The sequence below is a fragment of the Stenotrophomonas sp. YAU14D1_LEIMI4_1 genome (assembly GCF_003086815.1).
Taxonomy (GTDB): domain Bacteria; phylum Pseudomonadota; class Gammaproteobacteria; order Xanthomonadales; family Xanthomonadaceae; genus Stenotrophomonas.
In genome coordinates this window covers 2,330,178-2,420,992 of the sequence record NZ_CP025997.1, presented here as the reverse complement: position 1 = coordinate 2,420,992, position 90,815 = coordinate 2,330,178, and the positions used below count along the sequence as shown (strand labels likewise).

Below are 90,815 nucleotides of genomic sequence, written 5' to 3'. Positions count from 1 at the left end.
CGGGACTTCTACCGGTCGCTGCGGGCCCGCGGCAAGGAAGGGAAAGTGGCCATCGTGGCCGTGATGCGCAAGATGCTGGCCATTCTCAACGCCCGCGTGCGCGACGCAGAAAGCGGACCGATCCCCGCTTGAGGCAAGCCCAAGCGCACCGCAGCGGCTGCCGGCCGGCGGCCGGCTTTGCCGTGACTGTCTGCCAGACGGCCAAAAAACCATCCGACAACACAGTTGCTCCATGGACGGATTCACGGCGTCCCCCGTAACCGGACCCACCCCGCCATCCCACGGAATGCGGCATTTGATCTTGCTGTCGCGTTTGCCGTTGTCTCTGCGGGTGCCGGGCGGCAGCCCGGCCGTCCCATCACCGCCCGTGTGGGTCCGGCCGGTGGTGCACGTACTCGACCACGGTGCCATCGGGGTGCACCGCATTGAACGCCGCGCCGGTGGGTACCACCTGCAGCGGGAAGATGATCTGCGCGCCGGCTGCGACCAATCTGTCGTGATAGGGCCGCACGTCATCGACCAGCAAGGTGCCGGTGGTGGAGGTGAACGGCGCCAGTGCGGTGTCATTGCCTTCGATCAGCAGGAACGCACCGACCATGGCCAGGCGCAGGCCGGCATCGGGGAAGGGGAAGCCCGCGTCGGCCACCACGCCCTGCAGTTGTTCGTAGAAGGCCACCCGTGCTTCCAGTTCTCCGGGGGCGACGAACACGCGGATCAGCACGCGTGGGCTGCGCTGGCTGGAGGTATCACAGCGGTCGCGCCAGAGATGGTCGAAGTCGCGGTGCAGGGTCATGGGCAACGCTCGGGGCCGGGAATTCCATTATCGGCAGCACCACACGCTGCGCTGATGACCAGCGGTGATGGCTTGATAACCACCGTGCGCGCGGGCGCCTGTGACTTAGGTCCTGTTGACAGCGATCAACGCCCTCGCACAATCTTCACATGATGGGTCGCCGTGTGCGGCCCGGGCAGGCAGGTTGTCACGCCGGGAGGAGGGTCCCGCGCGCAGACCGGCCCGTCCTTTGGCCTGCAGGTGTTGCCCGGCAACGCTTGCGCGGCATGACGCTGCACCCTTCGGCGGCACTTTCCCTGGACCGATTGCCTTGGCAACGGAATTACGCCTGCTGATGAAAACGTTTACAAAGCCGCTTGCCCTGTCCCTTGCCCTGTCTGCCGCATTGGCCGCCCCGGCCTGGGCCGACCCGGCCGCCTTCACCGTGCTGACCCTGGACCAGGCGCCTGCGCCGGACGCGATGCCGGCCCTGGCGGCGCAGCTGAAGACCCTGCAGGTGGACGCGGTGAGCGTGCGCCAAGTGCAGCGCGGTATCGGCCAGGTCGATCCGTTGCAGCTGCTCGCTGATGGCCTGGGCTACGACTACCGCTTCATTGCCGCCGGCCAGGACGATGGCCAGACCCAGCGCGGCCAGGCCGTGCTGACCCGCCTGCCGATTGCCGCGGAAAGCGGCCCGGACCAGCCGGGCCTGAACTACCTGCGCCTGGATGACGGTCGCCACACAGTGGCCGTCTACACCGACGCCGGTGCCGGCGCCGCGCAGTTGCCGGCGCTGGTGTCGCGTTCGCGGCTGGGCGCACCGGCGGTGCTGCTGGGCGCGGTGGCCAGTGAATCGGCCAAGGCAGCGGGTTTCGATCCCTCGCGCGTGGCCCTGGAAGCCGATGCCAGCTATTTCAGCGATGGCTTCCAGGCTGCCAGCAGCGCACCGTTCAAGATCGATGGCAATGGCCTGCAGGCAACCCTGCTGACCCTGGCCTACGCGGCCGACAAGGGCGGTGAGCGCCCGTGGATGGATGCCAGCCTGAACGCCGATGCGCGCGCTGCGTTGCTGCTGAAGGCGATGACCGAGGACGAGAAGTTCCAGATGCTGCACAGCTACTTCGGGCTGGGCAAGGATGGCGGTCCGCTGCCGGAAGGCGCGGTGGGTTCTGCCGGTTTCGTGCCGGCGGTGCCGCGCCTGGGCATTCCGGCGCAGCAGTCGGCCGATGCTGGCGTGGGCGTGACCAACCCGGGTGGCATCCGTCCGGGCGATTTCGCCACGGCCATGCCCTCGGGCCCGTCCACCGCCTCCAGCTGGAACCGCGAAGTCGCCTTCGCCGGTGGCGCAACCATGGGCCGTGAAGCCTGGCAGCAGCGCTTCAACATCCTGCTTTCGGGCAGCGTGAACCTGCAGCGTGACCCGCGCAACGGCCGCAATTTCGAATACGCCGGTGAAGATCCGCTGCTGGCCGGTTCGATGGTGGGCGCGCTGATCCAGGGCGTGCAGAGCCAGCACGTCATCTCCTCGATGAAGCACTTCGCGCTGAACGACATGGAGACCCGCCGCAACTTCCACGATGTGCGCATCGGCGAACAGGCCATGCACGAATCGGATCTGCTGGCCTTCGAGATTGCGCTGGAAGCCGGCCGCCCAGGCGTGGCGATGTGCTCGTACAACAAGATCAACGGCACCTACGGCTGCGAGAACGGCTACCTGATGAACCAAGTGCTGAAGCAGGAGTGGAAGTTCCCCGGTTTCGTGATGTCCGACTGGGGCGGCGTGCACAGCGGTTCGAAGGCGGCGCTGGCCGGCCTGGACCAGCAGTCGGCCGGTGAAGTGTTCGACGCGGCGGTGTTCTTCGACGAGCCGCTGCGCCTGGCCGTGCACGGCGGCGTGGTGCCGCAGGCGCGCCTGAATGACATGGTCGCGCGCATCCTGCGCACGATGTTCCTGCACGGCAACTTCGACAACCCGCCGCAGCACCAGAAGGTGGATGCCGAGGCTGGCTTCGCCGTTGCCCAGCGCACGGTGGAAGAAGGCAGCGTGCTGCTGCGCAATGAAGGCAACCTGCTGCCGCTGGCCGACAGCGTGAAGCGCATCGTCATCATTGGTGGCCATGCCGACAAGGGCGTGATCGGTGGCGGTGGTTCGTCGATGGTGGGCGTGACCGCCAAGGGCACCAATGCGGTGCCGGGCGTGCTGCCCACCACCTGGCCGGGCCCGGTGATGTTCCACCCGTCCTCGCCGCTGGAATCGCTGCGTGCAGCGCGCCCGGACGCGACCATCGAATATGTGGACGGCAGCAACGCTGCTGCGGCGGCCAAGGCTGCCGCGCAGGCGGACGTGGCCATCGTGTTCGCCACCCAGTGGGCGGCCGAGTCGGTCGACCTGCCGGACATGAAGCTGCCTGACAACCAGGATGCGCTGATCTCGGCAGTGGCCAAGGCCAACCCGAAGACCGTGCTGGTGCTGGAAACCAATGGCCCGGTGCGCACGCCGTGGCTGGCGCAGGTGCCGGCCATGCTGCAGGCCTGGTACCCGGGCATTCGTGGTGGCGAAGGCATTGCCGCGCTGCTGACCGGCCAGGTGAACCCGTCGGGCCGCCTGCCGGTGACCTGGGTGGTGGACGAATCGCAGCTGCCGCGCCCGCACGTGGATGGTCTCGGTTTCAAGCCGGCCAAGCCGTTCGGCGATGTGTTCGATTTCGATATCGAAGGCGCCAACGTGGGCTACAAGTGGATGGCCGCCAAGGGCCTGACCCCGACCTTTGCCTTCGGTCACGGTCTGTCCTACACCTCGTTTGCCTATGAAAACCTGAAGGTGAGCGTGGAAGGTTCGCGCCTGGTCGCCAGCGTGGACATCCGCAACACCGGCAAGCGCGCCGGTGCCGACGTGGCCCAGCTGTACCTGAAGCTGCCGGCCGGCAGCACCACGCCGATCCGCCTGATCGGCTACGACAAGGTGAGCCTGCAGCCGGGCGAACAGCGCCGTATCCGCATCGAAGCCGAGCCGAAGACGCTGGCGCATTACGATGCGCAGGCCCGCCAGTGGAAGATCGACGGCGGCACCTACCAGGTGCAGCTGTCGCGCAATGCGGCCGAACCGCTGCAGAGCGTGGACGTGCAGCTGGTGGAGCAGGTGCTGCGTTGATTCCGCAGCTGATGGATGCTTGAAGACACGGCCCCGCAAGGGGCCGTGTCTGTTTGTGGGGGGGGCACCGGGCCATGCCCGGCGAGCGCGGCGGCCGTCGGCCGCACATGTGCCATCAGTCGTGCCCCGGACACCACAGAACGCAAAGCCGGCGCACACTTCGGCGGGGTGGGCAGGAGTACGCTGGAACCTTTCCTGCCGAGGGGTCATCCATGCATGTGCGTGCCGTTGCTGTAGCCATCGCCCTGTGCCTGTCCAGCAGCGTGCTGGCCGCCGATACCCCGCCGATGACCCCGGACATCAGTGGCAAGCCGTTCGTTGCACCGGATATCGGCCGCGACTACGACAAGCGCGTGGTGATGGTGCCGATGCGCGACGGCACCCGTCTGTACACCGTGATCGTAGTGCCCAAGGGCGCCCACAACGCGCCGATCCTGCTGACCCGCACGCCCTACGATGCTGCCGGCCGCGCCAACCGCAGCGATTCGCCGCGCATGCGTGACCTGCTGCCGCAGGGCGACGAGGTGTTCGTCGACGGCGGCTACATCCGCGTGTTCCAGGATATCCGTGGCAAGTACGGTTCCGAAGGCGATTACGTGATGACCCGGCCGCTGCGCGGGCCGTTGAACAACACCAAGGTCGACCACGCCACCGACGCCTGGGACACCATCGACTGGCTGGTCAAGCACGTGCCGGAAAGCAACGGCAAGGTCGGCATGCTGGGCTCGTCCTACGAAGGCTTCACCGTGGTGATGGCGCTGACCAACCCGCACCCCGCGCTGAAGGTGGCCGCGCCACAGAGCCCGATGGTGGATGGCTGGATGGGCGATGACTGGCTGAACTACGGCGCCTTCCGCCAGGTCAACTTCAACTACTTCGCCATGCAGACCGAGAAGCGCGGCAAGGGCATGCCGCTGCCCAGCCTGGGCTACGACGACTACAGCACCTTCCTGCGCATTGGCTCGGCCGGCGACTACGCGCGTTTCACCGGCGTGGACCAGCTGACCTGGTGGAAGAAGCTGGTGCAGCACCCGGCCTACGATGCGTTCTGGCAGGGCCAGGCGCTGGATGCGGTGATGGCCAACACCCCCTTGAAGGTGCCCACGATGTGGCTGCAGGGCCTGTGGGACCAGGAAGACATGTGGGGCGCCAACCATGCCTACCAGGTCATGGAAGGCCGCGATACCGGCAACACCCACAACTACCTGGTGATGGGCCCGTGGCGGCACAGCCAGGTGAACTACAGTGGCAGCGAACTGGGCGCCCTGAAGTTCGATGGCGATACCGCCCTGCAGTTCCGCCGCGATGTGCTCAAGCCATTCTTCGACCAATACCTGGTGGACGGCGCGCCGAAGGCGGACACACCGCCGGTGCTGATCTACAACGCCGGTGAAAACCACTGGGACCGCCTGCAGGGCTGGCCGCGCAGCTGCGAAAAGGACTGCGCGGCGGCCAGCAAGCCGTTGTACCTGCGCGCCGGCGGCAAGCTGGCCTTCCAGGCGCCGGCGGCAGGCGAGGGTGATTACGAAGAGTATGTGTCCGACCCGGCCAAGCCGGTGCCGTTCGTGCCGCGCCCGGTTCGTTTCGGCGACCGTGACATGTGGACCACCTGGCTGGTGAAGGACCAGCGCTTCGTGGATGGTCGGCCCGACGTGCTGACCTTCATCACCGAACCCTTGAGCGAACCGCTGCGCATCGGCGGTGCGCCGGTGGTGCATCTGCAGGCGTCCACCAGTGGCACCGACAGCGACTGGGTGGTGAAGCTGATCGATGTGTATCCGGACCAGGAAGCATCGACGCCGGAGATGGGCGGCTACGAGCTGCCGGTGTCGCTGGCGATCTTCCGCGGCCGCTACCGCGAAAGCTTCAGCGAAGCCAAGCCGCTGGCCGCCAACCAGGTGCTGCCGTACCGCTTCGATCTGCCCAATGCCAACCACACCTTCCAGAAGGGGCACCGGGTGATGGTCCAGGTGCAGTCCAGCTTGTTCCCGCTGTATGACCGCAACCCGCAGACCTACGTGCCGAACATCTACCTGGCCAAGCCGGGCGATTACCAGAAGGCCACGCAGCGCGTCTGGCACAGTGCCGCGCAGGCAAGCTACATCGATCTGCCGGTGTATTGAAGGGGACGGGGTGACGCCGGGCATGTGTCGACCAAGGTCGACACCTACCAGAGCAGGCGGTAGCGCCGGGCCATGCCCGGCGCATGTGCGGCTTATGCGCCCAACGCGGGGTAATCGGTGTAGCCGTGCTCGCCGCCGCCATACAGCGTGGCCGGGTCCAGCTCGGCCAGGGCCGCGCCGCTGCGCAGGCGTGCAACCAGATCGGGGTTGGCGATGAACGCACGACCGAAGGCGACCATGTCGGCGTAGCCGCTGGCGACGGCCTGCTCGGCACTGTCCACGTCATAGCCGTTGTTGGCGATCCACGGGCCGCGGAAGTGGGCACGCAGCGCGGCGTAGTCGAACGCGATGTTGTCCCGGTCACCGCCGGTTGCGCCTTCGATCACGTGGATGAAGGCCAGCCCTTCGATGCTGTCCAGACGTTCCACCGCGCGGTTGAACAGCGGCTGCGGGTCGCTGTCGTGGGCATCGTTGACCGGCGTGACCGGCGACAGGCGCACGCCGGTACGGGCCGCGCCGATGGCCTCGGCCACGGCACTGGTTACTTCAAACAGCAGGCGCGTGCGGTTTTCGATGCTGCCACCGTAGGCATCGCTGCGCTGGTTGCTGCCGTCGCGCAGGAACTGATCGATCAGGTAGCCGTTGGCTGCATGGACTTCCACGCCATCAAAGCCCGCCGCGATGGCGTTGCGCGCGGCGATGCGGTAGTCCTCGATCAGCGCCGGGATTTCATCGATGGCCAGTGCGCGTGGCGCGGACACATCCTCAAAGCCGTTGGCGGTGAAGGTCTTGCCGTTGGCGCGGATCGCGCTGGGTGCCACCGGCACTTCACCGTCCGGCAGCAGGCTGGTGTGGGAAATGCGGCCCACATGCCACAACTGCAGCACGATGCGGCCGCCTTCTGCGTGCACGGCATCGGTAATGTGCTTCCATGCCGCCACCTGCTCGGCGCTGTAGATGCCTGGAGTGTCCAGGTAGCCCTGGCCAAGCGGACTGATCTGGGTGGCCTCGGCAATGATCAGGCCGGCGCTGGCGCGCTGCTGGTAGTAGGTGACCGCCAGCGGCGACGGTACGCGATCGGGCAGGGCGCGGTTGCGCGTAAGCGGAGCCATGGCGATGCGGTTGGCAACGGCGATATCACCCAGGCGGGTGGGCGTGAACAACACGCGGGATTCGGCACTCATCGGGGGTCCATGCACTGAAGGGGAGGTGTGCATGAGCATAGAGCGCTGCGCGTTGCAGTGATGGGAAGGATCGTTGCGTGGCGGCGGTGCGCCGCGTGCCGTTTCCGTAACACGTGGCGGCGTAGATTCAAGGGCAGGCGGGCAGGCCCGCGTCGATTGCCAACACGTGGAGTACACAGATGATCGATTATCAGCTGGGCGGAAAGACCGCCATCGTTACCGGCGGTGTTTCCGGCATCGGCTTGGCCGTGGCCGAGCTGCTGGCTGCATCGGGCGCACGCATTTCAGTGTGGGACCTGAAGCAGGACGCCGTGGATGCGACCGTGCAGGCCTTGAAGGCCAAGGGTGCCGAAGCCATCGGCATTGCGCTGGACGTGACCGACGAGGCAGCGGTGGAAGCGGCCGTGCAGCGCACGGTGAGCGAACTGGGCGGGCTGGATGTGGCCGTGAACAATGCCGGTATCGGCGGCCCTGCGGCCAGCAGCGCCGATTACCCGGTTGATGGCTGGAAGCGCGTGGTGGATGTGAACCTGACCAGCGTGTTCCTGTGCCAGCGTGCGCAGATCCAGGCGATGCGCGCGGCGGGCAAGGGCGGCAGCATCATCAACATGGCTTCGATCCTGGGCCAGGTGGGCTTTGCCGGTTCCACCGCGTACGTGGCGGCCAAGCATGGTGTGGTGGGCCTGACCCAGACGGCCGCCTGGGAACATGCTGCCGACGGCATCCGCATCAACGCGGTCGGTCCGGGCTTCATTGCCACGCCGCTGCTGGACAAGATGGATGCCAACGCGCGTGCCACGCTGGAAGCCAAGCATGCCCTGAAGCGGCTGGGCACGCCGGACGAGGTCGCTGCGTTGGTGGCCTGGCTGGCCAGCAATGATGCCTCGTTCGCGACGGGTACCTATTACGCGATCGATGGCGGTTACCTGGCGCAGTAATGCGCTCAGGTGCGGTGCCGCCGGGCCACGCCCGGCGCTACCGGGTGAAACGGCCGTGCGGGCGCCTTCACTGTGGTGCCACGCGCGGCGCGCGACGCTCCGGGAAAATACCGGAGCCTGCCGATGGAACTCACCCAGGACGTATCCATCCTGCTGCGCGTTGCCGCCGCCATGCTGTTTGGCGGCGTGCTGGGCGTCGAGCGCGAGATGGGCAAACACGCCGCGGGCCTGCGCACACACATGCTGATTGCGGGTGCGGCGGCGCTGATCGTCGGCCTGGGCGATTCGGTGGCCGAACATTTCCAGCAGGAGCGCTACCGCGACCTGCTGCAGGTCGATCCGGTGCGCCTGATCGAGGCCGTGGTGGCCTGCGTGGGGTTCGTTGCCGCCGGCACCATCCTGCGCGGTAACCGCGAAGACCAGGTCAGTGGGCTGACTACCGCCAGTTCTCTTGTGATGGCCGCCGCCATCGGCATTGCCGTGGGCATTGGCAAGTACGTGATCGCGATGGGAGTGAGCGTGCTGTGCCTGCTGGTGCTGGCGGTGATACGGCGGGTGGAGAAGAAGCTGTGAGTGCCGGGCTGGGGTCGGAGCCCCTGCGGGGATCCGACCCCGCCGCGACCAGGGTCAGATCCCCGCAGGGGCTCTGACCGTTTCTCTTAATGGTCATACCAATAAACCAGAACTAACGCTATGGTCTAATAGGCGTCTTGCGGGAATGACGGTTCAATCCGCCACCAGTGGTGCATTTGTTGCGAATAATGGTACGACCAATATTCGCGCGCCACGGACCGCCCCACTGCGGTGGGTTTCCCGTCAACGCCGAGATTTTCCATGCAGCCCTGGCAACACCTGTACGACCCCGCCGGCAACCTGTGGTTGTCCAGCCTGATCGCGCTGCTGCCGATCGCCTTCTTCTTCGTCGCCTTGGCCGTGCTGCGCATGAAGGGCTGGCTGGCCGGCACGATCACCGTGGCCATCGCGCTCGGCGTGGCCCTGCTGTTCTACCGCATGCCACTGGCGCAGGCGCTGGGCGCGGCCGGCTATGGCTTTGTCTACGGCCTGTGGCCGATCGCCTGGATCATCATCGGCGCGGTGTTCCTGTACAAGGTCTCGGTCAAGACCGGGCAGTTCGACATCATCCGCGCCTCGATCCTTTCGGTTACCGAAGACCAGCGCCTGCAGATGTTGATGGTCGGCTTTGCCTTCGGTGCGTTCCTGGAAGGCGCCGCCGGGTTCGGCGCTCCCGTGGCGATCACCGCCGCGCTGCTGGTCGGCCTGGGCTTCAAGCCGCTGTATGCGGCCGGCCTGTGCCTGATCGTCAACACCGCACCGGTGGCGTTCGGTGCCATGGGCATTCCGATCATCGTCGCGGGGCAGGTGACCGGCCTGGACGCGTTTGAGATCGGCCAGATGGCCGGGCGCCAGCTGCCGTTCCTGACCATCATCGTGCTGTTCTGGATCATGGCGATCATGGATGGCTGGCGTGGCATCAAGGAAACCTGGCCGGCGGTGCTGGTGGCCGGTGGTTCCTTCGCCATCGCCCAGTACCTGACCTCCAACTTCATTGGCCCGGAACTGCCGGACATCACCGCATCGCTGGCCTCGCTGGTCTGCCTGACCCTGTTCCTGCGCCGCTGGAAGCCGGTGCGCATCTTCCGTTTCGATACCGAAACCAGTGCGCAGGCCGCTGCACAGGCGCTGGAGGCACCGCGCCATAGCGTCGGCCAGATTGCCAAGGCGTGGTCGCCGTTCCTGATCCTTACGGCGATGGTCACCCTGTGGAGCATCAAGCCGTTCAAGGCGTTGTTCGCCGCCGGCGGTGCGCTGCAAGGCTGGGTGTTGAAGATTCCGGTGCCGGGGCTGGACCAGATGGTGCAGAAGATGCCGCCGATCGTGCCCGCGCCGCTCAGCTACGAAGCGGTCTACAAGTTCGACTGGTTCTCGGCCACTGGTACCGCCATCATCCTGGCCGCAGTGATCGCCATCATCGCCCTGCGCATGCCGGCCAAGGCCGCGCTGCAGACCTTCGGCGAAACCGTGCGCGAGCTGCGCGTGCCGATCTATTCCATCGGCATGGTGCTGGCTTTTGCCTTCATCGCCAATTACTCAGGGCTGTCGGCCACCCTGGCGCTGGCGCTTGCCCACACCGGCGATGCCTTCCCGTTCTTCTCGCCGTTCCTGGGCTGGCTGGGCGTGTTCCTGACCGGTTCGGACACGTCTTCAAATGCGCTGTTCTCTGCCTTGCAGGCCACCACCGCCCAGCAGATCGGCGTGTCCGATGTGCTGCTGGTGGCGGCCAACACCACTGGCGGGGTGACCGGCAAGATGATTTCCCCGCAGTCCATCGCCATTGCCTGTGCGGCGGTGGGCCTGGCCGGCAAGGAATCGGACCTGTTCCGCTTCACCGTCAAGCACAGCCTGATCTTCACCACGATGGTCGGCCTGATCACCCTGGCCCAGGCCTACTGGCTGACCTGGATGATTCCCTGAGCCATGGCCGCTCTGCTCCTCCAGCCTCGTGCGGTTCGGGTGACAATGGCGCCATGAGCATGCAACGGGTTTCGGACAAGGTGGCCGCGCAGCTGCGCGCGCTGGTGCAGGAACAGCAGCTGCAGCCGGGCGACCGGCTGCCGGCCGAGCGCGCCCTGGCGGTGCAGCTGGGGGTATCGCGCACGGCGCTGCGCGAGGCCATCGCGCAGCTGGCCAGCCAGGGCCTGCTGACCGCACGGGTGGGCGGCGGTACCTACGTGGCCGCACCGGCCGCACGCGCCCGGCAGGCGCTGGATGAACCGCTGGCGCCGTACCTGCCGCTGTTCCAGGGTGACCCGGAGTACCGCTTCGACGTGCTGGAAATCCGCCACGCACTGGAAGGCGCCACGGCCTGGCACGCCGCATTGCGCGCGACCGATGAGGACCGCACGCGCATCGCCGCCGCGTTCCAGACCATGATGGACGCGCACGGCAAGGATGACCCCGCCGGCGAAGCGCAGGCCGATGCCGCGTTCCATCTGTCCATTGCCGAGGCGTCGCACAACCTGGTGCTGCTGCAGGTGATGCGTGGCCTGTTCGAACTGCTGCAGACCAACATCTCGCAGAGCCGCGAGAAGCTGTACACCTCGGCCCGGACCTTCTCGCCGCTGTCTGACCAGCATCGGGAAATGATGGATGCGGTGCTGGCCGGCGACCCCGAGCGTGCGCGCGCGGCTGCGCATGCCCACCTTGAATTCGTGCACACCACCCTGCGCACGCTCGATGACAACGAAGCCCGGCGTGCACGGGCCTCGCGCCTGCCGTCCCCGCACGGCTGACTACTTCCGGTTGACCCCATGATCATTTCCGCCTCCACCGATTACCGTGCCGCAGCGCAACGCCGGCTGCCGCCGTTCCTGTTCCATTACATCGATGGCGGCGCGTATGCCGAGCACACGCTGAAGCGCAACGTTTCCGATCTGTCCGACATCGCGCTGCGCCAGCGCATCCTGCGCAACATGTCCGACCTGAGTCTGGAAACCGAGCTGTTCGGCGAGAAACTGGCGATGCCGGTGGCGCTGGCGCCGGTGGGCCTGACCGGCATGTATGCACGCCGTGGCGAAGTGCAGGCGGCACGCGCGGCCGACAGTCGCGGTATTCCGTTCACCCTGTCCACGGTGTCGGTGTGCCCGATCGAGGAAGTGGCACCGGCCATCCAGCGCCCGATGTGGTTCCAGTTGTACGTGCTGCGCGACCGTGGCTTCATGTGCAATGCGCTGGAGCGGGCGCAGGCTGCCGGCGTGACCACCCTGGTGTTCACCGTGGATATGCCGGTGCCCGGTGCGCGCTATCGTGACGCGCACTCGGGCATGAGCGGCCCCAATGCGCCGCTGCGTCGCATCGGCCAGGCCATCAGCCATCCGCGCTGGGCGTGGGATGTGGGCCTGTTCGGCCGCCCGCACGACCTGGGCAATATCTCCGCTTACCGCGGCCATCCGACCGGACTGGCGGATTACATCGGTTGGTTGGGCAGCAACTTCGATCCGTCCATTTCCTGGAAGGACCTGGAATGGATCCGCGAGTTCTGGAAGGGGCCGATGGTGATCAAGGGCATCCTCGACCCGGACGATGCGCGGGATGCAGTGAAGTTCGGTGCCGATGGCATCGTGGTCTCCAACCACGGCGGCCGCCAGCTCGATGGTGTGCTGTCCACCGCGCGGGCGCTGCCGGCCATTGCCGATGCGGTGCAGGGCGATCTGAAGATCCTGGCTGATTCGGGCATTCGCAATGGCCTGGACGTGGTGCGCATGCTGGCGCTGGGCGCCGACACGGTGTTGCTGGGGCGCGCCTTCGTCTACGCACTGGCAGCCCAGGGCGAGGCCGGCGTGGCCAACCTTCTGGACCTGATCGCCAAGGAAATGCGGGTGGCGATGACGTTGACCGGTGCGCGCCGCATTGCCGATATCGGCCGCGATTCGCTGGTGAGCCTGCCGTGAGCGGCGATGAGGCCGTGCTGCAGCAGCTGCGCCAGGCGGTCGGCCGTCGCCATGTACTGACCGGCGACAAGGCCACCCGCCGTTTCCGCCGCGGCTACCGTTTCGGTGAAGGCCCGGTGCTGGCAGTGGTGCGCCCCGGCACGCTGCTGGAACTGTGGCACGTGCTGCAGGCCGCCGTGCAGGGCGGCGCGGCGATCATCGTGCAGGCGGCCAACACCGGCCTGACGGGTGGATCGACGCCGGATGGCAATGACTATGGGCGCCCGATCGTGCTGGTCAGCACGCTGCGGATGACCGGCATCCAGCTGTTGAACGAAGGCCGCCAGGTACTGTGCCTGCCCGGTGCCACCCTGGACCGCCTTGAGCAGACGTTGGCGCCGCTGGGGCGCGAACCGCATTCGGTGATCGGTTCGTCCTGTATTGGTGCCTCGGTGCTGGGCGGGATCTGCAACAACTCCGGCGGCGCCCTGGTGCGCCGTGGCCCGGCCTACACCGAGCTGGCGCTGTATGCACAGGTCGATGCGCAGGGCCGGCTGCAACTGGTCAACCACCTGGGCATTGCCCTGGGCGATACGCCCGAGCAGATCCTGCAGCGCCTGCAGGACGGGCAGTACAGTGCGGCCGACGTGGGCGATGGCGATGGGCGCGCCGCGTCCGACCAGCGCTACAGCGACGACGTGCGCCAGGTCGATGCCGATACGCCGGCACGCTTCAATGCCGATCCTGGCCGCCATTTCGAGGCCGCCGGCTCTGCCGGCAAGCTGGCGGTCTTCGCCGTGCGCCTGGACACGTTCGAGAAAGAAGCGGCCGAAGTGTTCTACATCGGCAGCAACCGCACCGCCACGCTCACCGCCATCCGCCGTCAGCTGCTGACCGGCTTCGAGCGGTTGCCGATCGCAGGGGAGTACATCCACCGCGATGCGTATGACATCGGCGAACGTTATGGAAAGGACACCTTCCTGCTGATCGACCGCCTGGGCACCGCCCGCGTGCCGGCCGCATTCGCATTGAAGAGCCGCGTTGATGGGTGGTTCGAGCGCGTCGGGCTGCGCGGCGTGACCGACCGGGTGATGCAGGCGTTGACTGCGCTGCTGCCCTCGCACCTGCCGCCGCGCATGGGCGAGTTCCGCCAGCGCTTTGAGCATCATCTGCTGTTGAAGGTCTCCGCGCAGGATGGGGCCGAGACCGAGCGATGGCTGCGCGAGTGTTTCGCCAATCATGAGGGTGGTTTCTTCCGCTGCACGGCCGAAGAAGGGCGCAAGGCTTTCCTGCACCGGTTTGCCGTGGCCGGTGCCGCGGTGCGCTACCGCGAAGTGCATCGCGCGCAGGTGCAGGACATCGTGGCGCTCGATATCGCGCTGCGCCGGGATGATGCCGAGTGGTTCGAAACCCTGCCGGCGGATATCGACGGGCGGCTGCTGCACAAGCTCTATTACGGCCACTTCCTGTGCCACGTGTTCCATCAGGACTACATTGCGCGCAAGGGCGAAGACCCGATGGCGATCGAACATGCGATGTGGGCACTGCTGGACCAGCGCGGGGCGGAGTATCCGGCCGAGCACAACGTGGGCCATCTGTACCCGGCCAAGCCGGCGCTTGCGGCGTTTTACCGGTCGCTGGATCCGAGCAACACGTTCAACCCCGGCATCGGCCATACCTCGAAAGCGAAGGGGTGGGGCGGGTGTGATTGCCCAGCTTCGGCAGCGTCGAGCTTGCTCGACTGAACGAAGGCAGTCGAACAAGCTCGACTCTACTATCATGCGGGTTCGGCATGGATGCGCGGATGCGCAGGAGCGATGATGCACACCCCGATGTCACACGCGGCATTGGCCGCGCTGTTGCTGGCCAGCCCGGTACTGGCGCTGGCGCAGGGATCGATTCTTCCGCAGCAGAGCGATGCCGCTGGCAACGTGATGGAGCCCTTGGGCCAGGTGCTGCGCGTGGATGAACGCGGCGGACCGTCCGGCTTGTACGACTGTACCGGTGATGGCGTCTGGTGCGTGCGCGTGCTGCCCGCATCCGGTGACAGCGAGCGGCCGAGCGTGCTGGAAGTGCTGGAGACGGTGGCCGGCGAGGGCCAGCCGCAGGCGTACCACGTGAGCATCGACGTTCCGCCGGAGGGCGAGCTTTCGCTGTGGCCGTGGATCGTGCGGCTGGCGCCGGGCGTGGGCGCCGACCAGACGGTAGCCGATCCGCAGCAGCGTGCGCGGCAGAATGTGCTGGTGGGCGGCATCAGCAAGGTCACCACGATGTATTCCGGGGGCGGTACCGAGGCGTCACGCCTGCAGTTGGCACGCGTGCGGCACCTGGATGACCGCATCCAGATCGACGATGCAGTGCTGGGATCGGCGTGGACAGGCGAGGCGGAGATCCGGGCGTGCTTCGGCGAGCAGGACGTGAAGCGGCGCGCCGGGGCCTGCCATGACACCTATGGATTCTCGGCACGCCTTTCGCTGGATGCCGCTGCCACGGGCATGCCGGTGCTGCGTTACCAGACCGTGGCCACGCGTTTTCCGGCCGGTGTTTCGCGAAACGAAGATTCATTGGCCAGGGCGCCACTGACCAGGAAGGACCTGCGGACCGAGCAGGACCCGGCGTGCACCTATGCGCGCATGTTCCACTTCAGAGCGGGTGCATACCAGCCGGACCAGGCATTGCCCGATTGTTCGGGTTACACGGACCGGTAGAGTCGATCTTGCTCGACTGAACGAGATCAGTCGAGCAAGCTCGACGCTACGAAATGCCGGAGCCGGAGCAGTCGAGCAAGCTCGACTCTACGAAGGCGCCACTGACCAGGAAGGACCTGCGGACCGAGCAGGTCCCGGCGTGCACCTATGCGCGCGTGTTCCACTTCAGGGATGGTGCATACCAGCCGGACCAGGCATTGCCCGATTGTACGGGTTACACGGACCGGTAGAGTCGAGCTTGCTCGACGGAACGAAGGCAGTCGAGGTAGAGTCGAGCTTGCTCGACTGAACGAGAGCAGTCGAGCAAGGTCGACTCTACCCAAAGCCGGGGCGCGGGCCGTTGGGTGCGCGCGGGGTCATTCGCAGCGGGCGGCGGTGATGATGTTGTCCTTGTCCACGTATACGCGCAGGCGGTCGGGGCGGATGTCCTTGGTGGTGATCGTGTTCGGCCCGATCGGGTTGACCAGGCCGGCGCCGCTCTCGCGTGACAGGCGGCGCATGTTGGCTTCGTCGGCCGGCTGTCCGACGGCCCAGCCCAGGGTGCTGGCGTTGCATTGGCCGCTGCCGCTTACCTGCGGGCCGGGCGTGCTGACACAGGCCGACAGCAGCAGGGCCGAGGCGGGCAGCAGCAGGGACAGGCGGATGGCGGTCATGCGGGCGCTCCTGCGCAGGGGATTGGCTGCACCATAGCACCGCCGCCGTGCGGCCGGGAGCGGTGCGATCATTGCCGCTGGCGGCGCCACGCTGCATAGTGGCCGGTGTATCGACAGGCGTGTGATCGCAGATGAAGGCAGGCAGACTCCACCCGGCGCAGATCCTGGCAGGCGTGCTGTGCCTGTGCACGGCGGCGCTCGCCCAGGCGCAGGTCGACCCGGCCCCCGCGGCCGATGGCGCTCCGTTCGGCGCCTGGCGCAACCTGCAGACCGAGACCGGCTACGAGCCGGCGCAGCGCAACCTCGCCTTTGCCATGCTGCCGCAGGCGGCCACCCGCGGCGACCGGTTCGCGATCCTGGACCGTGAGGGCCGGCGCACGGTGTGCTGCCTGCAGGTGGCCAGCCCATCGCTGGGGGTCAATGCACTGCGCGAGCAGTACCACCTGCCTGCCGTATGGGTGGCCGATCTGAGCAATCTGCACAGCGCCGCTCGGCCGTATGTGCCGCATGTATATGCCATGCAGCGGGTGGACGAGCTGATCGACTACCGCTTCGCCGACGTGCCCGGCGCGTACAGCGATCTGGGTGGCCTGCTGCTGCCCGAAGGTGCCGCGGTGGATGCTGCGGGCACGACCGTGCGCTGGGGCCAGGCGCAGTACCAGCTGAAATTCCAGCGTCTGCCGCAGGCCGATGAGGAGGGCGCGCTGGACCGTTACACGCTGCAGTTGCTGCCTGCCGGTACGCCGCTGCAGGTCGAAGTGCCGTTCGGCACCTACTGAGGCGTTGCCGGCAGCCGGTAGAATGGCGGCCCGCCTGTACGGAACCCGCCGTGTTCACCCGTTCGTTGCTGCTGTTGTCCCTTGCCTGCGTGGCCGGCTGTGCCAGCACGCCGCCGCCGCCCGCCCACTCCGACGCGCTGTGGCGGGTCATCCAGCGTGACTGCCTGAGCGAGCAGGGTCCGCAGGGAAGCTGCCTGCAGGTGGAAACCGCCGCCGACCGGCGCGACGTGCTGGTGAAGGATACTCACGGCGATTACCAGTACCTGCTGATGCCGCTGGACAAGGTGAGCGGCATTGAAAGCCCGGCGCTGTACCGGCGCGGTGTGCCCAACTATTTCGCTGCCGCATGGCGGGCCCGCGTACACAGCGAACGGGCACTGGGCCAGGCCCTGCCGCGTGAAGTGGCCAGCCTGGCGCTGAATTCGCCGCACGGACGTTCGCAGCACCAGCTGCATATCCATGTGGACTGCCTGCGCGCCGATGTACTGCAGGCGCTGGACGCGCATGCCGCTGCGCTGGAAACCCGCTGGGCGCCGCTGCCTGTGCCCTTGCGCGGCCACCAGTACCAGGCGCGCCTGCTGCCCGGTGCCGAACTGACCGCCAATCCGCTGAACCTGCTGGCCCATGAGCTGAACGGCGTGGGCGATGTTGGCCAGTGGAGCCTGCTGGTGGCGGGCCGGCAGAACGTGCAGGGTACGCCCGGTTTCGTGCTGCTGGCGACCCGACTGGATCCGGCCAGCGGCAACGACGCCAGCGCCGAGGAACTGCAGGACCATGCGTGTTCGGTACTGACCGGCGCCGGCCAGGCGCTGGAGCGGGTGCGCTAGCCCAACTCGCCCTGTCGGCGGCGCCATTCCGGCGCGGTCAGGGCGTGCAGGTGGCGATCCTGCCAGTGCTGGCCGTCGAAGTGCTGGCCGCGCAGCACGCCCTCGTGCGCAAAGCCCGCTTCGGTCCAGGCCGATGCGATGGCCGCTGGGGTCCGTGCCGGCAGCAGGACGTACAGGCGGTGCAGGCCCACCTGTTCGAACAGGAACGGGCACAGCGCGTGCAGCGTGTCGCGCAGGCGCTCGGCACCGCGCCACGGGCCCTGGCAGAGCGGGTGCAGTTCGGCGCTGCGCGCCTGGGTGGACTGCAGGCGCACGCCCAGTTGATCCACCAGGCGACGGCTGCTGGCGTCGAACACGCCCAGCAGCAGTTGATCGTTGTCGAACTGCAGGCGTGAGCGCTGCACGCCGATCAGTAGTTGTACGTCGGCGTCCGGGCGGCAACTGAAGCCGTGCTGCGCGCGGCGTGTCACGCACAGGCCGAGCCACTCGTTCAGGTCATTGCGGTGCAGCGGGCGCACGATCACGCCGCCGTGGGCCAGGTGCAGCAGGTGCCGGCGCAGGACCGGGTGCAGTGCGGGAATGGGGGAGGGCAGGGGTTCGGTACACATGCATTCGACGGTGACCTGCCGGCCCGGCAGAAACCATCGAATACATTGCAAAACGCCTGCAGGCGTCCAGTACGCTAGGGCAACGCAGCGACGCCGTAGGATTCGATGACATAGCTGAAGGGCTGCTGCTCGCGGTCGCGCAGGAGTGCACGTACTTCCAGGATCACGCCCTGGTTGCCATCGCCACGTGGCGGCCAGAACGTCTGGTCGGCCAGGGTCTGGCGCTGGAACCCGAGCGGCCCGACCACGCGGCCGAAGGGCTCGTCGGTGCTGTCCAGCACCTGGTTCATCGCCGCGCTCAGGCGGGCAGGCAGGTACCAGTTGTCGGCCTCGGACAGCACACGGCTGCCGCAGACCAGCTGCACGCGACGGTAGTGCACGGCGCTGCCATCGGTTGCACCCAGCGCGAGCAGCACATCGGCCGGGGCAGCCTTGTCCTGGCCACGCACGCGTACCGCACGCACCCGCGCCTGCTCGGCCAGGCCGTGCTCGGCACACCAGCTTTCCAAGGTGGCGGTGGCGCTCTGGCCACTGAGCACCCGCTGATGCAGGCGTTCCACCAGCACGGCGGCGGCGATGCGCTGCTGGCCGGGGGGCGCGGGCGGCGGGGTGGTGGCCGCGGCATCGCTGGCGGTCAGGCTGGCGATCGGAGCGGCGGCCAACAGGGACGCGGCCTGCCAGCGGCGAAGACGATCGTGGCGGTCGGACGGGCCCATGCGGCATCTACAGCGGGAACAGAGCGCTATGTTACCTGTTCAGGGGTGTGTGCAGCGTGGCGACGAGACGGACGCATCGCTCTGGTGAATGTGTGGCATTGCCATATTTCGTTGGCCGATGGCAGCGAGTGGGCGCACGATGGGCCCCTTGTCTGGCCTGTGGAGTAACCCATGACCCTTCAGTTCGTTCATGGTGGCGTGGACCGCCACGGAGCGCCGCTGCACTTCCACATCCGTGACGGCCAGCTGCAGGCGATCAACGCAGCGGGCGGCGCGGCGGAAGGGGCGGAAAACGTCAATCTGGCCGGTTTCACCGTGCTCCCGGGGCTGGTCGATGGCCATATCCATCTGGACAAGAGCTTCGTCGGTGACCGCTGGCACCCGCACCAGCCGGTGGCCAGCCTGCGCGAGCGCCTGGCCGTGGAAAAGGCCGCCGTCTCCACGGCCGCGCCCATGGTCGAGCGTGCCGAGGCGCTGATCCGCCAATGCAGTGCCTTCGGCACCGTGGCCATGCGCTGCCATGTGGACATTGATGCCAGTGCCGGCCTGCAGCATCTGCAGGCGGTACGCGAGGCCGCCGAGCGTTGCGCGGACATCATGCAGATCCAGCTGGTGGCGTTTCCCCAGGCCGGGGTAATGTCCTGCCCGGGCACCGCCGAGGTGCTGCGGCAGGCCCTGGACGCTGGCGTGCAGGTGCTGGGCGGCATCGATCCGACCACGCTGGACGGTGATGCGGACGGACAGCTTGCCCTGTTGTTCGGCCTGGCCGAGCGCCAGGCCGTGCGCCTGGACATCCATCTGCATGAGCCGGGCGAAACCGGACTGGCGCAGTTGCTGCGGATTGCCGCGCGCACCCAGGCCGCTGGCCTGCAGGGCCGGGTGGCGGTCAGCCATGCCTACGCGCTGGGCGAAGTACCGCTGGCGCGTGCATTGCAGGTGGGCGAGGCGCTGGCCCGTGCGGGTGTGGCGATCATGAGCAACGCCCCGGGCGACCACCCGTTCCCGCCGTTGCGTGCGCTGCATGATGCCGGGGTGCGGGTGTTTGCCGGCAACGACAACATCCGCGATTGCTGGTGGCCGTACGGCAATGGTGATCTGCTGCAGCGGGCGATGCTGCTGGGGTACCGCTCGGGGTTCTACACCGATGCCGATCTGGATCTGGCACTGGACATGGTGACCACCCATGCCGCGCAGGCGATCGGGTTGCCGCAATACGGCATTGGCGAAGGGCTGCCGGCGACGTTCGTGGCAGTGCGCGCGGACCACGGCCCGGCGGCGGTGGCCGGCGTACCGGTGGAACGGCGCGTGGTCGTGCAGGGGCGGTGGTTGTAGTCGGCAGGGCTGCGCCCTGCACCCCTGTAGAGTCGAGCCGTGCTCGACTGAAGCAACGCCAAAAGCGGGTATTGCGTGGGGTGGCGGGGCGGTGTCGGAGTGCGGGGACGCCGCAAGTACGTCCGTGTAGGCTTGGCAGCCGCATCCATGCGGCTGACACCCCGCACTCCGACACCGCCCCACCTCTGACAGGTTCACTCGGCTGTTGGCAGGTGTCGACGATGCATTTCGAACTCGATTCGAAATTTTCGATTTCGGTTGTGATTCATCCACGCATGGCGTGGATCTACTGTCAGATACCGAAACAATTGTTGGTAGATCCACGCCGTGCGTGGATGCATGTGTTGGATATCAATTTCAATCGGGGGTCAGAGCCCGTTGCGCAGCAACGGGATCCGACCCCGTGCCGTTCCGGCAGATCGCGGGAAACTGTCGAAGGCGGGGCGGTGTCGGATTGCGGGGTGTCCGCGGCATGGATGCCGCGGCCAAGCCCCCATGGATGGGTTAACGGCGTCCCCGCAATCCGACACCCCCCCGCCATCCCACGGATAGCCCGCTGTTGACGTTGCTCCTACAGGGGGGGGCAGGGCGCAGCCCTGCAAAAGAGAACTACTCCGCTTCGCGCTGCACTTGGCGCCAGAGTTCGGCGGCCAGTGCGCGTACGGCTTCGTCTGCGTCGGGGCGGTGCAGCAACCCCAATTCGTAGTTGTCGATCACCGGAAGGCTGCGTTCCCCATCGATGATGCGATGTTCGCGGCCCACCGCGCGGCGCGGCAGCAGGCTGATGCCGATGCCATCGGCCACCGCGCCCTGGATGCCGCTGAGCGAGGAACTGGTGAACGCAATGCGCCAGCGCAGCCCCAGCGCCTCCACCGCCTGGATCATCTCGTCGCGGTACAGCCCGCGCGGCGGGAAGGTGACCAGCGGCAGCGGATCGTGCTGCAGGCTGCCGCTGCGCACACTGTCGATCCAGTGCATCGGCTCGCGCCGGCAGTGCACCGCCTGGCGGGTGTTGCGGCGCTGCTTCACCAGCACCAGGTCCAGCTCGCCATGGTCGAATCCATGGGCCAGGTCGCGGCTCAGGCCGCTGCTGATCTCCAGCTTCACCTGCGGGTGGCGGCGGCTGAAGGCTGCCAGCATGCGGGTGGTCTGCGGGTTGACGAAATCCTCGGGCACGCCGATACGTACCGCAGTTTCCACCGTGGCACCGGCCAGTGCCTGGGCCAGCTCCTCGTTCAGATCGAGCATGCGCCGTGCGTAACCCAGCAGGGTGTGGCCGGCGTCGGTGGGGTGCACATCGCGGTGGCCGCGTTCCAGCAGGCGGTGTCCAGCCAGTTCCTCCAGCCGCCGTACCTTCTGGCTTACGGTGGACTGGGTGGAGTGCAGGCGGGTGGCGGCGGTGGTGAAACTGCCACAGTCCGCCACCATCACCAGGGCCCGCAGCAGGTCCAGTTCGAACAAGGTTCTATTCGATTTGGCACTGTCAGCCATTTGAACATTTCACTTCTGGATGATTGCTGCGACTTCTACCATGCAGGAAAGGGTGCGGCAAGCGGGCCGCAGCGCCGCACCGGCCCCGCCGCAGAGGAGAAACGCAGATGCGCACCTATCGTTGCCGCCGCTGTCCCACGCTGGGTCGTCTGTTGCTGCTGTGCCTGCTGGCGATGCTGGCGTCGGCCTGCTCGGCCAGCACCGGCGCGGCCGATGTGCGCCTGCGCGAAGCCGCCGCCCGCGGTGACGCCGCGGCCGTACGGGTGGCGCTGGAGGGCGGTGCCCAGCTGGAAGCGCGCGACGCGCAGGGCCGTACGGCTCTGTTGCTGGCCACCCACGGCAACCGGCTGGCGGCGGCGCGTGTGCTGATCGACGCCGGTGCCGACGTCAATGCCAAGGATGCGATGCAGGACAGCGCCTACCTGTACGCCGGCGCGCGCGGGCTGAATGAGATTCTCGCGTTGACCCTGGCCCACGGTGCCGATCTGCGCAGTACCAACCGCTATGGCGGTACCGCGTTGATTCCGGCCGCCGACCGCGGCCACGTGGCCACGGTGCGCATGCTGCTGCGCGCCGGGGTGGCCGTGGACCACGTCAATCGCCTGCACTGGACCGCGCTGCTGGAGGCCATCCTGCTCGGGGATGGCGGCCCACGCCACGTGCAGATCGTGCAGTTGCTGCTGGAGGCCGGCGCCGATCCGCATCTGGCCGACGGCGATGGGGTGACGCCGTTGGCGCATGCCCGCCAGCGCGGCTACACCGCCATCGAGACCCTGCTGCGCCAGCATGGCGCGACCCGCTGATATCCCTTCCACCCCGCACGCCCGCGTGCCTACCAGGATGCCGTCCATGTTCCGTTGCTGCCCCTTGTCCCTTGCGATCCTTGTTGCCGTCGCGCCGCTGTCGGCGTCTGCGGCCGAACGTGCCGACCTGCTGATCCGCAACGCCACCGTGGTCGATGTCGAGCACGCGCGCAGCCTGCCCGGGCAGAGCGTGGTGATCCGTGGCGACGACATCGTGGCGGTGGGCTCGGACGCACAGCTGCGCAGCCAATGGCGCGCCAGCCGGCAGATTGATGCCGCCGGCAAGTACCTCATCCCGGGCCTGTGGGACATGCACGTACACTTCGGTGGCGGCCCGGCGCTGGTGGAGGAAAACAAGGCGCTGCTGCCGCTGTACATCGCCCACGGCATCACCACCATTCGCGATTGTTCGGGCGACCTGCCCGAACAGGTACTGCAGTGGCGCGGGCAGATTGCCGACGGCACCCTGTTCGGGCCGCGCCTGCTCAGTTCAGGGGCAAAGATTGAAGGCATCAAGCCGGTGTGGAAGGGCACCATCGAAGTCGGTGACAAGGCGCAGGTGGATCAGGCGATCACCCGGCTGCAGCGCGACAAGGTCGATTTCGTGAAGATCACCGACAGCACGCTGAAGCCGGAGTTGTTCCTGTACTCGGCCAGCGCCGCGCGCAACGCCGGTCTGAAGGCATCCGGCCATATTCCGATGGCACTGACCGTGGAGCAGGCGGTGGATGCCGGATTGGCGTCGATCGAGCACCTGGATTACGCCTTCAAGGCCGGCAGCAAGGATGAGGCGCAGATCGCCGCCGACTTCGGCGCCGGTCGCATCGACCGCGCCGAAGCCAACCGCCGCCTGGATGCCAGCTTCGACCGCGATACGGCAATGCACGCCTACCGCGACTTTGCCAAGCGCGGCGTATTCGTGACTCCGACCCTCAATGGTGGGCGCATCCTGGACTTCCTGGACCAGGATGACCATGCCAATGATCCCTACCTGGCCTACATCGGCCCCGGTCTGCGCGCGACCTACACCTGGCGCGTGGAGCGTGCGGCCAAGGCCAGCCCGGCGCAGATCGAGGCGCGCCATGCGCAGTACCACCAGGTGGCCGCGGTGCTGCCGATGCTGCAGGAAGCGGGGGTGACGATCATTGCCGGCACCGACGCAGGCTTCCTCAATTCGTACAACTTCCCCGGCATCGCCCTGCACCAGGAGCTGCAGTTGTTCGTGAAGGAAGGGCTGAGCGCACCGCAGGCGCTGTCGGCGGCCACCCGCTCCGGCCCGGCATGGTTCGGGCAGATGGATCGATACGGTGGCGTGGCCGCGGGCAAGGCTGCCGATCTGGTGCTGTTGACCGCCAACCCGCTGCAGGACATCGCGGCAACGCAGAAGATCGACAGCGTGATCCTGCGCGGGGATGTGTATGACCGCGCCGCGCTGGACAAGATGCTGGCCGATACCCGCGCCAAGGTGGCCGCGTGGAATGCGCAGTCGAGCTCGCGCGACTGAGCGGAACGCCATGAACGTAGAGTCGAGCTTGCTCGACTGAGCGGAACGCCATGAACGTAGAGTCGAGCTTGCTCGACTGAGCGGAACGCCATGAACGTAGAGTCGAGCTTGCTCGACTGAGTGGAAACCCGTTGAGCAAGCTCGACGCTACGGTAAGGCAGAGGCCGTCGAGCAAGCTCGACGCTACGGTGAGGCAGAAGCCGTCGAGCAAGCTCGACGTTACGGGTTGCCGTCGTCCAGGCTGATGATGCCGCGGCGCAGGGCCTGGGTGACCGCGTGAGTGCGGTCGCCCACGCCCAGCTTGTCCATCAGGCTCTTCATGTGCGCCTTCACTGTCTGTTCGGAGATCTGCATGCGCTCGCCGATGCGCTTGTTGGACAGGCCGCTGGCCACGTGGCGCAGTACTTCGGTTTCCCGCGGCGACAAGCGGTCTTCCACCACGTGCGCGGCGATGCTGGCGGCCACTTCGGCCGGAATGGCCGCGCGGCGGCCGTCAGCGACGGTGCGGATGGTATCCACCAGCTCGTGGCGCAGCATGTCCTTCAGCAGATAGGCACTGGCGCCGGCCTGCAGTGCGCGCACCGCACGCACGTCGCCGCGGTAAGTGGTCAGCACGATGATGCGCGCGCGCGGATCGAGCGCGCGGATCCGCACGATGGCTTCCACGCCATCCAGGCGTGGCATCTGCAGGTCCATCAGCACCACGTCGGGCTGCAGCTGCTGGTAGCGGGCAACGGCTTCCTCGCCGTCTGCGGCTTCGCCCAGCAGGCGAAGGTCGGCGTGCGCGCCCAGCAGGGCGGCCAGGCCATCGCGCAGCAGGGGGTGGTCATCGACCACCAGTACGCCGATGGGGGCGGGGGAATCAGTCATGGGTGGGGCGGCTCCAGGGCCAGCGCCAACGTGGCGCGCTTCGTTGGTACAGACGGCGGCCGGGCACGGCCAGCGCGACTTCGGTGCCCAGGCCAGGGCGGGTCCACAGCTGCAGCTCGGCACCCAGCCGCTGTGCACGCTCGCGCATGCCCTGCAGGCCCCAGTGGCCGTGGCTGGCGCCGGGGTCGGCAATGCCGATGCCATCGTCGCGCACGTGCAGCAGGAAGCTGCGTGGGCCGTAGGACAGCTCCACTTCGATGGCGCTGGCCTGGGCATGGCGCAAGGCGTTGCGGATGGCCTCGCGGCCGATCAGAAACACTTCCTCGGCGGCGTCGGTCTGCAGGGGCGGCGGGGTGCCTTCCACGGTCAGGCGCAGCGGATTGGTGCCTTCGCCGGCGTACTCGGCATGCACATCGGCCAGCGCCGTAGCCAGGTCGCGCCCACTGAACGGGCCGTCACGCAGCGCGTTCACCCGTTCGCGGCCCTCGGCCAGGTTGCGCTCGGCCAGTTGCATGGCCGATTCAAGCTGTGCGCGCACCGGCTCCGGGGTGCGTTCGGATTGGCTGATGGCATGCAGGCGCAGGATCAGCCCCTGGCTGCCCTGCAACAGGGTGTCGTGCAGGTCGCGGGCGATGCGCTCGCGCTCGCCGTGGCGTTCCTGCAGACGGGCGCGGAACAGCGCGGCCAGCTGGCCACTGCGCACGCGCACGGCCATGGCCAGCACCAGCAGCACCAGCAGCGCACACAGCAGCTTGAACCACACCGTCTGCACGAAGGTGGGGGCGATGCGGAAGCTGCGGCTGGCGGGCTCCTGGCTCCAGACGCCGTCCTCGTTGGCCGCTTCCACTTCGAAGCGGTAGCTGCCGGCGGCCAGGTTGGTGTAATAAGCGCGGGTGCTGCTGCCGGCATCCTGCCAGCTGTCATCCACCCCGGACAGACGGTAGCGATAGCGGTTGCGTTCGGGCCTTGCCAGTGACAACGCCACGAAATCGATCTGCAGCTGGGTGGTGCCGGCCGGCAGTTGCAGGCCTTCGGTCAGCGGCTGGTGCGTATCGCCATACAGCACATCGCCGATACGCACGCCCGGGGCCTGGGTATCGATATGGTTCCGGGTGGTGTCCAGCCAGGCCAGCCCCTGGTTGGTGGCCAGCCACAGCAGGCCGTCGGCGGCCAGCACCGCGGTGGGAATGGGGCCGCTCTGCAGGGCGATGCCCGGCATCCCATCCACCGCATCGAACAGGCGCGGGCTCAGCGGCGTGCCCTGCAGCAGCGCGCTGCGCAGGGTGGTTTCCTGCAGGCGTACCAGGCCGCGGCTGCCGTTCAACCAGACCCGGCCGCGGCCATCGACCACAATGCCGGTGATGCCCTCCAGCACGCCGGCCAGGTCAGTGCGCACGCTCATGAACCGGCCGTCGCCGATCCGTACCGACAGGCCCGACTCACCGCCAACCAGCAGCAGGTCACGGTGTTGCAGCAAGGCGGTGATCGGCCCCACGTCCAGCCCCTGCGCGGTGCCGTAGGTGGCTACGCCGCTGCTGTCCAAGCGGCGCACGCGCCCATCGGCATACCCCAGCAGAAGGCTGCCATCGCTGCCCTGGGCCAGGCTGGAGCAGGCACGCTCGGGCAGGCGCGGTTCGCGCAGCCAGTGCCCGGCCTGGTAATGCAGCACGGCCTGTTCGCCGGCACAGGTCCACGCATTGTCGTTGTCAGTGAACAGCAGGGCGTGGCTGGGCTGGCCGGTGAACGGGGCAGGCAGCGGAATGCGCGTGGTCTTCCCGGCTTCGGTACGGGCCAGGTTCACCCAGTCGAACTGCCACATCGGGCGCGCTTCCTGGCGCGCGGCGGCCTGCAGCTCTTTTGCGCTGCGGTCCAGCAGCTGTCGGCGCAGATCGTAGGGCTGCAGGTCTTCGCCATAGCCGTACACGCGGCCATCGTCGGTGCGCACCAGCGAGCGGTATGGGTCGGTCGGTCCGACGGCCAGGGTCTGCACGCTGCGTGCGCGGAAGCGGTTCAAACCCAGGTTGGTGCCCACCCAGATGTTGCCTTCGCGATCGAGCAACACCGGTACCGCCGACGTGGCGGTCAAACCTTCGGCGGTGTCGAAGCGCTCGATGCCGGTGGCGGTGTCGCCGTCGAAGCTGACCCGGGCCACACCACCGTGCGGGCTGAAGGTCGCCCACAGGTCGCCATTGGCGGTGAACTGCATGCGCGCGGCGAGCAGGCCGGGCAGGCGTCGCGCCTCGCGCTCGCTGGCCGGCAGCACGCCGTTGCGGTCAGCCAGCGGCAGGGTGCCGCGGTTGCGGTCGGCCAGCCACACTTCGCCACGCGGGCTCTCGGCCAGCGTGGACATCTGCGAGACGGCGATGCCAGTCGAGGTGAAGCGTGTGGCACCTGCCGGGCGCGACCACACCTGCAGGTCGGCCAGTACCCACAACGTGCCGTGGCTGTCCTGGAACACCCACTGCACGCGGCGGTCGGGCAGGCCGGTGCTGGCATCGGCCTGCCAGCGCTGCCCGTCGAACCAGCGCAGGCCGCCGTTCACTGCGGCCCACAGCCTGCCATTGCGATCGTGCTCGAAGCGCGGCACCACGCCCACGGGAACACCCTGGGCGCGGCCGTAGTTGTCCAGCCGCCCGGGCTGGCTGTGGCTGATGCCCGCCTGGAAATAACCGATCCACAGGCCCTGCTGCGCGTCGCGTGCCAGGGTGACCATGTTGGTCGAGGGGAAGCGCCGGCCCGCCGGTGGCGCCTGACGCTCGAAGCGGCGCCCGTCGAAGCGGTAGAGACCCGAGCCGGTGGCCAGCCACAGCAGGCCGTCGCGGTCCTGGGCGATATCCCATATATCGCCCGGTGCGCCCTGGCCCACGCGCCAGGCCGTGTGCTGGTAGCCGGGCATGCCGGTGCTGACCGGAGGCTGCTGCACGGCCAGCGCCATTGCCGGCAACGCCAGCGACAGGCAGCAGATCAGCCCCTGCAGGCACTGCAGGAAAGAGCGGGGAAGGGCGCGCATACCGTCATTCTGGCAGGTGCGGGGCAGCGCGGGGTGACCCGAACGGGGCAGGCGCGCGGCGCGTGGGTGCGCTACCACATCGGCATAGAGCAGGGAGGCCACCGATGCAACGCTTGTTCGTGATGTTCCCCGACCGCGCGCCGGGGATCGGCCTGCTGTGGCTGCGCCTGTGCCTGGCGGCGGCGCTGTGGCCGACGCAGGCGCCCGGCAGCGCGGTCTGGCTGGTCTGCGTGGCCGCACAGGCGCTGTTGCTGTTGGGCTGGCTGACCCCCCTGGCGGTGCCCTTGGCCCTGCTCGGGCTGTGGCTGCAGGCCGCGCCGTGGTTGCTGCTGGCACTGCCGGTGGCGCTGGTCCTGCTGGGCCCCGGGGCCTATTCAGTGGATGCACGCCAGTTCGGGCGGCGTGTGCTGGAGCGCGGGCCTCCCCCAAAAGGGTGAGTGGCACGCTGGACCGTCGGGGGTAGGGCGCGGCACGACCGCAGCGCACCATGAAGGCCCCCGTCGCGGTGCATTCGCATGGCCCTGCAAACCCCGCCTGCGTTCGCGGCAGACGCGCTTGCGCCGAATCAGTCGGCCGCACTGCAGCGCGCCCTGCGTTACATCGACGAGCACCTGTCGCAGCCGCTGCGGGTGACCGAGCTGGCCGAAGTGGCATGCGTCAGCCGCTTCCATCTGGTGCGCCTATTCCGTACTGGTACCGGTGCCAGCCCACTGCGCTATGTGCGGCGCCGGCGCATTGAGCGGGCCCGGCAACTGCTGCCCGACAGCACCGGTTCCATGTCCCACCTGGCCCAACACCTGGGCTTCTTCGACCAGAGCCATTTCGTGCGCAGTTTCCGCGCCGAGACCGGCTGCAGCCCCGGCCAGTACCTGGCCGGTGACGCCGCGCTGCGGCTGCCTGCCGAGCGCGCCTGCGGCCGCCTGACGCCCCCGCCTTCAACCACCCCTGGAGTCTGACCATGACCACCGCAACCGCAACCGCCACCCCCGCCAAGGGCCTGCTGTCGCCCACCGACCACGCCCTGGTGCTGATCGACTACCAATCGCAGATGGCCTTCGCCACGCACACCATCGACATCTCGGCCCTGCGCAACAACGTCTCGCTGATCAGCAAGGGCGCCAAGGGCTTCAACGTGCCGGTGGTGCTGACCACCGTGGCCGAGAAGTCGTTCTCCGGCCCGATGTTCCCGGAACTGCCGGAGATCTTCCCCGGCCAGACCGTGTTCGACCGCACCTCGATGAACACCTGGGAAGACCAGCCGGTGATCGATGAGATCAACCGCATCGGCAAGCGCCGCCTGGTGCTGGGTGGCCTGTGGACCAGCGTCTGCATCGTCGGCCCGACCCTGTCGGCGCTGGAGCAGGGCTTCGAGGTCTACGTGATCACCGACGCCTGTGGCGACGTGAGCGACGAAGCGCACGAGCGCGCCATCACCCGCATGGTGCAGGCCGGTGCCGTGCCGATCACCAGCGTGCAGTACCTGCTGGAACTGCAGCGCGACTGGGCGCGCGGCGAAACCTATGGCCTGACCACCGGCATCGCCCGCGACCACGCCGGTGGCTACGGCATCGGCATCCAGTACGCCAAGACCATGTTCGGCGCACAGGAAGGCGGTCACTGAGCATGATCGGCAGTCACGGCCTGGACCTGGCCTTGCTGATGCTGCGCGTGGCGGCAGGTGGATTCCTGCTGCCACACGCACTGGGCAAGCTGCTGGGCTGGTTCGGCGGCCCCGGCCTGGGTGGCTTTGCCGGCGAACTGCGCGGCTTCGGCCTGCCCTCGGCCGCGCCCCTGCCGTTGCTGCTGGCGCTGTTGCAGGTGCTGTCCGGCCTGGCCGTGCTGCTGGGCTGGCAGACCCGCGTGGCCGCGCTGGCGGCGGCCGCGTTCATTGGCTTCACCGCGCTGCTGGCCCTGCCCAAGGGCTGGTTCTGGATGCGCGGTGGGGTCGAATACCCGCTGATGTGGACCTTCGTCCTGCTGGCCATCGCCTGCGCCGGGCCCGGTGCCTGGGCGCTGGATGGCCCGCTGCTGCAGGGAGACCTTGCATGAATTCCGACCCCCACCATCCCGGCCGCCGCAACGTGCTGCTGGGTGCCGGCGCCGCGCTGGCGCTGGGCCTGGCCGGCACTGCCGCCGGCGCAATCGAATCACCCTCCAAGGAGCGCCGCATGAGCACCCTGGTCATCCGCAATGCCCGTATCACCACGCTGGACCCGCAACGCCCGCACGCGCAGGCACTGGCCGTGCAGGAAGGCCGCATCGTCGCCGTGGGCAGCGATGAGGAGATCATGCGCGGCTGGGGCAACGAGGCCACCATCCTGGATGCGCAGGGCCGTCGTCTGGTTCCCGGGTTGAATGACAGCCACACCCATCTGATCCGCGGTGGCCTGAACTACAACCTGGAGCTGCGCTGGGACGGCCTGCGTTCGCTGGCCGACGCCATGGCCATGCTGAAGGCGCAGGTCGACCGCACGCCGGCGCCGCAATGGGTGCGCGTGGTCGGCGGCTTCACCGCCAGCCAGTTCACCGAAAAGCGCCTGCCGACCCTGCAGGAACTCAATGACATCGCGCCAGACACGCCGGTGTTCCTGCTGCACCTGTACGACCGCGCGCTGTTGAACCGTGCGGCGCTGCGTGCCTGCGGCTACACCAAGGACACCCCGGACCCGCCGGGCGGGCAGATCGTGCGCGATTCGCTGGGCAACCCGACCGGCCTGCTGCTGGCCAAGCCTAACGCGCTCATCCTGTATGCCACGCTGGCCAAGGGCCCGCGCCTGCCGGTGGAATACCAGGCCAATTCCACCCGCCACTTCATGCGCGAACTGAACCGCCTGGGCATTACCTCGGTGATCGACGCCGGCGGCGGGTTCCAGAACTACCCCGAGGATTACCAGGTCATCGAGCAGCTGCATCGCGATGAGCAGCTGACGGTGCGTATCGCCTACAACCTGTTCACCCAGAACAAGGGCAACGAGGTGAACGATTTCCGCGGCTGGAGCGAGATCCTGCAGCCGCGCCAGGGCGATGACCTGCTGCGCCACAACGGTGCCGGCGAAATGCTGGTGTTCTCGGCGGCCGATTTCGAGCTGTTCAACGAGCCGCGCCCGGAACTGCCGCCGGAGCTGGAGCCGGAGCTGCACGACGTGGTCAAGCTGCTGGTGGAAAAGCGTTGGCCTTTCCGCATCCACGCCACCTACGATGAAAGCATCACCCGCATCCTGGACGTGTACGAACAGGTGAACCGCGAGGTGCCGTTCGATGGCCTGCACTGGTTCATCGACCACGCCGAAACCATCACCCCGCGCAACATCGAGCGTATCCGTGCGCTGGGCGGCGGCATTGCCGTGCAGCACCGCATGGCTTACCAGGGCGAAGCCTTCGTGCAGCGCTATGGCGTGCAGGCTGCACGCCACACCCCACCGGTCAGGCGCATGCTGGCCGAAGGCGTACCGGTGGGCGCCGGTACCGATGCCACGCGCGTGGCCAGCTACAACCCGTGGGTGGCGCTGTCGTGGCTGGTGACCGGGCGCACCGTGGGTGGGCTGGCGCTGTACGGCGACGAGAACCTGCTGGAACGCGAACAGGCCCTGCGCCTGTGGACCCAGGGCAGTGCGTGGTTCTCTGGCGACGAAGCGGTGAAGGGCACGCTGAAGGAAGGCCAGCTGGCTGATTTCATCGTGCTGTCGGCCGACTTCTTCCGCGTGGACGATGGGCAGATCGCCGATATCACCAGCCTGCTGACCGTGGTCGGCGGCCGCATCGTGCATGCCGACGGCGACTACGCCGGGCTGGCCCCGCAGTTGCCGCCGGCCATGCCGGACTGGTCGCCGGTGAACACGTTCGGCGGCTACCACGTGGGTGGCGCGGCCACCGGACTGGCCGCGGCCCACCACCATCACCACGGGGCCGCATGTGGCACCCACGGTGCGCATGGCCACGCCGCCCACCACGCCGCACCGACCGATGATCTGACTGCGTTCTGGGGCGCCATGGGGTGCTCGTGCTTCGCGTTCTGACGTTGGCTGCGTTGGCCGCGCCGTCGCTGGCGCTGGCCTGCGACGGCGGTGCCTGCACGGCAGTGGGCGATGGCCAGCTGCAGTGGGATGCCTCGGTGCGCGTGCGTGGGCTGTACTACGACCCCACGCGCTTCGGCGTGGGCGGCGGTGAGGATGGCTACGGCCTGCTGCGCGCGCTGGCCGCGGCCACCTACCGCCGGGATGACTGGGAAGCGAAGCTGCAGCTGGGCGTGCACGCCGAGGACGGCAAGGCTGGCGGCCCCGGCCGCACCGATCGCAGCGCGCTGGATGTGCAGCAGGCGTACTGGCGCTGGCAGGGCGAAGGCTGGCACGTGCAGCTGGGCCGGCAGGAAGCCGGCTACGGCAGCTCGCGGCTGCTGTCCGTGCGCGATGGCCCGAACATCCGCTTGGCCTTCGATGGTGCGCGCGTTGGCTGGAACGGACGATTGGGACAGCTGGACCTGATGGCGCTGCGCCCGGTGGAAAACCGCCCCGGTGCATTCGACGACCGCGGCGAATACGGTGCCCACCTGTGGGGCGCCTATGCCACCACTGCGCGTGGGCACGGTGCCGGGCAGTGGGATGTCTACCTGCTGGACTACCGCCGCGACGGCGCGCGCTTCGCCGCCGGCACGGGCGTGGAGCGGCGACAGACCGTGGGCACGCGCTGGTTTGGCCAGGCCGGCGGGCTGGACTGGAACACCGAACTGGTGGCCCAGGGCGGTGAGCTGCGCACGGCCGGCGCAGATCTTGATATCCGTGCGTGGACCCTCGCCACCGATACCGGCTGGCGCTGGCCCGCGCTGCCACTGCAGCCGCGGCTGGGCCTGAAGGCCGACATCGCCAGTGGCGATGGCAACCTGCATGACGGCCGGCTGGGCACGTTCAACGCGCTGTTCCCCAAATCGGCGTACTTCAGCGAGGCCAGCCTGTTGGCGCCGGCGAACCTGATGGACGTGCAGCCCACGCTGTCGCTGCGGCTGGATCCGAAGGTCACCACCGAACTGGGCGTGCAGATGGCCTGGAAGCATCGCAGCGCCGATGCGGTCTACACCACCCCCGCGCCGCTGTCGGCGCTGCCCGGCAGTGCCGGTGGCGCGCGCCGCATCGGCACCCAATACAAATCCGAAACCCGCTGGCAAGCCAGCGAACACTGGCAATGGCAGCTGCAGCTGGCCTGGGTCGATGCCGGTCCTGCACTGAAGCAGGCCGGCGGCCAGGACACCCTGTTCGCCTCGATCGTTGGAGCATGGCAATGGTGAACGCAACCGCGTCACAACCTTCCCCCCAGGCCGCAGGTGCCTGGTCCCCGCTGAAAGTCAGCATGTTCCGGGCCCTGTGGCTGGCGATCCTGGCCAGCAACATCGGCACCTGGGTGAACGACGTCGCCGCGGCCTGGGTCATGGCCGAGCGCACCGGCTCGCCGCTGATGGTGGCCCTGGTGCAGTCGGCCACCACGGTGCCGATCGTGCTGCTGGCGCTGGCCGCCGGTACCCTGGCCGACATTGTCGACCGCCGGAAATACCTGTTGTTCACCCAGGGCTGGATGCTGCTGGTGGCGGCGGTGATGGCCACGCTGACCGCGTTCGACCTGCTGACCCCCAACCTGCTGGTGCTGCTGACCTTCTGCATGGGCTGTGGTGCGGCCATGGCCATGCCGGCGCAGGCCGCAATCGTCTCTGAACTGGTGCCGCAGCCGATGCTGGCCTCGGCGGTGGCGCTGAATTCGATCGGCATCAACATCGCCCGTTCGATCGGCCCGGCCATCGGCGGCGTGATCGTGGCGCAGCTGGGTGCGGTGTGGGCCTTCGGCTTCAATGCCATCACCTTCGCCGCCATGCTGTTCGTGGTCTGGGGCTGGAAGCGCGACCCGAAGGCATCGAGCCTGCCGCCGGAGGGCTTCGGCGCGGGCCTGAAGGCCGGTCTGCGCTATGCCAGCCGTGCCGGTCGCCTGCAGGCGGTGCTGATCAAGTCGGTGGGTTTCTTCTTCTTCGCCGCCGCGATGAACGCGATGCTGCCGGTGGTGGTGCGTGGGCAGATGCATGGCGGGGCAGGGCAGTACGGCATCCTGCTGGGCTGCATTGGCATCGGTGCAGTGGGCGGTGCGCTGCTGCTGCCGAAACTGCGCGCCAAACTCGATCGCGACCTGCTGGTGCTGCTGGCGACGCTGGCGCTGGCGTGCAGCCTGGTCGGCCTGGCGCTGACCCGCAGCTGGTACGTGCTGCCGGTGGTGATGCTGGTCAATGGCTTCGCCTGGATCACCGTGCTGTCCTCGCTGCAGATCGCGGCGCAGACGGCGGTGCCGGCATGGGTGCGTGCACGTGCGCTGGCGCTGTACATCATGGTGTTCTCGGCGGGCATGGCGGCCGGTGGCCTGAGCTGGGGCGCGCTGGCCCAGCGCACTTCGCCGGAACTGGCCCTGCTGGTGGCGGCCGTGGGCGCGGTGGTGGGCGGCCTGCTGGTCTGGCGCGTGCGCATTGCCGGTACCGAAGAACTGAACCTGCGCCCGGCCGGGCATTGGCCGGCACCGGAGCTGGCAGTGCCGGTGTCGCATGATCGCGGCCCGGTGCTGGTGACGGTGGAATACCGCATTGAAGCCGGCGACCGCGCGCTGTTCCAGGCACAGATGCGCGCGCTGGGCACGATCCGCCGCCGCGACGGTGCGGTGGTGTGGGGCGTGGTGGAAGACGTGGCGACGCCTGGCGTGCACCTGGAGTATTTCGTGACCCCGTCGTGGCTGGAGCATCTGCGCCAGCATGAGCGCATTACCGCCGACGACAAGGCGATCCAGGAAACGCTGCGCGGCCTGCACCGTGGCGAGCGTGCGCCGATCGTGCGGCACTTCGTGGGTGGGCAGGATCCGTTGCCGGCCAACGTGCCGCACCATCACAGCGATATCTGAGAGCGGTCGCCGGGCATGGCCCGGCGCTACCGTGCAGGGGCGGCGGCGGCTGGGCGCCGCCGCGATGGATCACTTGCGTGCGAACGCCAGCAGGTCGGCGTTGAACTGGTCGGCATGGGTCACGGTCAGGCCGTGCGGCGCGCCCGCGTACACCTTCAGCTCGGCATCCTTGATGATCTGCGAGGACAGCTTGGCCGAGGCATCGAACGGCACGATCTGGTCATCGTCGCCATGCACCACCAGCGCCGGCACATCGATCTTCTGCAGATCGGCGGTGTAATCCACTTCCGAGAACTCGTGGATGCAGTCGTACTGACCCTTCACCCCGCCCAGCATGCCCTGCTGCCAGAACGAATCGCGCATGCCCTGGGTAACGGCATTGCCGTCGCGGTTGGCGCCGAAGAACGGCGTGGTCAGGTCCTTGAAGAACTGCGAGCGGTCACCGGCGGTACCCTTGCGGATACCGTCGAACACCTCCAGCGGGGTGCCGGCCGGGTTGCTGGCGGTCTTCAGCATCAGCGGCGGCACCGCGCCGACCAGCACCACCTTGGCCACGCGCTTGCTGCCATGGCGGCCAACGTAGTGCGCCACTTCGCCACCACCGGTGGAATGGCCGACCAGGATGGCGTCGTGCAGGTCCAGCGCTTCGATCACCGCGGCCAGGTCGTCGGCGTAGGTGTCCATGTTGTTGCCGTCCCAGGTCTGGCTGGAACGGCCGTGGCTGCGGCGGTCATGGGCGATCACGCGGTAACCGTTCTGACCCATGAACAGCATCTGCGGGTCCCAGGCGTCGGACGACAGCGGCCAGCCGTGGGCGAACACGACGGGCTGGCCGGTGCCCCAGTCCTTGTAGAAGATGCGGGCGCCGTCTTTGACGGTAACGAAGTTGCTCATCTTTGATTCCTTTGGCGGAAGGTGGAAGGCACCGGTCGCGGCGACCGGTGTAAGCGCAGTACAGCGCAGCCTGTTCCGCCGGCATTGCACGGCTGTGGCAAGAAGTCGCATTGGCCTCTGGCGGCACACTGGTTTGCGCGGAACCATGCCGGCAAGGAGGGCGTAATGAGTCGAGTGGTGGCAGGCGCGGTGCTCGCGCTGTTGTTGGCCGTGCCGGTGCAGGCACAGACCAACGTCTATAAATGCGTTGATGGCCCGCACGCGGTCTATCAGCAGACCCCGTGCCAGGGCCAAGCGGAATGGAAGTGGCAGGTTCCGGCGGACACGTCACCGGCCAGGCCCACCGTGCCGGCGGCCGCCGCTCGGCCGCGCAAGCGGCGCGCAGGAGCGGCACGGGCGGTGCTGATTCCCATCGAGCGCGATCCGGCCGGCTGCAGCCGTGCGCGCCAGCGGCGGGCGGATGCGCTGCGACCGGACTATCTGCAGCAGCGGCAGCTGGACGACGCCGTGCGTGCGGCCTGCCGTTGAGCGGACATGAAAACGGCACCCGAAGGTGCCGTTTGCGACATGCGTAGCCGGAAGGCGCGAGGGCTCAGTGGCCGTCGCCGCCAGCGCCAGCGCCAGACGCGGCATCGGCCTTGGGCAGGCTCAATTCCGGGTTGCCCTGTTCGGCCTGCAGGATCTGGATGCGACGCTGCAGGGCATCGAGCTGGCTGTTGGTGCTCTGCACATCGGTGCTCAGGCTGACCGCCTGCTGCTGTGCCTGCTGCAGCGCCGCGCTGACCTGCGCCGACTGCGCCTGCTGCTGTTCCATTTCCTGCTGCAGGGTGCGCAGGCGCTCTTCGTTGTAGGCCACCAGGCGTTCGGTGTAGCGCTTGCCCGCTTCCAGGCGCGTGGTGTCGATATACACCTGGGCCAGCTGCTCGGTCTGCTGCACGAACGTGCGGTACACGCGTTCGGCGTTGTCCACCGCATCGGTCTTGATCACGCGCCAGAAGTTCTTTTCCTGGAACAGCGCCACGTAGTAGGTAAGCGTGTTGGCGTTGAACAGCAGGCTGGCGCCGTAGTTGCCGTTATAGGTGGTGCGCAGTTCGGTCAGTTGCTGGGCATCCATCAACTGCTTCAGTTCATCCACCGTGTTGCGCACCACCGGGGCCGGGCGTGCCGGTTCGGCGGGCGCCTGGCGGTCGCCACGGGCGGCCATGGCCGACGGAGCCGCCAGAATCATGGCCGTGGCCAGCAGCGCTACCGCGCGCGGGTACCGGGCGAAGACAGTGCCCCCTGAAATTTCTCGCATGTCTGGACCATCCACGAACGTAGTGTGGTTGAGATGAATGTGATTCCCCGCCCGGAGTCTAGCATGCGCGCGCGCGGGGCCAAGCCGGGCCGCGGCGCTCAGTAGACCAGCTGCGCGGGCGTGCACTGGATCGACTGCACCTGCACATCCGTGCGCCCCAGCTCCAGCCCCAGCAGGCTGGCCAGGGTGCCGCTCAGCAGTGCGCCCACGCTGTTCAACACCGGCTTCAGCGCGGCCAGCACCGGGGTCAGCACTGCGCACAGCAGGCCACTGCAGCTGACCGAATTGCCGGGCGTGGTCACGCCGCCGCCGGCGTACTGGTCAAGGAAACCGACCGGGGCGGTCTGGATGTAGGCCGCCAGGTTGTTGCGCACGCAGCCGTTGTAGTTCAGCAGGTTGCTGACCAGGCTGTCGCAGCGGTTGATCAGCAGCCCGCCCAGCAGCGAACCCAGCACGCCGTCGAGCACGCCCAGGCCCTGGCCGGTGACGGTGGTGCGGTAGCCATCCCACACCGGGCCATCCTTGCGGCAGGTGGTCAGGTACAGCGGCGGGCAGGCGTAGGGCACGCCCTGGGTGACGGTCCAGGTGCCCAGCGGATTCAGTTGGCGGCTGGCATCACCGTCGCGCAGCAACGGAATCACCTTGTCCACGTCGTAGCGGCCGCCGGTGGGATGCGCGGCGGCCAGGTAGCGGTCGGCCAGCGCCTTGGCCGTATCGCTGGAACTCATGCCCTGCTGCGGGCTCTGCAGCATGCCCGACAGCACGCGCAGCAGCTCGTTCACCAGATCGGACACCGCCGTGCCCACCGCCAGCGGGTTGATCTGGGTGGAACCGGTCTGCCCGGCGGCCAGGGTGAGATCCTGTTGCGCGGTCAGTGCCGGCAGGGTGATGCGGTCGTTGATCAGCGGCTGGCCCAGCAGGGTCAGCAACTGCTCGCTCTGCAGGGTGGCATCGCAGACGTTCTGCTTGGAAAAGCGATCGGCCTCGGCAATCCTGCCTACGCAGGCACGCAGCACCGACGAATCCACGCGGATGGTGGCGGTCGGTGGCGCGGCACCGCATTGCAGCGATGTCAGCGTGCCCATCGCATTGGTCACGTCCACGTGCAGCGGCAGCTTCAGGCGGGTGCCCAGCAGGTTCAGCAACACGCCCACGGCGGGCACGCGGTTGCTGTCCACATCCACCATCAGCCGCACCTGTGCGTTGTACGCGCGCGCGCCGACGCCACCGATGGCGATGGAGGGGGGCTCGATCACCCCTGCCTTGACCTCGATGCCGACCAGGTTCAACCCGCTGATCTGCACGCCGTTGTTGTCGTTGGCAATGGAGATGGCCGTGTTCAACAGGTCCAGCACATTGACCTTCGATTCCAGCGCGCTGCCGATGGTGCCATCGGGCGAGACGACTTCGGCGAACAGGCCACCGCCACCGCTTTCGCTGCCCAGCGCGATGTTCAGCTGGTTGATGTCCAGGCCGGTGGACACCAGGGTGGACAGCGCCTGCAGCTGCACGCCGGCGGTGCTGTTGCGGCCCACCACTTCGGCGGTGGCGTTGACCAGCTGTGCCAGCGATACGCGGTGCACCGCCAGCAGGCGATTGAAATCGGCCACGCTCAGGTCGGCGGCAACCGGAATGCCCAGCGCCTGCAGCAGGCCCGAAGGCGTAACGCTGACCTGAGCCAGGCCATCGTAGGACAGCACGGTGGCATTGCTCACATCCAGCCCGACCAGGCGCAGGGTGGCCATCAGCGGCGAATTGCCATTGCTGCGCAGCAGCTGCGAGCCCACGCTGAACACCGCGGTGGGTTCGGCGCGGCGGGCGACCGCCTGGGTGCGTACCGTGGGCAGCGTGTTGTTCTGGCCGAAGAACGGCAGCACGCTGCGTTCGGTGGTCACGCGCACAGCGTTGCGCGGATTGGCCGCATCCACGGTGCTGCTGAAGTGGTCCTCGGCGGCGTGGGCGGCATTCCAGTTGCCGCACTGCACCTGCACCTGGCCGGGGAAGCGGTTCTGGTTGACCGCGTTCTGCCGTGCCGCGGTGTTGTCGCTGTTGTCGGCGCTGCACAGGTCCAGGCGCTGTGCGCCGGCAAGCGCTGCCAGGTCGGCCACCTTCTGTGCATCGCGCTTGGCCCAGTACAGGTAGCCCACTTCGATCAGGCCGAGCATGGCCACCAGCGCGATCATCACCAGCATCAGGGTGACCGACATGCCGCCGCGCTGGCGGTTGAAGGTGATGCGGCGTGACCGGTGCATGGCCGACCTCAGCGTGATGAGCTGGAACGGTTGCTGGAACGACCGACGTCAGGATCGAAGAAGTCGGGGATCTGGTGCTCGAAACTCTTCAGGTAGCGCGCATAGCTGGCCGTGGCCTGGTCGCCCAGGATCGGCAGGCGTGCGCCGGCCTGTTGGCCCGATGCCTGCAGCCGCAGCAGGTTGCGGACGCTGTCGCCGTGCTGCGGGCGGGCGGTGGTGCTGGCTGGTACGTACGCAGTTGGCGGGGCTGGCGGCGCAGCCGTGGTATCGACCGTGGCCAGCGGCTGCGCGGACTGCACCGTGGGTGCCGGTGTCGTCCGCTCGCCCAGCATCTGTCCGGTCAGGGGGGACTGCGTGGATTGCGCCGATGCGTGCGGCGCCGACAGGGCAACGGCAAGGGTTGCCAGGGGCAGCACGGTGCGCAGCAGGGCGGGCAGGGTCATGGGGTTCCCTCGTTGGCAGAGCGGGCGGAGCCGAAACGTTCCAGCATGGACGGTGGCAGGTGCGCCGGATCGCGGTCGGTGGTGCTGTCGCGCCGGGCCTCCGCTGCCAGCCGCATGCTGCGCGCCGGCGTTGCCGTGGCCGGCGGCGGGGGCGGCGCCACGGCGGCGCTCAGGCGCTGCTGCAGGCGGCTGCGGATCTGCTGCGCCTGCTGCTGGATGCTGCGACGGGTCTCGTCGTTGAGGTTGGCCTGCTGCGCGAGCTGTTCGGCCGTGGCGGTGTCACCGCGCAGCAGCGCCCACAGCGACAGGTTGGCGGTGGCCTTGGCGTTGCCTGGGGTCAGTTCCAGCGCCTTGGCCAGCGGTTCGCGCGCCGGTTCGAACTGCCCGGCGCGCAGCCGTGCATAGCCCAGATCGCCCAGGTAGTCGGTGTTCAACGGTTGCAGCTGGCTGGCGCGCGCCAGTGCCTGCTCGGCCGCCGCATCATCACCGGCATGGGCGGCAATCAGGCCCAACCCATGCGCGGCCGCCGCGGCCTGCGCGCCGTTTGCCAGTTGCTGGTAGAGCGCGCTGGCGGCCGCGGTCTGCCCGGTTTCGCGCAGCGCGTCGGCCTGCAGCAGGCGCAGCGCGGGCAGGTCGCCGTAGCGCTGGCGGAACGCATCCACGTGCGCCAGCGAGGCGTACCACGCGCCTTGCTGCTGCATGCGCGAGATCAGTTCCAGATAGGTGTTGCGGCTGTCCTGCGGCGCCGGTGTGGGCTCGGCCAGTGTGGGGGTGTGCAGGTACTTGGCCGTGCTGGACGCACAGCCGCTGGCCAGGGTGGCCAGGGCGAACAGCAGCAGGGCAGGGCGTGCAGCAGGCATGGACGTCATCCCATCTTCGACATGGTGGCGGCCAGCGCGACCAGCGCCGGGCCGGAAAGCACCAGCATCAGCGCTGGCAGCAGGGTCAGCATCATCACCACGGTCATCTTCACCGACAGCTTGCCGACCTTCTCTTTCAGGGTGTTGCGGCGCTGCTCGCGCAACCGCAGGCTGAACTGCTTCAACGGCTCCTGTACTGCGCCGCCGTGCGCGTGCACCTGCAGAATCAGCTGCACAAGGCTGGACAGATCGTCATCGCCATACACCTCGTTCAAGCGCCGCAGCGATTGCGCGCGGCTGCGGCCGTGGGTGTAGGCCACGTTGGCTTTCTGTAGTTCGCCGCCCAGCACCGGCAGTGCGTCGCGCAGCTTGTCGCCCAGGGTCTGCAGGCTCTGGTCCATGCTGAAACCCACGCCCTGCAGCAGGCGCAGCAGGTCGATAAGCAGTGGCAGTTCGTTGTGTACGGCGCGCTGGCGGCGCTTCACCCAGGCGCCCAGCACGAACTTGGGCAGCAGCAGGCCGGCGGCCAGTGCGCCGACCACCACCATCACTTTGGCCAGCCCATGTGCATCGCTGAGTGCGATCGCCAGTGCGACCACCACCGCAGCCAGCAGCAGGCGCAGGCCCAGGTAGATGGCGGTGCCGCGGCGGGTGTTCCAGCCGGCCAGATCCAGCAGCAGGCGGTCTTCGCTGGCCAGCAGTGCAGCTTCCAGGCGGCCCCCGCTCAGTTGCCGGCCCAGGCGTTCCAGCCAGCCCAGCGAATCGCGGCGGCTCGCTTCGGTCTCGGCATCTCGCGGCTGCAGGGCGGTCTTCAACGTGGCCTCACCGCGCGCCTCGCGCTGCCCGCGCACCCAGCTGCCCAGGCCGAGCAGGGCGATGCCGGTGGCCAGCAGCAACAACGCGCACATCCACCAGGTGTTGGCGCTCATGGTTCACCTGCGCTGGCAGTCAGTGCGGTCATAGCGATTTGGCCAGTCGGTACAGCAAGAAGGCGCCCACCAGTTCCAGGCCGACGGCCAGCGCCAGGATCTTGTGGCCCAGCGGGTGGTGCAGGATCGGCTGGAAGAAATCGGGGCTGGAAATGGCCATCAGCACGGCACTGGCCGGCGGCAGCAGGCCCAGCACCCAGGCCGACATGCGCGTTTCGGAGGTGGTGGCGGCCAGTTCCTGCTGCGCCTGTTCCAGGTCGCGCATGAAGTCACCCAGCCGTTGCAGGATCTGGTCCGAGCGCCCGCCGATACGCACGCTGACCCCGATCACCACCGCCAGCACCTTCAGCACGTCCATGCGGTAGGGCTGCGCGGCCAGCGACAGGGCGCGGTCCAGTTCCATGCCGCCGCGTGCGTGGCGCACCGTGGTGTCCAGCAGTTCGCGCAGGGGCGCGGCGGTCTGCGTGCTGGCCACCTGGAAGGCGGCCTGCAGGCTGTTGCCCAGGGCGGTCAGGCGCACCAGGTTGTCGAGGAAATCCGGCAGCTGATGCAGCAGCTTGGCCTGCAGCTTGCCGATGCGGCGCAGCAGCCACAGCCAGCAGCCGATCAGGTACAGGCCCAGGGTGAGCGGGAACATCCACGCGGTGCCCAGTCGCGCCACCGCGGTGGCCGACAGCACCAGGCCGGGCACCAGCAGCAGGACCGGCAGTTTCCAGCCGGGCTGCAGGCCTGCCCGCTGCAGCAGCGGATCACACGGCAGCGTTCGCCGGTTGCTCGCGGCAGCGGCAGCGGCAGCGGCCACGGGCGTAGCGCGGCCGCTGTCTGCAACCGGGCTGCCGGCGCCGCGGGCCAGCTGCTGTTCGGCATGCTGCAGCGAGGCCTGCCGCTGCTCGCGGCTGTGCGCGCTGCTCCACAACCAGGCGGCCAGGCCCAGCAGCACCGAGACGATGCTCAACACCATCAGCAGTACGCCAGCGCCCATGCTTACAGGTCTCCGTACAGTGAATCGCGCAGCTGTTGGCGGAAGGGCTCCAGCTTGTGCGAATGCGGGTGGAAGCCCAGCCCGATCCAGCGGTCGGTTTCGCGCCCGCTGCCGTCGACCTGCACCTCGTGGCGGAACATTTCCTGAGTGGTGATCAGGTTGTCGCTGACCCCGGTGATTTCGGTGATCGAGACCAGCACGCGGCGGCCGCTGCCCAGCCGCGAAATCTGCACGATGAAGTCGATGGCGCTGGCGATCTGCCGGCGCAGGCTGTCTTCGCTGCCCTGGAAGCCGGCGAAGCCGGCCAGCATCTCGATGCGGTACAGGCAATCGCGCGGGGTGTTGGCGTGGATGGTGGCCATCGAGCCATCGTGGCCGGTGTTCATGGCCTGCAGCATTTCCAGCACTTCGGCGCCACGCACTTCGCCCACCACGATGCGGTCCGGGCGCATGCGCAGGCTGTTGCGCACCAGGTCGCGGATGCTGATCGCGCCGTGGCCGTCGGCACCGCCAATGCGGCTTTCCAGGCGCACCACGTGCGGGTGGTTCAAGGACAGTTCGGCGGTGTCTTCCACAGTGATCACCCGCTCATTGGCCGGGATGTAGCTGGCCAGCGCGTTCAGCAGCGAGGTCTTGCCCGAACTGGTGCCGCCGGACACCAGGATGTTGCAGCGCCCCAGCACCATGGCTTTCAGCAGGGCCTGCATCGGTGCATCGAACGTGCCCTTGGCCAGCAGCTCGTCAGGGGTGAACGGGTCCTTGCGGAACTTGCGGATGGAGACCATCGGGCCGTCCACCGCCAATGGCGCGATGATGGCGTTCAGGCGGCCGCCGTTGGGCAGGCGCGCATCCACCATCGGGTTGGAATCGTCCAGGCGGCGGCCCAGCGGGGCCAGGATGCGGCGCAGGATGCGCAGCAGGTGGGTATCGTCGGTGAAGCGCTGGGTGGCGCGCTTGAGCTGCCCGCCCTGCGAGACATGCACATCCTTGAAGCCGTTGATCAGGATGTCTTCGATGGTCGGGTCATGCAGCAGGTCGTCCAAGGGCCCGAAGCCGGTCAGCTCCTTCACCAGGCCTTCGGCCACCACCTGCATCTCTTCTTCATTGATGGGAATGCGCCATTCCTGGATGAAGCTGACCGTCTGCACCTGCACCCAGCGGGCGATGGTGTCCGGCGCCCAGGAATCGATGTCGATGCGCTCGTCTTCAATGCTGTTGAGCAGGTGTTCGTGCGCGGCCGACAGCACCTTCTGGTACTGCTCGGTCTGCGCGAACGGCAGCACGCCCGGGGCCGCGTCGGGGGCGCTGGCACGGGCGAGGGCGTTCGGAAACAGGGTTACTTTGTCTTCCATTGCGATCCACCCAGGGCAAGGGCAAGTCTTTCCCGCAGGCCGTGCGGCTGCACCGGGCAGGCAGCAGGGTCCAGGCGCTGGACCAGCGGGGCGAGGGCGCGCAGGTACGGGTCGCGCGGGGCGTCCTGCAGCAGCAGATGGCCGTGGCTGGCGGCGGTGCGCACGCGCGAGCGTTCGGGCAGCGTGGCCAGCAGGGGCAGTTCGAAGCGTCGTGCAATCTGTTCCGGGCTCATGCCGGCGCTGTCGTCATGGCGGTTGATGACCAGCTGCAGGCGCTTTTCGCGGTCACGCTGACCGGAAAGATGCTTCAGCGCGTGGTCCAGCGACACCAGGGTGGCGATGGACGCATCGGCGATCAGCCAGATCTCGTCGGCCTGTTCCAGCAGCAGCGGCGGCAGTTGCCGCAGCGGGCAACCGCCGGCATCGCACAGCACGCTGGCAAACACCCCGCGCAGGCGCTGCAGCAGGGCGCCGGGATCGGAGGGCGGCACCGCGTCGCTGCCGCTGGCGCGATCCAGCAGCACCAGGCCGCTGGTATGGCGCGCCATGGCCGTGCGCGCCAGCGTGGCATCGATGCGGCTGGCGTTGCGCAGGGCGTCTTCGTAGTGGAAACGGCTGTCCAGGTTCAGATACAGAGCCAGGTCGCCGGCCGGCTGCGCCAGCTCCAGCAGCAGGCCGTCCTGTGGGTGTGCTTCGCCCTGCGCCAGCAGGTGGGTCTGCTGGGCCAGCACCGAAAGATGCGCGGCCAGGGTGCTGGTGCCCACACCGGCGCGCACGCCCAGCAGCACGATCAGCCGTGCCTTGTGCGCCTGCTGTGGGACGGCGGCGGTACGTGGCGAAAGCGCACGCCGCAGCGCGACCTCGATGCCGGCGTTGTCGCTGTCCATGTCCAGCACATCGCGCAGCCCCGCGCGCAGCGCCAGCACCACCCCTTCCACCTGGCCGGCACTGGTCGAACCCACGGCCACCAGGGCCAGCTCCGGCTGGGTCTGCTGCAGTTGCTGGGCCAGCACGGTGGACGCCGACGCATGCTCGGGCCGGAAGTCGAGCAGCACCAGGTTCTGCTGCCCGCGCTGCAGGTCCTGCGCGGAGGTCGGCTGGGTACTGTCCTGCCAATGCAGCGCCGTGCCCGGTGGCAGCTTCGCGGCCAGGCGCGGCAGCAGATCGCGGTCCACGCCATACAGGACCAGGTTCATCGGCGGTCCGGCGGGATGCAGCGGCTGTGCGGTGGCATAGGGCATGGGGGGTGTCCTTGCAGTGGCCGGTCAGCGCGAGAAGCCCGGTACCGGGTCGCGACTGATCGGGCCCAGCAGCCAGGCGCCCCATTCGGGCAGGTTCGGGCGTGCTTCCTTTTCGCCGGGCAGCGCCAGTTCGGTATTGCGCGCCAGCGGTTGCACCAGGCGCGGGGTCACGATGATCACCAGTTCCTTGTCCTGGCGCTTGTAGTCGAAGTTGCGGAAGAACGAGCCGATGATCGGCAGGTCGCCCAGCAGCGGAATCTTGTTCACCGTCGATGCTACGCTGGAACTGACCAGGCCGCCGATCACGAAGCTCTCGCCATCGCCCAGTTCCACCGTGGTATCGGCGCGGCGGGTGGTGATGGAAGGGATCTGCACGCCGTCGAGCGCGATCGCATTGCTGTAGTCCAGGTCGCTGGCTTCGGGCGCGACCTTCAGCGCAATGCGGTTCGGCGCCAGCACCGTGGGGGTGACGGTGAGGCCGATGCCGAAGGGCTTGTAGGTGATGGTGGTGGTGCCCAAGCCCTGCGGCTCCAGGATCGGCAGTTCGCCGCCGGCCAGGAAGCTGGCGCTCTGCCCGGAAAGCGCCACAAGGGTGGGTTCGGCCAGTACGCGGGCCATGCCGTTGGCCTGCAGCAGGTCCACGTCGGCATTCCAGCGGTGCTTGGTGGAACCGAACACCAGGCGGAACGCGGAGGACAGCGGCGAATCATCCTCGTTGGCGCTGCCGCCTTCTTCCATGCCCGGCAGCAAGCCGGTGTCGCCGGGCAGGCGGCCGCCGGGGCGTGCGATGCCATAGGCAAACGAACCATTCTTGTTCTGGAAGTTGATGCCGATCTGCTTCAGCGCGGTCTTGTTGAATTCCACCACCTTCACTTCCACCTGTACCACGCCGCCGCTGGCAATGGTGGAGGCATCGGCCAGCAGGCCGTCCTTGCCCAGCGCCATGGCGGCGGTCTTCTGCGCCTGCATGTGCGACAGCACGCTGTCGGTGCTTCCCTGCAGCAGGCCCTGCTGGTCCTGCTGGGTGAACGAAAGTCCGCTGTCGGCGGATCCGGCGGCGCCCTGCACGGCGCTCTGCACGCGCACCTGCACGCGCTGCGGTTCGGCGCGCGCGCGGTGCCACAGCAGCAGCGTGGTGCTGCCCGGCGCCTTGCCGACCAGCAGGGCCTGGCGCTGCCCACGCAGCATCACGATGTCGGCCACGCCGGGATCGGCAATGGCCACCCGTTCCAGATCGGCCGGCAGGGTCCACGGGCGCTGCTCACGTGCCTGCAGCACCAGATCGTCGGCGGCCAGGCTGGTGGCAGGCGCCAGCACCACCAGCAGCAGGGCCAGCCAGCGCTGGTGCAGTGATCGGGCAATGCAGTGGCGGCGTTGGGTCATGGAGGCTCCGGAATCCGGTCAGAGGGAACCGCGGGGCGCAGCGCTATCGCCGCGGATGATTTCGATGCCGGCCGGGCGCGGCGCAGTGCGGCGCGGCGCGCTGGCACGGGCACTGGGTACGGCGGGGGCGCGTTCGGTCAGGCCCTTGCCGGCCAGTGCTTCGCCGTCCAGGCCGGCAAAGGCATTGTTCTCGGGGCGCTGCAGCGCCGCCTGTTGTTCGGCGTCCAGGCCGCGCACGGGATCGAGCACGCCCTTGGCCGGCGCGAACAGCGCCACATCGGGCAGGCCGGTGTCGGCCGGATTGCGCAGGGCCAGGAACAGTTTGCCCTGCTGCGCGCCCAGCAGCAGCCGGTTCGCTTCGGCGACCGGCACGGCCAGCACCGCGCTGCGCGCAGGTTGGGTGGCCTCTGCACTGGCCTTGCTGGTGCTGCTGGAATTGCCTGCGCCGGTGATGTCGGCCGCGCGCGCGTCGTTGTCGGCGGACGTGGCCGCTGCCGCTTCCGCCGCAACCGGAATGATGTCCTGCTGACCGTAGCTCAACACCCGCAACCGCGACAGCAGCAGGCGGGTCTGCGCGACCTCCTGCGTGCCGTTGATCGCATTGTTGTTGCTGCGCAGGTTCATGAAGACATCGACGAAATCACCGGGAAGAATGCGGTTGCCGGCGCCGACCAGCTCATCCACCGGCACCGCCAGCGCGCGCTCGCCAGGCCGCAGCTGCAGCGAGAACCCCTGCGCCAGCAGCCCCTGGCTGATCGCGCTGCCTTCGGCGATGTCCTGCACCGGCACCTTGCCGACCACCGCCGCCAGGTCCGTGGGGGCGCCGGGTACCGGCTGGGTGCGCTGGGCCAGGCGTACCCCGGCCGCTGTGATCGGCTCACCGGCGGGCAGGCGGGCAATGGCTTCCACCACGGTAATGGTGGCGACGCCGGGCTGGCTGGCAATCGGTGCGGCGGCCGGCGCGGTGGTGGGTGTGCGGCCCACAACGAAGGCGACCAGGGCCAGCAGCACGGCCAATGCGATCAGCGCGATGGCGGCGATGCGGGTCAGCTTCAACATGATTCGCCTCTCCTGGTACGTGGGTCAGTTGCTGCCCAGATCGAGCTGGGCCACGGCACTGCTGCGGATCGGATCGCCCATCACCCAGCCGTACAGCGTGCCGGTGCCGGGCAGGAAGGGGTGGGCGGCATAGTCATAGCTGACCGTGACCGTCACGCATTGCGCGCTGGCCAGGCCGCTGCAGGCGGCCAAAGGGGAGACGACGATGGCGCCACTGCCGCCAGCGCTGCAATCCGGTTCCTGGCTGGAAAACTGCAGCAGCCATTGCATCGACCGGCGTGCGGCGGTACAGGCGGCGACGCGGCGTTCGTTGGCGCTGGCGTAGCGCAGCGACGCGCGTGCGCCTTCGGCCGAAGCCGTTGCCAGCGTCTGCTGCGCGGCCATGATCATCACCCCGGAAAAGGTGAACATCAGCAGCGGAATCAGCCCGAGCATCAGCATCAGCGCGAACTCAATCGTGGCGGCGCCGTGTTGCCGGCGTGGCGCGCAGCGCTTCATGCGACGCCTCCATAGGTGGTGACCAACAGCCAGCCGATGGCCGCCAGGGCCAGATAGGTTGCGTAGGGCGTGCCCGTACGGCCCTGTCGCGCCTGCTGCATGTCGCGCAGGGCAGGGTGCGCCTGCCAGTGCTGCGCCTGCAGCGTTGCCGGCAGTCGCGGTGCAAGCACCCGGGAGGCCACGACGATGCAGGCGTGCAGCCCCGCGGCCAGACTGGCGACGATCCAGACCGGCAACAGCGCCTGCCAGCCCAGCAGCAACCCCAGCGCGGCGAAGAACTTCACATCGCCGGCGCCCATCATGCGCAGCAGATGGAACGGCAGCAGCGCCAGCAAGCCCAGTACCGCGCCAAGCAGGTGCGCCGCCAGCGGTTGCGGTGTGGCGGTCAGCTGGCTGACCAGCAGCCACGGCAGCGCCAGTGCGCACGCGGCCAGCAGCCAGGCGTTGGGCACCCGACGGGCGTACAGGTCGCTGATCGCAACCCGCAGGCACAGTCCAATGGCCAGCAGTCCCAGCAGTGTCATCACGCACCCTCGTCGTCCATTACCCGCTTGTTCCGTCTGCCCCGGGCGCGGCATCGCGGTGCGATACCGGCACCGGGCCGGCGGCAGCTGCGCGTTCGGTCAGCTGCCCGTGCCGCCGCTGGCCGAGCCAGCCGCGTTGGTCACCACGTTCTTGAGTGTGGTGAACAGCGTTTCAAAGAAATCGCGGATCTGGTCGTTGCCGACCGCCACCAGGATTCCGGCGATCACGGCGGCCAGAAGGCCGTATTCCAGCGCGGTAACGCCGTCTTCTTCTTTCAGGAACTTCTTGATGGAAGCGTTCATGACGGTGATCTCCCTCTACCTGTCAGATGGTGTTGCAGGGCACTGCATGGCTGGTGGCCCGGCTCCGCCGGGATCAACCCTGGGCCTTCGCCGTCCTGGCGGAGGAGGCCGGGCGGTTGGTTCCGCCTGGCGCGTCTGCGAAGATCCGGCTCCCCGGGGCGGGCATCGGCGCATACGCGCGCGCAGCCGGCCGGTCATGGCCGTGGTGCGTGCCTGTCGTGCTGCTGCGCATGTCCATCGTGTTCCCCCTGGGTGCGGCCGCTGCTGCAACGCCGGATCACCGTGTTATCGACTTTGCCTGAACGAGGGTGGGCTGCAACCGGAACCTATATGCAAATTCGGCAGATCCGGAAAAATCATGAAGATTTCAGGCCGCTTTTGTGATCGATATCCGTTGGCTGCCACAACGATTCACGAAAGTGCAGGTTGCGTGATTATGTGATGGCTGCATGCGAAAACTGTGCCATAACCCTGTTTATATTCAGGAATGAACGCGTTGGCCGCAACGAAAGTGTGATCTGTTTACGGACACCGATTATCGGGCATACTCCCATTCAAGGTTATGCGGTTTCCGATGGTTGGTATGTGTCAGGGCCGCCGTCGGCATGCACCAGGAGGTTCGTGGAAGCAGTACACGCCCTGTAAGGCAGTGGGGGCGGTGCTGCGCGGCAAACCAACAGGGGAAAACACTGTCATGGTCGATGGTGGGGTGGCGGACAGCGCCGACAGCGGGCTCAGGTCGATCGACCTGGCCACACTCAGCGGTGTGCTGCGGGTGTGCGATGTGGAACTGCTGCTGCTGGATGGCAACGGTCCGCGCGCGGCATTCGCTTCGCGGGTGCACGAAGAAGCCTTGTTCTGCAGTCTGCACTGCGGGTTCCATTGCCGTGGCCGGTTCATGCTGCCGCCGGACTGGGCCATGCTGGGGTATCTGCACACCACTGACGACACGCTCAGCTGGTGCCACGGCGTGCCGCTGGCGCCGGGCATGGCATTGACCATTCTTCCCGAAGGCATCAGCGAATTCACCCTGAGCCCCGGCACCCAGATGACCCTGATGCTGGTGCCGGTGGAGCGCGTGCAGCGCAAGCTGGCCGAACTGAGCCTGCGCAGCACGCCGCCGGCGGGGCAGGCCCTCTCGTTGTTTACCCTCGGCGCCGATGAGCTGCCGCTGGCTCGGCATTATCACCAGCTGCACCAGCAGCTGGGCCAGGGCGGGGTGCTGCAGGCCGAGGAAACCGAGCGCCTGCTGCATGAGCACGTGCAGGCGCTGCTGGCCACCGGCCCTGGTGATCGCCCCGGGTGCAGCCGTGCGCGCCGCACCCATTACCTGATCGCGCAGCGCGCCGAGAACTTCATGCGGCTCAACCTGCGTCGCAATATATATATGAATGAAATCTGCGACGCCGCCGGGGTCAGCGAGCGCGGCCTGCGTTACGCTTTCGAGGACCTGTTCGGTACCTCGCCAAACCGATACCTGTCGATGCTGCGGCTGTGCGCGGCTTGCCGCAGCCTGTCCATGGCCGATTCCAGCCGGCGTTCGGTCAAGGCCATCGCCCTGAGCTGCGGGCTGTGGGATCTTTCGCGGTTTGCAGATAACTACCGCAAGGTATTTGGCGAACTGCCGCGCGACACGCTGATGCGCGCACCGGCACAGATCGGCCAGCCGGCCTGAGTTACTCCCTGCGTTGCTGAATACCCGGTTCTGCCGGTTTTGCATATCCGGCTGCCGAATCTGGCCGTCGTTTTGCCGGAATGCGCGATTGCCGTGCCGGAATGAAGTGCCCCGTGCGCGCGGAAAGGCGCGAAATGTCAGTCACCTGCCTTGCGGCACTCCACTGACTTTCAAGCTGTACGCCTACGGGGGAATTGCTCATGAACCGCATCTACCGACGCGTCTGGAACCGCCAGCTCAATGCCATGGTGGTCGCTTCGGAACTGGCCACCGGTGATAACGCCGGCGCCACCCTGCACGACGCGCGTAGCGCGATGCCGGCGCCGAGCCTGCTGGCCCTGGCGCTGCTGTGCGTATTGGCCAGCGGTACAGCACACGCGACCGAAAGCAACCAGTCGCTGCGTGACCTGCAGGCGCTGGCAGCCAAGTACACGCAGACGATGCCGGTGAAGGTGGATGCCGAAGTGGCGTTGGCGGCACGGGCGGCGCAGGCCAACACCGCAACCAATGCCGACGCACGCGTGGCCCTGCAATTGAACACTGGCGCGCTGCCGATCGTGCGCACTGTGCTGCCGGCCAAGGTAAACGTGACGCTGGCTGCGCCAACGCAGTCAGCACCGGCGCTGGGCGCGCAACTCAAGGCATCGGTCGCGCTGGGCGGCAGCGAAGCGGTCACGCTGGATACCGACGTGGCCGCCGCACTGCAGCCCTCGGCACAGGCGCCGCTGGCGGCGGCTGTGCAGGCCAACGCAAAGGCGAACGTCGGCGTGGGCGGGCACACCGTGGCCGCGGTCGAGGCCGCACCGCGCGTCACCCTGGGTGGCGGCGTAGACCCGGCCGGGCTGAAGGCAGCCGTCGAAGGCAGTGTGGGTGCCAAGTTGGCGGTCATCGGCCAGCGCATCGAAGGCGATGCCGATGTGGCCGCAACCGCTGCGGTCACCCTGCCGGCCAAGGAAGAAACCCCGGGGGACACCGACGATCGCGCGATCACCGCCGCCTTCGATACCGGCGTGGCGGGCAACGTGCGCGTGCAGGGCCTGGATGGCCAGCCGGTGGTGGCCGACCGCAACCTCAAGCTGGCCGCCAACGCGACCGCCACCGCACAGACCTCAGCGCTCGGCCTGGGCGGCCTGTTGAACGGCGTCGGTTCGGCGCTGGGCGGGGTGGGCGATGCGGTGGGCAGCCTGCTCAATGGCGATCTGAATGGAACGGTCGGCAACCTGACCGGCGCCGTGGGTGGTTTGGTCGGTGGGGCGGTCGGCGGTCTGGGCCTGTCATCGCCGTCGCCCATTGCCGCCAGCACCGGCAAGGCACCGGTGGCCGGCGATCCCAACGCCGGCCTGATCATCGGCACCGGCGGTGTGGTCGGCGGCCTGAGCGCGCTGATCGGCCCGACCACCGACGGCCTGTTCGGCGGCGATGGCTACCTGAGCAACGGCAACCTGCGTGTCAGCACCGCCAACGTCATGCAGACCTATTCGGCGGTCAACGCGCTGGGCATTCCGCTGGTCAATGCCTCGCCGGTGGGCAGCACGCTGAACGGCCTGGGCGGCGCGGTCACCGGCGGCAACTCGCATCTGACCCTGATCGGTGGGGTGACCTCCGACAGCTACATCTACAACATCAACAACGGCAATCCCGGTGGCCTGCTGGGCCTGCTGCTGCCCTCCGATTCGCCCGAATGGGCCGGCAAGTGCCTGGACATCGGCCTGGCTGACATCTCCTGCTGGGCGGTCAATGCCGCGCAGGACTACCAGGTGCTGATGGGCGACGGCGCCTACGCCAACGGTTCGCGGGAAGTGGTGATCGGCGCCAACGCCCGCCACGAACTGCCGCAGGTCGATGCCAACGTGGCCTTCCCCGGCAACGGCACCAATGACCCCAGCAATCCCACCGGCGTGCCCACCGCCGACTACGCCGCACGCATGGGCCATTCGGTCATCGTCGGTGACAGCGCAGTGGGCACCGCCAACGGCCAGACCCTGTTGGGTGCCGAAGCCACCTCCAACCAGGCCAATTCAGTGGCACTGGGCTTCCGCTCGGCCGCGGTGCGCGGCGCCCAGGCCAGCTACAGCGCCTACGGCCTGACCACCGCGCAGGTGTCGGCCGGCGAAGTGTCGGTGGGCAGCGCCAACGGCGGCGAACGCCAGATCACCAACGTGGCCGCGGGCAGCGCCACCACCGATGCGGTGAACGTGGCCCAGCTGCAGGGCGCCATCTCGCAGATCCAGGCCGTGGGCGATGCGGCGGTGACCTACGATCTGGACGGTGCCGGCGATCCGATCTACACCCGCGTCACCCTGGGCAATGGCACCGGCGCCACCACGGTGGCCAACCTGGCCGCCGGCGCGATCAATGCCGGCAGTACCGAAGCGGTGAATGGCGCGCAGCTCTACGCCAGCAACGATGCCATCGCGCGCTTCTTCGGCGGCCAGGCCGCGTTTGATCCGGCCACCAGTGCCTTCACCGCGCCGCTGTTCCAGATCAGCACGGTCGGCAGCGACGGCGCGATCGCGCAGGGCCTGTATGACAACGCCACCGACGCCTTCGATGCCGTGGATGGCTCGCTGGTCAATCTCAACACGCAGATCACCGATATCCGCAACGGCGGCACCAAGTACCTGCGGGTGAACTCCACCGGCGTGGAAGCGCTGGCCGCGGGCGCCGATTCGATTGCGGTCGGCAGCAATGCGCAGGCAGCCGCGGCAAACAGCATCGCCGTCGGTGCGGGCAGCCTGGCCGACCGTGACAACACGGTGTCGGTGGGCGCAGCCGGTGCGGAGCGGCAGATCACCCATGTTGCCGCGGCCACGGCGGCCACCGATGCGGTGAACCTGTCGCAGCTGCAGGCTTCCGAAGAGGGCGCGCTGCGCTATGACCTCAATGGCGATGGCAGCGTGAACTATGCCAGCGCCACCCTGGGCCAGAGCGGCACCGCCACCACGCTGCGCAACCTGGGTCCGGGCCAGGTGAGTGCGGCCAGCACCGAGGCGATCAATGGCGCGCAGCTGTTCGCGGCCAACCAGACCCTGGCCACCCACCTGGGCGGCGGCGCCACGGTCGATGCCAGCGGCGTTGTGCTGGCACCCACTTACACCCTGAACAACGTGGCCGCCGATGGCTCGCTCAGCCAGGGCAGCTACAACGACGTGGGTACCGCGTTCGGTGCAGTGAGCGTCTCGCTGGCCAACGTGGCCGAGCAGAGCGACGAGCTGGATGCGCGCGCGGTGAAGTACGATGTGGACGGCAGCGGCAACGTGGTCGATTCGATCACCCTGAGCGGTACCGGTGGCGTGCCGGTGAAAGTGACCAACGTGGCCGCCGGCAGCGTCCTGGCCGGCAGCAGCGATGCCATCACCGGCGACCAGCTGTTCGCCACCCACACCACGGTGGCCAACTACTTTGGCGGCAGCACCACCTACGACGGCAACACCGGCTTGTGGGTGGCACCCAGCTTCCGCATCTCCTCCATCGCTACCGATGGCACGCTCATCCAGAACGACTACAGCAACGTCACCGCCGCGTTCTCGGCCGTGGATGGTTCGCTGCAGGTGCTCAACCAGCGCATCAGCAGTGGCGGCAGCAGCCCCTACCTGGCGGTCAACTCCACCGCCGCCGCCGCGACCGCCGCTGGCGCCGAAGCGCTGGCGCTGGGGCCGCAGGCCAGTGCGGCCGGTGCCGGCAGCGTGGCGGTGGGCAACGGGGCCAGTGCCAGCGCCGACAACAGCGTGGCCCTGGGCAGCGGCGCGGTGGCCAGCGTGGGCGCGCAGAGCGGCTACACCGGCGCCTATGGCCAGACCGGTGCCAGCAACTCGGCCGGCGAAGTGTCGGTGGGCAGCACCGGCAGCGAACGCAAGGTGACCCACGTGGCCGATGGTTCGGACACCTACGATGCGGTGAACGTGGGCCAGTTGAACAACGGCGTGACCTACGCCATCGACCAGTCCAAGGCCTACACCGACCAGAAGATCCAGAACATCACCAACGTGGCAGGCAGCTTCCGCGCGAACAACAGCAACAACCTGGCCGATCCGGCCGCCACCGGCGCCAATTCCGCAGCTGGTGGTGCCGGTTCGGTGGCGGCCGGGGCCAACTCCACCGCACTGGGCAACGGCGCCCAGGCGCAGGCCGACAATGCGGTGGCGCTGGGTGCCGGTTCGGTGGCCGACCGTGCCAACACGGTGTCGGTCGGTGCGGCCGGCGCAGAACGCCAGGTGGTGAACGTGGCCGACGGCAGCGCCGCCACCGATGCGGTGAACGTGCGCCAGCTGCAGGCCTCGCAGCAGGGCAACATCCGCTACGACACCACCACCAACGGCGCCACCAACTACAACAGCGTCACCCTGGGCAGTACCAGCAGCGGCCCGACCACGGTGCGCAACGTGGCCGCCGGCACGGCCGGAACCGATGCGGTGAACGTGGACCAGCTGAAGTCGGGCATGGCGCAGACCCTGGACTGGTCCAAGGCCTATACCGATGAGCGCATGGGCGGTTTCGAGCGCAACCTGCGCAAGACCGACAGCCGTGCCTCGGCAGGCGTGGCCTCGGCCATGGCCACCGCTTCGCTGCCGCAGCCCAGCGAAGCGGGCCGCAACATGGCCTCGTTCGCAGCTGGCAGCTACAACGGCGAATCGGGTGTGGCGGTCGGTATCTCCGGTGTCTCCGAAGGCGGGCGCTGGATCTACAAGTTCAGCGGTTCCACCAACAGCCGCGGCGAAGCCGGCGTGGCCGTCGGTGCCGGCATCCAGTGGTGAAGCACGCCGCCGGGCGCCAACGCATCCCGGCGGCGCTGTTCCGTACAACAGGGGGAAGCACATGAAACTGCATCGCATCCTGCAATCGCGCCGCATCGTCGCCTGGCTTATGCTGTTGCTGGTGGCCGGCCTGCTGGCCGCGTGCCGCAGCCACGCACTGGCAGGCGATGGCCCGGCCGAAGCCAGCGTGGTATTCCCGGAGGCCCGCAAGGCCTCGCTGAAGGAAGGCATCTACCCGGACATCGCCGATCTGCGCCGGTTCGCGCCGGGCATGAGCAAGCGCCAGCTGTACACCCTGCTGGGCACGCCGCACTTCAACGAGGGCATGTGGGGCGTGCGCCAGTGGAACTACCTGTTCAACTTCCGCACCGCGCAGGGCGCCGAATACTTCACCTGCCAGTTCCAGGTGCGCTTCGATGACAAGGGCATTGCCCAGGGCGGCTATTGGAAGCCCGAATCCTGCGCCGCCGTGCTCGACCCGCCGCGTCCGCCGCCGCCGCCGCAGGCCGCCGCGTTGCTGGAACAACCGCTGCATCTGTCCGCCGATGCGCTGTTTTCCTTCGACAGCGCCGCCCTGAGCGCCAACGGGCAGCAGGCGGTGCAGGGTGTGCTGGGGCAGGTGCGTGAAGCCAGCCAGGTGCAGTCCATCCAGGTGGTGGGCTACACCGACCGCATCGGCAGCGCCGCGTATAACCAGCACCTGTCGCAACGGCGCGCCGAGGCCGTGCGCAGTGCGCTGGTCCAGGGCGGGGTCCCTGGCACCAGCATCCGTGCGGAAGGACGCGGCGCTGCCGACCCCCTGGTGCAGTGCGCGCAGCGCGATCGCGCCCAGCTGATCGCGTGCCTGGCGCCGAACCGGCGCGTGCAGATCGCCGGTGTGGCGCAGCCGCATTGACAGCCCGGCCACCGGGTGTGCGCTCTTCCCCGTGTTTCCCCCCTGGTCTACCGGCGGGCAGGGTTACGTCTCCCCCGTCACCCTGCCTGCCGGTGGTCCAGGCTTTACCCGGTGCCCACGATGAATGCCCAATTCCTGCCCCTGCGCATGAAGACCGATGAAACGCTGACGGTGTACGGGCCGCTGGGCAACCATGCGGTGGTGCGCATCCCCGGCCGCCGCCTACCCGGTTTGATCGTGCAGGCCGATACGGTGCTGGGCTTCCTGACCCAGCTGCAGGAAGCACAGGCCAGCCTGCGCAGTGGCCGGGCGCAGCGCGCCGATGCCGAACTGGACATGCTGGTGGACCTGCTGCAGCAGTGGCAAGCGCTGATCGAATCGCGCCTGGCCGACGCCGGCGAGGCGTTGTAGCCTGACGCCCGCGCCGGGTCTACTCGCTGTCGTCCACCCGTTCGCCCATCAATTCGCGCTGGCGCTTGTCCAGTTCTTCGGCATAGCGCTTGCGCACGAACGCCTCGGATACCACGCCCAGCACCTGGCCATCGCTGGCCACCACGGCCAGCTCATCGGCCTGGGTCTGGTCGAAGCGCTGCATCACGCTCACCACGTCGGCGCTGGCCGACAGGGCCACGTCACGGTTCTCGGCGAAATCGGTGACCGGTGCATCGGCCTTCACCCCGTCGCCGAACAGGCGCGCGATCTGCACGATGCCGGCGTAGTGGCCTTCGCCGTCGATCAGGATCACCCGGGTGCCCGAGCCCAGCGGGAAGCGCTGGCGGAAGGTGGCCGCGTCCAGGCTGTCCGGCGCGGTGGCCACGCCCTTGCGCATCATCCGCCCGGCGCTGAGGGTATGAATCCAGCCCACGTCGCGCGCACTGCGGATGTTCTCGCCACGCAGGTGCATGCGCCAGGTGGAGAACGAGTAGCCGAACCACTGCCGCACCAGCGTGCTCGATACCAGCACTGCGCTCATCACCACGCTGGTCAGCAGGAAGTCGTGGGTGCCTTCCAGCACCAACATGGCCATGGTCATCGGTGCGCCCACCACCGCCGCGGCCAGTGCGGCCATGCCGGCCAGTGCGGCCGAGGTGGCATCGATCACCGGCACGCCGGTGGCCAGCGCCAGCAGGCCGGCGAACAGCGCGCCCACCAGGGTGCCCATGAACAACGAGGCGAAGAACAACCCGCCGCGGAAGCCGAAGCCCAGCGAAATGCCCGAAGCCAGGCACTTCAGGGTCAGCAGCCCGCCGATCCAGATCAGTGGCAGGTGGGTGGTCAGGTCCAGGTGCAGCGCGCCATGCCCGGACGACAGCACCTGTGGGCTGGCCAGCGCCAGCGGAATCAGCAGCAGCCCGCCCACCACCGGGCGGCCCCAGGCGGGCAGGGGGCTGCGCTTCACCGCGCCTTCGATCGAGGCGATCAGGCGCATGATGAGGATGCCCACCATCGCGCAGCAGCAACCCAGCAGGCCGTAGATCGCATAGTCGGCCGCGCGAACATCGATGGTGGCGGCGGCCGGAAGCAGGTAGGCATCCATGCCGGCCTGGTCGGCCACGAAAGCACCGGCCAGCGCGGCCACCGCCACCGGCGCCAGGGCCGAGGGCGTGTAGGCGCCAATGACGATTTCGAAGGCATAGAACGCGCCGGCCAAGGGCGCGCCGAACGCTGCTGCAATGGCCCCGGCCGCACCGGCGCCCACCAGGGTGCGCACGTCGTTGCGGCGCAGGCGCATCACCCGGCCCAGCTGCGAACCACTGCCCGCGCCCATCTGTGTGTACGAAGCTTCCAGCCCGACCGAGGCGCCGCTGCCGTTGGACAGCAGGGTCTGCACCAGCACGATCAGGTTGTCCCGCATCGACATGCGGCCGCCGTGCAGGGCATTGGCTTCCACCGCATCCAGCAGGGGGCGCTTCATGCGGCTGGCGGCCAGGCTGACCAGGCCTACCAGCAGGCCGCCCAGCGGCAGCACCAGCAGCGCGGTCCACGGCAGTGAGGGAAGCGAGCTCAGGCGGATGCCATCGTCCAGGCCATACAGGCTGGCCTGCAGGCTGCGCGCCAGCCCGGCCTGCAGCAGGGTCAGGCCGCCGGCGATCAGGCCTACCACCAGGGCCAGCGCAATGAACCACAGGTCGCTGCCACGCAGGCGCAGGCGCAGGCCCTGGAAGGCCAGATGCAGGCGCGATGGCGAAGCGGTGGGCGACATGGTGGCGGCATGATACGCCGCCACCGTGATCGCCACCGTCACCGCATCAGGCGGCTAGGTACTCAGAAGCGGTAACGGCCCTGCACGTAGAAGGTGCGCGGCGCGGCGACCATGCGGCCGGCATTGCCGTCCACGTTGCGGGTGTACCAGCGCTTGTCGGCCAGGTTGTTCACGCCCAGCGCAATCTCGCTGTCGCCCAGCCCCGGCACCTGCCAGGCCACCTGCGCGTTCCACAGGCGCACGCCGGGTACGCGGCCCACGCGCGCATCGGCGCTCTCGGCCCAGGTGTTGGCGGCGTCGGAGAACTGGCCGCTCTGGTGGGTGCTGGACAGGTTGAAGGTCCAGCCCGACAGGGCATAGCGGGCGCCCACGCTGTCGGTGTCGCGCGAATAGAACGGCACATCCAGGCCGCGGTTGTCACCGGACTGCTGGATCGCCTTGGTCCAGGTGTAGTTCGCGTACAGCTCCAGCCCGGCCAGCGCGCTGTCTTCGGCGAACTGGTAGGCCACTGCGCTTTCCACGCCCTTGTGGTCGGTGGCGCCGATGTTCTGGAAGGTGGCCGGGGTGATGCCCGGCACCTGCAGGATCTGGTTGTCAAAGCGCATCTTGAACACGGTCACTTCCGCGCGCAGCGCACCGTCCTGCCAGCGCGCGCCCAGTTCGGTGGTCTTGGCCACTTCCGGGTTCAGTGGGTTGCTGGCGGTCTGCGAGTTCAACTGGATGTTCTGCACCGGCCCGAACGAAGTGGTGTAGTTGCCGAACACGGTCAGCTGCGGGGTCAGCAGGTAGGCGATGTTCAGCGACGGCAGCGCCTTGTCGTTGCGGCTGCTGAAGGTGGCCGCACCACCGGCCTGGCGGCGGTCCATGTCGATCCATTCCATGCGCACGCCCGGGGTGATGCGCCACTGGCCCACGGCAATGCGGTCGTCGATGTAGAACGAATGCGCGTCGGTGGCGTTGTTGAAGCGGGTGGTGGCACTTTCCGCGCCGGTGCGGCGGGTGATGGTGTAGCTGCGGTCGTTGCCGCGTTCGCGCAGGAAGCGGTAGCCGGCGGTCACGTCATGCACGGTGCTGCCCCACTGCAGGCGCTGGGTATAGCGCGGCTCGATGCCCAGCACGCGGTAGTCGCGCGGCTGCACGGTGATCTGCGTGTTGGCGGCGTTGATGAGCGCGCTGGCGCGGTTGCTTTCGTTGTAATACGCCAGTACTTCGAATTCGCGGGTATCGGACAGGGTGTTGGTGTAACCCAGGTCGATGCCGGCGCGGTGGCCCTTCCAGAAATCGGTCGGGCGGGTGTTCTGGAACGGGTCCGCTTCGTACTGGGCGCGGGTCAGGCCACCAGGGGTGAGCGAACGCACGTTGTAGTAGGACAGCTTGGCGCGCAGCTGCTGGCGCTCGTCCAGCGCATAGGCGAACTTCAGCGCCAGATCGTCGAAGCGGTCGTCGCTGCCCTGGCGCCAGCCGCGGCCGTCCTGGCCGGAATACAGCAGGGCCATGCCCAGCCCGTTGTCCGCGGTGCCGCCCAGGAAGGCGTTGTACTGGGTGCTGTCACCGCCGCCGTGGTCATTGGCGCTGTAGCGCACCCCGGCCTCGCCGTGCAGGCCGGCTTCGGTGGGAATGGCGCGGGTGCTGAAGTTGATGATGCCACCCACGTTCTGCGGCCCGTAGCGCACCGCGCCGCCGCCACGCACCACGTCGATCGATTCGATGTTGGACAGGCTGGTGGGCGCGAAGGAGAGCTGCGGCTGGCCGTACGGCGCCACCGCCAGCGGCACGCCGTCCAGCAGCACGGTGGAGCGCGGCGAGTAGCGGCCGGTCAGGCCGCGCACGCCGATGTTCAGCGAAATCGAGCTGCCGGCGGTACCGGAATTGTCGGTCACCTGTACGCCGTGAATGCGGCGCATGGCATCGCCGATGCTGGCCGCGCCGCTGGCGTCGATGCTCTGCCGGTCGACCACGGTGCGGGCGCCGGCGAAGCGCTTCACGCTGTCGTGCAGGCCGGTGCCCAGCCAGCTGCCCGAGACCTGGATGCTGTCCAGGGTGGTGGCGCTGTCCTGCGCCTGGCGGTGGCAGTCAGGCACAGGGCAAGGGCGGCGGCCAGCGGCAGGCGCGCGCCGGGGCGCAGGGTGGGGGTAGGCATCGGAGCAGGTCGGGAAGGGTGGTAAATGAGAATTATTGCTGATTGGTTGCGCGAAGGGAATCGCTCCTTCGTTCAGTGCCCTGGCCCCCGGTGCTAAAGTGCTGGGCTGCTTCCTGATACCGCGAGAACTGCATGTCCCACGCCGCTTTCTACCCCGTCGGAACCCCTGGCCAGCCGTGGGGCGCGGCCGAGCGTGCGCAGTGGCAGGCGCGCCAGCAGCGCCTGCGCCGCTACGACCAGGACGTGCTGCCGCGCATCGAGGCGCTGGCCGATCGCTTCGACAAGGTGGCCTATGGCCAGCTGGACTACGTCGGCGAGGCCTACACCCTGTTCGCCCTGCGCAGTCGCGACTGGAACCCGGCGCTGCCGGCCGTGCTGGTCACCGGCGGCGTGCACGGCTACGAAACCAGCGGGGTGATGGGCGCGCTGGAGTTTCTGGAACAGCAGGCCGGTCGCTACGCCGGCCAGGCCAATGTGCTGGTGGCCCCGTGCGTGAACCCGTGGGGCTACGAGCGCATCAACCGCTGGAACCATGATGCGATCGACCCGAACCGCAACTTCCGCGCCGACGGCCCGGCCCGCGAATCGACCGCGCTGATCGAGCTGATCACCCCGTACCAGGGCCAGTTCGTGCTGCACATCGACCTGCACGAGACCACCGACAGCGACGAGAGCGAGTTCCGCCCGGCGCTGGCCGCGCGCGATGGCAAGCCGTTCGAGCCGGGCCTGATTCCCGATGGTTTCTACCTGGTCGATGACAGCGAGAACCCGCAGCCGGCGTTCCAGCAGGCGGTGATCGCCGCAGTGGAGCAGGTGACCCACATCGCCCCGGCCGACGACAAGGGCGAGATCATCGGATCGCCGGTGGTGGCGCACGGGGTGATCGAGTACCCGCTGCGTAAGCTGGGCCTGTGCGCTGGCATCACCGGTGCGAAATTCACCACCACCACCGAGGTCTACCCCGACAGCCCGCGCGCCACGCCGCAGCAGTGCAACGATGCGCAGGTGGCGGCGGTGTGTTCGGCACTGGAGTACGCGTTGGCGAAGGGTTGATCGCAGGGCGGTCATCCATGCGCGGAGTGGATCTACCGACGGATTGCGCGGTGTCCTGTGCTGGCGGACACTGGGCTTTTCCGCAACGGAGTGCCCGCCATGTTCAGCCACGTCACCGTCGGTTCCAACGATCTTGCGGTCTCGCGCCGCTTCTACGATGCGCTGTTCGTGGCCATGGGCGGGCGGCCAGGCCTGACAGATGAGGATGGCAAGCTGGTCTACATCAAAGACGGCCGCATGTTCATCGTCACCCCGCCCATCGACGGACAGCCAGCCTGCCACGCCAACGGCGGCACGATTGGCTTTGCACTGGACAGCCCGCAGGCAGTGCACGCCTGGCAGGACGCCGGCATCGGCCAGGGCGGTAGCGCCGTCGAGGATCCCGCAGGCGTGCGCCACAAGGCAGGCCGCCAGCTGTACCTGGCCTACCTGCGCGATCCCGATGGCAACAAATTGTGCGCGGTACACGTGATCGGCTGAAGCGTGCGCTCCCGCGCGCGATAGCACGCCCGGCCTGTCCCCCCGCTGTCAGCGCGCGGGGGCACTTCATGCGGCGTCCACTGCGGTTCAGCCAGACTCGGCCGGCTCATTCTTTGATCGACCGGAGACCGCCGCCCCATGGAAGCACTGGAGCCGCAACCTTCCCCGGTGCGCACCCTACGGCCTGTGTTCGCCTTCGCGGCGATCGTTGTCGTGGCGTTCGCGCTGTTTGTCAGCCTGTTCCCGCTGGGCGCCGGCCGCCTGCTGGTAAAGGCCCAGGACTGGGCCGCGCTGAACGTGGGCTGGTACTACCTGCTGGCCATGACCCTGTATCTGGTGTTCGTGGTCGGCGTGGCGCTATCGCGGTACGGCGGCATCAAGCTGGGCGCCGACCATGACGAACCTGAGTTCAGCTATCTGTCGTGGGCCGGCATGCTGTTCGCTGCCGGCATCAGCATCACTCTGTTCTTCTTCTGCGTTTCCGAACCGCTGACCCACTACCTGCAGCCGCCGCAGGGCAATGCCGCCGCCGGCGAGGCCGGTGCGCGCCAGGCCATGCAGCTGCTGTTCCTGCACTGGGGCCTGCATGGCTGGGGCGTGTTCGCCCTGGCGGCGATGGCAATGGCCTATTTCGCCTACCGCCATAACCTGCCGCTGGCGCTGCGCTCGGCGCTGTACCCGCTCATCGGCAAGCGCATCAACGGCCCCATCGGCTATACCGTGGATGCGCTGGGTATCGTCGCCACCGTGTTCGGCATCGGTGCCGACATGGGCTTTGGCGTGCTGCACCTCAACGCTGGCCTGACCCACCTGTTCAACGTGCCCCACTCCAACCTGGTGCAGATCCTGCTGGTGGTGGCGATGATGGGCGCGGCGGTGGTGGTGGCCGTGTCCGGCGTTGAAAAAGGCGTGCGCTGGATGGCCAACATCAACATGCTGCTGGCCATCGCGCTGGTGCTGTTCATGCTGTGCGCCGGCCCCACGCAGTACCTGCTGAGCACCCTGATGCAGAACCTGGGCGACTACCTGGGCAGCGTGGTCGGCAAGAGTTTCGACGTCTACGCCTACGGCGGGCGGCCGGAATGGCTGGGCGGCTGGACGGTGTTCTACTGGGCGTGGTGGATCGGCTGGGCGCCGTTCGTGGGCCTGTTCATCGCGCGCATCTCGCGCGGACGCACCATCCGCGAATTCGTGTTCGGCGTGCTGCTGATCCCGCTGGGGTTCACCCTGGCGTGGCTGTCGATCTTCGGCAACAGCGCGCTGGACCAGGTGCTGCACCATGGCCAGCAGCAGCTGGCACAGCTGGCGGTGGATGACCCGCCCACGGTGCTGTACGCGCTGCTGGACGGCTACCCGTGGAGCCGCATGGTGATCGCAGTGACCGTGCTGGTCAGCTTCATCTTCTTCGTGACCTCGGCCGATTCCGGCGCGGTGGTGCTGTCCACGCTGTCTTCGCACGGCGGCGCGCCGGAAGACGACGGCCCGCGTTGGCTGCGCGTGTTCTGGGGCACGGTGATCGCGGTGCTGACCGCCGGCCTGCTGCTGGCCGGCAGCATCGACGCGTTGAAGTCTGCGGTGGTGCTGGCCTCGCTGCCGTTCTCGGCGGTGCTGCTGTTGATGATGTGGGGCCTGACCCGCGCCTTCAGTGACGAATCACACCGCGAGCGGGCGCAGCAGTTCCGTCCGTCGCCGTTGATTGGCGATGACCGCCACCACCAGGGCTGGCGCCAGCGTCTGAGCCAGGCCATGCACTTCCCGGTACGCGATCAGGTGTACCGCTTCATGGATGACACGGTGAAGCCGGCGATGGAAGCGGTGGCCGAACAGCTGAGCGGGCAGGGCTGGGAGGTGAGTACGCGCTTCGAGGCCGGCGACATGGAATTGTCGGTGAACCACGGCGAGCAGCAGGACTTCCTGTACCGGGTTATCCTCAGCGGCTATCTGACCCCGTCGTTCGCCGCGCAGCAGCTGCGCAACCAGCGTTATTACCGCGCCGAAGTGCATCTGTTCGAAGGCAGCCAGGATTACGACCTGGTGGGATACAGCCGCAAGCAGATCATCAACGACATCATCAGCCAGTACGAACGGCACCTGCAGTTCCTGCATCTGAGCCGGTGATGGGGTAAGGCCGCCGGGCATGGCCCGGCGCTACCGGCGTGCATGATGCTTGGTAGAGTCGAGCTTGCTCGACTGCTTCTGGCAACGTCAGTCGAGCAAGCTCGACTCTACGGGCTCGCGCGTGGGCCGGCGTTATCGGTCATGCACGAACGCCGGGCATGGCCCGGCGCTACCGAGGGTCAGGGGCGCAGCAACACTTTGCCGCCGCGGCCGGGCTTGCCGCTGGCGGTCACGGCGGCGGCGACATCGTCCAGTGCGAAGACACCTTCCACCGGCAGCTTCAGTTCGCCGCTGGCCGCGCGCTGCAGCAGCTCGCCCACCAGCCGGCGCTTGTCTTCCACCGCCATCGCCTGGCTGACCTTGCTGCCCCAGAAGCCCTTCACCGTGGCCTGCTTGAAGATCACATCGCCGGACGGAATCTGCATCGGCTCGCCGGTCATCGAACCGAACGACACCAGGGTGCCGCCGTCACCGAGCAGGCCCACCAGATCGCCGGCGGCCGTGCCACCCACCGAATCGACCGCGGCGGTGGCGCCGGCATCGCCCAGTACCGCGCGTACCGCATCCTTCCAACCATCGCTGGCGGTGGAGAACACATGGGCGATGCCCAGTGCGGCCATCTCCTGCACGCCGGCATCGCGCCGCACCAGGTTCACCACCGGAATGCCGCGAGCGGCGGCCAGCATTGCCAGGGTCTTGCCCACCGCGCCATTGGCGGTGTTCTGCACGATCCACTGGCCCGGTTCCACCTGCAGGTATTCCAGCAGGATCAGCGCACTCAGCGGCATGGCGATCAACTGCGCGGCGGTTTCATCGGCAATCGCCTCGGGCATCGGAATGACCATGCGCGCCGGGGCGATGAACGCTTCGGACCAGGTGCCGTGCACCGACGCGGCGGCCACGCGCTGGCCGATCTGCAGGCCCTGCACGCCGTCGCCCAGCGCGTCGATGGTGCCCAGGCCTTCGCTGCCACCGATGGCCGGCAGCGTCGGCTTGTAGCCGTACTGGCCGCGCACGGTCCACAGATCGTGGTTGTGGATCGGCGCCAGTACGGTGCGGATGCGCACCTCGCCGGGGCCGGGAACCGGCAGGTCGGCGTCACCGGCGGCCAACACAGTGGCCGGATCGCCGAAGGAAGAGTGCAGGGCTGCGCGCATGGGGAAGGTCCTGTGGAAAGAGAGATCTGATCTGGGGCCAGCGCCGCTGGCGACAAGCGTTGGTGTGTGCAACACCGTATCCTGCGACCGTTCGTCGCGACACGGCGTGATTACCGCATCTTGTGTTGACGATCTTCCGCATCCCCACTATGTTGTGGCCGTCACTCCCGGTCAGCCGCCGCCGCCGGGCGATGCAACAGACGTCCCGCGGCCCGCCCCTGATGGCTTGCCGTGTCGACGCGGCCGCCTTCGTGCGGACCCAGGTCGCCCCCACGGTCCGGATACCGGCCGCAGGCGCAGGCACATGCCGACGATCTGGTGTTCCCGCGCATGGGCATCCCCAACCGACAGCCCCGTGCGCCGGTATCGCGCTCTGGGCCGCCACGGCGCTGCACGTTGTCCGCGTGCAGGCCTGGAGACGCACCACCATGAACGACACCCCCTATCGCACGGCCGATCTGGCCGGCGCCGGCGAAGCCATGTCTGCCGGCGGCGAACAGGTACCGACCTGGATCAGCAAGGAAGCCGGTAACCGTCGCCTGCCGTTCGACGCCGAGCGCCTGCAGCGCAGCATCGACAGCATCCACGCCGAGTTTCCGCAGCTGGACGTGGCCGACTACCGGCGCGTGGTCCAGGCGATGGTCGAGCGCAAGCCCAGCATCAGCGCAGACGACCTGGTCGACCTGCTGATCCGCGAAGCCGAATCGCGCGTGGACTTGACCGCACCGGAATGGGAGCAGTTCGCCGCCCGCCTGTACCTGCGCCGCCTGTACAAGCGCGCCAGCCGCAACCGCTTCTACGATGTAGCGCTGAAGTACGGGTCCTTCGTCGGCCTGCAGGAAAGCCTGGCAGACCGCGGCGTGTACAGCAACGATGTGCTGCGCTGCTATTCGAAGGAAGAACTGCAGCAGGCCGGGCAGATGATCGATCCCGATCGTGACCGCCTGTTCGCTTACAACGGCCTGTATCTGCTGGCCACGCGCTACCTGGCCACCGACCGCACCCGCGAGGTCTACGAACTGCCGCAGGAGCGCTGGCTGACCATCGCGCTGTACCTGATGCAGGACGAAAAGCCCCGTGAGCGGCGCATGCAGCTGGTGGGCGAGGCCTACTGGGCGCTGTCGAACCTGTACATGACCGTGGCCACGCCCACCCTGGCCAACGCCGGCAAGGTCGGTGGCCAGCTCTCCAGCTGCTTCATCGACACGGTGGACGACAGCCTGCAGGGCATCTATGACTCCAACACCGATATCGCCCGTGTTTCAAAGCATGGCGGCGGTGTGGGTGCGTACCTGGGCTACGTGCGCAGCAGCGGCGCGCCGATCCGTGGCGTGCCCAATTCGTCGGGTGGCGTGGTGCCGTGGATCAAGCAGCTCAACAATACGGCCGTGTCGGTAGACCAGCTTGGCCAGCGCAAGGGCGCGGTGGCGGTCTACCTGGATATCTGGCATCGCGATATTGAAGCGTTCCTGGACCTGCGCCTGAACAATGGCGACCAGCGCCTGCGCGCGCATGATGTGTTCACCGCCGTGTGCGTGCCGGATCTGTTCATGGAAGCGGTGGAGCGCCGCGCCGACTGGTACCTGTTCGATCCGCACGAAGTGAAGCAGGCCAAGGGCTGGTACCTGCAGGACTTCTACGACGAGCAGCGCGGGCAGGGCAGCTTCCGCGACCGCTATGCCGAACTGGTGGCCGATGAACGCATCAGCCGGCGCACGGTGAAGGCCATCGATCTGTTCAAGCGCATCATGCTCAGCCAGCTGGAGACCGGCAACCCGTTCCTGTTTTACCGCGATGAAGTGAACCGGAAGAACCCGAACAAACATGCGGGCATGGTCTATTCCAGCAACCTGTGCACCGAGATCCTGCAGAACATGAGCCCCACCCGGATGATCCAGGAGATCGTCAGCGGTGACCAGATCGTGACCACGCGCCGGGCAGGGGACTTCGTGGTCTGCAACCTGTCCTCGATCAACCTGGGCCGGGCGATCACTGCGCCGGACGATTTGTTGGCCAGCGATGTGCTGGAACGGTTGATTCCCATCCAGGTGCGCATGCTGGACAACGTGATCGACCTGAACGCACTGCCGGTGCCGCAGGCCACCATCACCAACCGCAAGTACCGCGCCATCGGCCTGGGCACCTTCGGCTGGCACCACCTGCTGGCGCAGCAGGGCGTGCACTGGGAATCGCCGCAGGCCGAAGCGCTGTCGGACAGCCTGTTCGAGCGCATCAACTTCCTCACCATCCAGGCCAGCGCCGCGCTGGCCCAGGAAAAGGGCAGCTACCCGATGTTCGCCGGCAGTGACTGGCAGACCGGGCGCTACTTCCGTGATCGCCAATACGCCGGCGAAGGCTGGGACGCGCTGGCGCAGACCGTGGCCACGCAGGGCCTGCGCAATGGCTGGCTGCTGGCGGTGGCGCCGAACATGAGCACCGCGCAGATCGCCGGCTCCACCGCCTCGATCGACCCGATCTACAGCGCGTTCTATTACGAGGAAAAGAAGGATTTCCGCCGTCCGGTTGCCGCCCCGGGGCTGTCGCTGGACACCTGGCCGTACTACGAAAAGGGCGCCTACAAGGTCGACCAGTTCGCCAGCGTGCGGCAGAACGCGCGCCGCCAGCGCCATGTGGACCAGGCCATCAGCTTCAACTTGTACGTGCCCAGCAGCATCCGCGCCAGCACCCTGCTGGAACTGCACCTGAGCGCGTGGCGCCTGGGCCTGAAGACCACCTACTACGTGCGCTCCAACGACATCGACGTGAGCGAATGCGAGTGGTGCTCCAGCTGATCGGCGAGCGCATCGCGCGGCCACCGCACATTCCGCCGGGCGTGGCCCGGCGCTACCTTTGCAGGAACGACCATGGCAACTCCGCTCGACCGTATCAAGATCCTGGAACCCCGCCACCCCAACCGCAGCACCGGCATCATCAACGGGCGCACCAGCGGCATCCTGAACTGGAACGACATTCCGTACCCCTCGTTCTATCGCGCCTACAAGGAGCTTTCCACCAATTTCTGGATTCCTGACGAGGTGGACATGAAGCTGGACGCGCGCCAGTACGGCGAACTGTCCGGCCGCGAGAAGAACGCCTACGACTCGATCATCGGCCTGCTGGCCACGCTGGATTCACCGCAGACGCGCTTCATCTACAACGTGGCCGAATACATCACCGACCCGGCCGCGCATGCCAATGCAGCCATCATCGGCCAGCAGGAGGTGATCCACAACGAGAGCTACAGCTACGTGCTGGCCTCGATCACCGACCTGCCCAACCAGAACCGCATCTTCGAAATCGCCCGCACCCACCCGACCATCATCAAGCGCAACGCGCCGATCATGGGCGCGTATGACGATTTCATGCGCGAGAAAACCGCCGAGACCCTGCTCAAATCGCTCATCCAGTCATCCATCCTGGAAGGCATCAACTTCTATTCCGGCTTCGCGTACTTCTACAACATGGTGCGGCAGAACCGGATGACCGGCACCGGCAAGATCATCAGCTTCATCAACCGCGACGAACTGGCCCATACCAAGTTCATCAGCGAACTGATCCGCGCCATCATCGGTGAGAACCCGGAGCTGCAGACCCAGCAGCTGAGCGACTACGTGCATGGCGCCTTCCAGCACGCCATCGAACTGGAAACGCAGTGGTCCAGTGAAGTGCTCGACGGCATTGATGGCATCGACGTTGACGAGATGGTGCGCTACGTGAAGTACCGGGCCAACAAGATGGCCGGCATGCTGGGCATCGAGCGCCTGTACAGCGATACCACCGACAACGTGATGCCCTGGATCAAGGCCTACGCCGACAACTTCACCGAAACCAAGACCGACTTCTTCGAGATGCGCAATGCAAGCTACAAGAAGACCAACGTCGACAACGGCTTCGACGATCTGTGAGCCGCGCGGCGCGCTGCGCATCCTGATCGTGGTGGCTTCGCTCAGTGGCAACACGCGCGAACTGGGGCGGATGATCGCCGGCCACTGCCGCGCGGCGGGGCACACCGTGTATTGGCAGGAGGCCGATGCAGCGGATCCGTCGCAAGCACTGGCCGCAGACCAGGCCGATCTGGTGCTGCTGGGCAGCTGGACCGACAACGCCGGGCGCACGCCCTCGGAAATGAAGGCCTGGATTGCCGCCACCGCCGAGCGCGGGCCGCGGCCGGCGCGGGTGGCGGTGTTCGGCACCGGTGAAACGCAGTGGGGGCAAGAATACTACTGCGGCGCCGTGCAGCGCTTGATCCGCTATTTCAACAGCACCTATCCGCCGCTGCGGATTGAACAGATGCCGCATGGTGAACGCCACGCCGCTGCCGTCGCCGAATGGACCGCTGCGGTCCTGGCGCATTACTGGAGTACCGCCGATGCAGATCATCAACGCCACCACGCCTGAACAGTTCCAGCAGTTGCTGGCCGAGCACCCCCGGGTGCTGGTGGATTTCCACAAGGACGACTGCCCCGGCTGCCGCATGCTGGACATGTCGCTGCATCGGGTGGCCACCAGCGCGGCCGGGCAGGGCACCACCCTGCTGCGGGTGCAGCTCGAAGCGGTCGGTGAAGCCTTCTTCCGCCAGTTGGGCCTGCGGCAGACGCCCACGCTGTCGTTGTTCCGTGATGGTGACGAGCAGGCACGGCTGCCCGGTTTCCAGTCACCGCAGCAGATTGAAGCCGCGATTGCACAGCATCTGTAACCCCAATCGGCTGGGGTCGCTTTTGTAGAGTCGAGCCGTGCTCGACTGCTCCGCGCGCTATGGACGATGAGTCGAGCATGGCTCGACTCTACAAGAGCATCCACGCATGGCGTGGATCTGCCGGGGTCGGATCCGCGCTTCGCGCATCCGCTTTGGTAGAGTCGAGCCATGCTCGACTGCCCTTCGCGCGATGGACGATGAGTCGAGCATGGCTCGACTCTACAGGGGCATCCACGCATGGCGTGGATCTACCGGGCTCAGCCGCCGGCGAAGGTGTCCACCAGCAGCTTCACGTTCAAGCCCACGATCAGCAGTGCGATCACCCACGCGGTGCCGCCCAGCCAGCGCGGCGCCACCAGGGCGCCCATCGTGGCCTTGTCGGTCACCAGCCGCACCAGCGGGATGATCGCGAACGGCAGCTGCATCGAAAGCACCACCTGGCTCAGCACCAGCAGCTTCACCGCGCCCTGGTCGCCGAACAGCACGATCACCACCACCACCGGAATGATCGCCAGCAAGCGGGTGATCAGCCGCCGCAGCCAGGGCGGCAGGCGCAGGCGCAGGAAGCCTTCCATCACGATCTGCCCGGCCAGGGTGGCGGTCACCGTGGAATTCAGGCCCGAGGCGAGCAGGGCCACGGCAAACAGGGTCGATGCCAGTCCCACGCCCAGCATCGGTGCCAACAGTTGATGTGCCTGCTCGATGTCTTCCACATCCAGACGGCCGTTGGCATGGAACACCGCCGCGGCCAGGATCAGGATGCTGGCGTTGATGAACAGCGCCAGGGTCAGCGCGATGGTGCTGTCGGTCACCGCCCAGCGCAGCGCACTGCGGCGCCCTTCATCGGTGCGCGGGTAGGCGCGGGTCTGCACGATGGACGAATGCAGGTACAGGTTGTGCGGCATCACCGTGGCGCCGATGATGCCGATGGCGATGTACAGCGCGTGCGGATCGGTCACCACCTGGGCGCGCGGAATGAAGCCGCCCAGCACCTCCATCACCGGAGGCGCGGCCAGCGCGATCTGCACCAGGAAGCAGCCGAAGATGATCATCAGCAGGGCGATCACGAACGCTTCCAGTGCACGGAAGCCCCGGTTCATCAGCAGCAGCACCAGCAGCGTGTCCAGCGCGGTGATCACCGCACCCCACAGCAGCGGCAGATCGAACAGCAGCTTCAGGGCGATGGCCGTGCCGATCACCTCGGCCAGGTCGCAGGCGATGATCGCCGCTTCGCACAGCGCCCACAGCGCCAGATTCACCGGCTTGGGGTAACGCGCGCGGCAGGCCTGGGCCAGGTCCATGCCGGTGGCGATGCCCAGCCGCGCCGACAGCGCCTGCAGGATCACCGCCATCAGGTTCGAAATCAGGATGATCGACAGCAGCAGATAGCCGAAGCGCGAGCCGCCGGCCAGGTCGGTGGCCCAGTTGCCCGGGTCCATGTAGCCGACCGACACCATGTAGCCCGGGCCAATGAAGGCCAGCAGGCGGAACCACCAATGGCCCTTGTCGGGTACGGCCACCGACGCGTTGAGCGCGCCCAGGCTGGCCGCAGGGGCGGCCGGGGAGTCGGTTTGCGCGACAGTGCTCATGGGTGCAATATAGCCACTGCTATACCGATTAGCAATGTGAAACAATCGTCTTTACCTTGTCACTGGTCCAGAATTCAGCTTCGAATACAGGCATAACTGGAAGGGCGGGCAGACGCGTGCGCAGGAAGGACGATCCGACAACGGCAAAAGCCACTCCCTTGATCGAGGCCGAGCGCCAGGTCGAGAGCTTCCGCCAGGTGCGCGAGGCACACCGGATGGAGCTGGTGGAAGACTATGTCGAATTGATTTCCGACCTGCTGGCCGACGGCGGTGAAGCCCGCCAGGTCGATATCGCCACCCGCCTGGGCGTGGCCCAGCCCACCGTGGCCAAGATGCTGCGCCGGTTGGCGCGTGATGGCTGGGTGGTACAGCGGCCTTACCGTGGCGTGTTCCTGACCCCGGAGGGCGAGGCGCTGGCCCATGCCAGTCGCCAGCGCCACCAGACCGTGGAGCGCTTCCTGCTGGCGCTGGGTGTCGATCCGGATACCGCCCGCCGTGATGCCGAGGGCATCGAGCACCATGTGAGCGAACAGACCCTGGCGTTGTTCGAAGCCTTCGTGCGCAAGGCCGAAGGCGGGGCGGCCTGACAGCGATCGAGCGGGGTCAGAGCCGTTTCCTGCGGAAACGGATCCGACCCCGGTAATTCCCCGCAGTAGATCCACGCCATGCGTGGATGGCTTTCGCGTTCAGGGGTCAGAGCCGTTTCCGGTGGAAACGGATCCGACCCCGGCACTTACCGGCCGCGGCGGAACGCGGCCGGGCTGCGGGCGCCGACGATGATCATGCGGATCATCGTGGAAATCTGTTCGATCAGTTCCGGGTCTTTTTCCGGCGGCAGGTCCATGGCGGTGGCGCCCATGGCGAACACCAGCCGGGTGATGGCGGTGGCCACCAACTCCGGCTTGTACAGCTTGGCGCCATCCAGCGCGGCCAAGCGCACCAGGTCGTGCTGCAGCTCTTCTTCGAAGTAGTGCAGCTCGCGTTCCACCGCGTGCTTGAAGTCGTCCGACCCCACCGCGCCCTCGCGCAGCAGCACGTGCAGCAGCTTGTCGTCGGCGCGCAGCTGTTCCATGAAGGTTTCCACCGACACCCTTACCACGCTGGTCGCGCTGGAGGTGGCGCGCTGGCGGGCCTCACCAATGATGGTGCGCAGCGAGCGCCCGGCCACATCGATCAGCGCCACGGCCAGTTCGTCCATGTCGCGGAACTGGCGGTAGAAGCTGTTGGGCGCAATGCCGGCTTCGCGCGCCACTTCGCGCAGGCTGAGCGTGGACAGGCTGCGGTGCGGGCCGATCAGTTTCAGCGCGGCGGCCAACAGATCTTCGCGGCTCACCGTGCGGCGGGCCGGGCTGTTGGCATCTTCGGGCGGCGTCAGGGCGGTGGCAGCGGCCATGGGACTTCCGGAGGGGCAAGGCTGAATCATACCCAATCCGGTTCAATATACACATGTATACACAGGTGTATGTGCGCCCGTATAGTGGCCCCATGAGCGCCGTCATCCGTCCGTCCCTGTTCTCTCCGTACCGCTGGCTGTCGCCGTCGCTGTTCGATTTCTGGGCGGGCCAGCTCAATCCGCTGTGGACCCTGCGCGAGCCCCTGGCCCGCCTGGTGCGACGTGAACCGGCCGGGGAGGGCGCCACGACCCTGGTCCTGCGCTGCAACCGGCACTGGAAGGGCATGCGTGCCGGCCAGCACATCACCCTGGGCGTGGAGCTGGGTGGGCGCATCCTGCGCCGCAGCTACAGCCCGACGATGATCGGGCGCCGCGAACTGGCCATTACCGTCAAGGGCGTGGAAGGCGGGCAGGTCAGCCAGCACCTGCTGCACCACGCGCGCCCGGGCGATCTGTTCCGGCTGGATGCCGCCTTCGGCGATTTCCACATGCCTGCCGCGGCGCCGGTGCTGTTGCTGGCCGCCGGCAGTGGCATCACCCCCATGCGCAGCCTGTTGCGCGAGGCCTGCCAGCGCCCGTTGGCGGCGCCGGTGGATCTGTTCTATTGGGAACGCACGGCGGCAAGCCAGCAGTTCCGTGATGAACTGCAGGCGCTCGCCGCGGCCACCCCGAACCTGCGCGTGCACCTGCTGACCACCCGCGAGGGCGATGCCCCGGCTGCGCGCATTGATCGCCACACGTTGGTGGTGCCCGGTGATGACACCCCGCTGGCCCAGCGCCATGTACTGGCCTGCGGCCCGGACGGTTTCGTCGCCGCCGCGCGTGCGCGTCTGGCCCACCAGGTGGCTGGCTTCCAGGCCGAGGCCTTCACCCCGCCGGCGCCGATCACCGGCGCCGACAGCGAGGGCGAAGTGGCCCTGACCCTGGCCCGCAGCGGCCGCCAGCTGAAAGTACCGCGAAACCGCTCGCTGCTGGAAAGCCTGGAAGCGCAGGGCATCAAGCCCAAGCACGGCTGCCGCATGGGCATCTGCAATACCTGCACCTGCGAAGGCGTCAGTGGCGGCACCCGCCACCTGCGCACCGGCGAAACCCAGTCTGGCCCGGCCGCACCGGTACGGATCTGCGTGAGTGCGCCGACCACCGACCTGACTTTGGATCTCTGAGGAACCGTTGCCATGACCCGCGCTACTGACCGTGCCCTGAGCCCCGTGGAGATGGATGCCTTCGGCAGGGAACTCGACGCGATCCGCGACCGTGTGATCGGCAGCCTGGGCGCGTCCGACACCCGCTACATCCGCCGCGTGGCCGCTGCCGTGCGCTGGTCCGGCGTGCTGGGTCGTGGCCTGCTGTTCCTGGGCGCGTTCTCGCCGCTGTTCTGGGCGCCGCTGCTGTGGCCGGCCTGCATTGCCGGCACGCTGCTGCTGGCGCTGGCCAAGATCCTGGAAAACATGGAGCTGGGCCACAACGTGATGCACGGCCAGTACGACTGGACCGGCGACCCCAAGCTCAACGGCAACACCTACGAATGGGACATCGTCGCCACCGGTGACAACTGGCGCAAGACCCACAATTTCCGCCACCACACCTACACCAACGTGCGCGGCATGGACGATGACATCGGCTACGGCCTGCTGCGCATCTTCCCCGAACAGCGCTGGAAGCCGTTCTACCTGCTGCAGCCGATCATCGCGCCGATCTTCGCGCTGCTGTTCCAGTGGGGCGTGGCCGCGCAGGACCTGCGCCTGGGCCGTTGGTTCAAGGGCCGCATCAGCAGCCGCGCCATGTGGCTGCAGACCCGCCCGGTGGCGCGCAAGATGCTGCGCCAGGTGCTGAAGGACTACGTGTTCTTCCCGCTGCTGGCCGGCCCGTTCTTCCTGCCGGTGATGCTGGGCAACCTGGTGGCCAATGGCCTGCGCAACATCTGGACCTACGTCATCATCTTCTGCGGCCATTTCACCGCCGAATCGGAAACCTTCCCCAAGGAATGCCTGCGCAATGAATCGCGCGGCCACTGGTACCTGCGCCAGCTGCGCGGCTCGTCCAACATCAGCGGTGGTTTCATCATCAACGTGCTGTCGGGCAACCTGAGCCACCAGATCGAACACCACTTCTATCCCGATCTGCCGGCCAACCGCTACGCGACCATTGCCAAGGAAGTGAAGGACATCTGCCGCCGCTACGGCCAGCACTACAACAACGGCTCGCTGCCGCGCCAGTTCGGCCAGGTGGTCTGGCGCATCCTGCGCCATGCCTTCCCCAGCAAGCCGCGCCGCCTGCCGCTGGCCGACATCCTGTCGCCGCCCAGCCCGACGCCGGCCAACGCGGGCTGATCGCTCAGCCCGCCTGTGCCTGGGCGGCGTCGCCGGCGCGGTCCAGGCGGCGCAGGAACACCTGCATTTCCCGCTGCGCCTGCTGGTCGCCTTTGCTGCCGGACACGCACAGCCCGCGCTGCCACGCCTCGCGCGCAGCGCCCGGCTGGCCACCGGCCAGCCATGCCTTGCCCAGCAGCTTCCACGCGGCCGAGTACTGCGGGTCCAGCGCCACGCAGCGGCCCAGGTGCATCGCCGCGCGCAGCGCGTCACCGGCATCCAGCCAGCCCTTGCCCAGGCCGAAGCGCAGCAGCGCGCTGTCCTTGCCCGCCGCCAGCAGCGCCTCCAGGGCCAGCATGTTCATGGGATGACCTCGAACACGGGCTGCAGCGATCCGGCCTGGAAGCGGCCGCGATGGAACAGCAGCGGGGCCTGGTCGGCGTCGCTGGCCTGCAGCACGCGGCCCACCAGCAGCAGATGGTCGCCCACCGGCCAGTGCGCGTGGCGGCTGCAGACCAAGTGGGCCACCGCGCCGGCAATCCGCGGCGGCAGGCCGTCCTCCTCGTCCAGCAGCGGCACGCCTTCGAAGCGATCGCGCACCAGCGGGTCGGCGAACTGGCGTGCCAGCGCCACCTGGTGCGCGCCCAGCACGCTGATCGCAAACTGCGGTGCACGCTGGAACGCCCTCAAACTGTGCGCGTGCAGTGCCAGGGTCCACGACACCAGCGGCGGCTGCAGTGAAACCGGCACGAACGAGTTGATGGTCAGGCCGTGCAGCTTGCCGCGCGCGTCGCTGGTGGTGGCAATGGCCACCCCGGTCGGGTAGTGGCCCAGCAACCGCCGCAGGGCGCGCGGTGCCAGCGCGACCGATGGCTGCACGGCCGGGGCGGGGTAGACCCCCGGCCACGGCCCGGCATAGGGCATGCCTTCGGCGCTCATGCGTGCATCGCCTGTGTGTAGCGACGCTCCACTTCGGCCCAGTGGATGATCTGGAAGAACGCACCGATATAGTCCGGGCGACGGTTCTGGTAGTGCAGGTAGTAGGCGTGCTCCCAGACATCCAGCGCCAGGATGGGCGTGTTGCCGGACAGGCCCACGGCCGCGCCCATCAGCGGGTTGTCCTGGTTGGCGCTGCTTTCAATCTGCAGCCGCCCACTGCGATCGCTGGTCAGCCACGCCCAGCCGCTGCCGAAGCGGGTCTGCGCGGCCTTGCTGAAGGCGTCCTTGAAGGCATCGAATCCGCCCAGGTCGCGATCGATCGCTGCGGCCACTGCGGCGCCGGGCGTGCCGCCGCTCGGGCTCAGTACCGACCAGAACAGGCTGTGGTTGGCATGGCCGCCGCCGTTGTTGCGAACCGGTAGGCGCAGCGCTTCGGGCAGGGCCTCCAGGTCGGCAATCAGGGCTTCCACCGGCGTGGCCGGCAGCCCGGCCTGTTCCAATGCTGCGTTGAGGTTGTTGATGTAGGTCTGGTGGTGCTTGCCATGGTGGATTTCCATGGTGAGCGCATCGAAGTGCGGTTCCAGCGCGTCGTAGGCGTAGGGCAGGGCGGGAAGCGAGTACGGCATTGCAACAGTCTCCGTGGGTGGCCAGGTGTCTGGCCGGGGGAGCACTGTTATCGCACCTCAACTTTGGTTGAGGTCAAGCATCCGCTACGCTCGCCGGGCGTGGCCCGGCGCTACCTTCGAACGCGGCTTCGAGCTTGTCCAGGAACGTGAAGAGGACCTCGTTCATGGCCGCGTAGTCCTGCGCCAGCAGCTCGTCCGGCTGCTGGACAAAGCGCGAAGAACGGAAGGCGTCGAGCTCCTGCGTGGACGCGGCAATCATCAATGCAACCACCTCGCGATTGAATTCCATGTGGCACTGGAAGCCATATACCAAGGGGCCGTACTGCACGATCTGCCGCGGGCAGCCCTCGCTCTGGGCGATGACCGTGGCATCGGCGGTCAGGCCGGGCATGTCGTTGTGCCAGTGGCCAACGTCGAGCGTATCGCCGAAATGGACGAACATGGGGTTGGCACGTCCTGCGGCGGTCAGGGTGATCGGGAACGTGCCGATTTCCTTGTCCGGGCTGTGCTCGAAGGAAGCACCCAGCGCTTCGCCGATCAACTGCGCGCCCAGGCAGACGCCCAGCACCGGCTTGCCCGCCGCGGCAAACGCTGCAATCAGGTGCGTCTCTGCTGCGGCGTTGAAATGCGGGCACTCGTCGAGGGTCGTCGCCGGGGATTGCGGGCCGCCCATGACGATCAGCATGTCGTGGGCGTTGGCATCGGGCGGCAGCGGATCGCCCGCATGCAGTCGAGTGAAGCTTGTTCCGTGGCCCCTGCTGTCGGCCCATTGCGCATACGCGCCGGGCGCCTCGAAGGCTTCATGGATGACGAAGTGAACCTGCATCGGTGGCGTCCTGGGTTGAGCGGCGTGTGGGGTGGGTGCAAGGACGGCGCGCTACAACGCGAGACGTTGCATTGCAGCGGCCAGGTCATCGGCAAAGCGCACCGCATCATCGGGTGCGAGGGAGGAAATGGTCAGGCGCAGGCCATGTGACGGCGCCTGCACGCCGAACGACTCGCCACCCCGGGTCAGCCAGCCGTGCTTGGCCAGTTCGATGACCAACGGCTGGCTGTCGGTTTCAAGGGGAATCCAGACGTTCAGCCCATCGCTTGACGTAGCGGTGCTGATACCGCGGCCGTGCAGAAGGTGGACCAGCCGCGAGCGTCTTTCCGCGTAGTCGCCGCGTGCGGCTGCAATCCGGGCGTTGACCGTGGGCGAGCCAAGGCAGCCGATCACCGCCTGTTGCAGCAGATGGCTGACCCAGTGGGCGCCGGCAGCCAATCGAAGCCGCAGTCGGCTGGAGGTCTGCGCGTCGCTGGCAACGAGCGCCAGGCGCAGGTCGGGGCCCAGCGCTTTCGAGACGGACCTGACCAGTGCCCAGCGCCGCGCATCGGCAGGAATCACATCGAAATAGTCGTTCGTAGCGAGTAGTGCAAAGTGATCGTCAACGATCACCAGGACATTGGGATGGCGTGACAGTACGGCCCGGATCTCGGCCGCGCGCGTGGCACCAAGCGAACATCCCGTGGGATTCTGCGCACGGGGCGTCAGGATCACGGCCTGCGCCCCGCGGGCAAGCGCTTCCTCCAGCGCCGCCGGGATCATGCCCTCGGCATCCATGTCGACAGGGAATGGCTGCAGACCCGCCACGCGCAGGGTGTTCACGCTGCTGACAAAGCAGGGGTTCTCAACGACCACCTTGTCGCCGGGCACCAGATGGCAGGCGAGAAGCCGCTCCACCGCGTCTACCGCGCCCCCGGTGATGTCCATTCGGAACGCGGGCGGGCAGTCGCCCTGCATCCACGCGGTGGCCAGCGCTTCCAGCTCCGGATGCACCGCCGGCGCCCCGTACAGCGCAGGCGGCTGGGGCCGTTGGCCAAGCACCTGCACGATGTCCGGCAGCCACTCCGGGTTCGGGTTGCCTCCGGCCAGGTCAGTCAACCAGCATCCCGGAACGGTTCCCTCGGCTTCGCCCAGGCGCATCGGGTCACGAATGGTCGTGCCCAGGCGGCCCTGTGTGGTCGCAACCCCTGCGCTGACCAGGCGTTTGTAGGCGCTGGAAACCGTATTGCGGTTCACGCCCAGCGAGGCCGCCAGATCCCGCACCGTCGGCAGCTCCTGCCCGGCCCGCAGCTGCCCGGCCTGGACCAGGCCACGAACGCTTTCGAAGATGGCCGCAGCCGAGGTGCCTACGATTTCCACAGTGTCCTGGGACGTGATAGCTTATTGGCCTAGGACAATAACACGGATGCCGTCGCGCAGGGCGCGAAGCGGCAACCACCCCACGTGAGGCATTGAATGACTACCGGCGGCAACCCACAGGCAGGCACACGGCACGACCTACACGGCCTGTGGCCCGAGGCGACAACGGAGCAGGACATCGTGGCGAACCTGGCCACGGTGCAGTCCAGGATCGACGCGGCCTGCCTGCGCGTTGGGCGCGACCCGGCCAGTGTCAGGCTGCTGCCGGTCAGCAAGACCAAGCCGGAAGCCACCGTGCGCCGCGCCTTTGCGGCGGGCTGCCGGATGCTGGGCGAGAACAAGGTTCAGGAGGCGGTGGCGAAGTGGGAAGCGACGCAGGATCTGCCGGCGCTGAAGTGGTCGATCATCGGCCATCTGCAGACCAACAAGGCCAAGGTGGTCGCCCGGTTCGCCGATGAGTTCCAGGCACTGGACAGCCTGAAACTGGCCGAAGCGCTGGACCGCAGGCTGCAGATCGAGGGGCGCGGCCTGGACGTCTTCGTGCAGGTCAATACGTCAGGTGAAGCCAGCAAGTACGGGTTGGACATCGACAGCGTGCCGGCATTCCTGCGCCAGTTGGCACCCTACCGTTCGCTGCGCGTGCGGGGCTTGATGACCTTGGCCATGCTCTCGGCGCAACCCGAACAGGTGCGCCCGTGCTTCATCCGCCTGCGGCAGCTGAGAGATCGCCTGCAGCAAGAGGCCATCGACGGGGTGTCACTGCAGGAGTTGTCCATGGGGATGTCGGGCGATTACGAGATCGCCATCGAAGAAGGCGCCACGGTTGTGCGCGTAGGCCAGGCCATTTTCGGCGCCCGCGCCACGCCTGATTCCCATTACTGGCCTTCTGATGGCGAGGGGAGCGGGGCATGACGGTGTACCGACTGAACCTGTACCGGGGCGATCGTCTGCTCGGGCACTTTGAAACGGGAACGGCCACCCGCCGGGAGGAGCTACGGGAGCTGGTGGACCGCTTGAGCGCGGACTATCGGGTCGAGACGCTGGCGAGCTACGATGAGAAGCGACTGGTCGAGGCGTCTGCTGAAGGCATCAAGGTGCTTTACCGGGAGCTGCAGTTCAGAGCGATCGACCTGACCTGACAACGGCCCCGATGTCCGTCGGTAGGTGTCCACCTTGGTGGACACGCCGCTCAGCTCAACCAATTCCGGCACGCACCGTCGCTCTGCTCGCCGCAGGCCTGCTGCATGCGCTGCTGCAGGCGGGCCAGGGTCTGCGCGCCCTGGTGCTTGCCGCTCCAGGTCTTCAACTGCGCCGCCAGCCGCTCGAAACGCTGCCGCGTGCGCTGGTGGTAGCCCGACGGCTGGCTCTGCAGTTCGGCGATCAACGCATCGGTGGCCTGTTCGATGCGGGGTGCATCCTGCGGGGCCAGCCGCAGCAGGCCTTCCACGTACAGCACGCCCCATTGCACGCGCGTGGCCGGGCCCTGTGCGCCTTCATAGGCGCGCTTCAGCCATTCCAGCGCACCGGCGGTGTCGCCGCGTTGCTCGGCCAGTTCGGCCAGTTCGGGCATGTAGTAGTAGGGCTGCTCGCTGCGCTTGATCTCGGCCAACAGCAGTGCCTCGGCACCGGCGTCATCGCCGATCTGGCGCAGCGCATACACCGCGCTGCTGATCGTGGCCTGGCGTGCATGCGCATCGCTGGCGGCGGCATCGGCGGCGGCTACGCGCTGCTTCACCTGCGCGACAAGCGTGGGCGGCAGCGCGCCTTCGGGTTGCTGCTGGCGGGCCAATTCCAGTTCGGTCAGCGCACGCGACAGGGCATCGTCGGCGCGGTTGCCCTGGGCGGCGTCGGCGCGGTCCAGCGCGACCAGCAACTGCTGGCCCAGGCGCTGCTCGGTGGTGGGGCCGGCGCTGGCCAGTTTCACCAGCTTGGCACCGGCATAGCCCAGCAGTTCGCGATTGCGGCGCACCTCGGCCGGCTGTGCCAGCACGGCCTCCAGCAGTTCGCGGGTGGCGGTCGGGGCGCTGCGCGTCGTCTCCGCCGTGGCCAGCGCCAGCAGCGCGAAGCGGCGCTGCAACGCAGGCTCCGGTGCGGCGGCGGCCAGTGCGTTCAAGACATCCGTACTGCTGCGCGTGCCGGCCAGCTTGTTGGCGTCCACTTCCCAGCCGTAGTCGCCCAGTACCTGCCAGTCCTCTGCGCCCAGTCTGGCGGGTGTCGCCAAGGCGGTGGCCAGCGTGTCGGCCACCGCACTGCGGCGACCGGCGGCCACGGTCAGTACCCGGGTCAGTTCGGCCGCATCGTTGCCGCCGGCCACCCGAGTGATCTCATTGCGCTGCGGGTCCAGCACGATCAGCGTGGGATAGCCGCGCACGCCGAAGCGCTCGCCCCAGGCCTGCGCGCCTTCCTCGTCGCCATCCAGGTAGACGGGCACGAACTTGCCGGTCAGGGCGATGAAGGCCGGATCCTTGAACAGCCCGGCCTTCAGCTGGTTGCAGGGCGGGCACCACACCGCGCCCCAGTACAGCAGCACCGGCTTGCCACTTTCGGCTGCTTCATTGAAGGCATCGTCCACGTCGCCCTGGCGCCAGGCGATGGCGGTGGCCGGCGCGGCGCTGGCCGCATTGGCCGAAGCAACCGGGGCCTGCGCGGGCGAGCAGGCGCTCAGTGCCGAGGCGAGCAGCAGTACGGAAAGGGCAGTGCGCATCGGCGGGCGGTCCGTTGGGGGAATAGCGCATTGTAGGAAGGCCGCCCCCTGCGGTTGATGCAGTTTGGGCATGACGGCCGTGCCTGCCGGCATATGCGGGTCAGGGGGCCCGCGCCGCCTGCAGCTCGTCGGCCAGCAGACTGGCCAGCCAGTGCATGAAGGCCTGCACGCGGCGTGGCAGATGGCGGCGCTGCGCATAGACCAGGTTCACCGGCATCGGTTCGGCCACGCAGTCGGGCAGCACCTGTACCAGCCGGCCCTCGCGCAGCGCCTGGCGGGCGCCCATTTCCGGCACTTGGATGATGCCCAGTCCGGCCAGTGCGGCGGCGCTGTAGCCGTCGGCATTGTTCACCGTCAGCGCGCCGCGCATCGGCCAGCTGCGGTACTGCTGGCCATCGAAGTATTCAAACCCCGGCGAGCGCTGGCCCAGCGTGCCCACGTAGTGCACCAGCGCATGCTGGTCCAGGTCGGCCAGTTCGCGCGGCACACCGCGCGCGGCCAGATAGGCCGGGCTGGCCACGTTGACGATGTGCATGTGGCCCAGTGGGCGCGCAACCAGGCTGCTGTCGTCCAGGTTGCCGACCCGCAGCACGCAGTCGAAGCCTTCGCGCACCACATCCACGCGGCGGTCGGTCGCGCTCAGTTCCACTTCCAGCGCCGGGTGCTGGGCCAGGAAGCCCGGCAGCTGCGGAATCACCAGGTTGCGCGCCAGCCCGCCGGGCATGTCCACGCGCAGGCGCCCGCTCAGTTCGCTGGTCTGGCGGCGGAACAGGCCCTGCAGTTCTTCCATGTCGTCCAGCAGATCATGGGCACGCTGCTGCAGCTGGGTGCCGTCGGCCGTCAGGTGAACGCGGCGGGTGGTGCGGTGCAGAAGCTGGGTGCCCAGTTCGGCCTCCAGGCGCTGGATCGCCTGCGACACACTGGCCTTGGGCAGGCCCAGGCCGTCGGCCGCGCGGGTGAACGAGCCCAGCTCGGCCACGCGCAGGAAGACCCGCAGGGTATCTAGGCGGTCCATGGATTGTTTGGCCAGGTTGAACAGTCAAATCAGGATCGCGCGATTTATGGCGCTCGGCAATCCCAATAGTCTGGTCCCACTTCCTCCTCAACCAGGTGCACCGTCATGACGTCTTCTTCCCGTGTTGTCCTTGTCACCGGCGGCAGCCGCGGCCTGGGCCGTAACGCCGCCTTGGCGCTGGCCGCCGATGGCGCCGATATCGTCATTACCTACCGCGCGCAGGCCGACGCCGCCGAACAGGTCGTGCAGCAGATCCAAGCGCTGGGCCGTCGTGCCGCGGCTTTGCCGCTGGACATGGCCGACAGCGCCGGTTTCACCGCCTTCGCCCAGCAACTGCAGAACGTGCTGCAGGGCTGGGGGGCCACGGCGCTGCAGGGCCTGTTGAACAATGCCGGCGAAGGCCTGTACGCGCCGATTGCCGACACCACCGAGGCGCAGTTCGACAACGCGGTGGCCGTACACCTGAAGGGCCCGTACTTCCTCACCCAGGCGCTGCTGCCGCTGATCGCCGATGGCGGCCGCATCCTCAATGTCTCCAGCGGGCTGGCGCGCTTCTCGCTGCCCGGCAGTTCCGCCTACGCCATGATGAAGGGCGGCATTGAAGTGTTCACCCGCTATCTGGCGCGCGAACTGGGCGCGCGTGGCATCAGCGCCAACACGCTGGCGCCGGGTGCCATCGAGACCGACTTCGGTGGCGGCCGGGTGCGCGACGATGCGCAGACCAATGCCATGGTGTCGTCGATCACTGCGCTGGGCCGCGCCGGCCTGCCCGATGACATCGGCCCGGTGGTGGTGGCGCTGCTGTCGCCCGCCACCGGCTGGGTGAACGGCCAGCGCGTGGAAGCGTCCGGCGGCATGTTCGTCTGATCGGCGCAGTCAGTGCCGGGGCGGGGCGGCCAGGGTCAGCGGCTGGTAGACCAGTCCGTTCGACTCGGCCACTTCGCCATCCAGCACGAAGCCGTAGCGCTGGTAAGTGGGCACGGCATTCAGTGACGCGCTGACGCTCATCTGGGGTGCGCGCAGGTGCGGCAGCACCGCCTGCAGCAGCGCATGGCCGATGCCCTGGCCCTGGCAGGCCGGGGCCACGAACAGCATCGCCAGGTGCCGGCCTTCCTTCAGTTCCACCACGCCCACGATGCGCGCGTCCTGTTCGGCCACCAGGATGTGGTTGTCGCCCTGCAGGCGATCGCCGAAGGCGGCAGGCGCAGCCACCGCGGCAAACGTGGCCACGCCCTGTGCGCTCAGGGTGGGCGCCACCGTCTGTTCGAACGCGGCCATGCACACGGTGCTGATCGCCGGGGTGTCCTGGGCGAGGGCGGGGCGGATCCTGTGCATGCAGTGTTCTTCCTGTGGTGGCGTGGTGGTCAGCCTGCCACGCTAAGCTGCCTGCATGAGCGATTTCAATGCCGCCCATGCGCGGGTGTTTCCATCGCAGGGCCTCAGTCTGGGCCTGATGACCCCGCTGGCCGCGCACGGCCTGGCTGATCTGCGCAGCGCACGTGCGCACGCACGGCTGGCCGACGATCTGGGCTTTGCCGCGCTGTGGGCGCGCGACGTGCCGCTGATGGTGCCGCAGGGGCCGGATGCCACGGCCAGTGCACTGGACGATCCGTTCCTGTGGCTGGCAGCGCTGGCCGGTGCCACCGAGCGCATCGCGCTGGGCAGCGCGGCCATCGTGCTGCCGCTGCGGCATCCGCTGCATGTGGCCAAGGCCGCGCGCAGCCTGGACCGGATAAGCGAGGGGCGCTTCATCCTCGGCCTGGGTTCGGGTGACCGCCCGGAAGAGTTCGCCGCGTTCGGCGAAGACCTGGACCATCGCGGTGCGGCGTTCCGCCAGCGCTGGTCGGTGTTGCGCGCGGCGCTGTCGCCCGACGCTCACGCACAGGCCGAACTGGCCGATGCCACCGGCGGCTTTGCGGTACTGGCGCCGCCGCAGCAGTGCATTCCCATGCTGGTGGTGGGAACGGCGCGGCAGAGCCTGCAGTGGATCGCACGCGACGCCGAGGGTTGGGCCACCTATCACCGTGAAGAAGGTGCACAGAAAGGCCGCATCGGGCTGTGGCAACAGGCGCTGGCGCAGGCCGGCACCGCCAAGCCGTTCGTGCAGTCCATGCAACTGGATCTGCAGGCCGATCCGCACGCGCCGGCCACGCCACTGCCATTGGGCATGAAAGTGGGCCGCCACGGTCTGCAGGCCTATCTGCAGCGTGTGCAGGCGCAGGGCGTGGCGCATGTGATGTTCAACCTGGTCGACAACGGGCGGCCGGTGCAGGCCGTGTTGGAGGAAATTGCGTCGGTCGGGCTGTGAGGGGCGACCGCCGGGCACGGCGGGTTCCTGCTGGCGTTCGCATCTGCGTATCATTCGCGTTTGACCCCCCGGCCCGGAGCCTTTCGTGACCCAACGTTCCCCCCTGCACCCGTTCGGGCGCGCGTTCGCCATCGTTGCCTTCATCGAGGCGCTCACCTGGGCTGGGCTGCTGCTGGGCATGTGGCTGAAGTACGGCCCGGCCGACACCGTGGCGCTGGTTAAGGTGTTTGGTCCCCTGCATGGCGGGGCCTTCCTGGTCTACGTGGCGGTCAGCCTGCTGGCGGCGCTGCGCCTGCGCTGGCCGTGGTGGGCCACCGGCCTGGCCCTGCTGGCGGCGATTCCGCCGGTGGTCACGCTGCCGCTGGAATGGTGGTTCCGCCGCCGGGGCCTGTTGTCGGCGCGTAGCGTCGGCTGATCCTGCGTGGGCAACGGTTGCTGTCCCGTTCAAGTGAATGGGTATCAAATGCAAATACGAGCCGTTATCATTTGAGGCCTGGGTGCGCGCCTGACGGTGCCGCGCCAGACGGGTCCGCAAGGCGCCCGCGCTCCTTTCCTGAAACGGCTGGTGTTCCATGAATGCACGTCCCGTCGTCGCCGGTCTGCCGGCATTGGTGTTGGCTGCCCTGATCGGCACCATGGCGATGATGTCCTTCGTCGCGGTCATCGGCCCGGTGGTGCGCTTGCTGGGCCTGGCCGAATGGCATGCCGGTCTGTCTGTCACCGCCGCCGGTGTGCTGTGGATGCTCGCTGCCCGCCCGTGGGGCCTGCTGAGTGACCGCATCGGCCGCAAGCGTGTGCTGCTGCTGGCCATGAGCGCCTACACGGTGGTCTATCTCGGCCTGGCGGTATTCATCGACCGCGCGCTGCAGTCGGTGCCGGTGGTGCTGGTGTCGGTGGCAGTGCTGGTCGGCACGCGCGGTCTGATCGGGCTGTTCTATGCGGCGGTGCCGCCGACGGCTGCGGCGCTAATCGCCGACCAGTCACCGCCGGGCCAGCGCACGCAGTTGCTGGCGCGACTGGGCAGCGCCAATGCGCTGGGCATGGTGCTGGGCCCGGCCGCGGCCGGCTGGCTGGCCTACCGCAATCTGCCGTTGGCGCTGTACGCGGCCGCGATGCTGCCGTTGCTGGCGCTGGCGCTGCTGGCCTGGCGCCTGCCGGCCACGCCGCCGGTGGCGGCCAATGCGGCACAGAAGCGCACGCCGCTGGCGCGCATGGATGCACGCGTGCGGCTGCCGCAGCTGACCGCGTGCCTGGCCATGATCTCGGTCACCATCGCCCAGGTTACGGTCGGTTTCTTTGCGATTGATCGGCTGGCGCTGGACGCCGCCGCCGGCGCACGCATGGCCGGCATCGCACTCACCGCGGTGGGCGTGGGCCTGATCCTGGCGCAGGTGCTGGTGATGAAGCTGGACGTGCATCCGCGGCGCTGGATCGCGCTGGGCGCGTTGATCGGCGGCCTGGGCTTCGCCTCAGTGGCGGCCGTGCAGCAGCCTTGGCAGCTGCCGGCGGCCTATGCCATCGCGGCGTTTGGGATGGGCTTCGTATTCCCGTCCTTCCAGGCGCTGGCTGCCGATGCGGTGGAACCGCACGAGCAGGGAGCCGCCGCCGGTACCGTGGCCGCCGCGCAAGGCGTGGGCATGGTGGTGGGGCCGATGCTGGGCACGCTGTTCTACCGCGCTAATGCCAGCTTGCCGTACCTGCTGGTGGGCGTGCTGCTGTTGCTGCTGTGCGCACTGGCGCTGGCCCACCGTCGCGCGGAGGCCGCATGAACGATTCGATCGTGTTGGGTGATCGCAACCCCGATCCAGTGCTGGCTGGCGCGGCAATCAACGCCGATCAGGCCGACCTGTTCGTGCTGCAGCAGGCGGGCCAGCAGGTGCACGCGCGCGGCTGCCGTGCGCGGCTGCCTGCCGGTGCACTGACCACCCTGGCCGACCGCGTAGCGGATTTCTTCCGCCAGCAGCGCGGTGGTCCGGGGCTGCTGGTGGGCGCGGTGCCGTTCGAGCCGCGCGCCGACGATGCGTTGTACCAACCCGAGCGCCTGTTGCCGGCGCTGCCGCTGCGGCCACAGGCTGCGCCGGTACTGCAGGGGGCGCTGCAGGCCGAGCCGTCCGCACAGGCCTACGCCGATGCAGTGGCGCAGGCGGTGCTGGCCCTGCGCGACAGCGACGACCCGTTGGACAAAGTGGTGCTGGCGCGCAGCCTGCTGGCGCAGACGCAGCAACCGCTGGCGCCGGACGCGCTGCTGGCACGCCTGGGCGCCGACCCCTCGGTGGCGACCTACGCGGTGCCGCTGCCGGTCGATCCGGCGCAGCCGCCGGCCTGGCTGGTGGGCGCAACGCCGGAGCTGCTGCTGCGCAAGCGCGGTGCCCAGGTGTTGTCGCATCCGCTGGCCGGTTCGGCCCGACGCCGTGCCGATCCTGCCCAAGACCAGGCCGCTGCGCAGGCGCTGCTGGCTTCGCGCAAGGATCACGACGAACACCGCTACGTGGTCGAGGCCATCGTGGCCGCGCTGTCACCGTGGTGCAGCCAGGTAGACGCGCAGCCGCGCCCGGTGCTGCATGCCACCGCCAGCATGTGGCACCTGGGCACGCGCATCCACGCCACGCTGGATGATCCGTCCACGCCGGCGACGTTGCTGCTGGCCGCCCTGCATCCCACCCCGGCCGTGTGTGGCACGCCGCAACAGCCTGCGCTGCAGCGCATCCGCGCACTGGAACCGGTGCCGCGCGGCTTCTATGCCGGGGCCGTGGGCTGGCTCGACGCGCAGGGCGATGGTGACTGGTACGTGGCCATCCGCTGTGCGCGCCTGCAGGGCCGCCAGCTGCGCCTGTATGCCGGCGCCGGCATCGTCGCCGAATCCTCGCCGCAGGCCGAAGTGGCCGAGACGGCGGCCAAGTTCACCGCTTTGTTGAATGCGCTGGGGGTCCACGACCCGGCGCCGCTGCAGGAAACTCTGTCATGACCACGCACGCCGTTCCCCACCGTGTTCCGCTGCAGCAGGTCTGGCCGGCCGAGCGCGCCCAGCGCTATCGCCAGGCCGGCTACTGGCGCGGCGAAACCTTCCCCGGCTTCCTGCGCGAGCGCGCTGAACGCTATGCCGACGATGTTGCCGTGGTCGCCGGGGATACCCGCCTGACCTACGCGCAGCTGTGGCATGAAGCCGGACGCATCGGTGCCGGTCTGTTGGCGCAGGGGCTGCAGCCGGGTGACCGGGTGCTGCTGCAGCTGGGTAACACCGCCAGCTTCATCAGCGTGGCCTGTGGTCTGTTCCGCGCCGGGCTGGTTCCGGTGTACGCGCTGCCGGCGCACCGCATTACCGAGCTGGTGCATTTCGCGACCAAGGCCCAGGTCAGTGCCTATGTCACCACGGCGCTGCACGAGGGCTTCGATCACCGCGAACTGGCGCGGGCCCTGCAGGCGGCGGTGCCGGCGGTGCAACAGGTGGTGATCGATGGCGAGGCGGCCGAGTTCACCGCGCTGGATACGCTGCAGGGCGACCGCGGCACGCTGCCGGCCGACCCTGCCCCGCAGTCGGTGGCCTTCCTGCAGATTTCCGGCGGCAGCACTGGCCTGTCCAAACTGATTCCGCGCACGCACGACGATTACCTCTATTCGTTCCGCGCCAGCAACGAGATCTGCGGCATCGACCGCGACAGCGTGTACCTGGTGGCCCTGCCGGCTGCGCACAATTTCCCGATGAGCTCGCCCGGCTTCTTCGGTGCGCTGTATGCCGGTGCGCGCGTGGTGATGAGCCCGGGCCCCGGGCCCGACGCGGCATTCCCATTGATTGCGCGCGAAAGGGTGACCTGCTGCGGCCTGGTGCCACCGCTGGCCCTGCTGTGGGCGCAGGCGGCAGCCAGCCGCAGCGAGGACCTGTCCAGCCTGCAGGTACTGCAGGTGGGCGGTGCCAAGCTGGTGCCCGAAGCCGCGCGGCGCGTGGTGGACGGGTTGGGCTGCACGCTGCAGCAGGTGTTCGGCATGGCCGAAGGGCTGGTGAACTACACCCGGCTGGACGACCCGCTGGAACTGATCGTGGCCTGCCAGGGCCGGCCGATCAGTGCCGACGACGAAGTGCGTGTGGTCGATGACCACGACCAGCCGGTGGCCGAAGGCGAAGTCGGCCACCTGATCACCCGCGGCCCGTACACCATCAATGGCTACCACAACGATCCGGTGGCCAATTCACGCGCCTTCACCGACGACGGTTTCTACCGCACCGGCGATCGCGTCCAGCAGCTGCCCGGTGGCTACCTGGTGGTGCAGGGCAGGGCGGGCGACCACATCAACCGCGCCGGTGAAAAGATTTCGGCCGAAGAGATCGAAGACCATCTGCTGGCGCACCCGGCGGTGTTCGACGCGGCCGTGGTCTCCATTCCCGATGAGTACCTGGGCGAGCGCAGCTGTGCCTTTGTGATTGCCCAGGGCGAACCGATCAAGGCGCCGGCGCTGAAGGCCTGGATGCGCACCCGTGGCCTGGCCGCGTTCAAGGTGCCCGACCAGGTGCTGTTCGTGGACAGTTTCGATACCACGGCGGTCGGCAAGATCAGCCGCCGCGAATTGCGTGCGCAGCTGCGCGCGCGTCATCTGCAACAGACAGGAGGAACGCGCTGATGGCGCTGCCCCGCATTACCCCTTACGCGCTGCCGACGGCCAGCGAACTGCCGCCTGCGCGTGGCCCCTGGCAGCCCCAGCGCGACCGCGTGGCGCTGCTGGTGCACGACATGCAGCGCTACTTCCTGGCCGCCTTCGATGGCGATCAGGCACCGCTGCAGCCGGCCGTGGCCAATATCGCGCGGCTGCTGGCGCATTGCCGCGTGCATGGCATTCCGGTGTTCTATACCGCCCAGCACGGCAACCAGGACCGGCGCGACCGCGGCCTGCAGGCCGATCTGTGGGGCCCGGGCATGCAGCGCGGGCAAGCGCATGAAGCGATCATCGACGCGTTGGCGCCGCAGGAAGACGAGCACGTGCTGGTCAAGCACCGCTACAGCGCGTTCCAGCGCAGCAACCTGGAAACGCTGATGCGCGTACGCGGCCGCGACCAGTTGCTGGTCACCGGCGTCTACGCCCATATCGGCTGCACGGCGACCGTGACCGAGGCCTTCCAGCGCGATATCGAAGCCTTCATCGCCGCCGATGCCGTGGCCGATTTCTCGCGTGCCGACCATGACCAGGCGCTGTACTGGATCGCCCGCACCTGCGGGGTGCCGATGACTACCGACCGATTGCTGGAGCTGCTGTGATGAGTACAGGCGCTGAACCGCTGACCCTGGAACGCATGCGCGCCGACCTGGCGCGAGTGCTGGACTGCACGCCGGCCGAGATCGATGACGATGACAACCTGATGGATCTGGACCTGGATTCGATGCGCATGCTCGGCCTGGTGCTGGCCTGGGGCACCACCGGCCTGCCGCTGGAATTCTCGCAGCTGGCCGAACACAGCACGCTGCGCCAGTGGTGGACGGTGGTGCAGCGGCTGCAGGCTGCGCAGGCGGTATGAGCGCCGCCGCGCTGGCCACGGCCGTTGCCCTGACCGAAGCCCAGACCGGGTTGTGGTACGCGCAGCGGCTGGCACCGCACAGCCCGGCCTTCAACACCGCCCATGCGGTGTGGATGGACGGTGCGCTGGACGTGCCCGCCTTCGTGGCCGCGGCCAACCAGGCGGCGGCCGAGGCGCAGGCCTTGGCACTCCGCTTTGGCCAGCAGGCGCAGGGCGAGCCC

The 90,815-nt window shown here is 68.0% G+C and carries 81 protein-coding genes and 2 pseudogenes (1 of these 83 only partly in view); 48 read left to right on the top strand and 35 right to left on the bottom strand.

Annotated elements, in window-relative coordinates; genetic code table 11:
- Window positions 1–132 (top strand): annotated as a pseudogene (locus C1932_RS11245) (IS110 family transposase); the annotation flags it as partial.
- 226 nt (window positions 133–358) lie between these two features.
- Here C1932_RS11245 and C1932_RS11240 read toward each other — a convergent pair.
- Window positions 359–793 carry a glyoxalase gene (locus C1932_RS11240; RefSeq protein ID WP_108753345.1) on the bottom strand — a complete coding sequence of 145 codons (435 nt, stop codon included), beginning with the start codon at window positions 791–793 and terminating at the stop codon, window positions 359–361.
- Window positions 794–1,127: 334 nt separating this feature from the next.
- Here C1932_RS11240 and C1932_RS11235 point away from each other — a divergent pair, with 334 nt between their 5' ends.
- Together C1932_RS11235 and C1932_RS11230 are read left to right on the top strand one after the other, a co-directional pair.
- The gene (locus C1932_RS11235; protein ID WP_108762225.1) at window positions 1,128–3,923 is read left to right on the top strand and encodes a glycoside hydrolase family 3 C-terminal domain-containing protein; all 2,796 of its coding nucleotides are present in this window, start codon (window positions 1,128–1,130) and stop codon (window positions 3,921–3,923) included.
- Window positions 3,924–4,135: 212 nt separating this feature from the next.
- Window positions 4,136–6,046: a CocE/NonD family hydrolase gene (locus C1932_RS11230; RefSeq protein WP_108762224.1), complete on the top strand. Its 1,911-nt coding sequence runs from the start codon at window positions 4,136–4,138 to the stop codon at window positions 6,044–6,046.
- A 92-nt stretch (window positions 6,047–6,138) separates the two neighbouring features.
- Here the strand turns inward: C1932_RS11230 and C1932_RS11225 are convergent, their stop codons facing one another.
- Window positions 6,139–7,263, bottom strand: a complete 1,125-nt coding sequence (locus C1932_RS11225) for an alkene reductase (protein ID WP_325051523.1) — start codon at window positions 7,261–7,263, stop codon at window positions 6,139–6,141.
- 146 nt (window positions 7,264–7,409) lie between these two features.
- Between C1932_RS11225 and C1932_RS11220 the strand changes: the two genes are divergently transcribed.
- The 7 genes from C1932_RS11220 (at window position 7,410) to C1932_RS11190 (ending at window position 15,324) form a co-directional block, all read left to right on the top strand.
- Window positions 7,410–8,168 carry an SDR family NAD(P)-dependent oxidoreductase gene (locus C1932_RS11220; protein ID WP_108762222.1) on the top strand — a complete coding sequence of 253 codons (759 nt, stop codon included), beginning with the start codon at window positions 7,410–7,412 and terminating at the stop codon, window positions 8,166–8,168.
- 123 nt (window positions 8,169–8,291) lie between these two features.
- Window positions 8,292–8,741, top strand: a complete 450-nt coding sequence (locus C1932_RS11215) for an MgtC/SapB family protein (RefSeq protein WP_108756423.1) — start codon at window positions 8,292–8,294, stop codon at window positions 8,739–8,741.
- Between the two features lie 261 nt (window positions 8,742–9,002).
- Window positions 9,003–10,661: an L-lactate permease gene (gene lldP, locus C1932_RS11210; protein ID WP_108756422.1), complete on the top strand. Its 1,659-nt coding sequence runs from the start codon at window positions 9,003–9,005 to the stop codon at window positions 10,659–10,661.
- 53 nt (window positions 10,662–10,714) lie between these two features.
- Window positions 10,715–11,479 carry a transcriptional regulator LldR gene (gene lldR / locus C1932_RS11205; protein WP_108753335.1) on the top strand — a complete coding sequence of 255 codons (765 nt, stop codon included), beginning with the start codon at window positions 10,715–10,717 and terminating at the stop codon, window positions 11,477–11,479.
- Between the two features lie 18 nt (window positions 11,480–11,497).
- Complete coding sequence (gene lldD, locus C1932_RS11200; protein WP_108762221.1) at window positions 11,498–12,637, top strand: FMN-dependent L-lactate dehydrogenase LldD; 1,140 nt, start codon at window positions 11,498–11,500, stop codon at window positions 12,635–12,637.
- Window positions 12,634–14,361, top strand: a complete 1,728-nt coding sequence (dld, locus tag C1932_RS11195; protein ID WP_108762220.1) for a D-lactate dehydrogenase — start codon at window positions 12,634–12,636, stop codon at window positions 14,359–14,361. The genes lldD and dld overlap by 4 nt, the downstream gene beginning before the upstream one ends.
- Before the next feature lie 75 nt (window positions 14,362–14,436).
- Complete coding sequence (locus tag C1932_RS11190) at window positions 14,437–15,324, top strand: hypothetical protein (RefSeq protein WP_108763426.1); 888 nt, start codon at window positions 14,437–14,439, stop codon at window positions 15,322–15,324.
- A gap of 356 nt (window positions 15,325–15,680) precedes the next feature.
- On the opposite strand, the gene C1932_RS11185 is transcribed toward C1932_RS11190, so the two are convergent.
- Window positions 15,681–15,977 carry an I78 family peptidase inhibitor gene (locus C1932_RS11185; RefSeq protein ID WP_108762219.1) on the bottom strand — a complete coding sequence of 99 codons (297 nt, stop codon included), beginning with the start codon at window positions 15,975–15,977 and terminating at the stop codon, window positions 15,681–15,683.
- Window positions 15,978–16,108: 131 nt separating this feature from the next.
- On the opposite strand from C1932_RS11185, the gene C1932_RS11180 reads away from it, so the two are divergent.
- The gene (locus C1932_RS11180; protein WP_234412110.1) at window positions 16,109–16,756 is read left to right on the top strand and encodes a decarboxylase; all 648 of its coding nucleotides are present in this window, start codon (window positions 16,109–16,111) and stop codon (window positions 16,754–16,756) included.
- 50 nt (window positions 16,757–16,806) lie between these two features.
- Entirely contained in the window at window positions 16,807–17,583 is a 777-nt protein-coding gene (locus tag C1932_RS11175; protein ID WP_108762218.1) for a CDP-diacylglycerol diphosphatase, read from the top strand.
- Here the strand turns inward: C1932_RS11175 and C1932_RS11170 are convergent.
- Window positions 17,580–18,191: a GNAT family protein gene (locus C1932_RS11170; protein WP_108762217.1), complete on the bottom strand. Its 612-nt coding sequence runs from the start codon at window positions 18,189–18,191 to the stop codon at window positions 17,580–17,582. The two genes, C1932_RS11175 and C1932_RS11170, sit on opposite strands and share 4 nt — an antisense overlap.
- 74 nt (window positions 18,192–18,265) lie before the next feature.
- Window positions 18,266–18,907: a hypothetical protein gene (locus C1932_RS11165; RefSeq protein WP_108762216.1), complete on the bottom strand. Its 642-nt coding sequence runs from the start codon at window positions 18,905–18,907 to the stop codon at window positions 18,266–18,268.
- A 171-nt stretch (window positions 18,908–19,078) separates the two neighbouring features.
- On the opposite strand from C1932_RS11165, the gene C1932_RS11160 reads away from it, so the two are divergent.
- On the top strand, window positions 19,079–20,239 hold the full coding sequence (locus C1932_RS11160; protein ID WP_108762215.1) for an amidohydrolase family protein: 1,161 nt from the start codon (window positions 19,079–19,081) through the stop codon (window positions 20,237–20,239).
- Between the two features lie 609 nt (window positions 20,240–20,848).
- On the opposite strand, the gene C1932_RS11150 is transcribed toward C1932_RS11160, so the two are convergent.
- Window positions 20,849–21,730, bottom strand: a complete 882-nt coding sequence (locus tag C1932_RS11150; RefSeq protein WP_108762213.1) for a LysR substrate-binding domain-containing protein — start codon at window positions 21,728–21,730, stop codon at window positions 20,849–20,851.
- A 107-nt stretch (window positions 21,731–21,837) separates the two neighbouring features.
- On the opposite strand from C1932_RS11150, the gene C1932_RS11145 reads away from it, so the two are divergent.
- Window positions 21,838–22,533, top strand: coding sequence for an ankyrin repeat domain-containing protein (locus tag C1932_RS11145; RefSeq protein ID WP_108762212.1), 696 nt, complete (start codon window positions 21,838–21,840; stop codon window positions 22,531–22,533).
- Between the two features lie 46 nt (window positions 22,534–22,579).
- A complete protein-coding gene (locus C1932_RS11140; RefSeq protein WP_108762211.1) occupies window positions 22,580–24,037 on the top strand; it encodes an amidohydrolase family protein in 1,458 nt (485 codons plus the stop codon).
- A gap of 219 nt (window positions 24,038–24,256) precedes the next feature.
- On the opposite strand, the gene C1932_RS11135 is transcribed toward C1932_RS11140, so the two are convergent.
- Window positions 24,257–24,907: a response regulator transcription factor gene (locus tag C1932_RS11135; protein WP_108762210.1), complete on the bottom strand. Its 651-nt coding sequence runs from the start codon at window positions 24,905–24,907 to the stop codon at window positions 24,257–24,259.
- Window positions 24,900–27,917 (bottom strand): sensor histidine kinase, encoded by a 3,018-nt coding sequence (locus tag C1932_RS11130; RefSeq protein WP_108762209.1) that lies wholly within the window; start codon window positions 27,915–27,917, stop codon window positions 24,900–24,902. Before C1932_RS11130 ends, C1932_RS11135 begins: the two co-directional genes overlap by 8 nt.
- Before the next feature lie 104 nt (window positions 27,918–28,021).
- Here C1932_RS11130 and C1932_RS11125 point away from each other — a divergent pair, with 104 nt between their 5' ends.
- From C1932_RS11125 to C1932_RS11095, 7 genes are all read left to right on the top strand, one after another.
- Window positions 28,022–28,354, top strand: a complete 333-nt coding sequence (locus tag C1932_RS11125) for a hypothetical protein (RefSeq protein ID WP_108762208.1) — start codon at window positions 28,022–28,024, stop codon at window positions 28,352–28,354.
- Window positions 28,355–28,432: 78 nt separating this feature from the next.
- A complete protein-coding gene (locus C1932_RS11120; RefSeq protein WP_108762207.1) occupies window positions 28,433–28,873 on the top strand; it encodes an AraC family transcriptional regulator in 441 nt (146 codons plus the stop codon).
- Window positions 28,874–28,875: 2 nt separating this feature from the next.
- Window positions 28,876–29,538 (top strand): hydrolase, encoded by a 663-nt coding sequence (locus C1932_RS11115; RefSeq protein ID WP_108762206.1) that lies wholly within the window; start codon window positions 28,876–28,878, stop codon window positions 29,536–29,538.
- A gap of 2 nt (window positions 29,539–29,540) precedes the next feature.
- Window positions 29,541–29,966: a DoxX family membrane protein gene (locus C1932_RS11110; protein WP_108762205.1), complete on the top strand. Its 426-nt coding sequence runs from the start codon at window positions 29,541–29,543 to the stop codon at window positions 29,964–29,966.
- Between the two features lie 119 nt (window positions 29,967–30,085).
- The gene (locus C1932_RS11105) at window positions 30,086–31,933 is read left to right on the top strand and encodes an amidohydrolase (RefSeq protein WP_199912034.1); all 1,848 of its coding nucleotides are present in this window, start codon (window positions 30,086–30,088) and stop codon (window positions 31,931–31,933) included.
- Window positions 31,912–33,195 (top strand): alginate export family protein, encoded by a 1,284-nt coding sequence (locus C1932_RS11100; protein ID WP_108762203.1) that lies wholly within the window; start codon window positions 31,912–31,914, stop codon window positions 33,193–33,195. Before C1932_RS11105 ends, C1932_RS11100 begins: the two co-directional genes overlap by 22 nt.
- The gene (locus C1932_RS11095; RefSeq protein WP_108762202.1) at window positions 33,189–34,835 is read left to right on the top strand and encodes an MFS transporter; all 1,647 of its coding nucleotides are present in this window, start codon (window positions 33,189–33,191) and stop codon (window positions 34,833–34,835) included. Before C1932_RS11100 ends, C1932_RS11095 begins: the two co-directional genes overlap by 7 nt.
- Before the next feature lie 69 nt (window positions 34,836–34,904).
- Here the strand turns inward: C1932_RS11095 and C1932_RS11090 are convergent, their stop codons facing one another.
- Entirely contained in the window at window positions 34,905–35,729 is an 825-nt protein-coding gene (locus C1932_RS11090) for an alpha/beta hydrolase (protein WP_108749844.1), read from the bottom strand.
- 165 nt (window positions 35,730–35,894) lie between these two features.
- Here C1932_RS11090 and C1932_RS11085 point away from each other — a divergent pair, with 165 nt between their 5' ends.
- Entirely contained in the window at window positions 35,895–36,257 is a 363-nt protein-coding gene (locus tag C1932_RS11085; protein WP_108762201.1) for a hypothetical protein, read from the top strand.
- A gap of 64 nt (window positions 36,258–36,321) precedes the next feature.
- Here C1932_RS11085 and C1932_RS11080 read toward each other — a convergent pair whose 3' ends face one another.
- The 13 genes from C1932_RS11080 to C1932_RS11020 form a co-directional block, all read right to left on the bottom strand.
- Window positions 36,322–37,026: a DUF2968 domain-containing protein gene (locus C1932_RS11080; RefSeq protein WP_108762200.1), complete on the bottom strand. Its 705-nt coding sequence runs from the start codon at window positions 37,024–37,026 to the stop codon at window positions 36,322–36,324.
- Between the two features lie 98 nt (window positions 37,027–37,124).
- Window positions 37,125–39,278, bottom strand: a complete 2,154-nt coding sequence (locus C1932_RS11075) for a TadG family pilus assembly protein (protein WP_108762199.1) — start codon at window positions 39,276–39,278, stop codon at window positions 37,125–37,127.
- 8 nt (window positions 39,279–39,286) lie between these two features.
- Window positions 39,287–39,721: a DUF3613 domain-containing protein gene (locus C1932_RS11070; RefSeq protein WP_108762198.1), complete on the bottom strand. Its 435-nt coding sequence runs from the start codon at window positions 39,719–39,721 to the stop codon at window positions 39,287–39,289.
- Entirely contained in the window at window positions 39,718–40,581 is an 864-nt protein-coding gene (locus tag C1932_RS11065; RefSeq protein WP_108762197.1) for a Flp pilus assembly protein TadD, read from the bottom strand. Before C1932_RS11065 ends, C1932_RS11070 begins: the two co-directional genes overlap by 4 nt.
- Window positions 40,582–40,586: 5 nt before the next feature.
- Window positions 40,587–41,510 carry a type II secretion system F family protein gene (locus tag C1932_RS11060; RefSeq protein WP_108762196.1) on the bottom strand — a complete coding sequence of 308 codons (924 nt, stop codon included), beginning with the start codon at window positions 41,508–41,510 and terminating at the stop codon, window positions 40,587–40,589.
- A gap of 28 nt (window positions 41,511–41,538) precedes the next feature.
- A complete protein-coding gene (locus C1932_RS11055) occupies window positions 41,539–42,492 on the bottom strand; it encodes a type II secretion system F family protein (protein WP_108762195.1) in 954 nt (317 codons plus the stop codon).
- 2 nt (window positions 42,493–42,494) lie between these two features.
- A complete protein-coding gene (locus C1932_RS11050) occupies window positions 42,495–43,844 on the bottom strand; it encodes a CpaF family protein (RefSeq protein WP_108749836.1) in 1,350 nt (449 codons plus the stop codon).
- Window positions 43,829–45,085 (bottom strand): fimbrial protein, encoded by a 1,257-nt coding sequence (locus C1932_RS11045; RefSeq protein WP_108762194.1) that lies wholly within the window; start codon window positions 45,083–45,085, stop codon window positions 43,829–43,831. Before C1932_RS11045 ends, C1932_RS11050 begins: the two co-directional genes overlap by 16 nt.
- 24 nt (window positions 45,086–45,109) lie before the next feature.
- On the bottom strand, window positions 45,110–46,468 hold the full coding sequence (locus tag C1932_RS11040) for a type II and III secretion system protein family protein (RefSeq protein ID WP_108762193.1): 1,359 nt from the start codon (window positions 46,466–46,468) through the stop codon (window positions 45,110–45,112).
- Window positions 46,469–46,486: 18 nt separating this feature from the next.
- On the bottom strand, window positions 46,487–47,527 hold the full coding sequence (gene cpaB, locus C1932_RS11035; protein ID WP_108762192.1) for a Flp pilus assembly protein CpaB: 1,041 nt from the start codon (window positions 47,525–47,527) through the stop codon (window positions 46,487–46,489).
- 24 nt (window positions 47,528–47,551) lie between these two features.
- A complete protein-coding gene (locus C1932_RS11030) occupies window positions 47,552–48,025 on the bottom strand; it encodes a TadE family protein (RefSeq protein WP_108762191.1) in 474 nt (157 codons plus the stop codon).
- Complete coding sequence (locus C1932_RS11025; protein WP_108762190.1) at window positions 48,022–48,549, bottom strand: prepilin peptidase; 528 nt, start codon at window positions 48,547–48,549, stop codon at window positions 48,022–48,024. Before C1932_RS11025 ends, C1932_RS11030 begins: the two co-directional genes overlap by 4 nt.
- 99 nt (window positions 48,550–48,648) lie before the next feature.
- Window positions 48,649–48,852 carry a Flp family type IVb pilin gene (locus C1932_RS11020; RefSeq protein WP_108749830.1) on the bottom strand — a complete coding sequence of 68 codons (204 nt, stop codon included), beginning with the start codon at window positions 48,850–48,852 and terminating at the stop codon, window positions 48,649–48,651.
- 694 nt (window positions 48,853–49,546) lie between these two features.
- On the opposite strand from C1932_RS11020, the gene C1932_RS11010 reads away from it, so the two are divergent.
- The 4 genes from C1932_RS11010 to C1932_RS10995 all read left to right on the top strand — a co-directional run bounded on the left by C1932_RS11010 (window position 49,547) and on the right by C1932_RS10995 (window position 56,587).
- Complete coding sequence (locus C1932_RS11010) at window positions 49,547–50,527, top strand: AraC family transcriptional regulator (RefSeq protein WP_108749828.1); 981 nt, start codon at window positions 49,547–49,549, stop codon at window positions 50,525–50,527.
- A 200-nt stretch (window positions 50,528–50,727) separates the two neighbouring features.
- Window positions 50,728–55,281: a YadA-like family protein gene (locus tag C1932_RS11005; protein ID WP_108762188.1), complete on the top strand. Its 4,554-nt coding sequence runs from the start codon at window positions 50,728–50,730 to the stop codon at window positions 55,279–55,281.
- Between the two features lie 61 nt (window positions 55,282–55,342).
- A complete protein-coding gene (locus C1932_RS11000; protein ID WP_108762187.1) occupies window positions 55,343–56,176 on the top strand; it encodes an OmpA family protein in 834 nt (277 codons plus the stop codon).
- A 120-nt stretch (window positions 56,177–56,296) separates the two neighbouring features.
- Window positions 56,297–56,587 (top strand): hypothetical protein, encoded by a 291-nt coding sequence (locus C1932_RS10995; RefSeq protein ID WP_108753301.1) that lies wholly within the window; start codon window positions 56,297–56,299, stop codon window positions 56,585–56,587.
- Window positions 56,588–56,606: 19 nt separating this feature from the next.
- Here the strand turns inward: C1932_RS10995 and C1932_RS10990 are convergent, their stop codons facing one another.
- Window positions 56,607–58,379, bottom strand: a complete 1,773-nt coding sequence (locus C1932_RS10990) for a chloride channel protein (protein WP_234412106.1) — start codon at window positions 58,377–58,379, stop codon at window positions 56,607–56,609.
- 62 nt (window positions 58,380–58,441) lie between these two features.
- Window positions 58,442–60,519: pseudogene (locus C1932_RS10985) on the bottom strand (TonB-dependent siderophore receptor).
- 132 nt (window positions 60,520–60,651) lie between these two features.
- Between C1932_RS10985 and C1932_RS10980 the strand changes: the two are divergent.
- The 3 genes from C1932_RS10980 to betT all read left to right on the top strand — a co-directional run bounded on the left by C1932_RS10980 (window position 60,652) and on the right by betT (window position 64,170).
- Window positions 60,652–61,572, top strand: coding sequence for a M14 family metallocarboxypeptidase (locus tag C1932_RS10980; RefSeq protein WP_108762184.1), 921 nt, complete (start codon window positions 60,652–60,654; stop codon window positions 61,570–61,572).
- A gap of 99 nt (window positions 61,573–61,671) precedes the next feature.
- Window positions 61,672–62,052: a VOC family protein gene (locus C1932_RS10975; RefSeq protein WP_108762183.1), complete on the top strand. Its 381-nt coding sequence runs from the start codon at window positions 61,672–61,674 to the stop codon at window positions 62,050–62,052.
- Between the two features lie 138 nt (window positions 62,053–62,190).
- Window positions 62,191–64,170 carry a choline BCCT transporter BetT gene (gene betT, locus C1932_RS10970; protein ID WP_108762182.1) on the top strand — a complete coding sequence of 660 codons (1,980 nt, stop codon included), beginning with the start codon at window positions 62,191–62,193 and terminating at the stop codon, window positions 64,168–64,170.
- A 179-nt stretch (window positions 64,171–64,349) separates the two neighbouring features.
- Here the strand turns inward: betT and C1932_RS10965 are convergent, their stop codons facing one another.
- Window positions 64,350–65,327, bottom strand: a complete 978-nt coding sequence (locus C1932_RS10965) for a zinc-binding dehydrogenase (RefSeq protein ID WP_108762181.1) — start codon at window positions 65,325–65,327, stop codon at window positions 64,350–64,352.
- A gap of 479 nt (window positions 65,328–65,806) precedes the next feature.
- Between C1932_RS10965 and C1932_RS10960 the strand changes: the two genes are divergently transcribed.
- The 4 genes from C1932_RS10960 (at window position 65,807) to C1932_RS10945 (ending at window position 70,023) form a co-directional block, all read left to right on the top strand.
- Window positions 65,807–68,119, top strand: coding sequence for a ribonucleoside-diphosphate reductase subunit alpha (locus tag C1932_RS10960; protein WP_234412382.1), 2,313 nt, complete (start codon window positions 65,807–65,809; stop codon window positions 68,117–68,119).
- A 72-nt stretch (window positions 68,120–68,191) separates the two neighbouring features.
- Window positions 68,192–69,232 (top strand): ribonucleotide-diphosphate reductase subunit beta, encoded by a 1,041-nt coding sequence (locus C1932_RS10955; protein ID WP_108749818.1) that lies wholly within the window; start codon window positions 68,192–68,194, stop codon window positions 69,230–69,232.
- Between the two features lie 13 nt (window positions 69,233–69,245).
- The gene (locus tag C1932_RS10950) at window positions 69,246–69,725 is read left to right on the top strand and encodes a flavodoxin (protein WP_234412381.1); all 480 of its coding nucleotides are present in this window, start codon (window positions 69,246–69,248) and stop codon (window positions 69,723–69,725) included.
- Window positions 69,697–70,023 (top strand): thioredoxin family protein, encoded by a 327-nt coding sequence (locus tag C1932_RS10945; RefSeq protein ID WP_108762178.1) that lies wholly within the window; start codon window positions 69,697–69,699, stop codon window positions 70,021–70,023. Before C1932_RS10950 ends, C1932_RS10945 begins: the two co-directional genes overlap by 29 nt.
- A gap of 257 nt (window positions 70,024–70,280) precedes the next feature.
- Here C1932_RS10945 and C1932_RS10940 read toward each other — a convergent pair whose 3' ends face one another.
- Window positions 70,281–71,612 (bottom strand): Nramp family divalent metal transporter, encoded by a 1,332-nt coding sequence (locus C1932_RS10940; protein WP_108762177.1) that lies wholly within the window; start codon window positions 71,610–71,612, stop codon window positions 70,281–70,283.
- Between the two features lie 116 nt (window positions 71,613–71,728).
- Between C1932_RS10940 and mntR the strand changes: the two genes are divergently transcribed.
- Window positions 71,729–72,199: a manganese-binding transcriptional regulator MntR gene (gene mntR, locus C1932_RS10935; protein WP_108756381.1), complete on the top strand. Its 471-nt coding sequence runs from the start codon at window positions 71,729–71,731 to the stop codon at window positions 72,197–72,199.
- A 146-nt stretch (window positions 72,200–72,345) separates the two neighbouring features.
- Here the strand turns inward: mntR and fabR are convergent, their stop codons facing one another.
- Entirely contained in the window at window positions 72,346–73,005 is a 660-nt protein-coding gene (gene fabR, locus C1932_RS10930) for an HTH-type transcriptional repressor FabR (RefSeq protein ID WP_108753290.1), read from the bottom strand.
- Between the two features lie 92 nt (window positions 73,006–73,097).
- Here fabR and C1932_RS10925 point away from each other — a divergent pair, with 92 nt between their 5' ends.
- Window positions 73,098–74,168 (top strand): ferredoxin reductase, encoded by a 1,071-nt coding sequence (locus tag C1932_RS10925; RefSeq protein ID WP_234412104.1) that lies wholly within the window; start codon window positions 73,098–73,100, stop codon window positions 74,166–74,168.
- Window positions 74,169–74,180: 12 nt separating this feature from the next.
- Window positions 74,181–75,335 carry an acyl-CoA desaturase gene (locus tag C1932_RS10920; protein ID WP_108762175.1) on the top strand — a complete coding sequence of 385 codons (1,155 nt, stop codon included), beginning with the start codon at window positions 74,181–74,183 and terminating at the stop codon, window positions 75,333–75,335.
- A 4-nt stretch (window positions 75,336–75,339) separates the two neighbouring features.
- On the opposite strand, the gene C1932_RS10915 is transcribed toward C1932_RS10920, so the two are convergent.
- The 5 genes from C1932_RS10915 to ptsJ all read right to left on the bottom strand — a co-directional run bounded on the left by C1932_RS10915 (window position 75,340) and on the right by ptsJ (window position 79,064).
- Window positions 75,340–75,678 carry a hypothetical protein gene (locus tag C1932_RS10915; protein WP_108762174.1) on the bottom strand — a complete coding sequence of 113 codons (339 nt, stop codon included), beginning with the start codon at window positions 75,676–75,678 and terminating at the stop codon, window positions 75,340–75,342.
- Window positions 75,675–76,253, bottom strand: a complete 579-nt coding sequence (locus C1932_RS10910) for a flavin reductase family protein (protein WP_108762173.1) — start codon at window positions 76,251–76,253, stop codon at window positions 75,675–75,677. Before C1932_RS10910 ends, C1932_RS10915 begins: the two co-directional genes overlap by 4 nt.
- Window positions 76,250–76,879, bottom strand: a complete 630-nt coding sequence (locus C1932_RS10905; protein WP_108762172.1) for a superoxide dismutase — start codon at window positions 76,877–76,879, stop codon at window positions 76,250–76,252. The genes C1932_RS10910 and C1932_RS10905 overlap by 4 nt, the downstream gene beginning before the upstream one ends.
- Before the next feature lie 73 nt (window positions 76,880–76,952).
- Complete coding sequence (locus C1932_RS10900) at window positions 76,953–77,705, bottom strand: type 1 glutamine amidotransferase (RefSeq protein WP_108762171.1); 753 nt, start codon at window positions 77,703–77,705, stop codon at window positions 76,953–76,955.
- A gap of 51 nt (window positions 77,706–77,756) precedes the next feature.
- Window positions 77,757–79,064, bottom strand: a complete 1,308-nt coding sequence (ptsJ, locus tag C1932_RS10895) for a transcriptional regulator PtsJ (protein ID WP_108762170.1) — start codon at window positions 79,062–79,064, stop codon at window positions 77,757–77,759.
- Between the two features lie 96 nt (window positions 79,065–79,160).
- Here ptsJ and C1932_RS10890 point away from each other — a divergent pair, with 96 nt between their 5' ends.
- Together C1932_RS10890 and C1932_RS10885 are read left to right on the top strand one after the other, a co-directional pair.
- Window positions 79,161–79,976, top strand: coding sequence for a YggS family pyridoxal phosphate-dependent enzyme (locus C1932_RS10890; protein ID WP_108762169.1), 816 nt, complete (start codon window positions 79,161–79,163; stop codon window positions 79,974–79,976).
- On the top strand, window positions 79,973–80,203 hold the full coding sequence (locus tag C1932_RS10885) for a cytoplasmic protein (protein ID WP_108756372.1): 231 nt from the start codon (window positions 79,973–79,975) through the stop codon (window positions 80,201–80,203). Before C1932_RS10890 ends, C1932_RS10885 begins: the two co-directional genes overlap by 4 nt.
- Before the next feature lie 50 nt (window positions 80,204–80,253).
- On the opposite strand, the gene C1932_RS10880 is transcribed toward C1932_RS10885, so the two are convergent.
- Window positions 80,254–81,768, bottom strand: coding sequence for a thioredoxin family protein (locus tag C1932_RS10880; protein ID WP_234412102.1), 1,515 nt, complete (start codon window positions 81,766–81,768; stop codon window positions 80,254–80,256).
- Window positions 81,769–81,868: 100 nt separating this feature from the next.
- The gene (locus tag C1932_RS10875) at window positions 81,869–82,783 is read right to left on the bottom strand and encodes a LysR family transcriptional regulator (protein WP_108762168.1); all 915 of its coding nucleotides are present in this window, start codon (window positions 82,781–82,783) and stop codon (window positions 81,869–81,871) included.
- A gap of 105 nt (window positions 82,784–82,888) precedes the next feature.
- Here C1932_RS10875 and C1932_RS10870 point away from each other — a divergent pair, with 105 nt between their 5' ends.
- The gene (locus C1932_RS10870; RefSeq protein ID WP_108762167.1) at window positions 82,889–83,650 is read left to right on the top strand and encodes an SDR family oxidoreductase; all 762 of its coding nucleotides are present in this window, start codon (window positions 82,889–82,891) and stop codon (window positions 83,648–83,650) included.
- A gap of 9 nt (window positions 83,651–83,659) precedes the next feature.
- Here the strand turns inward: C1932_RS10870 and C1932_RS10865 are convergent, their stop codons facing one another.
- Window positions 83,660–84,118, bottom strand: coding sequence for a GNAT family N-acetyltransferase (locus C1932_RS10865; protein WP_108762166.1), 459 nt, complete (start codon window positions 84,116–84,118; stop codon window positions 83,660–83,662).
- Window positions 84,119–84,173: 55 nt separating this feature from the next.
- Here C1932_RS10865 and C1932_RS10860 point away from each other — a divergent pair, with 55 nt between their 5' ends.
- From C1932_RS10860 to C1932_RS10825, 8 genes are all read left to right on the top strand, one after another.
- Entirely contained in the window at window positions 84,174–85,091 is a 918-nt protein-coding gene (locus tag C1932_RS10860) for a TIGR03571 family LLM class oxidoreductase (protein WP_108762165.1), read from the top strand.
- Window positions 85,092–85,176: 85 nt separating this feature from the next.
- Entirely contained in the window at window positions 85,177–85,506 is a 330-nt protein-coding gene (locus C1932_RS10855) for a DUF3817 domain-containing protein (protein ID WP_199911960.1), read from the top strand.
- 157 nt (window positions 85,507–85,663) lie between these two features.
- Window positions 85,664–86,860 carry an MFS transporter gene (locus tag C1932_RS10850; protein WP_108762164.1) on the top strand — a complete coding sequence of 399 codons (1,197 nt, stop codon included), beginning with the start codon at window positions 85,664–85,666 and terminating at the stop codon, window positions 86,858–86,860.
- On the top strand, window positions 86,857–88,056 hold the full coding sequence (locus tag C1932_RS10845; RefSeq protein WP_108762163.1) for an isochorismate synthase: 1,200 nt from the start codon (window positions 86,857–86,859) through the stop codon (window positions 88,054–88,056). The genes C1932_RS10850 and C1932_RS10845 overlap by 4 nt, the downstream gene beginning before the upstream one ends.
- Window positions 88,053–89,705, top strand: a complete 1,653-nt coding sequence (locus tag C1932_RS10840) for an AMP-binding protein (RefSeq protein ID WP_108762162.1) — start codon at window positions 88,053–88,055, stop codon at window positions 89,703–89,705. The genes C1932_RS10845 and C1932_RS10840 overlap by 4 nt, the downstream gene beginning before the upstream one ends.
- Window positions 89,705–90,337 carry an isochorismatase family protein gene (locus C1932_RS10835; RefSeq protein WP_108762161.1) on the top strand — a complete coding sequence of 211 codons (633 nt, stop codon included), beginning with the start codon at window positions 89,705–89,707 and terminating at the stop codon, window positions 90,335–90,337. The genes C1932_RS10840 and C1932_RS10835 overlap by 1 nt, the downstream gene beginning before the upstream one ends.
- A complete protein-coding gene (locus C1932_RS10830) occupies window positions 90,337–90,594 on the top strand; it encodes a phosphopantetheine-binding protein (RefSeq protein WP_108762160.1) in 258 nt (85 codons plus the stop codon). The genes C1932_RS10835 and C1932_RS10830 overlap by 1 nt, the downstream gene beginning before the upstream one ends.
- Window positions 90,591–90,815: the beginning of a non-ribosomal peptide synthetase gene (locus C1932_RS10825; RefSeq protein WP_108762159.1), read on the top strand. 3,669 nt of this gene lie beyond the right edge of the window; 225 of the gene's 3,894 nt are visible here — the first part of the coding sequence; its start codon is at window positions 90,591–90,593; the stop codon falls past the right edge of the window. Before C1932_RS10830 ends, C1932_RS10825 begins: the two co-directional genes overlap by 4 nt.

Bases quoted from the DNA above. Each gene is read 5' to 3' on its own strand.
- C1932_RS11240 (WP_108753345.1), bottom strand. From the start codon at position 793: ATGACCCTGCACCGCGACTTCGACCATCTCTGGCGCGACCGCTGTGAT.
- C1932_RS11235 (WP_108762225.1), top strand. From the start codon at position 1,128: ATGAAAACGTTTACAAAGCCGCTTGCCCTGTCCCTTGCCCTGTCTGCC.
- C1932_RS11230 (WP_108762224.1), top strand. From the start codon at position 4,136: ATGCATGTGCGTGCCGTTGCTGTAGCCATCGCCCTGTGCCTGTCCAGC.
- C1932_RS11225 (WP_325051523.1), bottom strand. From the start codon at position 7,263: ATGCACACCTCCCCTTCAGTGCATGGACCCCCGATGAGTGCCGAATCC.
- C1932_RS11220 (WP_108762222.1), top strand. From the start codon at position 7,410: ATGATCGATTATCAGCTGGGCGGAAAGACCGCCATCGTTACCGGCGGT.
- C1932_RS11215 (WP_108756423.1), top strand. From the start codon at position 8,292: ATGGAACTCACCCAGGACGTATCCATCCTGCTGCGCGTTGCCGCCGCC.
- lldP (WP_108756422.1), top strand. From the start codon at position 9,003: ATGCAGCCCTGGCAACACCTGTACGACCCCGCCGGCAACCTGTGGTTG.
- lldR (WP_108753335.1), top strand. From the start codon at position 10,715: ATGAGCATGCAACGGGTTTCGGACAAGGTGGCCGCGCAGCTGCGCGCG.
- lldD (WP_108762221.1), top strand. From the start codon at position 11,498: ATGATCATTTCCGCCTCCACCGATTACCGTGCCGCAGCGCAACGCCGG.
- C1932_RS11190 (WP_108763426.1), top strand. From the start codon at position 14,437: ATGCACACCCCGATGTCACACGCGGCATTGGCCGCGCTGTTGCTGGCC.
- C1932_RS11185 (WP_108762219.1), bottom strand. From the start codon at position 15,977: ATGACCGCCATCCGCCTGTCCCTGCTGCTGCCCGCCTCGGCCCTGCTG.
- C1932_RS11180 (WP_234412110.1), top strand. From the start codon at position 16,109: ATGAAGGCAGGCAGACTCCACCCGGCGCAGATCCTGGCAGGCGTGCTG.
- C1932_RS11170 (WP_108762217.1), bottom strand. From the start codon at position 18,191: ATGTGTACCGAACCCCTGCCCTCCCCCATTCCCGCACTGCACCCGGTC.
- C1932_RS11165 (WP_108762216.1), bottom strand. From the start codon at position 18,907: ATGGGCCCGTCCGACCGCCACGATCGTCTTCGCCGCTGGCAGGCCGCG.
- C1932_RS11160 (WP_108762215.1), top strand. From the start codon at position 19,079: ATGACCCTTCAGTTCGTTCATGGTGGCGTGGACCGCCACGGAGCGCCG.
- C1932_RS11150 (WP_108762213.1), bottom strand. From the start codon at position 21,730: ATGGCTGACAGTGCCAAATCGAATAGAACCTTGTTCGAACTGGACCTG.
- C1932_RS11145 (WP_108762212.1), top strand. From the start codon at position 21,838: ATGCGCACCTATCGTTGCCGCCGCTGTCCCACGCTGGGTCGTCTGTTG.
- C1932_RS11140 (WP_108762211.1), top strand. From the start codon at position 22,580: ATGTTCCGTTGCTGCCCCTTGTCCCTTGCGATCCTTGTTGCCGTCGCG.
- C1932_RS11135 (WP_108762210.1), bottom strand. From the start codon at position 24,907: ATGACTGATTCCCCCGCCCCCATCGGCGTACTGGTGGTCGATGACCAC.
- C1932_RS11130 (WP_108762209.1), bottom strand. From the start codon at position 27,917: ATGCGCGCCCTTCCCCGCTCTTTCCTGCAGTGCCTGCAGGGGCTGATC.
- C1932_RS11125 (WP_108762208.1), top strand. From the start codon at position 28,022: ATGCAACGCTTGTTCGTGATGTTCCCCGACCGCGCGCCGGGGATCGGC.
- C1932_RS11120 (WP_108762207.1), top strand. From the start codon at position 28,433: ATGGCCCTGCAAACCCCGCCTGCGTTCGCGGCAGACGCGCTTGCGCCG.
- C1932_RS11115 (WP_108762206.1), top strand. From the start codon at position 28,876: ATGACCACCGCAACCGCAACCGCCACCCCCGCCAAGGGCCTGCTGTCG.
- C1932_RS11110 (WP_108762205.1), top strand. From the start codon at position 29,541: ATGATCGGCAGTCACGGCCTGGACCTGGCCTTGCTGATGCTGCGCGTG.
- C1932_RS11105 (WP_199912034.1), top strand. From the start codon at position 30,086: ATGAGCACCCTGGTCATCCGCAATGCCCGTATCACCACGCTGGACCCG.
- C1932_RS11095 (WP_108762202.1), top strand. From the start codon at position 33,189: ATGGTGAACGCAACCGCGTCACAACCTTCCCCCCAGGCCGCAGGTGCC.
- C1932_RS11090 (WP_108749844.1), bottom strand. From the start codon at position 35,729: ATGAGCAACTTCGTTACCGTCAAAGACGGCGCCCGCATCTTCTACAAG.
- C1932_RS11085 (WP_108762201.1), top strand. From the start codon at position 35,895: ATGAGTCGAGTGGTGGCAGGCGCGGTGCTCGCGCTGTTGTTGGCCGTG.
- C1932_RS11080 (WP_108762200.1), bottom strand. From the start codon at position 37,026: ATGCGAGAAATTTCAGGGGGCACTGTCTTCGCCCGGTACCCGCGCGCG.
- C1932_RS11075 (WP_108762199.1), bottom strand. From the start codon at position 39,278: ATGCACCGGTCACGCCGCATCACCTTCAACCGCCAGCGCGGCGGCATG.
- C1932_RS11070 (WP_108762198.1), bottom strand. From the start codon at position 39,721: ATGACCCTGCCCGCCCTGCTGCGCACCGTGCTGCCCCTGGCAACCCTT.
- C1932_RS11065 (WP_108762197.1), bottom strand. From the start codon at position 40,581: ATGCCTGCTGCACGCCCTGCCCTGCTGCTGTTCGCCCTGGCCACCCTG.
- C1932_RS11060 (WP_108762196.1), bottom strand. From the start codon at position 41,510: ATGAGCGCCAACACCTGGTGGATGTGCGCGTTGTTGCTGCTGGCCACC.
- C1932_RS11055 (WP_108762195.1), bottom strand. From the start codon at position 42,492: ATGGGCGCTGGCGTACTGCTGATGGTGTTGAGCATCGTCTCGGTGCTG.
- C1932_RS11050 (WP_108749836.1), bottom strand. From the start codon at position 43,844: ATGGAAGACAAAGTAACCCTGTTTCCGAACGCCCTCGCCCGTGCCAGC.
- C1932_RS11045 (WP_108762194.1), bottom strand. From the start codon at position 45,085: ATGCCCTATGCCACCGCACAGCCGCTGCATCCCGCCGGACCGCCGATG.
- C1932_RS11040 (WP_108762193.1), bottom strand. From the start codon at position 46,468: ATGACCCAACGCCGCCACTGCATTGCCCGATCACTGCACCAGCGCTGG.
- cpaB (WP_108762192.1), bottom strand. From the start codon at position 47,527: ATGTTGAAGCTGACCCGCATCGCCGCCATCGCGCTGATCGCATTGGCC.
- C1932_RS11030 (WP_108762191.1), bottom strand. From the start codon at position 48,025: ATGAAGCGCTGCGCGCCACGCCGGCAACACGGCGCCGCCACGATTGAG.
- C1932_RS11025 (WP_108762190.1), bottom strand. From the start codon at position 48,549: ATGACACTGCTGGGACTGCTGGCCATTGGACTGTGCCTGCGGGTTGCG.
- C1932_RS11020 (WP_108749830.1), bottom strand. From the start codon at position 48,852: ATGAACGCTTCCATCAAGAAGTTCCTGAAAGAAGAAGACGGCGTTACC.
- C1932_RS11010 (WP_108749828.1), top strand. From the start codon at position 49,547: ATGGTCGATGGTGGGGTGGCGGACAGCGCCGACAGCGGGCTCAGGTCG.
- C1932_RS11005 (WP_108762188.1), top strand. From the start codon at position 50,728: ATGAACCGCATCTACCGACGCGTCTGGAACCGCCAGCTCAATGCCATG.
- C1932_RS11000 (WP_108762187.1), top strand. From the start codon at position 55,343: ATGAAACTGCATCGCATCCTGCAATCGCGCCGCATCGTCGCCTGGCTT.
- C1932_RS10995 (WP_108753301.1), top strand. From the start codon at position 56,297: ATGAATGCCCAATTCCTGCCCCTGCGCATGAAGACCGATGAAACGCTG.
- C1932_RS10990 (WP_234412106.1), bottom strand. From the start codon at position 58,379: ATGTCGCCCACCGCTTCGCCATCGCGCCTGCATCTGGCCTTCCAGGGC.
- C1932_RS10980 (WP_108762184.1), top strand. From the start codon at position 60,652: ATGTCCCACGCCGCTTTCTACCCCGTCGGAACCCCTGGCCAGCCGTGG.
- C1932_RS10975 (WP_108762183.1), top strand. From the start codon at position 61,672: ATGTTCAGCCACGTCACCGTCGGTTCCAACGATCTTGCGGTCTCGCGC.
- betT (WP_108762182.1), top strand. From the start codon at position 62,191: ATGGAAGCACTGGAGCCGCAACCTTCCCCGGTGCGCACCCTACGGCCT.
- C1932_RS10965 (WP_108762181.1), bottom strand. From the start codon at position 65,327: ATGCGCGCAGCCCTGCACTCTTCCTTCGGCGATCCGGCCACTGTGTTG.
- C1932_RS10960 (WP_234412382.1), top strand. From the start codon at position 65,807: ATGTCTGCCGGCGGCGAACAGGTACCGACCTGGATCAGCAAGGAAGCC.
- C1932_RS10955 (WP_108749818.1), top strand. From the start codon at position 68,192: ATGGCAACTCCGCTCGACCGTATCAAGATCCTGGAACCCCGCCACCCC.
- C1932_RS10945 (WP_108762178.1), top strand. From the start codon at position 69,697: ATGCAGATCATCAACGCCACCACGCCTGAACAGTTCCAGCAGTTGCTG.
- C1932_RS10940 (WP_108762177.1), bottom strand. From the start codon at position 71,612: ATGAGCACTGTCGCGCAAACCGACTCCCCGGCCGCCCCTGCGGCCAGC.
- fabR (WP_108753290.1), bottom strand. From the start codon at position 73,005: ATGGCCGCTGCCACCGCCCTGACGCCGCCCGAAGATGCCAACAGCCCG.
- C1932_RS10925 (WP_234412104.1), top strand. From the start codon at position 73,098: ATGAGCGCCGTCATCCGTCCGTCCCTGTTCTCTCCGTACCGCTGGCTG.
- C1932_RS10920 (WP_108762175.1), top strand. From the start codon at position 74,181: ATGACCCGCGCTACTGACCGTGCCCTGAGCCCCGTGGAGATGGATGCC.
- C1932_RS10915 (WP_108762174.1), bottom strand. From the start codon at position 75,678: ATGAACATGCTGGCCCTGGAGGCGCTGCTGGCGGCGGGCAAGGACAGC.
- C1932_RS10910 (WP_108762173.1), bottom strand. From the start codon at position 76,253: ATGAGCGCCGAAGGCATGCCCTATGCCGGGCCGTGGCCGGGGGTCTAC.
- C1932_RS10905 (WP_108762172.1), bottom strand. From the start codon at position 76,879: ATGCCGTACTCGCTTCCCGCCCTGCCCTACGCCTACGACGCGCTGGAA.
- C1932_RS10900 (WP_108762171.1), bottom strand. From the start codon at position 77,705: ATGCAGGTTCACTTCGTCATCCATGAAGCCTTCGAGGCGCCCGGCGCG.
- C1932_RS10890 (WP_108762169.1), top strand. From the start codon at position 79,161: ATGACTACCGGCGGCAACCCACAGGCAGGCACACGGCACGACCTACAC.
- C1932_RS10885 (WP_108756372.1), top strand. From the start codon at position 79,973: ATGACGGTGTACCGACTGAACCTGTACCGGGGCGATCGTCTGCTCGGG.
- C1932_RS10880 (WP_234412102.1), bottom strand. From the start codon at position 81,768: ATGCGCACTGCCCTTTCCGTACTGCTGCTCGCCTCGGCACTGAGCGCC.
- C1932_RS10875 (WP_108762168.1), bottom strand. From the start codon at position 82,783: ATGGACCGCCTAGATACCCTGCGGGTCTTCCTGCGCGTGGCCGAGCTG.
- C1932_RS10870 (WP_108762167.1), top strand. From the start codon at position 82,889: ATGACGTCTTCTTCCCGTGTTGTCCTTGTCACCGGCGGCAGCCGCGGC.
- C1932_RS10865 (WP_108762166.1), bottom strand. From the start codon at position 84,118: ATGCACAGGATCCGCCCCGCCCTCGCCCAGGACACCCCGGCGATCAGC.
- C1932_RS10860 (WP_108762165.1), top strand. From the start codon at position 84,174: ATGAGCGATTTCAATGCCGCCCATGCGCGGGTGTTTCCATCGCAGGGC.
- C1932_RS10850 (WP_108762164.1), top strand. From the start codon at position 85,664: ATGAATGCACGTCCCGTCGTCGCCGGTCTGCCGGCATTGGTGTTGGCT.
- C1932_RS10845 (WP_108762163.1), top strand. From the start codon at position 86,857: ATGAACGATTCGATCGTGTTGGGTGATCGCAACCCCGATCCAGTGCTG.
- C1932_RS10840 (WP_108762162.1), top strand. From the start codon at position 88,053: ATGACCACGCACGCCGTTCCCCACCGTGTTCCGCTGCAGCAGGTCTGG.
- C1932_RS10835 (WP_108762161.1), top strand. From the start codon at position 89,705: ATGGCGCTGCCCCGCATTACCCCTTACGCGCTGCCGACGGCCAGCGAA.
- C1932_RS10830 (WP_108762160.1), top strand. From the start codon at position 90,337: ATGAGTACAGGCGCTGAACCGCTGACCCTGGAACGCATGCGCGCCGAC.